The 112,569-nt window shown below is 63.2% G+C and carries 106 protein-coding genes and 1 tRNA gene (2 of these 107 only partly in view); 45 read left to right on the top strand and 62 right to left on the bottom strand.

What is annotated here, in order from left to right; translation table 11 throughout:
• A protein-coding gene (locus JO965_RS24980) for an MBL fold metallo-hydrolase (protein WP_203441618.1) crosses the window boundary here: on the top strand, positions 1 to 413 show its 3' portion. 253 nt of this gene lie to the left of the window's left edge; 413 of the gene's 666 nt are visible here — the last part of the coding sequence; its start codon lies off the left edge, out of view; its stop codon occupies positions 411 to 413.
• A 177-nt stretch (positions 414 to 590) separates the two neighbouring features.
• Here JO965_RS24980 and JO965_RS24975 read toward each other — a convergent pair whose 3' ends face one another.
• Entirely contained in the window at positions 591 to 2,057 is a 1,467-nt protein-coding gene (locus JO965_RS24975) for a catalase (RefSeq protein WP_203441617.1), read from the bottom strand.
• Positions 2,058 to 2,214: 157 nt separating this feature from the next.
• Between JO965_RS24975 and JO965_RS24970 the strand changes: the two genes are divergently transcribed.
• Entirely contained in the window at positions 2,215 to 3,075 is an 861-nt protein-coding gene (locus tag JO965_RS24970) for a LysR substrate-binding domain-containing protein (RefSeq protein ID WP_371826820.1), read from the top strand.
• A 33-nt stretch (positions 3,076 to 3,108) separates the two neighbouring features.
• Positions 3,109 to 3,741 (top strand): DsbA family protein, encoded by a 633-nt coding sequence (locus tag JO965_RS24965; protein WP_203441615.1) that lies wholly within the window; start codon positions 3,109 to 3,111, stop codon positions 3,739 to 3,741.
• A gap of 21 nt (positions 3,742 to 3,762) precedes the next feature.
• Here the strand turns inward: JO965_RS24965 and JO965_RS24960 are convergent, their stop codons facing one another.
• Positions 3,763 to 5,295, bottom strand: coding sequence for an adenylate/guanylate cyclase domain-containing protein (locus JO965_RS24960; protein WP_203441614.1), 1,533 nt, complete (start codon positions 5,293 to 5,295; stop codon positions 3,763 to 3,765).
• 174 nt (positions 5,296 to 5,469) lie between these two features.
• Positions 5,470 to 6,705: a YeeE/YedE family protein gene (locus tag JO965_RS24955; RefSeq protein WP_203441613.1), complete on the bottom strand. Its 1,236-nt coding sequence runs from the start codon at positions 6,703 to 6,705 to the stop codon at positions 5,470 to 5,472.
• 215 nt (positions 6,706 to 6,920) lie between these two features.
• Here JO965_RS24955 and JO965_RS24950 point away from each other — a divergent pair, with 215 nt between their 5' ends.
• Complete coding sequence (locus tag JO965_RS24950; RefSeq protein ID WP_203441612.1) at positions 6,921 to 7,952, top strand: cysteine synthase A; 1,032 nt, start codon at positions 6,921 to 6,923, stop codon at positions 7,950 to 7,952.
• Between the two features lie 60 nt (positions 7,953 to 8,012).
• Here JO965_RS24950 and JO965_RS24945 read toward each other — a convergent pair whose 3' ends face one another.
• The 4 genes from JO965_RS24945 to JO965_RS24930 all read right to left on the bottom strand — a co-directional run bounded on the left by JO965_RS24945 (position 8,013) and on the right by JO965_RS24930 (position 10,650).
• On the bottom strand, positions 8,013 to 8,492 hold the full coding sequence (locus JO965_RS24945; RefSeq protein WP_203441611.1) for a hypothetical protein: 480 nt from the start codon (positions 8,490 to 8,492) through the stop codon (positions 8,013 to 8,015).
• A gap of 128 nt (positions 8,493 to 8,620) precedes the next feature.
• A complete protein-coding gene (locus JO965_RS24940; RefSeq protein WP_203441610.1) occupies positions 8,621 to 9,388 on the bottom strand; it encodes a sulfite exporter TauE/SafE family protein in 768 nt (255 codons plus the stop codon).
• Between the two features lie 113 nt (positions 9,389 to 9,501).
• Positions 9,502 to 10,041: a GNAT family N-acetyltransferase gene (locus JO965_RS24935; RefSeq protein WP_203441609.1), complete on the bottom strand. Its 540-nt coding sequence runs from the start codon at positions 10,039 to 10,041 to the stop codon at positions 9,502 to 9,504.
• A 9-nt stretch (positions 10,042 to 10,050) separates the two neighbouring features.
• Positions 10,051 to 10,650, bottom strand: a complete 600-nt coding sequence (locus JO965_RS24930) for a helix-turn-helix domain-containing protein (RefSeq protein WP_203441608.1) — start codon at positions 10,648 to 10,650, stop codon at positions 10,051 to 10,053.
• A 138-nt stretch (positions 10,651 to 10,788) separates the two neighbouring features.
• On the opposite strand from JO965_RS24930, the gene JO965_RS24925 reads away from it, so the two are divergent.
• Positions 10,789 to 11,046 (top strand): hypothetical protein, encoded by a 258-nt coding sequence (locus JO965_RS24925; protein WP_203441607.1) that lies wholly within the window; start codon positions 10,789 to 10,791, stop codon positions 11,044 to 11,046.
• Between the two features lie 23 nt (positions 11,047 to 11,069).
• Here the strand turns inward: JO965_RS24925 and JO965_RS24920 are convergent, their stop codons facing one another.
• Positions 11,070 to 12,641: a hypothetical protein gene (locus JO965_RS24920; protein ID WP_203441606.1), complete on the bottom strand. Its 1,572-nt coding sequence runs from the start codon at positions 12,639 to 12,641 to the stop codon at positions 11,070 to 11,072.
• A gap of 179 nt (positions 12,642 to 12,820) precedes the next feature.
• Positions 12,821 to 13,984, bottom strand: a complete 1,164-nt coding sequence (locus tag JO965_RS24915; RefSeq protein ID WP_203441605.1) for a TAXI family TRAP transporter solute-binding subunit — start codon at positions 13,982 to 13,984, stop codon at positions 12,821 to 12,823.
• A 479-nt stretch (positions 13,985 to 14,463) separates the two neighbouring features.
• Here JO965_RS24915 and minC point away from each other — a divergent pair, with 479 nt between their 5' ends.
• Genes minC through minE form a run of 3 tightly spaced genes read left to right on the top strand, consistent with a single transcriptional unit; the run spans position 14,464 to position 16,279 of the window.
• Positions 14,464 to 15,186 carry a septum site-determining protein MinC gene (minC, locus tag JO965_RS24910; protein ID WP_203441604.1) on the top strand — a complete coding sequence of 241 codons (723 nt, stop codon included), beginning with the start codon at positions 14,464 to 14,466 and terminating at the stop codon, positions 15,184 to 15,186.
• 17 nt (positions 15,187 to 15,203) lie between these two features.
• Complete coding sequence (gene minD, locus JO965_RS24905; RefSeq protein WP_203441603.1) at positions 15,204 to 16,019, top strand: septum site-determining protein MinD; 816 nt, start codon at positions 15,204 to 15,206, stop codon at positions 16,017 to 16,019.
• The gene (gene minE, locus JO965_RS24900; RefSeq protein WP_203441602.1) at positions 16,016 to 16,279 is read left to right on the top strand and encodes a cell division topological specificity factor MinE; all 264 of its coding nucleotides are present in this window, start codon (positions 16,016 to 16,018) and stop codon (positions 16,277 to 16,279) included. Before minD ends, minE begins: the two co-directional genes overlap by 4 nt.
• Positions 16,280 to 16,485: 206 nt before the next feature.
• On the opposite strand, the gene JO965_RS24895 is transcribed toward minE, so the two are convergent.
• The 4 genes from JO965_RS24895 to JO965_RS24880 all read right to left on the bottom strand — a co-directional run bounded on the left by JO965_RS24895 (position 16,486) and on the right by JO965_RS24880 (position 20,337).
• Positions 16,486 to 17,604 (bottom strand): thermonuclease family protein, encoded by a 1,119-nt coding sequence (locus JO965_RS24895; protein WP_203441601.1) that lies wholly within the window; start codon positions 17,602 to 17,604, stop codon positions 16,486 to 16,488.
• On the bottom strand, positions 17,597 to 18,340 hold the full coding sequence (locus JO965_RS24890; RefSeq protein ID WP_203441600.1) for a hypothetical protein: 744 nt from the start codon (positions 18,338 to 18,340) through the stop codon (positions 17,597 to 17,599). Before JO965_RS24890 ends, JO965_RS24895 begins: the two co-directional genes overlap by 8 nt.
• A 163-nt stretch (positions 18,341 to 18,503) precedes the next feature.
• On the bottom strand, positions 18,504 to 18,893 hold the full coding sequence (locus tag JO965_RS24885; RefSeq protein ID WP_203441599.1) for a septal ring lytic transglycosylase RlpA family protein: 390 nt from the start codon (positions 18,891 to 18,893) through the stop codon (positions 18,504 to 18,506).
• Positions 18,894 to 19,104: 211 nt separating this feature from the next.
• The gene (locus JO965_RS24880; RefSeq protein WP_203441598.1) at positions 19,105 to 20,337 is read right to left on the bottom strand and encodes an MFS transporter; all 1,233 of its coding nucleotides are present in this window, start codon (positions 20,335 to 20,337) and stop codon (positions 19,105 to 19,107) included.
• A gap of 257 nt (positions 20,338 to 20,594) precedes the next feature.
• On the opposite strand from JO965_RS24880, the gene JO965_RS24875 reads away from it, so the two are divergent.
• Entirely contained in the window at positions 20,595 to 21,524 is a 930-nt protein-coding gene (locus JO965_RS24875; RefSeq protein ID WP_203441597.1) for a DMT family transporter, read from the top strand.
• Positions 21,525 to 21,530: 6 nt separating this feature from the next.
• Here the strand turns inward: JO965_RS24875 and JO965_RS24870 are convergent, their stop codons facing one another.
• Entirely contained in the window at positions 21,531 to 21,815 is a 285-nt protein-coding gene (locus JO965_RS24870; RefSeq protein WP_203441596.1) for a hypothetical protein, read from the bottom strand.
• Positions 21,816 to 22,049: 234 nt separating this feature from the next.
• Here JO965_RS24870 and JO965_RS24865 point away from each other — a divergent pair, with 234 nt between their 5' ends.
• From JO965_RS24865 to JO965_RS24845, 5 genes are all read left to right on the top strand, one after another.
• Positions 22,050 to 22,388: a hypothetical protein gene (locus tag JO965_RS24865; RefSeq protein ID WP_203441595.1), complete on the top strand. Its 339-nt coding sequence runs from the start codon at positions 22,050 to 22,052 to the stop codon at positions 22,386 to 22,388.
• 270 nt (positions 22,389 to 22,658) lie between these two features.
• Positions 22,659 to 22,868, top strand: a complete 210-nt coding sequence (locus tag JO965_RS24860; protein ID WP_099509679.1) for a cold-shock protein — start codon at positions 22,659 to 22,661, stop codon at positions 22,866 to 22,868.
• A 92-nt stretch (positions 22,869 to 22,960) separates the two neighbouring features.
• A complete protein-coding gene (locus JO965_RS24855; protein WP_203441594.1) occupies positions 22,961 to 23,179 on the top strand; it encodes a hypothetical protein in 219 nt (72 codons plus the stop codon).
• Between the two features lie 61 nt (positions 23,180 to 23,240).
• The gene (locus tag JO965_RS24850) at positions 23,241 to 24,155 is read left to right on the top strand and encodes a class I SAM-dependent methyltransferase (RefSeq protein ID WP_371826819.1); all 915 of its coding nucleotides are present in this window, start codon (positions 23,241 to 23,243) and stop codon (positions 24,153 to 24,155) included.
• Positions 24,152 to 24,901 carry a pseudouridine synthase gene (locus tag JO965_RS24845; protein ID WP_203441593.1) on the top strand — a complete coding sequence of 250 codons (750 nt, stop codon included), beginning with the start codon at positions 24,152 to 24,154 and terminating at the stop codon, positions 24,899 to 24,901. Before JO965_RS24850 ends, JO965_RS24845 begins: the two co-directional genes overlap by 4 nt.
• 19 nt (positions 24,902 to 24,920) lie before the next feature.
• Here the strand turns inward: JO965_RS24845 and JO965_RS24840 are convergent, their stop codons facing one another.
• Positions 24,921 to 25,340 (bottom strand): nuclear transport factor 2 family protein, encoded by a 420-nt coding sequence (locus JO965_RS24840; protein ID WP_203441592.1) that lies wholly within the window; start codon positions 25,338 to 25,340, stop codon positions 24,921 to 24,923.
• A 208-nt stretch (positions 25,341 to 25,548) separates the two neighbouring features.
• Between JO965_RS24840 and JO965_RS24835 the strand changes: the two genes are divergently transcribed.
• The 3 genes from JO965_RS24835 to JO965_RS24825 all read left to right on the top strand — a co-directional run bounded on the left by JO965_RS24835 (position 25,549) and on the right by JO965_RS24825 (position 27,177).
• A complete protein-coding gene (locus JO965_RS24835) occupies positions 25,549 to 25,899 on the top strand; it encodes a hypothetical protein (RefSeq protein ID WP_203441591.1) in 351 nt (116 codons plus the stop codon).
• Between the two features lie 196 nt (positions 25,900 to 26,095).
• On the top strand, positions 26,096 to 26,776 hold the full coding sequence (locus JO965_RS24830; protein WP_203441590.1) for a TerC family protein: 681 nt from the start codon (positions 26,096 to 26,098) through the stop codon (positions 26,774 to 26,776).
• A gap of 324 nt (positions 26,777 to 27,100) precedes the next feature.
• A tRNA-Arg gene (locus JO965_RS24825) sits at positions 27,101 to 27,177 on the top strand.
• A gap of 13 nt (positions 27,178 to 27,190) precedes the next feature.
• Here the strand turns inward: JO965_RS24825 and JO965_RS24820 are convergent.
• On the bottom strand, positions 27,191 to 27,379 hold the full coding sequence (locus JO965_RS24820; protein ID WP_203441589.1) for a hypothetical protein: 189 nt from the start codon (positions 27,377 to 27,379) through the stop codon (positions 27,191 to 27,193).
• 155 nt (positions 27,380 to 27,534) lie between these two features.
• Entirely contained in the window at positions 27,535 to 27,702 is a 168-nt protein-coding gene (locus JO965_RS24815; protein WP_036371238.1) for a YqaE/Pmp3 family membrane protein, read from the bottom strand.
• Between the two features lie 189 nt (positions 27,703 to 27,891).
• Between JO965_RS24815 and JO965_RS24810 the strand changes: the two genes are divergently transcribed.
• The gene (locus JO965_RS24810) at positions 27,892 to 28,344 is read left to right on the top strand and encodes a host attachment protein (RefSeq protein ID WP_246776681.1); all 453 of its coding nucleotides are present in this window, start codon (positions 27,892 to 27,894) and stop codon (positions 28,342 to 28,344) included.
• 15 nt (positions 28,345 to 28,359) lie between these two features.
• Here the strand turns inward: JO965_RS24810 and JO965_RS24805 are convergent, their stop codons facing one another.
• The 5 genes from JO965_RS24805 to iolC form a co-directional block, all read right to left on the bottom strand.
• Positions 28,360 to 28,557, bottom strand: coding sequence for a hypothetical protein (locus JO965_RS24805; protein WP_203441588.1), 198 nt, complete (start codon positions 28,555 to 28,557; stop codon positions 28,360 to 28,362).
• 69 nt (positions 28,558 to 28,626) lie between these two features.
• Positions 28,627 to 29,430 (bottom strand): 5-deoxy-glucuronate isomerase, encoded by an 804-nt coding sequence (iolB, locus tag JO965_RS24800; RefSeq protein ID WP_203441587.1) that lies wholly within the window; start codon positions 29,428 to 29,430, stop codon positions 28,627 to 28,629.
• 12 nt (positions 29,431 to 29,442) lie between these two features.
• Positions 29,443 to 30,327: a myo-inosose-2 dehydratase gene (gene iolE / locus JO965_RS24795; RefSeq protein ID WP_203441586.1), complete on the bottom strand. Its 885-nt coding sequence runs from the start codon at positions 30,325 to 30,327 to the stop codon at positions 29,443 to 29,445.
• A 21-nt stretch (positions 30,328 to 30,348) separates the two neighbouring features.
• Positions 30,349 to 32,196: a 3D-(3,5/4)-trihydroxycyclohexane-1,2-dione acylhydrolase (decyclizing) gene (gene iolD, locus JO965_RS24790; protein WP_203441585.1), complete on the bottom strand. Its 1,848-nt coding sequence runs from the start codon at positions 32,194 to 32,196 to the stop codon at positions 30,349 to 30,351.
• A 103-nt stretch (positions 32,197 to 32,299) separates the two neighbouring features.
• On the bottom strand, positions 32,300 to 34,213 hold the full coding sequence (gene iolC / locus JO965_RS24785; protein WP_203441584.1) for a 5-dehydro-2-deoxygluconokinase: 1,914 nt from the start codon (positions 34,211 to 34,213) through the stop codon (positions 32,300 to 32,302).
• Positions 34,214 to 34,359: 146 nt separating this feature from the next.
• On the opposite strand from iolC, the gene iolG reads away from it, so the two are divergent.
• Positions 34,360 to 35,349, top strand: a complete 990-nt coding sequence (gene iolG / locus JO965_RS24780) for an inositol 2-dehydrogenase (RefSeq protein WP_203441583.1) — start codon at positions 34,360 to 34,362, stop codon at positions 35,347 to 35,349.
• A 228-nt stretch (positions 35,350 to 35,577) separates the two neighbouring features.
• Here iolG and JO965_RS24775 read toward each other — a convergent pair whose 3' ends face one another.
• Positions 35,578 to 36,423: a MurR/RpiR family transcriptional regulator gene (locus tag JO965_RS24775; RefSeq protein WP_246776680.1), complete on the bottom strand. Its 846-nt coding sequence runs from the start codon at positions 36,421 to 36,423 to the stop codon at positions 35,578 to 35,580.
• A gap of 281 nt (positions 36,424 to 36,704) precedes the next feature.
• Between JO965_RS24775 and JO965_RS24770 the strand changes: the two genes are divergently transcribed.
• The 5 genes from JO965_RS24770 (at position 36,705) to JO965_RS24750 (ending at position 41,647) form a co-directional block, all read left to right on the top strand.
• Complete coding sequence (locus JO965_RS24770; protein ID WP_203441581.1) at positions 36,705 to 37,646, top strand: sugar ABC transporter substrate-binding protein; 942 nt, start codon at positions 36,705 to 36,707, stop codon at positions 37,644 to 37,646.
• 71 nt (positions 37,647 to 37,717) lie between these two features.
• Positions 37,718 to 38,860: an ABC transporter permease gene (locus JO965_RS24765; RefSeq protein WP_246776679.1), complete on the top strand. Its 1,143-nt coding sequence runs from the start codon at positions 37,718 to 37,720 to the stop codon at positions 38,858 to 38,860.
• Positions 38,860 to 39,645: an ATP-binding cassette domain-containing protein gene (locus JO965_RS24760; RefSeq protein WP_203441580.1), complete on the top strand. Its 786-nt coding sequence runs from the start codon at positions 38,860 to 38,862 to the stop codon at positions 39,643 to 39,645. The genes JO965_RS24765 and JO965_RS24760 overlap by 1 nt, the downstream gene beginning before the upstream one ends.
• 409 nt (positions 39,646 to 40,054) lie before the next feature.
• Positions 40,055 to 41,185, top strand: coding sequence for a Gfo/Idh/MocA family protein (locus tag JO965_RS24755; RefSeq protein ID WP_203441579.1), 1,131 nt, complete (start codon positions 40,055 to 40,057; stop codon positions 41,183 to 41,185).
• A 21-nt stretch (positions 41,186 to 41,206) separates the two neighbouring features.
• The gene (locus tag JO965_RS24750) at positions 41,207 to 41,647 is read left to right on the top strand and encodes an SRPBCC domain-containing protein (protein WP_203441578.1); all 441 of its coding nucleotides are present in this window, start codon (positions 41,207 to 41,209) and stop codon (positions 41,645 to 41,647) included.
• 148 nt (positions 41,648 to 41,795) lie between these two features.
• Here JO965_RS24750 and recQ read toward each other — a convergent pair whose 3' ends face one another.
• Both recQ and JO965_RS24740 read right to left on the bottom strand, forming a co-directional pair.
• Positions 41,796 to 43,598, bottom strand: coding sequence for a DNA helicase RecQ (gene recQ / locus JO965_RS24745; RefSeq protein WP_203441577.1), 1,803 nt, complete (start codon positions 43,596 to 43,598; stop codon positions 41,796 to 41,798).
• Complete coding sequence (locus JO965_RS24740) at positions 43,595 to 44,866, bottom strand: TIGR03862 family flavoprotein (protein WP_203441576.1); 1,272 nt, start codon at positions 44,864 to 44,866, stop codon at positions 43,595 to 43,597. The genes recQ and JO965_RS24740 overlap by 4 nt, the downstream gene beginning before the upstream one ends.
• A gap of 151 nt (positions 44,867 to 45,017) precedes the next feature.
• Here JO965_RS24740 and JO965_RS24735 point away from each other — a divergent pair, with 151 nt between their 5' ends.
• Together JO965_RS24735 and JO965_RS24730 are read left to right on the top strand one after the other, a co-directional pair.
• Positions 45,018 to 45,482: a CAP domain-containing protein gene (locus JO965_RS24735; protein ID WP_203441575.1), complete on the top strand. Its 465-nt coding sequence runs from the start codon at positions 45,018 to 45,020 to the stop codon at positions 45,480 to 45,482.
• 60 nt (positions 45,483 to 45,542) lie between these two features.
• On the top strand, positions 45,543 to 47,321 hold the full coding sequence (locus JO965_RS24730; RefSeq protein WP_203441574.1) for an SLC13 family permease: 1,779 nt from the start codon (positions 45,543 to 45,545) through the stop codon (positions 47,319 to 47,321).
• A gap of 60 nt (positions 47,322 to 47,381) precedes the next feature.
• Here the strand turns inward: JO965_RS24730 and JO965_RS24725 are convergent, their stop codons facing one another.
• Positions 47,382 to 47,633 (bottom strand): hypothetical protein, encoded by a 252-nt coding sequence (locus JO965_RS24725; RefSeq protein ID WP_203441573.1) that lies wholly within the window; start codon positions 47,631 to 47,633, stop codon positions 47,382 to 47,384.
• Positions 47,634 to 47,842: 209 nt separating this feature from the next.
• Here JO965_RS24725 and JO965_RS24720 point away from each other — a divergent pair, with 209 nt between their 5' ends.
• Both JO965_RS24720 and JO965_RS24715 read left to right on the top strand, forming a co-directional pair.
• Positions 47,843 to 48,598 carry a hypothetical protein gene (locus JO965_RS24720; protein ID WP_203441572.1) on the top strand — a complete coding sequence of 252 codons (756 nt, stop codon included), beginning with the start codon at positions 47,843 to 47,845 and terminating at the stop codon, positions 48,596 to 48,598.
• Between the two features lie 153 nt (positions 48,599 to 48,751).
• Positions 48,752 to 49,708, top strand: coding sequence for a DMT family transporter (locus JO965_RS24715; protein ID WP_203441571.1), 957 nt, complete (start codon positions 48,752 to 48,754; stop codon positions 49,706 to 49,708).
• On the opposite strand, the gene JO965_RS24710 is transcribed toward JO965_RS24715, so the two are convergent.
• Positions 49,671 to 50,630: a hypothetical protein gene (locus tag JO965_RS24710; protein WP_203441570.1), complete on the bottom strand. Its 960-nt coding sequence runs from the start codon at positions 50,628 to 50,630 to the stop codon at positions 49,671 to 49,673. The two genes, JO965_RS24715 and JO965_RS24710, sit on opposite strands and share 38 nt — an antisense overlap.
• A gap of 255 nt (positions 50,631 to 50,885) precedes the next feature.
• Here JO965_RS24710 and ribA point away from each other — a divergent pair, with 255 nt between their 5' ends.
• A complete protein-coding gene (gene ribA / locus JO965_RS24705; protein WP_203444343.1) occupies positions 50,886 to 51,998 on the top strand; it encodes a GTP cyclohydrolase II RibA in 1,113 nt (370 codons plus the stop codon).
• Positions 51,999 to 52,229: 231 nt separating this feature from the next.
• On the opposite strand, the gene JO965_RS24700 is transcribed toward ribA, so the two are convergent.
• The 6 genes from JO965_RS24700 to JO965_RS24675 form a co-directional block, all read right to left on the bottom strand.
• Positions 52,230 to 53,399 (bottom strand): M20 aminoacylase family protein, encoded by a 1,170-nt coding sequence (locus JO965_RS24700; RefSeq protein WP_203441569.1) that lies wholly within the window; start codon positions 53,397 to 53,399, stop codon positions 52,230 to 52,232.
• 92 nt (positions 53,400 to 53,491) lie between these two features.
• Positions 53,492 to 54,703 (bottom strand): peptide ABC transporter permease, encoded by a 1,212-nt coding sequence (locus JO965_RS24695; protein WP_203441568.1) that lies wholly within the window; start codon positions 54,701 to 54,703, stop codon positions 53,492 to 53,494.
• A gap of 151 nt (positions 54,704 to 54,854) precedes the next feature.
• Positions 54,855 to 55,745 (bottom strand): 3-hydroxyisobutyrate dehydrogenase, encoded by an 891-nt coding sequence (gene mmsB, locus JO965_RS24690; RefSeq protein WP_203441567.1) that lies wholly within the window; start codon positions 55,743 to 55,745, stop codon positions 54,855 to 54,857.
• Positions 55,746 to 55,791: 46 nt separating this feature from the next.
• Complete coding sequence (locus JO965_RS24685; RefSeq protein ID WP_203441566.1) at positions 55,792 to 56,163, bottom strand: DUF5367 family protein; 372 nt, start codon at positions 56,161 to 56,163, stop codon at positions 55,792 to 55,794.
• On the bottom strand, positions 56,160 to 57,311 hold the full coding sequence (locus JO965_RS24680) for an isobutyryl-CoA dehydrogenase (protein ID WP_203441565.1): 1,152 nt from the start codon (positions 57,309 to 57,311) through the stop codon (positions 56,160 to 56,162). The genes JO965_RS24685 and JO965_RS24680 overlap by 4 nt, the downstream gene beginning before the upstream one ends.
• 151 nt (positions 57,312 to 57,462) lie before the next feature.
• Positions 57,463 to 58,959: a CoA-acylating methylmalonate-semialdehyde dehydrogenase gene (locus JO965_RS24675; protein ID WP_203441564.1), complete on the bottom strand. Its 1,497-nt coding sequence runs from the start codon at positions 58,957 to 58,959 to the stop codon at positions 57,463 to 57,465.
• 122 nt (positions 58,960 to 59,081) lie between these two features.
• Here JO965_RS24675 and JO965_RS24670 point away from each other — a divergent pair, with 122 nt between their 5' ends.
• The 3 genes from JO965_RS24670 (at position 59,082) to JO965_RS24660 (ending at position 61,706) form a co-directional block, all read left to right on the top strand.
• Positions 59,082 to 59,972, top strand: coding sequence for a LysR family transcriptional regulator (locus JO965_RS24670; RefSeq protein WP_203441563.1), 891 nt, complete (start codon positions 59,082 to 59,084; stop codon positions 59,970 to 59,972).
• A 199-nt stretch (positions 59,973 to 60,171) separates the two neighbouring features.
• Positions 60,172 to 61,143 (top strand): transaldolase, encoded by a 972-nt coding sequence (gene tal, locus JO965_RS24665; RefSeq protein WP_203441562.1) that lies wholly within the window; start codon positions 60,172 to 60,174, stop codon positions 61,141 to 61,143.
• 5 nt (positions 61,144 to 61,148) lie between these two features.
• Positions 61,149 to 61,706 (top strand): cysteine hydrolase family protein, encoded by a 558-nt coding sequence (locus tag JO965_RS24660; RefSeq protein WP_203441561.1) that lies wholly within the window; start codon positions 61,149 to 61,151, stop codon positions 61,704 to 61,706.
• Positions 61,707 to 62,008: 302 nt separating this feature from the next.
• Here JO965_RS24660 and JO965_RS24655 read toward each other — a convergent pair whose 3' ends face one another.
• The 3 genes from JO965_RS24655 to JO965_RS24645 all read right to left on the bottom strand — a co-directional run bounded on the left by JO965_RS24655 (position 62,009) and on the right by JO965_RS24645 (position 66,768).
• On the bottom strand, positions 62,009 to 63,688 hold the full coding sequence (locus tag JO965_RS24655; protein ID WP_203441560.1) for a thiamine pyrophosphate-binding protein: 1,680 nt from the start codon (positions 63,686 to 63,688) through the stop codon (positions 62,009 to 62,011).
• A gap of 76 nt (positions 63,689 to 63,764) precedes the next feature.
• Complete coding sequence (locus tag JO965_RS24650; protein WP_203441559.1) at positions 63,765 to 65,315, bottom strand: aldehyde dehydrogenase family protein; 1,551 nt, start codon at positions 65,313 to 65,315, stop codon at positions 63,765 to 63,767.
• A gap of 319 nt (positions 65,316 to 65,634) precedes the next feature.
• Positions 65,635 to 66,768: a saccharopine dehydrogenase family protein gene (locus tag JO965_RS24645; RefSeq protein ID WP_203441558.1), complete on the bottom strand. Its 1,134-nt coding sequence runs from the start codon at positions 66,766 to 66,768 to the stop codon at positions 65,635 to 65,637.
• 114 nt (positions 66,769 to 66,882) lie between these two features.
• On the opposite strand from JO965_RS24645, the gene JO965_RS24640 reads away from it, so the two are divergent.
• The 7 genes from JO965_RS24640 (at position 66,883) to hutH (ending at position 75,673) form a co-directional block, all read left to right on the top strand.
• On the top strand, positions 66,883 to 67,311 hold the full coding sequence (locus JO965_RS24640) for an Lrp/AsnC family transcriptional regulator (RefSeq protein WP_203441557.1): 429 nt from the start codon (positions 66,883 to 66,885) through the stop codon (positions 67,309 to 67,311).
• A complete protein-coding gene (locus JO965_RS24635) occupies positions 67,308 to 68,516 on the top strand; it encodes an FAD-binding oxidoreductase (RefSeq protein WP_203441556.1) in 1,209 nt (402 codons plus the stop codon). The genes JO965_RS24640 and JO965_RS24635 overlap by 4 nt, the downstream gene beginning before the upstream one ends.
• Before the next feature lie 359 nt (positions 68,517 to 68,875).
• Positions 68,876 to 70,183, top strand: a complete 1,308-nt coding sequence (ugpB, locus tag JO965_RS24630) for a sn-glycerol-3-phosphate ABC transporter substrate-binding protein UgpB (RefSeq protein WP_203441555.1) — start codon at positions 68,876 to 68,878, stop codon at positions 70,181 to 70,183.
• Positions 70,184 to 70,314: 131 nt separating this feature from the next.
• A complete protein-coding gene (gene ugpA / locus JO965_RS24625) occupies positions 70,315 to 71,196 on the top strand; it encodes a sn-glycerol-3-phosphate ABC transporter permease UgpA (RefSeq protein ID WP_203441554.1) in 882 nt (293 codons plus the stop codon).
• Positions 71,196 to 72,041, top strand: a complete 846-nt coding sequence (gene ugpE / locus JO965_RS24620; RefSeq protein ID WP_203441553.1) for a sn-glycerol-3-phosphate ABC transporter permease UgpE — start codon at positions 71,196 to 71,198, stop codon at positions 72,039 to 72,041. The genes ugpA and ugpE overlap by 1 nt, the downstream gene beginning before the upstream one ends.
• A gap of 113 nt (positions 72,042 to 72,154) precedes the next feature.
• Positions 72,155 to 73,231 (top strand): sn-glycerol-3-phosphate import ATP-binding protein UgpC, encoded by a 1,077-nt coding sequence (locus tag JO965_RS24615; protein ID WP_203441552.1) that lies wholly within the window; start codon positions 72,155 to 72,157, stop codon positions 73,229 to 73,231.
• 810 nt (positions 73,232 to 74,041) lie between these two features.
• A complete protein-coding gene (gene hutH / locus JO965_RS24610) occupies positions 74,042 to 75,673 on the top strand; it encodes a histidine ammonia-lyase (protein ID WP_203441551.1) in 1,632 nt (543 codons plus the stop codon).
• A gap of 52 nt (positions 75,674 to 75,725) precedes the next feature.
• On the opposite strand, the gene JO965_RS24605 is transcribed toward hutH, so the two are convergent.
• Positions 75,726 to 76,031, bottom strand: a complete 306-nt coding sequence (locus JO965_RS24605) for a hypothetical protein (RefSeq protein WP_203441550.1) — start codon at positions 76,029 to 76,031, stop codon at positions 75,726 to 75,728.
• An 80-nt stretch (positions 76,032 to 76,111) separates the two neighbouring features.
• On the opposite strand from JO965_RS24605, the gene JO965_RS24600 reads away from it, so the two are divergent.
• Positions 76,112 to 76,627 carry a GNAT family N-acetyltransferase gene (locus JO965_RS24600; RefSeq protein ID WP_203441549.1) on the top strand — a complete coding sequence of 172 codons (516 nt, stop codon included), beginning with the start codon at positions 76,112 to 76,114 and terminating at the stop codon, positions 76,625 to 76,627.
• Here the strand turns inward: JO965_RS24600 and JO965_RS24595 are convergent.
• The 8 genes from JO965_RS24595 to JO965_RS24560 all read right to left on the bottom strand — a co-directional run bounded on the left by JO965_RS24595 (position 76,624) and on the right by JO965_RS24560 (position 84,502).
• The gene (locus JO965_RS24595; protein ID WP_203441548.1) at positions 76,624 to 77,073 is read right to left on the bottom strand and encodes an N-acetyltransferase; all 450 of its coding nucleotides are present in this window, start codon (positions 77,071 to 77,073) and stop codon (positions 76,624 to 76,626) included. The genes JO965_RS24600 and JO965_RS24595 overlap by 4 nt on opposite strands.
• Before the next feature lie 10 nt (positions 77,074 to 77,083).
• Positions 77,084 to 78,322, bottom strand: a complete 1,239-nt coding sequence (locus JO965_RS24590) for an allantoate amidohydrolase (protein ID WP_203441547.1) — start codon at positions 78,320 to 78,322, stop codon at positions 77,084 to 77,086.
• A 73-nt stretch (positions 78,323 to 78,395) separates the two neighbouring features.
• A complete protein-coding gene (locus tag JO965_RS24585; RefSeq protein WP_203441546.1) occupies positions 78,396 to 79,439 on the bottom strand; it encodes an NAD(P)/FAD-dependent oxidoreductase in 1,044 nt (347 codons plus the stop codon).
• 71 nt (positions 79,440 to 79,510) lie between these two features.
• Positions 79,511 to 79,825, bottom strand: a complete 315-nt coding sequence (locus JO965_RS24580; RefSeq protein WP_203441545.1) for a 2Fe-2S iron-sulfur cluster-binding protein — start codon at positions 79,823 to 79,825, stop codon at positions 79,511 to 79,513.
• 124 nt (positions 79,826 to 79,949) lie between these two features.
• Positions 79,950 to 80,666: an ABC transporter ATP-binding protein gene (locus tag JO965_RS24575; protein ID WP_371826818.1), complete on the bottom strand. Its 717-nt coding sequence runs from the start codon at positions 80,664 to 80,666 to the stop codon at positions 79,950 to 79,952.
• Positions 80,663 to 81,439 (bottom strand): ABC transporter ATP-binding protein, encoded by a 777-nt coding sequence (locus tag JO965_RS24570; protein WP_203441544.1) that lies wholly within the window; start codon positions 81,437 to 81,439, stop codon positions 80,663 to 80,665. Before JO965_RS24570 ends, JO965_RS24575 begins: the two co-directional genes overlap by 4 nt.
• Positions 81,436 to 83,283: an ABC transporter permease gene (locus JO965_RS24565; protein ID WP_203441543.1), complete on the bottom strand. Its 1,848-nt coding sequence runs from the start codon at positions 83,281 to 83,283 to the stop codon at positions 81,436 to 81,438. Before JO965_RS24565 ends, JO965_RS24570 begins: the two co-directional genes overlap by 4 nt.
• 13 nt (positions 83,284 to 83,296) lie before the next feature.
• On the bottom strand, positions 83,297 to 84,502 hold the full coding sequence (locus JO965_RS24560) for an ABC transporter substrate-binding protein (protein ID WP_203441542.1): 1,206 nt from the start codon (positions 84,500 to 84,502) through the stop codon (positions 83,297 to 83,299).
• Between the two features lie 156 nt (positions 84,503 to 84,658).
• On the opposite strand from JO965_RS24560, the gene JO965_RS24555 reads away from it, so the two are divergent.
• The 4 genes from JO965_RS24555 (at position 84,659) to JO965_RS24540 (ending at position 88,081) form a co-directional block, all read left to right on the top strand.
• Positions 84,659 to 85,852: an amidase gene (locus JO965_RS24555; RefSeq protein WP_203441541.1), complete on the top strand. Its 1,194-nt coding sequence runs from the start codon at positions 84,659 to 84,661 to the stop codon at positions 85,850 to 85,852.
• A 75-nt stretch (positions 85,853 to 85,927) separates the two neighbouring features.
• Positions 85,928 to 86,809: an SMP-30/gluconolactonase/LRE family protein gene (locus JO965_RS24550; protein WP_203441540.1), complete on the top strand. Its 882-nt coding sequence runs from the start codon at positions 85,928 to 85,930 to the stop codon at positions 86,807 to 86,809.
• A 5-nt stretch (positions 86,810 to 86,814) separates the two neighbouring features.
• Positions 86,815 to 87,822, top strand: a complete 1,008-nt coding sequence (locus JO965_RS24545; protein WP_203441539.1) for an aldose epimerase family protein — start codon at positions 86,815 to 86,817, stop codon at positions 87,820 to 87,822.
• A gap of 82 nt (positions 87,823 to 87,904) precedes the next feature.
• Positions 87,905 to 88,081: a hypothetical protein gene (locus JO965_RS24540; RefSeq protein ID WP_203441538.1), complete on the top strand. Its 177-nt coding sequence runs from the start codon at positions 87,905 to 87,907 to the stop codon at positions 88,079 to 88,081.
• Positions 88,082 to 88,109: 28 nt separating this feature from the next.
• Here the strand turns inward: JO965_RS24540 and JO965_RS24535 are convergent, their stop codons facing one another.
• Both JO965_RS24535 and JO965_RS24530 read right to left on the bottom strand, forming a co-directional pair.
• Positions 88,110 to 90,188, bottom strand: coding sequence for a M3 family metallopeptidase (locus tag JO965_RS24535; protein ID WP_203441537.1), 2,079 nt, complete (start codon positions 90,186 to 90,188; stop codon positions 88,110 to 88,112).
• A 44-nt stretch (positions 90,189 to 90,232) separates the two neighbouring features.
• Positions 90,233 to 91,024, bottom strand: coding sequence for a dienelactone hydrolase family protein (locus JO965_RS24530; protein ID WP_246776678.1), 792 nt, complete (start codon positions 91,022 to 91,024; stop codon positions 90,233 to 90,235).
• Between the two features lie 186 nt (positions 91,025 to 91,210).
• Here JO965_RS24530 and JO965_RS24525 point away from each other — a divergent pair, with 186 nt between their 5' ends.
• Positions 91,211 to 93,226: an AI-2E family transporter gene (locus tag JO965_RS24525; protein ID WP_203441536.1), complete on the top strand. Its 2,016-nt coding sequence runs from the start codon at positions 91,211 to 91,213 to the stop codon at positions 93,224 to 93,226.
• A gap of 24 nt (positions 93,227 to 93,250) precedes the next feature.
• Here the strand turns inward: JO965_RS24525 and JO965_RS24520 are convergent, their stop codons facing one another.
• From JO965_RS24520 to JO965_RS24450, 15 genes are all read right to left on the bottom strand, one after another.
• Positions 93,251 to 94,078: an ABC transporter ATP-binding protein gene (locus JO965_RS24520; protein ID WP_203441535.1), complete on the bottom strand. Its 828-nt coding sequence runs from the start codon at positions 94,076 to 94,078 to the stop codon at positions 93,251 to 93,253.
• Complete coding sequence (locus tag JO965_RS24515) at positions 94,075 to 94,932, bottom strand: ABC transporter ATP-binding protein (RefSeq protein WP_203441534.1); 858 nt, start codon at positions 94,930 to 94,932, stop codon at positions 94,075 to 94,077. The genes JO965_RS24520 and JO965_RS24515 overlap by 4 nt, the downstream gene beginning before the upstream one ends.
• 2 nt (positions 94,933 to 94,934) lie before the next feature.
• Complete coding sequence (locus JO965_RS24510) at positions 94,935 to 95,849, bottom strand: ABC transporter permease subunit (RefSeq protein ID WP_203441533.1); 915 nt, start codon at positions 95,847 to 95,849, stop codon at positions 94,935 to 94,937.
• A complete protein-coding gene (locus JO965_RS24505; protein ID WP_203441532.1) occupies positions 95,846 to 96,856 on the bottom strand; it encodes an ABC transporter permease subunit in 1,011 nt (336 codons plus the stop codon). The genes JO965_RS24510 and JO965_RS24505 overlap by 4 nt, the downstream gene beginning before the upstream one ends.
• 65 nt (positions 96,857 to 96,921) lie before the next feature.
• The gene (locus tag JO965_RS24500; RefSeq protein ID WP_203441531.1) at positions 96,922 to 98,523 is read right to left on the bottom strand and encodes an ABC transporter substrate-binding protein; all 1,602 of its coding nucleotides are present in this window, start codon (positions 98,521 to 98,523) and stop codon (positions 96,922 to 96,924) included.
• 247 nt (positions 98,524 to 98,770) lie between these two features.
• Positions 98,771 to 100,681, bottom strand: a complete 1,911-nt coding sequence (locus JO965_RS24495) for a response regulator (RefSeq protein ID WP_203441530.1) — start codon at positions 100,679 to 100,681, stop codon at positions 98,771 to 98,773.
• A complete protein-coding gene (locus JO965_RS24490; protein ID WP_203441529.1) occupies positions 100,678 to 102,402 on the bottom strand; it encodes a response regulator in 1,725 nt (574 codons plus the stop codon). The genes JO965_RS24495 and JO965_RS24490 overlap by 4 nt, the downstream gene beginning before the upstream one ends.
• Entirely contained in the window at positions 102,399 to 103,472 is a 1,074-nt protein-coding gene (gene cheB, locus JO965_RS24485) for a chemotaxis-specific protein-glutamate methyltransferase CheB (RefSeq protein WP_203441528.1), read from the bottom strand. Before cheB ends, JO965_RS24490 begins: the two co-directional genes overlap by 4 nt.
• A gap of 10 nt (positions 103,473 to 103,482) precedes the next feature.
• Entirely contained in the window at positions 103,483 to 105,696 is a 2,214-nt protein-coding gene (locus JO965_RS24480) for a response regulator (protein ID WP_203441527.1), read from the bottom strand.
• 26 nt (positions 105,697 to 105,722) lie between these two features.
• A complete protein-coding gene (locus JO965_RS24475) occupies positions 105,723 to 107,399 on the bottom strand; it encodes a methyl-accepting chemotaxis protein (protein ID WP_203441526.1) in 1,677 nt (558 codons plus the stop codon).
• 1 nt (position 107,400) lies between these two features.
• Positions 107,401 to 108,000 (bottom strand): chemotaxis protein CheW, encoded by a 600-nt coding sequence (locus JO965_RS24470; protein ID WP_203441525.1) that lies wholly within the window; start codon positions 107,998 to 108,000, stop codon positions 107,401 to 107,403.
• Between the two features lie 2 nt (positions 108,001 to 108,002).
• Positions 108,003 to 109,457, bottom strand: a complete 1,455-nt coding sequence (locus JO965_RS24465; RefSeq protein WP_246776677.1) for a protein-glutamate O-methyltransferase CheR — start codon at positions 109,455 to 109,457, stop codon at positions 108,003 to 108,005.
• On the bottom strand, positions 109,439 to 109,945 hold the full coding sequence (locus JO965_RS24460) for a chemotaxis protein CheW (RefSeq protein WP_203441524.1): 507 nt from the start codon (positions 109,943 to 109,945) through the stop codon (positions 109,439 to 109,441). Before JO965_RS24460 ends, JO965_RS24465 begins: the two co-directional genes overlap by 19 nt.
• A gap of 203 nt (positions 109,946 to 110,148) precedes the next feature.
• Complete coding sequence (locus tag JO965_RS24455; protein WP_203441523.1) at positions 110,149 to 112,281, bottom strand: tetratricopeptide repeat protein; 2,133 nt, start codon at positions 112,279 to 112,281, stop codon at positions 110,149 to 110,151.
• On the bottom strand, positions 112,272 to 112,569 hold the final stretch of the coding sequence (locus tag JO965_RS24450) for a glycosyl hydrolase family 8 (RefSeq protein ID WP_203441522.1). It continues 800 nt past the right edge of the window; 298 of the gene's 1,098 nt are visible here — the last part of the coding sequence; its start codon lies off the right edge, out of view; it ends in the stop codon at positions 112,272 to 112,274. The genes JO965_RS24455 and JO965_RS24450 overlap by 10 nt, the downstream gene beginning before the upstream one ends.

The following is a 112,569-nucleotide window of genomic DNA, read 5'->3' as shown; positions in this document are numbered from 1 at the left end:
AAGGTCCGCACGAGGCCGATCGCTTCCTGCTGGAGCGGCTTGCGGAGCAGGGTCAGGCTTACGGCTTTCCGGCCCGCGCCGTCACGCCGGATCGCTGGTTGAACGAAGGCGATACGGTCACTATCGGCGATCTCACCCTCGACGTGCTCCATTGCCCCGGCCACTCGCCGGGCAGCGTCGTGCTCGTATCAAAGGATCAACGTTTCGCTCTCGTCGGCGACGTGCTGTTCCAGGGCTCGGTCGGGCGCGTGGATCTTCCCGGCGGCGACGGCAAGGCGCTGATCCGCTCGATCAAGGACAAGCTGCTGCCGCTCGGCGACGACATTGCCTTCATCTGCGGCCACGGCCCCATGAGCACCATCGGCCAGGAGCGGCAAAGCAACCCATTCCTGCAGGGAGAAGGGTTGCTCTAACGCGCGTCATCCCCGGCGAGCGAAGCGAGGGAAGGGGACCCATGGCGCCGGGCCTCAGTGGATCCCCTTCCCCTCCGCTGCGCTCCGGCCGGGAATGACACTTCGAGAACAGCAGAAAAACAAAACGGCCCGGGATCGCTCCCGGGCCGCTTCATTTACCCCTACAGTTTTCTTGGCTTACTCCGCAGCCTGGATCATCACGGCGCCCTTGAGGCCCATGCGATCCGCCACGCCGAGGCCATAGGCCTTGTCGGCGAGGTAGAAATGCACGATCTGGCGCTTCACGATCTCCTGCGGCACGCCCTGCATCGCTTCCGCGATGTTGTCCATGAGCCGGTTCTGCTCGTCCGGCGTCATGAGGCGGAACAGGTCGCCCGGCTGCTTGTAGTCGTCGTTGCCGGCGCGGTGATCATAGCGATCAGCATCGCCCGAGATCTTGAGCGGCGGCTCGGCGGCACGCTGCGTCTGCACCGGACCGTTGAAGGAGTTTGGCTCATAGTAAGCATTGCCGCGGTTCGGGATGTCGAACAGCATCGAGCCGTCGGCATGATAGTGATGGACCGGGCAGCGCGGGCTGTTCACCGGTAGCGCCTCGTAATGCGTGCCGACGCGGTAACGGTGCGCATCCGCATAAGCGAAGATGCGGCCCTGCAGCATCTTGTCCGGCGAGAAGCTAATGCCGGGCACGATGTTCGACGGTGAGAACGAGGATTGCTCGACCTCGGCGAAGTAGTGCTGCGCATTGCGGTTCAGTTCGAGGATGCCGACCTCGATCAGCGGGTAGTCGCCGTGCGGCCACACCTTGGTGACATCGAACGGGTTATAGGAGGTCTTCTCCGCGTCCGTCTCGGGCATGATCTGAACGCAGAACTTCCAGCGCGGGAAATCGCCGCCTTCGATGGCTTCATAGAGGTCGCGCTGGGCGCTCTCGCGATCCTTGGCGACGACAGCCTCGCCCTCGCGGTTCGTCCAGGTCTTGATGCCCTGCATGGACTTGAAGTGGAACTTCACCCAGAAGCGCTCGCCGGCCTCGTTGATGAACGAATAGGTGTGCGAGCCGAAGCCGTGCATGAAGCGATAGCCCTGCGGCAGTCCGCGATCCGAGAACAGGATCGTCACCTGATGCAGCGTCTCGGGGCTGAGCGACCAGAAATCCCACATGGCGGTGGCGGAGCGCAGGTTCGTGGCCGGATGGCGCTTCTGCGTGCGGATGAAGTCGGGGAACTTCACCGGATCGCGGACGAAGAACACCGGCGTGTTGTTGCCGACGATGTCCCAGTTGCCTTCTTCCGTGTAGACCTTCAGCGCGAAGCCGCGCACATCGCGTTCGGCATCCGCCGCGCCGCGCTCGCCGGCGACAGTGGAGAAGCGCAGGAAGACTTCCGTCTGCTTGCCAATCTCGGAGAAGACCTTCGCCTTGGAATATTTCGTGATGTCGTTGGTGATCGTCAGCGTGCCATAGGCGGCCGAACCCTTGGCATGGACCACGCGCTCCGGAATGCGCTCCCGGTTTTGGTGCGCGAGCTTCTCGATCAGCTGGTAATCCTGGAGCAGCAGCGGGCCGCGGGCGCCCGCCGAGAGGCTGTTCTGGTTGTCGGCAATCGGCGCGCCTGCTGTCGTGGTCATCGTGGTTGTTTTTGTCATGGTCGTCCCCATTGAGGTTGGCGCAAGATGACGGGGACGCCCGATAAGGTCCAATTGTATTGATTACAAACTGCGATCAGTTATTCTTATCGGCGTCATGATCACTCTTCGACAGCTCCGATATTTCGAAACACTCGCGCGCACGAAGCATTTCGGTATGGCAGCCGATCAATGCGCCGTCACCCAGCCGGCGCTCTCGATGCAGATCAAGGAGCTGGAGCGCGAGCTCGGCGTCGATCTCGTCGAACGGAGAGGAAACTCTGTTGCCATTACGCCAGCTGGACAGGAGATCGCATCGCGGGCCGAGACGATCCTGAATCAGGTGCGCGAATTGTCCGATTACGCGCATCAGTATCAGGGTGTGCTCACGGGTCCGCTCCGCCTCGGGATCATTCCTTCGATTGCGCCCTACCTTCTGCCGGCAATCCTGACCGAGGTGGACAAGCAGTATCCGGCCCTCGATCTCCAGATCCGCGAGACACAGACCGCAGCACTGGTCGAGGAACTGGTGCGGGGTGATCTCGATGCGGCTCTTCTCGCACTGCCGATCCAGCAGCCTCAGGTCGAAACCATGGCGCTCTTCCAGGATCGCTTCCTTATCGCCGTGCAGAGCCAGGCGGCGCAGGGCTGGACGACCGGCGATCTGCGCAGCCGCATCGGGCAGGAGCGCCTGCTGCTGCTGGAAGAAGGACATTGCCTCAGGGATCAGGCCCTGCAGTTCTGCCACTTCGCCAACATGCAGGCGCGGAAGGCCCTGGGGGCTGCCTCGCTCACCACCATCATGCAGATGGTGGCGGCCGGCCACGGCATCACGCTCCTTCCCGAACTCTGCGCCGAAACCGAGGTCGACCGGCAGCGGGTCGCTCTGATCGAATTTCCGGAAGACGCGCCCATGCGCACCGTCGGGTTGGCCTGGCGCCGTACATCGACCCGGAAAGGCGACTTCCGGGCTCTGGGCAGCCTGATCCAGTCGCTCAAGCAGTCAGATCCGGACACGGAAAAACCTGCTGGCCATTGATGCATTGACAGGATTGCCCGAAGGAGAGCGCTCATGGCGAAAGACAACCCCATCCGGATCCTGGTCTGGAGCGATTATGTCTGCCCGTTCTGCTATCTCGAACGACCCGTTCTTGAGCGGATCCGGAACGAACTCGGCAATCGTGTCGAGATCGACTGGCGCGCCTTCGAACTCCGGCCCGAGCCTGAGCCGACGCTCGATCCCAATGCGGAATACCTGCACCGTGTCTGGAACCAGTCCGTCTATCCGATGGCACAGGAGCGCGGCATGGTCCTGAAGCTGCCGCCGATTCAGCCGCGCAGCCGCAAAGCCCATGAGGCGGCCGAATGTGCACGCGAGGCGGGCCAGCTCGACGCCATGAACGCCGCTCTGTTCAAGGCCTTCTTCGAAGACGGGCACGATCTCGCTGACATCGAGGTCCTGCTCGACATTGGACGATCCGTCGGGCTCGGTCAGGATGACTTGCGCGAGGCTCTCACGAGCAGTCGCTACGAACAGCGCGTGATCGAGGACCAGCAGCTCGCACGACAGATCGGCATTTCGGGTGTTCCGGCCCTGATCGTGACGGCTGGAGGACAGGCCTATCTCGTCTCCGGGGCTCAGCCCTACGAGACCGTGAAGGAGGTGGTCGCTCGTGCCATGACCGAAGAAAAGGCCGCTCCCTGATCGGGAGGATGGGAGCAGCCGTCAACTCGTCCGCAGGTTCAGCACGGCGAGTGCCTCTGACAGGCGCCTCTTGGCCTGCTCGATCCCGCCCTCGCTCATGGCATCCGGGTCGATGAACAGCTCGAGCCCGGTTGCGTGCTCCCGGATCACCGAAGACTTTGGAGACCAGTCCCCCGACAAGCCTTTGACGGCATAGGGGATGATCTCGCGGCCGATGCCCTTCATGCCGATCGGTGCAAGAGGCTCGACCTGCACCAGATCGCGCACCAGGGCATAGGTTTCGTAACTCAGGCAGATCCCTCCCGGCTCGGCGATGGTTTGCAGCCGTGCGGCGAGATTCGCCGCGGCCCCGATGATCGTGTACTCCATCCGGTCGTTGCTGCCGAAATTACCGACATTGCAATAGCCGGTGTTGATGCCCATGCGGGCCCGGAAAGGATGTTCAATGCCGCGCCGGAGCCATTGATCGCTCAACACCTCGAGCCGCTGTTGCATGTCGACAGCCATGCGCAGACAGGCACGGGCATCCTCCTTGACACCTTTCGTCTCCGGGTCGCCGAAGAAGACGAGGATCGCATCGCCGATGAACTTATCGACCGTGCCGCCATGGCGAAGCGCGATGGCCGACATCTCGGTGAAGTACTCATTCAAAAGAGCCGTCAGATCCTCGGGCTGCAGCCGTTCCGAGATGGCGGTGAAATCCTTGATGTCCGAGAAGAAGATCGTCAGCTTCTTGCGCTCGGTCTCAATAGTGACGTCCTTCTCGCCGCTGAAGATGCTCTTATAGACCTGAGGGGAGAGATATTTGGCGAGCTTTGCCGAAACGCTGGCCAGGAAGTCGTTGGCTTCCGACAATTCCCGGTTCATGCCGCGGATCAGGCTTGTCTGCCGCCGCTGCAGAACGATCAGGATCAGCCCCGCCAGCACAATGAAAGCGAAGTAGGACAAAAGGTACTTGAACGAGAACACATTGCTGGCAATGGGCTGGGTGACCGAGATTTCTTGTATGCCGCGAACGTCACCGACCTTCCAATCCTGTTTCGGGCTATCGGGATGCGCATTGTGGCAGGAAACGCAGACCGGTCCCATGATCACCGGTGCGGCCGTGCGTATCTGGCGCTCCAGCAGCGAGCCGGAGACCTCGATGATAGGCTGCTTGGGATCTGCACGCAGACGGGAGAGTGCGTCCTGCCCAAAGCTGTCGATGGCTCGCGCTTCACGGCCCTTGAAAGGGTGGTCGGAAACAAAGCGATACTTCACGGCATCGTTCTTGCTGCTGATGAGCTTGCCGAGTTCGATGGAGAGGGTCGCCGGGATGGGAATGGCGCCTGGAATGTCGCGATAATTGTGCGTAACCGTGATCGGTCCGGACGCTGAAAGGATGCGTTCGACCACGTCGCTGCCGTAGAAGGCGCGGACCTCGTCGATGACCCGGTTGATGTCACCGACCTGGGCCTGAAGCATGCGTTCCGACAGCGCGCGCAGATCGAACCAGGCAGCGACGGGCAGGCCGAGCAGGCTCACGATCAGGGACGCGATCAGCAGAGGACCCATGGCCCTCTCCTGCTTCCGAAGGAACCTCCCGCCGAATCCCATCATCGCCGTTTCCGTTCGAAACGAGTGAGCAGAGTTCCTGTAGAAAGTAGAAGACCTATAAGTCCTTTTCTTGGCGGGGCATGGTCTCGAAAGGAAGAGGGCCTTTCAGAACAACTGAAAGGCCCTTTTTTGTCAGCAGCCGGTGAGTTTCACGCGTTCCACTTCAAGACCGAAGAGGGGACGCAGTCGCGTGCCGACGACGTTGCCGGCAAAGGCTGCAACGAGCCAGACCCAGCCGTGCACGCTGCCGGATGCGATGCCGGAGAAATAGGCGCCGATGTTGCAGCCATAGGCCAGCCGTGCGCCGTAGCCGAGAAGCAGGCCGCCAACAATGGCCGCGATGGCGGAGCGCAGCGGGACTTTCCAGGTGGGCGCGAAGCGGCCGGCCAGAGCCGCGGCGAGAAGCGCGCCGAGGATGATGCCGAAATCCATCACCGTCGTGATGTCGTTGAAGATGCTGCCGTTGAGCTCGGCCTGACGGGCCGGGGAGGACCAGTAGGGCCAGCTCGCGACGTCGAAGCCGATGGTGGCGGCGATCTTCGAACCCCAGAGGGCGAAGGCCGAGGTCACGCCCCAGGGACGGCCGGCGAGATAGAGCGTCACGAAGTTCAGAAGGGCCAGCGCCACCGCACCCGCCACCAGCGGCCAGGGCCCGCGCAGGAAGCGCGAAAGGCCCTCGCGTGGGGATGGATCGGCCGCGATGAGGCGGCCGTGCCGGCGCTTCTCGAATACGACGGTCACGGCGGTGATGAGGGCGAAGACGGCGAGCTGCACGGCCAAAGCCGTCCAGGGACCCCAGGTCTTGATGATCGAGATCGCCGGCAGACTCGGAAGCGCGACCCACCAATGCAGATGCGCTGCCCCGATGGCGGAGCCGGCGATGAAGGCGGCGAGTGTGATCACCATGCGAGTGGAGCCGCCCCCGACCGTATAGAGCGTGCCCGAGGCGCAGCCACCACCCATCTGCATACCGATGCCGAAGATGAAGGCGCCGAAGATCACGCCAAAGCCGGCCGGCGAGACGTTGCCGGCGACCGGCTGGCCGAAGAGGGAGCCGAAGGCGAGGACGGGGAAGAACAGGATGGAGGCGATCGCCAGCATCACCATCTGCGCCCGCAGGCCCTCGCCACGACGATCCGCGATGAAGACGCGCCAGGCCGAGGTGAATCCGAAGGCGGCGTGATAGAGCACGAGCCCAAGCGCCGCGCCGAGCACGTAAAGCGCGGCCTGTCGTGGGTTGATGATGGCGCCCAGTAGAGCCGCGCCGCCGATGATGCCGGCGGCGGCCGCCAGGGAGGCCGGGGTATTGATGGACAAGCTCGCACGGTTTCCGACGGAAAGAGGCGAAGCCATTGCAGAGCTGGACATGGTCGCTCCTGAGCTTTCGTAACGGTGAGTGATGGCCAGGAGCATCAGCCCCTCGTGAGGAGGACACAATGTAGTTCGATATAAAGAACGTCAAGGATTGTATTTTTAATTTTAATCACATAATATAAACGTGAATATCGGTCGTGAACATTCCCGCCGAATGGCTTACACCCGGTTCTCCCTCACGAACGTATCCCAGCCCGCAGTTAGGTATCATGACCATTCAGCCCGATGTCCCTGCCGCTATTGGCAATACACCCCTGATCAAGCTTCGCCGTGCCTCCAAACTGACCGGATGCACCATCCTGGGCAAGGCCGAGTTCATGAATCCCGGCCAGTCGGTGAAGGACCGGGCCGCCCTGTTCATCATTCAGGATGCGGTGAGACGCGGCACTCTGCGCCCGGGCGGCGTGATCGTCGAGGGGACCGCCGGCAATACCGGCATCGGTCTGGCGCTCGTCGCCAATGCCCTCGGTTTCCGGACCGTGATCGTGATCCCGGAGACGCAGAGCCAGGAGAAGAAGGACATGTTGCGGCTCGCGGGCGCCGAGCTCATTGAAGTCCCGGCCGTGCCTTACGCCAATCCCAACAACTACGTGAAGGTCTCAGGACGCTTGGCGGAGCGCCTCGCGGCATCGGAGCCGAGCGGGGCGATCTGGGCCAACCAGTTCGACAACGTGGCGAACCGGCAGGCGCATATCGAGACGACGGGGCCGGAAATCTGGGAGCAGACGGGCGGCAAGGTCGACGGCTTCGTCAGTGCTGTCGGCACGGGCGGTACGCTGGCCGGTGTCGGCATGGCGCTGAAGCGGCGCAATCCGAAGATCGTCATCGGCCTTGCCGATCCTTTGGGCGCGGCTCTCTACAGCTACTACACGACCGGCGAGTTGAAGGCGTCCGGCTCGTCGATCACGGAAGGCATCGGTCAGGGCCGCATCACGGCCAATCTGGTCGATGCACCGATCGATGTCGCCTTCCAGATTCCGGACGAGGAGGCGGTGCCGGTCATCTTCGATCTGCTGGAATATGAAGGTCTGTGCCTCGGCGGATCATCCGGCATCAATGTGGCGGGCGCGATCCGTCTTGCCAGGCAGCTCGGGCCGGGCCACACGATCGTGACCGTCTTGTGCGATTACGGGACGCGCTATCAGTCCAAGCTCTTCAACCCGGACTTCCTGCGCTCGAAGAGCCTGCCCGTTCCCGCATGGCTCGAGAGAAAGAGCACCATCGATCCCGGACTTGTGTAACAAAGACCGGCATTTTTCGGCGCCGCGATCGATAGGCTCGAGCGCGGCGCTTTCAAAAGATCAGGCCGCCGACGAGGTGGCCGTTTCCGAACTCGTGGAGTTCGTCGAAGAACTCGGCGATGTCGAGGAGGAGCTCGTCTCGTCGGAACGCTGTTGCTGCGGGCGGCTGAGATTGGCCGGCGAGCGACTGGCGGTCGTTGCAGGTGTCACGGACGGCTTCTGAGCGACGCTGTGAAGATCTGACTGAATGCTTTCGATCAGATCGACCAGCCAGGATTCCCCGTTCTGAATGCGCTCTCGAAGTGCCGATTTCGCTATATCGAGTTTCGCGGAAATCTCCGTTGTGGTGCGCGATGGCAGATCGCTGAAATCCTGTTCGATGGCCGCAAGCTCACGCAGGAGCTCGTCGCGCAGCGGGCGCTGTTCGTCGGCCATGATCAGCGGCGAGTTCAGCATGCCGCGTAGGGCGGCCCATCGCAGGCCGAGAGCGCTTACCGATTGCGTTCCGTCGAGTCCGGACAGGTTTTGGGATTCGGCCACGAGCATTTCCTTTTCGCGAGCGTTGAGAATCGAGACGTCGCAGGAAGGAGCATGGTTGTGGCGTGAATCGGGCAGCAGCCCGCAAAAAGCCGCCCGATCTCATTCTATTTCGAGTATGGTTAGCGAATTCAGCGAATAAAGAAATACAGTGTCAGTGCCGCGCCAACCGCGATCACCAGCCAGCGGATCACGCTTGCCGGCAGGCGACGGCCGAAGACGACGCCGAGATAACCGCCGATCACCGAGGCCGCACCGACGATGAAGGTCTCGGGCCAGCTCACGAGACCGGCTGCGATGAACAGGATCACGGCCACGAGCTGGATCAGCGTGGAGCACAGATGCTTCGCGGAATTGATCAGATGGAAATCGTCACCCTCGGTGATTGCAAGCGCCGCCAACATGACGATTCCCATGCCCGCGCCGAAGAAGCCGCCATAGATGGCGACACCTGTCTGGAACGCTAGGCCCGTGGCCCAGGCCTTCATCGAGGGATGGTGTCCCTCATGCTTGCCGATGGCGCGGGCGAGCGCCACGATCTTCGGGCTTGCAGCGAAGAGCAGGGTCGCAAAAAGCAGGAGCCACGGCACGAGCTGTCGGAAGGCATCGTTGTTGGTGACGGTGAGAATGTAAGCGCCGACCACGCCGCCGATGAGGCTGACGATGCCCAGCGCCGCAAAGCGCCTGACATTGGTCGCGAGTTCTTTCCGGTACGCCCATGCGCTGGACAGATTGGCGGGCGTTACCGCCACGGCGCTCGTTGCATTGGCGACGACGGGCGGAAGACCTGCAGCGACGAGGGCGGAGAAGGTAAAGAAGGTGCCGCCGCCTGCGATCGCATTGACGAGGCCGGCCGCAAGGCCCGAGGCGGCGAGAAGCGCCGCGGTGGATAAGTCCATGATTTCTATCTAGCGGGAAACATAAGAGCGGATTGAAGAAGGCTGGCCATAGCATGGCGGGCTGCCTTGAGCCCATTAGGCCATTGTCTAGGTCTGCTGTCCTTTCGGCGGATTTAGCTCGCGGAAAGCTGCTTGTAGAACACGGTTGTATCGCAGAACCCGCCCTTCGGCCAAAGGGCATAGTTCGGAATCACGCCGGACTTGGTCCAGCCGACCCGCTCATAGAGGCGTTCCGCATCGCCGCCCGTCACCGTGTCGAGCACGAGGACGGTCTTGCCTGCCGTTTGGGCGGCGTCTTCGGCTGCTCGCATCAAGGCCGCACCGATGCCGCGCTTCCGGGCTTGTCCGTGAACGAGCATCTTGGCGATGTCTGCTCGGTGCGGCTGGTTCTCCGGCTGCTTGAGCACGATCTGCACGGTGCCCACGATCTGTCCGCTCGTGTCATCCTGAGCGACGAGGAGGATGCGTTCGCCTGCAGCGACGCCTTCGGCAACACCCCGCCAGAATGCATCGGCTCTCTCCTGGGCCAAGGGCGACATGAAGCTGACGGAGGCACCGCCCTCGACGCAATCGATCAGGACTGCAGAGAGAGCGCCAATGTGCTCTTTCGCTTCCTGCGGAGAGAGGGGGCGGATGGTGATCGACTCGGTCATGGGAGTTCCTCAGCGCTGAGTGCCGAACCCGGTACGTGCATCGGTGGCGAGAGCCACCACGTAGCGGGCGGGTCGGTCAGCGTGGTTGCGAAAAATGGTCGGCTGGTCGAGGCGCATGGACAGGCAGTCGCCGGTGGCCAGATGATGCGTCTCCTCGCCCAGGGTCAGATCGATCTCACCCTCGATGATCCAGATCTGCTGATGAACCGCAGCAGCGCGCTGGCCCGTGTCGTAGGCCACGCGCGCGCCGGGCGGGAGGATCACCTCGACGAGTTCGATCGGCGAGGGGAATCCGGGCGCCGAAAGGTTGCGGCGCATGTAGCCGCTGTCCGGATCGCGCCAGACGCGCTGGTCGGCACGGCGCGCGAGCGGCGAGGCGCCTGTGTCGTCCTTCTCGGCGAAGAGGGAAGCCAGGGTCACGCCGAGGCCTGCCGCAAGCTTGTCGAGCACCGCCGCCGTGGGGCTGCTTTCGCCGCGCTCGATCAGCGAGATCATGGAGCGGCTCACGCCGGTACGCTCCGCCAAGCCGTCCAGCGTCAATCCATTCTCCGCCCGCAGGTCGCGAAGTCGCAACGCCAAGTGCTCGTTGAATGTCGAGGGCATATCCATGAAACTAGACTATAAATCCAATATACTGGAGTCAAGGCGTCCAAGCGGGGAAAACGGAAGACCCATACCTGCGGTTTGCTGTGGATCACACCGGGGCAGTCCATTGCTCTTGGGAGAACAAAAGAAGATTTTCAGAGCATGTCGAACGTGATCCCCCTCGCTCCGCGCCTGAAGCAAGGATGCCCCCCTGCCGCCGAGGCGGAGGAAAGGGCTGCGCTTGCGGCTGACCTGATCGACATGATCGAGCGGGTGAGGGAACTGACCGAGCATGTGGCCGGCCTTCCCGGCCCGCCGCTGCAGATCCAGCAGACGGCCCAGCAGTTGCTCGATGCCGGCACGGCGCTCGAGCGCGCCGTGGATTCGCTCACCGAAGGCGGCGAGTGGGTGCCGTTCTAGCGCATCGGGGGATGCGCTAAAAACTACTTCAACGCTTCCATTCGCTCCCCAGCCTGGGCAATGCCCATGGCACGGGCCCGTGCGTAGAGTTCCCGCGCCCGGGATGGCTCGCCGCGGATGCCGAGGACACCCAGCCTGGACAGAACGTTCGGGTCGAAGGTCTCCGCCAGCAGGAAGGCAGCGCGCGCATTGCCGCTATCCAAGGCGCGCTCAAGAAGAAGACGAGCCCCGCTCACATCCCCTTTGCGGAGGAGTTCCTCCGCGCGCATCGTCAGGCGTTCATCGGCCTTGGGCGCTTCCACCGGTGCGCTCACCTTGGGTTCCGTTCCAGACGGAGCCTCGGTCTTCACCGGGGCCGCTGTTGCCGTGCCGAGCGGCAACGGCTGAATGCCTTCGGGCAAGGATGCGACCACCACCGAAGTCGGCTCCTTCGACGGCAACGCGGAGGTGCCATTGATCAGAGCCCGCGCAGTATCCACCAATGACGCTGTCACTCCGACTGCCGCTGGAGGCGATAGGACCTGAGGAGGCGCCTCCTGCTGGGGCGGAGCCAATGGAGGCTCCGATCCTGTCGCCGCGAGACGGAACATCACGGGCGTGGCGCTCGGGCGATGGGACTCCTGAAGCGCGTGCAATTCCTCCGTGGTATCCACAAGCTCTTCGGTCAGCATGTCGCTGCGGGTCTGGGCCTGCACCAAGGCCTTCTTGAGTTCAAGGATCTTGGCTGATTCGGACGCCATCGCCTCGTCCTTGAAGGCCTGAAGGCTGAGCAGTTCCTTCTCTGCACTGGCGAGTTGGTGCGCAGCATTGTCGCTCCGCTCCCGCTCTTGCCGCAGAAGCGCCTCCAGTTCGGATGCATTCGATGCCACGGAAACCTTGTCCTGCTCTCTGGTAGCCTGCAGGGCACGATGTTCTTCTTGAAGCTTCTCCAGTTCGCGTCTCGCCGCGGCGCCTTGGTTCTGCTCCCGTTGCAAGGCCTGCTGCATCTCGGATGCTGTAGCGGCCTTCGCTTCTGTCTCCGTCTTCAACTGCGCCGCCAGCTCATTGTGCTCCTGCATGAGGCCGGTCAGAGTTTGCGACACCATGGCGCTGAAGGACCGTTCCTGCTCCAGAGCCTGCTGCATGTCGGCCAGATTGGCCGCCGCGGCTGCAGGAGGCGCGGTGCAGACTTCTGCCGCTGCTTTGTTCACGATCGTCGATTCCGGCGTCGGGTGGGGGTCGTTCCGGATGCCGAGACCTTGCAAAGTGGTGATGAGGTCCGGATTGTTCAGGTGATCGACGAGAACGATTGCAAGGGTGCCGACCTCGATAGCCGAGTTGAGACTCTCCTCCGCCTTTTTCAAGTTTCCTGTCCGGATGGAAACCTCAAGGTCAGCCGCCAGTCTCCTTCGATCCGGCGAGGTCAGGAGAAGCGGGAGGAGCGTGAGAAGATTGTCCGCCCCCTCTGCTTTGCCCAGGGAGCTCTCGCGCGCGGGAGTGCTGCCAGTGGCGGGGCTTTGTGCGACGGCGGGTCCAAGGAGTGCGATGCCGATCAAGGTGGTCGTCAGCAACTCTGCCGTTAAAGACTTAAGCCCGGATTTCGTGTGCCCAATCATGTCGGACCTCCTTCGGTGGTCGCCAAAGGCTTTGCGATCAGCCTTTGGCTTCCGTCCTGTCTTGGATCCTCAGCGCATCGTGCGGAAAGTGGCCCGGTTTTTCGCGTTAACGATGCGCTCATCAGGAACGGGAGCATCGGATCGATCCCAAAAGTGCAATCCACTTTTGGGTCCGATGCTCAGTCTTGCCGGCTGGCTCGGCGGGCGGCTCTTTGCCGGTCGCTCTGCCAGGCAAGGAATTCCCGGAACAGGACCTCGCGCTGCTCGGCCGAAACGTCGATACCTCTGCTCTTCATGAAGCTCTCGAAGCTTTGGCTCTGAGGCGAAGGCTTGCTGGCCGCCGCAGCGCGATCGATCCAGTCCTGCGCCGGCCTCACGCGCTCCCAGCCGGGCACGTCGGCTGCGAGATTGACCTCTTTCCATTTCGGGTGCCGGCCCGGTTGCAGGAACTCGTCGAACCGGGAGAAGAACGCATCCACGAAACGCCTGACACGGTTGTAGCGATCGGAGTTCTCGGGCCAGTTGAACACCGCAAGCAGGCTGCCGACCGCCAGGGTCTCGACGGGTTTATCCTTGTCGACGAGCTGCGGATAATCCGCATTCGCGAGGCGGGCGGGAAAATAGCTTTCTGCGATCTCTCCCTCGAACGGAATCGGGAGAAGATGGAAACGTCCGTCGGTTTGGAACTCGGCGATGGCGCGAACCGGGCGTCCGGCCACGTAGACCGCCGCCTGGATCTCTCCCGATTTCAGCTTCGCGTAGGATGAGGCCTGGTCGAAGGTGGTCATCTCGGGCTTGATCCCGAGTTTGTCGAAGATCAGCCGAGAGGTCAGGTTGGTGCCGCTGCCGGCCTTGTCGATATTGACCTTCTTGCCGTCGAGCTGCCGGATGTCGGAGATCTCCCGGTTGGCGATGATATGGACCTCCTCGTTGTAGAGGCGCGTGATGTAACGCAAGCGCCGCACCGCATCGTTCTGGAGGTTCTCCGCCTTCAACTGCTCGCGCGCATCCATCTGCACGATGCCGATGTCGACCCCGCGCAGGAACATGATGTCGCGGAGGTTCTGCAGCGAGCCGCGGCCGATCATCGGCAGCACGCGCAGGTCTTCGCCATCGAGCACATTGGCGAGATCGGCGGCAATGCGGATATAGGTGCCGTCCGCGCCGCCCGAGATTACGCCGAGCGTGCCTGTGTTGGCGCGGGCCGGGTTGAAGGCCGGCGCCGTCTGGGCCGCTGCAGCGACCGTGCCGGAGACGAGGGCGGCTGCGACAAAGGCGGCTCGAACGGACGAACGGCGGAAAAACCTGCACGCGGACGATAAAGCACTCACGCGACCCGACATTGTCATCCTCCCCTGGATGAGCCTTGCGGCTGTTTGTCGATCTGATCGTTTTGTGCTCGTCCTCGGCGATTGAAAAATGCTTATCTTTCAAACTTGCGCATCGTTCGATGCGAACCGAAGTCCGCATCAGCGAAAAAACCGAAACCGCTCTTTCGCACGATGCTCTAAGCAACGATGAAACAAAACGAAAGCAGGGTCATCGTAGGCTCCTGTCAGGCTCGGTCAATTGAGCTTTGAGGACGGACTAATACTCAAGAAGTGCTATATTATAGTCCGAAAGAGATACAAATTATCTTTATATTCCTTGAAATGGCGGAATTTCTTATCCTGCTTTCAGGGTTTACCCGGATTAACGCCGCGGAATTACCGCAGGCCCATCCCGGCTCTCCTCGAAAATTGTTAGCGCCAGCCGGCTCCTTTAACCGTCCGTTAACCATAAACGGTCGAAATCATGGGGTATTAAAGGAACCTGAACTCCCGTGACCATTGCCGTTCGCAACCGTCCCTCTCTTCGCTTCCGTGGCAGGTCCTTCATGGCCCTGGTCCTCGCGCCCGAAGTGCCGCTGAGGGACTGGCTCGAAGATCTCGATGCCGTATCGGAACGTTCGCCCGGTTTCTTCACCGGGCGGCCCATCATTGCCGACGTATCATCCTTAAAGCCTTCCAAGTCCGAGCTGAAATTCCTCCTCGCAGCCTTCAAGATGCGCAACATCCGCATCATCGGCCTCGAGGGCGCGGCTCCCGAGAATGTCGATGCCGACATGCCGCCGCCGATCACCGGCGGCAAGCCTACGGGCGAGATCGACGTGCCGGATGCCGCCAATGCGGCAGTTGCCGCAGCAGCCTCGCCCTTCGGCGATGCGCCCGTGCCGGAGAAGTCGCTTCTCATCGAAGGCTCCGTGCGCTCAGGCCAGTCGATTCTGCATCCCGAAGGCGACGTGACGGTTCTGGGCTCCGTCGCCTCGGGCTCGGAAATCGTCGCCGGCGGCTCGATCCATGTCTACGGTACCCTGCGCGGCCGGGCCATCGCCGGCTGCACAGGTAATGGTAAAGCCCGCATCTTCTGCCGGAAGTTCGAAGCCGAATTGATTGCGATCGACGGGCTCTACAAGACCGCTGACGATCTGGGGGGCAAGTTCCTCGGTCAGCCCGTGCAAGTGAACCTGGATGGCGACTCCATCATCCTGAAAACATTGGATTGAGAGAAAGAGAGACGACAATGGCCAAAGTCTTGGTCGTAACTTCCGGCAAGGGCGGCGTTGGCAAGACAACGTCTTCGGCAGCTCTGGGCGCGGCGCTGGCGCATGGTGGCGAGAAGGTCGTCGTCATCGACTTCGACGTCGGCCTGCGCAACCTGGATCTGGTGATGGGAGCCGAGCGCCGCGTGGTGTTCGATCTCATCAACGTGGTGCAGGGCGATGCGAAGCTCAATCAGGCTCTCATCCGCGACAAGCGGCTGGAGAACCTCTCGCTGCTTCCCGCTTCGCAGACCCGCGACAAGGACGCGCTCACGGAAGAGGGCGTGGCCCGCGTGCTCGATGAATTGCGCCAGAAGTTCGACTGGATCATCTGCGACAGCCCGGCTGGCATCGAGCGCGGCGCCACGATGGCCATGCGCCATGCGGATGTCGCCGTCGTCGTGACGAACCCGGAAGTGTCCTCCGTCCGCGATTCAGACCGCATCATCGGCCTCCTCGATTCCAAGACGGAACGGGCCGAGAAGGGCGAGCGCATCGAGAAGCATCTCCTTCTCACCCGCTATGATCCCGTCCGCGCCGAGCGCGGCGAGATGCTCAAGGTTGACGATGTGCTGGAGATCCTCTCCATTCCGCTGATCGGCATCATTCCCGAGAGCGAAGAAGTGCTGCGCGCCTCGAATGTCGGCTCGCCGGTGACGTTGAACAATCCCGCCAGCGCACCGGGGCGGGCCTATTTCGATGCCGTGCGCCGGCTCAAGGGTGAAACCGTCGAACTCACCATCCCCACCGACAAGAAGGGGCTGTTCGGCAAATTGTTCGGACGGAGGGCTGCATGAGCCTTTTGAGTTTCTTCAACCGGCGCACATCCGCGCCCGTCGCGCGAGAGCGCCTGCAGATCCTGCTGGCGCACGAACGCGGCATCGTCGGGGGCAAGCCCGATCTCGTTGCGCAGCTCAGGGAAGAAATCCTGGCCGTCGTCCGCCGTCATGTCATGGTCGATCAGGACAACGTTCAGGTGAAGATGAACCGCGATTCCGACATTTCGACCCTCGAGATCGAAATCGAGATTCCGGCTCCTGCAGGGGCAAGCGCCTAGAGCATCGGACCCAAAAGTGGAATCCACTTTTGGGATCAATTTCGATGCTCAATCCCTTAAGCGGCGCATCGTTGATGCGGCCCTCTGGGTCCGCACGATGCGCTAAGATGCGAGCTTGCGGGGAATCAGCGGCTCCTGTCGATCCAGGGGCCGCTTTCTCTTGGCTGGCGCATTGTTAGCGCGGCCCTTCGGGTCCGCACGATGCGCTAGTTGCTCCAGACGCCGATCTTTGCCTCGCGGGCCTTGTCGGCCGCGGCCTTGAGCTCCGGCGTCGCGTCGCTCGTGGGACGCCCGCCGCCGTTGAACAGCACGACGCGCGACAGATCCTGTCCGCCGACCTGACACCGATACACGTCGTTTGAGCCCGCCGGCTCGCAGGCGACCTCGCGGCCGTTGAGATACTGGGTCAGGTCTTCGGGCTTGCCGGCACCGGGAGCCCACTCGACGCCGAACAGGCGCACCACTTCACCATTCAGGGATAGGGTTGCCGTATCGATCACGTCCGGCACGCCGCGCAGCGATCCGGATGAGCCCGTCGAACCCGTTGCCACCGGCTCCGGCTCGCGGATCGGGCCGGACGCGGCCGGTGCAGCAGCGCTGACTTGAGGCGCTGCCGTATTGTCGCTCTGGAACAGGAATGCACCGACGCCGAGGAGAGCGAGAACGGCCACCGCGCCGAGCGCGAAGGCCGGTCGCTTCCAGGAATGCGTGCGCATGTCGCCGAAGTCACTCCGCTCATGCTCCGCCGCGACCGCAATCGGGTAATCCTCCGCCGAGGTCTCGGGGGCTCGGTCGGGCGTGGAGGCTTTGAGCGTGTCGTGTGGCCAGTCCGCTACCGGCAGCCTTGCGTCATGTTCATGATGGCGGGCTTCAGGTTCTTCCAGCGGATGGGACGGTTCGGCTATGGGCTGCGACTCGCCGGAATCGAGATTCAACCAGTCACGCCTCGGCTTCGCACGCGGCCAGGATGGTTCGTCGACCTGTGCAAGCGCCGATGCATCGCGCTTCGCCGGCCTGAACAGCACCGGATACTTCACGCGCAATTCATCGAGTAGATCGTGGAGCGTGAATTCGCTCTGCTGCCCGCCCCTCTCCATCGTCCGCTTCTTGCCCTCGTGGTCGATAATCGTGAGCTTCAGCGCACCATCCACTTCGGACGGACGCACGGAGGATTCGATGATCAGTTCGAGAGCGCGGCGCGCATCGTCGGTGGGGTGAATTCTGTCGAGTTCCGCATGGATGATCTCGCGCATTCTGTCGCGCATCTGGGCCCAGTTGCGGCGCGGATCCGCCTTGGGATCGTGGGTGATGGAATCGTCAATCATGCGAGGCACCCTCCAGGGCAAGATTTCCCTTGCGCTCCTGACCGAGCAGTGTGCTGTGTTCGGCAACAATAACCGGTTTGTCGCCAATGAAGTGAACGATGAGCTGCAAGGCGCCGGTGCCCTGCGAGACGCGACGCCTTTTGGGATGAGATGCGGTGAAGTCGAACACCGCATGCACCGTACAGATCTCGCCTGGCGGGTTGCATGTGCTCCCGATCGCATCCTGGCGCGGACGATAATCGCGCTCGGGCCAGCGGCGCACGAAGCGGCGCTTCTCGTTGAAGAGGCGCTGCATGCTTACTTCGCGGCCATGGAAGAGGATGCGCGGCGCATAGAAGGCGGCCGTCGCTTCGAGAGCGACATCGTTCGAGGCCGACCAGGATTCGAGATAGTCGATGGCGAAGTCCTTCGCCACGGAGGCCCGGGCGCTGCGCTTGTCGGCGTCGCGATCCTTCAGCGGCTGCGCCACCGTGGGAGCGGGCTGCGGGACAGCGGGCGCCTGCGGCTGCGCCGATTGCGTCGGCGGGGTCGCAGATGCGGGCGCTGGTGTCGTGGCCTGTGGTGGAGGGCTGGCAGGTGCTTCATTCAGAGGCTTTGGCGCTTGGGCCGGTGCAGTCCCGGTCTCAGCCGGAGGATCGACCCAGGGCCGCCCCGTCTGCGCCGCAGCCATGGGAGCGGCTGCCATCAGCAGCGTCGCGAGAGCGGTTATCGATGTCAGCGACCGGCCAATCTGCATGCGTTTCCAAAAGGCCTCTGAAAAGGGTGACCGGGGGAAAGCGGGTAAAAGGCTTCTCGGTTCCATGGCCCGCCCCGGCAGGGATGGCCCTGCCGGGGCGGTTCGCAAAATTTGGAATCTGCAATGTCTAGGTAATGAAAAGGGGAAGTAGTTTTAAGCCGCTTTAGAGCTGGGCGACGTCGACGGCGCCGACCCCGGAGATGCCGATAGCCTGTGCTGAGGCCTTTGACAGGTCGATGACGCGACCATGGGCATAGGGACCACGGTCGTTGATGCGCACGACTACCGACTTGCCGGTCTTCTTGTTCACGACCCGGACCTTGGTGCCGAAGGGCAGGGTGCGGTGGGCAGCGGTCAATTCGTTGGTGTTGAAGGTTTCGCCGCTCGCGGTCCGCCGGCCGTGGAAGCCCGGGCCATACCAGGAGGCGCGACCGCTCTGAATGATTTTCCCCGAGGTCTCCGCCGGCTCTGCAAAGGCAGAAGGAGAAAAGAAAACAGCCGATCCGGAGATGAACAGGCTGGCGAGCGCGAGCGTCACCTTGCGTTGATCCACAATGCATTCCCTTGTCTGTTATTGATGGGATGCAAAATGAAGGCTAATGGGGCAACATTAAGACGATATAATCGCTGAATTTCTATCGTGTATAGCCTCAGTATCGAATTTTCCTATTCAATTGAATTATATTGATATTGTTGATGATTAAATATTAACCAAATTAAACTTAAATAAACTATCGCACGATTGCTTGAATGTGCGCACTCTTTCACTGCGCGGGCGTCTCGCCGGCCTCCCGCGGCGGGAGCGCCACCAGTCGAATGGCGAGGGCGAGCGCCACCATCAGCAGAAGGGCCACGAGGGCCGATACGCCCGGCCAGCCCCAATGGGTCCAGAACACGCCGCCCAGGGTGCCGATGGCGCTGGAGCCGAGATAGTAGCAGAACAGATACAGGGCGGAGGCCTGCGCCTTGGCTGTGAGAGCTCGGCTGCCGACCCAGCTGCTCGCGATGGAATGGGCGCCGAAGAAGCCGAAGGTGACAGCCACGATGCCGGCCAGGATAAGCGCGAGATGGTGAAAGAGCGTAAGCCCCACGCCGGCAATCATGATCACGATCATCGCCCACAGAACCCGCCTGCGGCCCAGCCGTCCCGCCAGCGCGCCGATCCAGGCGGAACTCAGAGTCCCGATCAGATAGGCGGCGAAAATCGCCCCGACGGCGCTCTGGCTCAAGGAATAGGGTGCTTCCGTCAGGCGGTAGCCGAGATAATTGTAGAGCGTCACGAAGCCGCCCATAAGGAGGAAGGCTTCTGCAAACAGCGCCCGCAGACCTGGGTCTCGCAGATGCTCACCGAATGAGCGCAGAAGCTCCGTCAGGCGGGCGGGTCGGGGCTGAAAATGGGCCGAGGCCGGCAGGCTTCGCCAGGCCGCAATGGCCGAGGCTAATCCGAGAGCTCCGATCAACCCGATGGCAAGCCGCCAGGAGCCGAGATCCGTCAGCACGCCGCCGATGATCCGTCCCGCCATGCCGCCGATCGCATTGCCGCCGATGAACAGCCCCATGGCGAGACCGATGGATTTCGGGTCCACTTCCTCGCTCACATAGGCCATGGCGACTGCGGGAAGACCGCTGAGGGTGACGCCGATCAGCATGCGGGTGAGGAGCAGGCTGGTCCAGTTCGGAGCCACCGCAGAGAGAAGGGTCAGGAGCGCCGAGGCGAAGAGCGAGGCCACCATGACCGGCTTGCGGCCCCAGATCTCCGACAGGGAGCCCGCAATCAGCATCGCCACGGCGAGGAGACCGGTCGATAGCGACAGGGACAGGCTGCTCACGGCGGCGCTGACATGGAATTCCTGCGAGAACTCCGGCAGCAGGGGCTGGACGCAATAGAGAATGGCAAAGGTCGAGAAGCCGGCCGCGAACAAAGACAGGTTCAGCCGGCGAAAGGCAGGCGTGCCGCTGACCAGACGGCTTGGCGTTTCCGACGATTGATCCGGCATGAGCCCTTTCCGCGTCTGCGACCCATGCAGACAATGATGCACCAGCTTCGAAACCTGTGATTTCGGCAAACCTATGCTCATAGTGCAAGCACGGGTGAGCGGAAGAGGTGATCCATTCGTCTAAAGCATAGAATATGTGCCGTCTTTGCACTTCTCTCCGCGAGGAAACAGTATTTTATGCAAAGCCATATCCTCCAAACTTGAGACCTAAAGGGGCTCGCAGCGTGACCGCGCGGGCCTCATTTTTTGAGTCCTTCATGAGTGCTGCCCCCGCGCCCCGGACAACAACGCCTTCTCTGGAATCACCGAACGCACCGGCCTCTCCGCTGCGGGGAATTCTGTTCCTGGTCATCTCCACGATCGTGTTTTCCGTAGCGGACGTCATTACCAAGCAGCTCGCTTCCACCTTGCCACCGCCGGAGGTGGCCTGGATGCGCTACGTCACCTTTGCGGCCTTCATCGTTCCCTTCGCGCTGATCAAGGGTGGTCCCGCCCTGTTCCGTTCCCAGCGGCCCGGCCTGCAGGTGGTCAGGGGATTGGGCATGGTCGGCTCATCCATCATGTTCATTCAGAGCCTGCCGCACCTGCCCGTGGCCGACGCGACCGCGATCTTCTTCGTCTCGCCGATCCTGATCATGGGGCTCTCGGTGCTCTTTCTCGGCGAGTCGGTCGGCTGGCGGCGCTGGACGGCTGCCGCTTTCGGGCTGATCGGGGTGATCATCGTCGTACGCCCCGGGTCGGGAGCGTTTCAGGCGGCCGCCTTGCTGCCGATTCTCAGCGCATCGAGCTGGGCTGTGGGCGCCGTGGTGACCCGCAAGATCAGCGGCGACCAGGCGCTCACGACGCTGACCTATTCCGCCCTCGTCGGCAGCCTCGTGCTGAGCGCGCTCATGCCCTTCAGCTGGGTGACGCCAAACGGGACCGAGATCGCGCTGGGCCTCGTCATGGGCATCCTATTTGCGATCGGTCATTGGTTCGTCGTCATGGCCTATCGCCACGGCAATGCGTCTCTGATCGCGCCGTTTTCCTATGTCCAGCTGATCTGGGCCGGAACCCTTGGCTATCTGGTGTTCGGATCCCTGCCGGATTCCTGGACGATCACGGGAGCCTGCCTCATCGCCATGAGCGGCTTTTATACGGCCTATCGCGAACGCGTCCGCACTATGCAGAAGCGGTTTTCAGCCTGACGCGCGTCAGGTTCCCGAATGGACGACGCGCAGGCGCGGGCGCGCCGTGCGGCTGTAGAAATTGAGCTCCACGAAGTCCCCGTCCATCTGGCCTTCGACGAGGCGGTAGCCGAACTGCTCTACCAGGGCGCGCATCTGACCAAGGTTTTCGTTCGAGATCTTACGGGAGAACTCCGTCAGATCCTGGCTCATCAGCGCTGCCACGATGCCGATCTCGACCCCCTGGTCGAAGTCGGCAGTCCGTGCCGGAAAACGAAGCCGCATACCCTCAGCGAGATGGATGTGGTGCATGGGATCCTGGTGAGTTACGCCTACAACAGGCCGCGTTTATCGGGCACAAGATCCTACCGGTTGCTTAAAGTCCGGGGTGCGGCATTCCCCATCCGGGAGCGTGGTTAACCTTTCGTGCAGGCGCTCGCGATGGATCCAGAACAGCAGCTTTGCATTAACCCTCGACAGGCCCTTGCCGTCCCGGCGAACCGGGCTCCGCAGGCCTGAATGTCACATCACGAAGTGAGGCGCAGCATGAGGCGGCTATTGGTGGGGATCGCGCTGGCAACCGGCCTGACGGGGTCGGCAGCCCAGAGCGCGGATGTCACGCGCGTCACCCGGGTTCAAACCGAATGGGCTCAACCCGGCCGCGCTATTTCCCGGCTCGCCGACCAGGGGCTCGGCTATTCCGTGCTGCACGATGCGCCAAGCGGTCCGCAGGGCTTCTACCGCGTGCACGTGACCTGCGCCATCGATGAGACCTTCATGCAGACCTATTGCCCAACGCCGGCCTATGCCTCCTACTGCCCGCGCGCCCGGATCGTCTGCGCGGACGGCGGCCAGAGCGTTCAGGCGCTGCGGCTGAGATACTGAGGCGGACCCTCTCGCAGGTATATGGCACATCCCCATGCTAGCCTTTGACAGAGCCGGTGGTTGCCTTTCTGCAATCTTGCCTTGTATTCGCCGCAAGGGGCCCCTAGATAAACTCCATCGACATTTGGCCGGACAATCGGGCCGTTACGCCTTGGCCTACCAGGCGCGCGTTCAGACACTCTTCCCAAACATCGACGAACCCGAGTGTGAGGTCGTGCGACAGCACGCCCTTTGCTCACGTGCACACCAAGCCTCACCAAGGATACTCTCATGATTACGGGTACCGTTAAGTTCTACAACGATCAAAAAGGCTTCGGCTTCATCCAGCCGGACGATGGCAGCAAGGACGTGTTCGTTCACGCCACCGCTCTCGAGCGCGCCGGCATCCGCGGTCTGCGTGAAGGCCAGAAGGTTTCCTTCGACACCGCCGAGGACCGCCGCTCCGGCAAGGTCGCCGTCAACAACATCCAGACGGCGTAATTTTCGTTGAAAGAGGCGGCCTGGCATCCATTGCCGCCGAGCAAAGCCGCTCCAGAGGAGCGGCTTTTTGCTTTCTGACAAAGGAGATTCCTGTGAGCCATAAATATTCCATGGGCCAGCTGGTCCATGCCGCCGCTGCGCATTTCGCCGATCGCACGAGCGGCACATACGAGGTCATTCGCCTGATGCCGGAAAACAGCAGCGGCGAGCTGGGCTATAGGATCAGAGATACGATAAGCGGCGCTCAGCGCGCGGTCGGAGAATCCGAAATCCGCGCTATCGATACAAAGCAGGCCGTCGAGGCGCCCTGAGACTTACCTTCCGAACCACCGCGTATTAAGAACGCCTGCGTTCAGCGTAGGCTCAATCACTTTGCAAGATACGAAACCAAACGGCGTCTATGGCACGCCACCGGCCGAACTGGCCGACATCTCGGCAGCGGCCATCCAGTTCTCGCCTCTGATCCCCGGTTCCGGACAGCTGGAGGAGCAGGAGGTGGGATCTCTCGGTGATATGGTCGTGCTGGCGCCGCCCGGAACCGTCGAGCGGCGTTACACCATCGCCTTGGCTTTGCGAGCGCTTGCACCCGGCGGATCCCTGACGGTCCTCGCACCCAAGGACAAGGGCGGCTCGCGGATTGCCAAGGAACTGAAAGGTTTCAGCTGCGATGTCAGCGAGACCTCCCGCCGCCATCACCGCATCTGCACCTGTCCACGGCCGCCCCTTCCGACAGGCCTCGATGATGCGCTGGCCGAGGGCGGTCCGCGTCTCGATGAAACCTTAGACCTCTGGACTTGGCCCGGCGTGTTCAGCTGGAATCGCCTCGATCCCGGCAGCGTCCTGCTGGAACAGAACCTTCCGCCTTTGAGCGGCCGCGGCGCGGATTTCGGCTGCGGCATCGGCATTCTCGCCCGCGCGATCCTGGCCTCGCCCAAGGTCGAGCATCTGACCCTGATCGATATTGACCGTCGCGCTGCCGCGATGGCAGAGCGCAACATCGACGATCCACGGACGAGTATTCGTTGGGCGGATATCCGCAACGGCACCAACCTGAAGGGCCTCGACTTCGTGGTGATGAACCCGCCGTTCCACGACGGCGGTGCCGAGGATCAGAGCCTGGGACAGGCCTTCATCCGCCGTGCCGCCGAGGCTCTCCGACCGGGCGGCGTTCTCTGGCTCGTCGCCAATCGCCACTTGCCCTACGAGGCCGTGCTGAAAACCCTGTTCAAGCGCGTGACCCCAAAAATCGAAGCGAACGGCTACAAGATCTACGAGGCGCAGAAATGAGCAAGGTCCCGACGCTCCGTCTCGACCGGCTTCTCGCCAATATGGGCTACGGCTCGCGCCGCGAGGTCCAGTCACTGGTCCATGCCGGCCTCGTCACCTTGGATGGAGCCGAGGTCGAGGATGCGGACGAGCGCATCGCCGTGACCCGCGACCTCTCGGAGCGGATGCGCATCCGGGGCAAGCCGCTCGATCCACCGCCCGGGCTGGCGCTGATGCTGCACAAGCCCCTGGGCGTCACCTGCTCGCACAAGGAATCAGGACCGTTGGTCTATGGCCTGCTCCCGGACCGCTGGCGCCGGCGCGACCCGGCGATCTCGACCATCGGACGGCTCGACAAAGAGACCTCGGGCCTGCTGCTCATGACCGATGACGGCAACCTGCTGCACCGGATCATCTCGCCGCGCGCGAACATCTCCAAGCGCTATCGTGTGACCCTCGACCGCCCCTTGCGCGGCGACGAGGCGGAGATTTTTGCAGCCGGGACGCTGATGCTCGACAACGAGGACAAGCCGCTCCTGCCGGTGCAGATGGAGAGGATCTCCAGCACGAGCGCCTATGTGACCCTGACCGAAGGCCGCTACCATCAGGTCCGGCGCATGTTCGCAGCGGTCGGGAACCACGTGACAGCGCTTCATCGCGACCGGGTCGGCGGCCTGGCGCTGCCCGAGGACCTGGAGCCGGGACAGTATCGCCTGCTCAACGCGGCCGATATTGCCCTCATCCTGCCGTCCGCGCAGGGCGCGTGAGCTTGAGAGATCGTAGCGGTTACGGCGTCGCGGCGGCGATGAGCCTGGCGGTATCGTAATATTCGTCGAAATCGATCACCTTGCCGTCCCGGAAGCGCCAGATATCGACCTTTCGGGTGTCCGCAACCTTGCCCGTTCCCTTGTGGCGCCAGATGGCCCGCCCGACCACGGCCACGCGGTCGTCCTGGGCGATGAACTCGTCCATGGCGTGAGAGATCATCTCCCAGTCGCGCATGAGATCCTCGAGATAGGCACGAACTCCGGACCTGTTATCCCGGCGTGCCGTAAAGGGGACTTCCGGCGAACCGTCTGCCAGCGAGCCGAGGGAGACATCATCGGCAATGATGTTCATCCAGCATTCGCAGTCGCTGCCTCTGCTGTCGACCCATTGGGTATAAGCTTCGCGGAGAATGGAAACGTGATCATTCTGGGCTGGCATTGAGCTCTCCCGTGGAAAGCAAGCTTGAGCGAGTCGCCCGGACGGAATGGTGCGGCACGATCTGCCGCCCGTACAATGTCTATTAAGATCTATGCGGCAGAGCTGCCGTAACGATGCTGACCTCGCATGCTCCTGCTCAGGTTGCTCTCAAGCCTCCGGTCGGGTTAGGGAGAGTGAGGTTTTTAGCCTTGGAGCATCCTTCGCTCAGATGAACAGAGCATCGGTCCGACCCCGCATCTTTCTTTCCGTCGTGCAGGTGTTGCTCGGGCTGATCTTTCTGGTTTGGCTCCCGGCCATCGATCATGCGAATTCCGAAACCTCTTTCCTCGGTCAGCTTGAAGAAACCCTGCTGCTGACGGAGGGAGAGGAGACGGACCGAGAGACCTGTCCGGATGAATGGAGTGACGGGGAGGGCAGTCCTGACGCCCTCATTCCGTCGGGCATCTCTTGCCGTTCGCTGTCGAGCGTCGCCGGGCAAGGTGCCCGCGACGGTCTTCGAAAGCTGGTCTACTCCAATCCCCTTGGATCTCTGCGCGCGACGGGGCCTCCAAGTCTCTGAACTCAGTCCAGCCTCGCCGGAAGAACGACTTGGGTCGCTTCCGGTCGATGGTATCGCGCGCGCCCGGTAAGCGGCGCCTCTTTTGTTTCTCGCGAACGGCTTTGAACCGCTGCGCTCGCCATTGCACACGGCCCGTGCCGGTCTGCAGGCAAGCCGCAATCACTGGCCGTCTCGAACGTCAATCGAGTTCCCCATCATGGAAGCTCTCCTCCCTCAAGCTCTCAAACTCCTCGGCATCATCTGGATCAACGTCATCCTATCCGGAGACAATGCCGTCGTCATTGCACTCGCCTGCCGCGGTCTGCCGGAAGACAAACGCCGCATCGGCATGATCCTCGGCGCCGGCGTCGCGGTTGGTCTGCGGATCATCTTCACAGTTCTCGTCGCAGCACTTCTTGCGACGCCGTTCCTGAAAATCGTCGGCGGCCTTCTCCTGCTCTGGATCGCCGTGAAGCTTCTGAGCGGCGACGATGAAGAAGGCGGCGTGAAGGAAACCGACCGCCTCTGGCATGCGGTCTGGACCGTCGTGGTCGCCGATGCGGTCATGAGCCTCGACAATGTCCTGGCGATTGCCGCGGTGGCGCAGGATTCCACCGCCCTGCTCGCCATCGGCCTCGCCATTTCCATCCCTCTCATCGTGGCCGGCGCTGCTCTCATCATGGCGCTCCTGGACCGGATGCCCCTTCTTGTCTGGGCCGGCGCAGCCCTTCTGGGATGGGTCGCCGGCGAGATGCTGATCTCCGATCCCTGGTTGATCGGCCAGCTCGGCCAGGAACTCGGCCACAAGGCGGAAATTCCCATGGCCATCGTCGGAGCCGCCCTGGTGCTTGCCATCGGCTACGTGTCGCGGCAGCGGGCCGCGACCGACGAGGCCTAGAGCATCGGACTGAAAGGCGGATCCACGATACCCCACCTCTCTCCACTCGGGAGAGGGGGAATCGGGCAAGTCCGACAAATCGTCCGATGCTCAATCCCTTAAGTGGCGCATCGTCGAGCGCGGCCCTCTGGGTCCGCACGATGAGCTAGGGCCGCCAGGGCAATCCCTCCCGAATACATGGGCCACGCCCCGCCTCCGGGAGGAAGATCGAAAGGAATCAATTGCGGCCGTCCCTCCGCCAGGACGGCCGCAGCTGCCTCGCCGTCGGAGGTTGCCCTCAAGACCGTAATCGGGTAGGGAAGGTTTAAGGCCCACCGCCTCAAAGCACCCGTAGCTCAGCTGGATAGAGCGTTGCCCTCCGAAGGCAAAGGTCACACGTTCGAATCGTGTCGGGTGCGCCATTTCCTTCCATGATCAGTTTCTGACCTTGTCGGCGCCGGATGAGCGCGATTCCGTCTTGCCTGACGGATCGGTCTCGTTCGGGGCGCAAAGCAAGTTCGAAAGGTGGCGGCTGCGCGGCTTGTCCGGCGGGGAGAGGATGATGCGATTCCCAGAAATGGGGTCGAAAATGATCATCGTTTTCTTTTTCTTTGAAAGCGGCATGGGGTCCTGCGAGATACACAGGAAGAAACGACTCTCCCGGCATCCCGTTCATGCCGCCATTCCTGCGATGTGCGTTTGAGCACCAGAAGGTGCGCAGGGCTGGTTTTCTCGGATGCAGCCTTCGTCCGCACGACCTGCCTGGATCCGGCTGCGCCTTATCGCGTCCGACGCGCGATGATCCAGACCGCGTGGACGATGCCTGGAATGTAGCCGAGGATCGTCAGGAGAATGTTGAGCCAGAACTGCCCGCCCAGGCCGACCGTGAAAAATACACCGACGGGCGGAAGCAGGATGGCGAGCAGGATGCGTAAGAGATTTGCCATGGGACCGCGATGACAAGTGAGGGCAGGGGATCAACGGAACCGTGGCCGTTCCGTTCCGATGATTGCTGAGAGGACGCCAGAGATGATCTCGGTCCGCCGAGCGGCGCACCGAAGATTGTGATATGATATGGATCAAAGCACCGCCGACTGAGGTGCCGAAGAATGTCTCCCGTAACAAGGAGCATGGCCGTGAACAAAATTTTCAGGCTTCCCCACGATGGATTGGTTCTCGTCAGCGACGGCCGGAAAGCCCTGTTCTTGAAGAACAAAGGCGATGGCCTCTATCCGAACCTCCAGGTCGAACGCGTTCTGGAGGCTCCGGACAATCTGCCGACACGCCTTCAGGGCACGGACAAGCAGGGCCAGGCTGCGATGCTCGGCCAACGGAGCGCAATCGAGCAGACCGATTGGCACGATCTCGCCGAACGGAAATTTGCCGGGGAAGTGGCTGAGGCGGTCAATGCCGCCTGCCTCAATGGCGGTGTGAAGCACATCATCGTGGCAGCGCCGCCACGGACGCTGGCCGAGTTGCGGACTCGGTTTTCCGATGCCGCAAAGCAGCGGATCATGGCCGAGGTGAACAAGGATCTGACCAAGCATCCGGTCTACGAAATCGAGCAGCACCTGGTGGCAAGCGCCTAAAGTCTCTGGGCGTCCTCAGCGGTCCCATTTGATGTTCAGCGCGCTCGTCACCAGCCGGTCGATGAGAACCGGCGCGTCGGCCGCCATGCGCTCGATTCCCGTTACCGCCTGGCGCGTCATGCGCCCATTCAGAAACGCATAATCCATCACGATCGCGCTGATGAGCGCGATCGCGGTCTTGAAGGCGCGTGAGGCAAGATCCGACCAGACCATGGGACCTCTCAGGGAAACGTTGTTCGCCTCATGCCCGAAAGGCTTGGCAGGATCAAGAGACAGACGGCCTCAGGCCTTTTTGAGCATCCATTCGTGGTCCGGATCGTTGTGGAACTTCCAGATCCGCTTCGGACCGGCCATCACGTTGAGATAGTAGAGCTCGTAGCCGTGTGGAGCGCCGACAGGGTGATAGCCCTTCGGCACCAGCACCACGTCGCCGTTCGCCGCCGCCAGCGTCTCGTCGAGCGAACGGTCATCCGTATAGACCCGCTGCAGGGCGAAGCCCGAAGGAGGGTTGAGACGGTGGTAATAGGTCTCTTCCAGAAGCGACTCGGTGGGCAGCATGTCCCGGTCGTGCTTGTGGGGAGGATAGCTCGACCAATGGCCGGAGGGCGTGATGACCTCGACCACGAGCAGGCTCTCCGCGGCTTCGGTCTCGGGCAGGATGTTGCGCACATGGCGCGTGTTGGTGCCCTGGCCGCGGGTTTCCTGTCCGACCTGATCCGGGCTGATCACGCGGGCCGGGAGCTTGCCCTCGGCCGGCGCAGTGCACACGGCGATCTCGCAATCCGTCTCGGCGTTGAGCGACCATCCGGATTTAGCCGGTACATAGAGCGACCACGGATCCGGCTCGAACGGCGAGGCGCGCCCGCCGATCACGCCGAAATCGCTGCCCCCTGCGCCCACATGCGCTTTGCCTGAGAGCATGACGATGCAGGCTTCCCGGTCGCCTGTCGCCTGGCGGAGATTCTGCCCGGCTTTCAGCTGGTAGACCTCGAACCCCACATAAGTCCATCCGGCGGATTCCGGCGTGATGGCGTGGATCCGGCCTTGGTTATCGGGCTTCGACGGTTTGACCAGGAGCTTCGACATCGCAACTCTCCCTTAACGCAGGCCGGCTTCCTTGAGGGAGCGGGTGAGATTGGCATAGCCCATCTTGGCGTAGGTCAGCGGATGAGCCTTCTTCGGGTCCTGCTCCGCCTCGATCACCACCCAGCCGTTATAGCCCGGCAGTTCCTTGAACACCGAGACGAAATCCACCATGCCGTCACCCGGCACGGTGTAGACGCCTTCGATGACGGAATCGAGGAAGCTCCAGCCTTCAGCCTTCGACTTTTCCATCACGTCCTTGCGTACATCCTTGGCGTGCACATGGCTGATGCGGTTGCGATAGCGGCGGGCGAGCGCAGCCGGGTTGGCGCCGCCCCAGGTGGCGTGACCGGTATCGAGCAGAAGATGAACCGCTTCGCCGGTCGATCGCATGAAGGCGTCGATATCGGCCTCGGATTCCACGATGGTGCCCATGTGGTGGTGATAGACTACGCGCACGCCTTCCTGCAGGGTGCGTTCGGCCACTTGCGTGATGCGGCGGCCGAACTCGGCCCAGTCGCCGTCTTTCATGACAGGACGCTGCAACAGCGGCTTGGAGCGATCACCGTGAATGGCGTTCGACGTCTCGGCGAAGACGAGCACGTTCGATCCCATGGCCTTCAGGAGATCGAGATGCGGCCGCAAAGCCTTCATCTCCGCATCCGCATCGCGCTTCAACAACTCGGCGGAATACCAGCCGGACACGCAGGCGAGTCCAAAGGGTGCCAGCGCTTTCTTCAACGCTTCCGGTTCGCGCGGAAACTTGTTGCCGAGCTCCATGCCCTCGAAGCCTGCTTCCTTTGCCTCGGCCAGGCAGACCTCCAGCGGCGTCTCACCACCGAGTTCGGGCATGTCGTCATTGGACCAGCCGATGGGATTGGCCCCGATGCGGATCGTCATGTTCTTATCCTTCTATCTTGATCAATCGCCCACCCGCTGTGCGGTGAGAGCATTCTCGTAATTCTTTCGGGCGGAGTTCACCTGATCGCGCACCGAGACTTCGGGCACCGCCACATCCCACCAATGACCGCCTGCGTCGGTGGAGGCGAGCGGGTCGGTGTCGATGACGATGACGGTGCTGCGATCTGCACTGCGCGCCTGCTTCAGTGCGTCTTCCAGCTCGCCGATGCCTTTCACCTTGATTGCCTGCGCACCGAGACTCGCTGCATGGGCAGCAAAGTCGATATCGGGAAGCGTCACATGGTTCGTGTGCTGCAGCAGGTTGTTGAAGCTCTCGCCGCCGGTGGCGCGCTGCAGGCGGTTGATGCAGCCATAGCCGCGATTGTCGAGAAGCACGACGGTCAGCTTTTTGCCGAGCATCACGGAGCTGGCGAGTTCGGAGTTCATCATGAGGTATGAACCGTCGCCCACCATCACGATCACTTCGCGGGACGGATCGGCCATCTTCACGCCGAGCCCGCCGGCGATCTCGTAGCCCATGCAGGAATAGCCGTATTCCATGTGGTAGCCGAGCGGTTGCAGAGCCTTCCAATGCTTATGCAATTCGCCCGGCAGGCCGCCGGCCGCGCAGACAACCACGTCTGTCGGCTGCGAGGTGCGCTGCACGGCGCCGATCACCTGCGCGTCAGACGGCAGTTCCGCGTTGGTCGGGTCGGTATAGCGAGCGGCGGTGTCGAACCAGCGCGCCTTCTCGTCCCGAGCCTTCGCTGTCCAGGCCTCCGGCGCTTTCCAGGTGCCGAGCGCGCGGCTCAGTTCCTCAAGACCCACACGCGCATCGGCGACGAGCGGTGCCGCATTGTGCTTCGTCGCGTCAAAGGTCTGCACATTGAGGCCGACGATGCGCCGGTTCGGGTTCTTGAACAGGGCCCAGGAACCGGTCGTGAAATCCTGCAGGCGCGTGCCGACGGCGATCACCACATCGGCCTCTTCGGCAAGCGCGTTGGCGGCGCCCGTGCCGGTCACGCCGACGGCGCCGAGGCAGGCCGCGTGATCATGCGCAATGCTCGACTTGCCTCCTTGAGTCTCGCCGACAAACAGGCCGTGTTTCTCTGCGAAATCGGCCAGAGCCTTTTCGGCATTCGAATAGAGCACACCGCCGCCGGCAACGATGAAGGGTTTTTTCGCTTTGCGAATGAGATCGGCTGCTTCCGCGAGCTCTGTCTCGTCCGGACGGATGCGGCGCGGCGTCCAGATCTTTTCCGCAAAGAAACTCTCCGGATAATCGTAGGCCTCGGCCTGCGTGTCCTGGCAGAGCGCCAGCGTCACCGGTCCGCACTCGGCAGGATCGGTGAGCACGGTCATCGCCCGCTGGAGCGCGGGGATGATCTGTTCAGGGCGCGTGATGCGGTCGAAATAGCGGGAGACTGGGCGGAAGCAATCGTTGGCCGAAACCGTGCCGTCGGAAAAACTCTCAACCTGTTGCAGCACTGGATCGGGCTTGCGGTTGGCGAAGACGTCACCGGGAAGCAGCAGCACTGGTAGCCGGTTCACATGTGCCACGGCGGCAGCCGTCACCATGTTGGTGGCGCCGGGGCCGATGGACGTGGTGCAGGCCATCATGCGGCGGCGGCGGGACGCTTTAGCGAAGGCAATCGCCGCATGAGCCATGCCCTGCTCGTTATGGCCGCGATAGGTGGGAAGCTGGTCGCGCACGCCGTGCAGCGCCTCGCCCATGCCCGCCACGTTGCCGTGGCCGAAGATCGCCCAGACACCGCCGAAGAGCGGCAGGATTTGCCCGTCTATCTCGGTTTTCTGCGCCGTCAGGAATCGGGCGACGGCTTGCGCCATGGTCAGGCGGATCGTGCTCATACGGTTTCCTCTCGAATGGCGCCGGCAACAGAGGCAGCAGCGTTCTCAGGTTTTCTCGTCCATGAAAAGAGGGCGGAGCCAAACCGAAGCTCCACCCTTGGTATTAAGCAGCTTTCGCGCGGCTGGACATCTTTTGCCATGAATCGACAAGGCGCCGGAAGCGCGAGGCCATGTCATCGACGGCCGCCTCGTCCGATATCTCACCCTTGAGCCAGCGCCGCGCGGCATCGTTGAAGATCGTGCGGCCGACCGCGAAGCCCTTCACCTGCGGCTCCTTGGCAGCGGCCGCGAAAGCGGCCTCCAACTCGTTCTCGGGCGCTTCGAGGCCGAGCAGCACGATGCCACGGCAATAGGGATCATTTTTCGTGATCACCGCCCCGATGGCATGCCAGGCCGCTTCATCCCGCTGCGGCTCGAGCTTCCACCAATCGGGCTTGATGCCGAGATCATAGAGGCGCTGCAGGATGCCCGCGACGGTATCCGTCTTGAGCGCTCCATGCTTTCCCGCGATGATCTCGACCAGCAATTCGCGGCCGATGCGGCGCGCGGCATCGTGCAGGCGAAGCAGGTCGTGTTCCTGGCGCTCCTTCAGTTCCGGCGGATCGTCCGGATGATAGAAGCACAGGCATTTGATCGTGTGTCCCACGGGCCATTCCACGAGCTTGGCTCCGAGTGAGCCGCCGCCTTCGAAATCAAGCGGGCGCGAGCCCGGCAGCTCGACCGGCCTGCCGATCCAGAACGGATGGTCGGCCGCGCGGAACAGGGCCTCGCGTCCGTAGGTACCGTCGATCAGCATGCCGAAGCCAGGGCGGCCACTCGCCACCTTTGCGGCGGCCTCGACGGCCAGAACCTTGAAATCGGGAATGCGCTCGATCGGCGCACCGATCTCCTTCGCCAATGCTTCCAACTGCATGCGATGATCGATGGCGAGCGCCATGAGCGTGTCGCTTTGCGGTCGGCGCGTCGTTGCCCAGTGGATGTGGTTGATGTCCTCGTCGAAGCGCAGGGCCTTATGGCGGCTGCCCGCTTCGAGGAAATGCTGCAGCTCGGGGAAGGTCGGGATCTCGGGCGAGCAGAGCAGGCGCGAGACCGCAAACGCCCCGCTCGCATTGGCATAGGCGCAGCAGGTCTCGAGCTTCTCACCCTTAAGCCATCCGCGCAGGAAGCCGGAGAGAAAGGCATCGCCTGCGCCGAGTACGTTATAGACGTCGACCGGGAAGCCGGGACCCTTCACGCCGTCGTCGAGCGAGGCGGGGATCTCACTGGGAAACACCACGCAGCCCATGGGGCCGCGCTTGCACACGATGGTCGCCTTCGAGATCGCCCGGATGGCCCGGATGGCAGCGAGCGTATCTTCCGATCCACCCGCGATGTGCAACTCCTCCTCCGTGCCGACGATGAGATCGCAATCGGCGAGAATGGGTTTGAGGTGCTCCGTCACCGCATCGGAGCGCACATAGCGCGACTCGCCCGCGCCGTGGCCGAGCAAGCCCCAGAGGTTGGGACGATAATCGACATCGAATACGACCTTGCGGCCGTGCTCTTTAGCGATGCGGATCGCCTTCTTCTGGGCGGCGGCCGTGTTCTCGCGCGAGAAATGCGTGCCCGTGACGACGATGGCGGCGGCCGACGCGATGAAGCTCTCGTCGATATCGTCCTCGGTCAGCGCCATGTCGGCGCAATTGTCGCGATAGAAGATCAGCGGAAAGGAATCCTCGTCCCGCACACCGAGGATCACCAGCGCGGTAAGCCGTTCCCCGTCGGTGACGATGCCTTTCGTCGAAACGCCCTCGCGCACCATCTGCTCGCGGATGAAACGGCCCATGGCCTCATCGCCGACGCGGGTGACCAGACCCGATTTCAAACCGAGCCGCGCGGTGCCGATGGCGATATTGGCCGGGCATCCGCCCACCGCCTTGGAAAAGGAGGCCATGTCTTCCAATCTCCCGCCCACCTGCTGGCCGTAGAGATCGACCGAGGAGCGACCGATAGTGATGACATCCAGGGCTGGCTTCATGCTATTCCTCCCGCTGCCGGTCTTCGTCGGACCGTGTGAGAGCCGCGTCGGCCCTTGCAGTTATAGAACGTTTATTCTATTAGCAGCTTACGTTGGAATATCAATTCTAAATTTCACCGTAGCCGGCAAAGAATCAGAGAGGAAACATGATCAGGATCGCCGTTCTGGGCGCGGGCCGAATCGGCCGCATTCACGGGCGCAACGCCGCCAACCATCCGGATGCCCGCCTCGTGGCGGTGGCCGATCCGCATGCCCCCTCCGCACAGGAGCTGGCAGGGGCGACAGGCGCCGAGGTCGCGGCGCTGGATGAGATCGTCGAGCGCTCCGACGTGGATGCCATCCTCGTCTGCACGCCGACGACGACGCATGCCGATCTGATCGAGCGTGGCGCGCGCGCCGGCAAGGCGGTGTTCTGCGAGAAGCCTGTCGATTTGTCGAGCGCGCGCATCGAGACCTGCCTTGCGACCGTCGAGAAGGCCGGCACGCCGCTGATGATCGGCTTCAATCGCCGCTTCGACCCGAATTTCGCGAGCCTTCGTCGTCGCCTTGCCGACGGTGAGGTCGGCGAGGTCGAACTCGTCACCATCCTGTCGCGCGATCCCGGTCCGCCGCCGGTGAGCTACATCGCCACCTCCGGTGGTCTCTTCCGGGATATGATGATCCACGATCTCGACATGGCCCGCTTCCTGCTGCTCGGTGACGAGCCGGTAGAAGTGCATGCGGTGGGCTCGTCCCTCGTCGATCCGGCCATCGGCCAGGCCGGCGATGTGGACACCGCCGCCGTGATGCTGAAGACCGCCAAGGGCAAGATCGTGCAGATCTCCAATTCCCGCCGCGCCACTTACGGCTACGACCAGCGCGTCGAGGTGCACGGCTCCAAGGGCATGATCCGCGCCGGCAATATCCACCGCACGACGGTGGAGGTGGCGAATGCCTCCGGCATTACTGCCGATCCGGTGCAGGATTTCTTCCTGGAGCGCTATGCGGAGGCCTATCGCGACGAACTCACCACGTTCCTGAACGCCATCCGCGACGGCAAGCCGTGCAATCCGACCGGCCGCGACGGACTGATGGCCCAGCGTCTCGCCGATGCGGCAACGGAGTCGGCGCAGAGCGGGAAGCCGGTGCGGATATAAGCAGACGTCATCCCGGACGGCGTAAGCCGATCCGGGAGCGTTGAATCATTGAAACGCTGTCATTCCGGGGCCGCGTAGCGGAGCCCGGAATCCATAACCGCTGACGCTGTTTCACTCTGCAACCACAGTGTTTATGGATCCCCGCCTGCGCGGGGATGACAGCGTTGAGGTTCGTGCGCCAGATTCTACCAACGATCCCGGATCGCCTTTGCCGTCCGGGATGACGGGCTAACCTTCCGCCCGCTTCTCCGCCGTTCCCACAGCCAGCGCCATCGCCAACGCAAACGACGCGGAGAGCGACCGGAAGGCGCCGAAATCGGCTTCTGCGACCTCAAGCCAGACATCGGCATTCGTCACCAGCGGACTGAAGGCGGAATCCGTGATCGCCACCACCGGCACATCGCGCTGCGCGGCCGCTGCGGCGAGGTCGGCCGTGACAGGCGCGTAGGGCGTGAAGCTGATGGCGAGCACCGCGTCGCGCTTCGTCGCAATGGCGAGCTGTTCGGGGCCAAGCTGGCCCACATGGTCGATGAGGATCGCCCGCACTCCGAGCTTGCCGAACGCATAGGCGCAATAGGCGATGACCGGGAACACCCGGCGGGCGCCGAGGAGATAGACCGTATCGGCCTTGGCCAGGGTCTCGATGGCGCGAGACAGTTCCTCTGGGCGCACCGAGGCCTGCATCCGATCGAGAGAGACGGCCGCGGCATGGGTGAAGCCCTCGAGCAGGGAGGCCGCATGCACGTGATGCCCTTCCGCGTCGCGCAATCCCTTGAGGCGCTCGCGGTAATCGGGAAAGCGCTCGCGCAGGCGGTCGCGAAAAATCTGCTGTAGATGGGAGAAGCCGTCGTAGCCGAGGCTCTTGGCGAAGCGCACCAGCGTGGAGGGCTGCACGCCGGCATGTTCGGCGATGCCCGCCACCGTTCCGAAGGCCATGTCTTCGGGATGCTCCAGCGCAAAGGCCGCGAGCTGCTTCAGGCGCTTCGGCATCGATTCGCGGCGGCTAAGCAGCAGTGTCCGCAACCCGTCGAAATCGTCAGGAACCTCTGTCGTGACCGCTTCTGCACCACCCATGCTGTTCCGTTGCTCCATGTGCTCGACCCTGGGCTCCAGATCGGGCCTTGACCCAATCCTACAAAAATGGAATAAAAATTCCAATATAGAAACAAAAAAGGTTCTGACGTTCCGTTTTGACGGACGATCGGATCGGCAGAGGGAACGCTGTACGGACGGTGATTCGCCCTTCGGCTCATTTGTTTTCTCTCTGCCCGGTGAGGCAAGCGGCAAGGCCGCGGCGGTCGCCGCAGCGCACAGGCGTTGCGGTGCTCGCATGAGAACCATCTGGGAGGAAGAGCATGAAAGCACTCGTTACCGGTCTGGCCGCCGCAGCGGCTCTGACCTTTGCCACTGCTGCCCCAGTCGCGGCGCAGCAGAATACCCGCATCATCGTCGTCAGCCACGGCCAGGCCAACGATCCGTTCTGGTCGGTGGTCAAAAACGGCGTGACGGCGGGTGGCCAGGATATGAAGATCCAGGTCGATTATCGGGCACCTGAGACCTTCGACATGGTCGCCATGGCCCAGCTCATCGATGCGGCGGTGAACCAGAAGCCGGCGGGCCTGATCGTCTCGATCCCGGATTCTTCGGCGCTCGGCCCGGCGATCCAGAAGGCGGTCGCCGCCGGCATTCCGGTGATCTCGATGAATTCCGGCTCCGACGTATCGAAGAAGCTCGGCGCGTTGCTCCATGTGGGCCAGGACGAGGTCGAGGCCGGGCGCATCGCCGGCGCGAAGCTGAAAGAGCTGGGCGGCAAGGTCGGCTTGTGCGTCAACCAGGAGGTCGGCAACGTGTCGCTCGATCTGCGCTGCAAGGGCTTCGCGGAAGGCTTCGGCGGCAAGGTGACGGTGCTTCCCGTCACGAACGATCCGGCGGATGTACGTGCCAAGGTGAAGGCGGCGGTTGCTGCCGATGCCTCCATCGACACGATCCTGGCGCTCGGCGCCGGCACGGCGGGTGAGCCGTCGGTGGCGGCCGTGAAGGAGGCCGGTAAGACTGGTGCCATCCGCGTCGCCACCTTCGACATGTCGGCCGGCTTCCTCAAGTCGGTGGCGAGCGGCGAGGCGCTCTTCGCCATCGACCAGCAGCAATATCTGCAGGGTTATCTGCCGGTGGTGTTCCTGGCGAACTATGCCAAATACGGCCTGATGCCCGGCGGCAATGTGCCCTCCGGCCCGAACCTGATCACGAAGGACAAGGCCAGCCAGGTGATCGATCTGTCTGCCAAGGGCATTCGCTAACACATCGATCGGAGCCTGCGGTCGCAGCGACCGCAGGCTCCTCCATTTTTGGATTCATTTGGGAGGCGCTCATGGTCGACACCACCCAGCCGACCGCCAATCTCGCACCGGCCGCGGCCGTCAAGAAAATTCAGGACGAGCGCCTGCGGGAGGTCTCCCTCCTCACAAAGATCATGCGGCGGCCCGAGCTCGGCGCATTGGCCGGTCTCATCCTCGTCACGATCTTCTTTCTGTCGACCGCCGATGCCTCGATGTTCACGCTCGCGGGCATCATGAACATTCTCTCTCCTGCCTCGCAGCTCGGCATTCTCGCTATCGCCGCTGCCCTCCTGATGATCGGCGGTGAGTTCGATCTCTCCATCGGTTCCATGGTGGCCTTCACTGGCTTGGTCTTCGGCGCTTTCATCACGCTGAGCGGCTGGCCGCTCCTTGTCGCGATCGCTGCGACCTTCGTCGTGGCGGCGGTGCTCGGTGGGCTCAACGGCCAGATGGTGATCCGCACACGGCTTCCATCCTTCATCGTCACGCTTGCCTTCCTGTTCATCCTGCGCGGCCTCTCGCTCGTCGGCTTGAAATGGGCGACCGGCGGCTCGACGCAGATGCGCGGCATCGGCGATCAGGCGGGCGAGGGCCTCATCCGCGAACTCTTCTCAGGCGTCGCCTTCGAGGGCGTGTTCTCCTGGCTCGCGGCGAATGACATCATCGCCAAGTTCCCGAATGGCACGCCGACCGTGACGGGAATGCCAGTCTCCATCGTCTGGTTCATTCTCTTCGCCCTTGCAGCCACATGGCTTCTTCTGCGCACACGCGCCGGCAACTGGATCTTTGCCGCCGGCGGCGATGCCAATGCGGCGCGCAATTCCGGCGTGCCGGTGGACCGGGTGAAAACGGCGCTCTTCATGCTCACCGCCGCTGCTGCCGCCCTTGTCGCCATCCTCACCGTGCTCGATGCCGGATCGACCGATGCGCGGCGCGGTTTCCAGAAGGAGTTCGAGGCCATCATCGCCGCGGTGATCGGCGGCTGCCTGCTCACCGGTGGCTACGGCTCGGCCATCGGGGCGTTCTTCGGCGCCATCATCTTCGGCATGGTGTCCATCGGCCTCACCTATACGCGGTTCGATTCCGACTGGTTCCAGGTCTTCCTCGGCGCCATGCTGCTGCTGGCCGTGCTGTTCAACAACTTCATCCGCCGCAAAGTGACGGGAGAGCGCTGATGGACAAGCAAGCTCCGCTCATCGATATTCGTAATCTCGTCAAGCATTTCGGCTCGGTGATCGCACTCTCCGGCGTGTCGCTCACCGTCCATCGCGGCGAGGTCATGTGTCTGCTCGGCGACAACGGCGCCGGCAAGTCGACGCTGATCAAGACGCTCGCCGGCGTCCACAAGCCGACCTCGGGCGAGTTCTTCGTCGAAGGCCAGCCGGTGACCTTCACCAGCCCGCGCGATGCACTCGATGCGGGCATTGCGACGGTCTATCAGGACCTTGCGATGATTCCGCTCATGTCGGTCACGCGCAACTTCTTCATGGGTCGCGAGCCGGTGAAGGGCATCTGGCCGTTCCGTAATGTGGATTTCGACCATTGCGACGAGGTCACCCGCGAGGAGATGCACAAGATCGGCATCGACGTGCGCGATCCGCACCAGGCCGTCGGTACCCTGTCCGGCGGCGAGCGGCAATGCGTGGCGATTGCCCGCGCCGTCTATTTCGGCGCCAAGGTGCTGATCCTCGACGAGCCGACATCGGCGCTCGGCGTGGCGCAGACCTCCATGGTGCTGAAATACATCCACCAGGTGCGGAGTAAGGGCCTTGGCGTGATCTTCATCACGCACAATGTGCGCCATGCCTATGCGGTGGGTGACCGTTTCACCGTGCTCAATCGCGGCAAGACGCTCGGCACCTACAAGAAATCCGAGATCCAGATCGACGAGCTGCAGAATCTCATGGCCGGCGGCAAGGAATTGCAGGCGGTGTCGGAAGAACTGGGTGGGATGGTGTAGGAGCGGCAATACCTATGCGATCCGCGCTTCGAATAGCCGAGGCTGTCGCCCTGGTATGGTGGCTTTTTGCACTAGGCGTCACCTATCTTGTTACAATTCATCTTCCATATGCCCCACGCAACTCATCCATTTCAGGTTGCTACGTTACGAGCGATTGGTTCGAGTATATAGATTGCGGATCACCACTTGCATCTGCAATTCTCGGTAATGTGCTGACCTGGGCCATGTTCTGGATGAAGGATACTGAGGTGCTAATTTTTCTCGCCTCTGTACCCATCCTGATGCCTTTAGGATTGCTCTGGATAGCGTCTGCTATTCTCGTGGTAAGCGGCGTATTCCGCTTGATCCTGAGAGCAAATGCGAACTCCAGAACCAGAAGATCTGGGTAGGCTTAATCTGGAGAATTGGAATGACGTCACTCGGCATCGGTCTCATCGGCACGGGCTATATGGGCAAGTGCCATGCGCTTGCCTGGAATGCCGTGGCGGCGGTCTTCGGCGATGTGGATCGGCCGCGTCTCGCGGTGCTGGCTGAAACGTCTCAGGAACTTGCCGAGAGAAAAGCGCGCGAGCTCGGCTTTGCGCGTGCCACCGGCGATTGGCGCACGCTCGTTACCGATCCTGACGTCGATGTGGTGTCGATCACCACGCCCAACGCCTTCCATCCCGAGATGGCGATTGCGGCTCTGGAGGCGGGCAAGCATGTCTGGTGCGAGAAGCCGATGGCGACGAAGCTGGTTGATGCGGAGCGGATGCTGGCTGCTGCGCGCGCCTCGGGCAAGGTTGCGGCGCTTGGCTATAACTACATCCAGAATCCGATCATGCGCCTGATCCGCCGCCTCCTCGACGAGGGAGAAATCGGCGAGGTCAATCATGTGCGTCTCGAGATGGACGAGGATTTCATGGCCGATCCGGGGGAGCTCTTCTACTGGAAGAGCGCGGCGAGTTCCGGCCACGGTGCGCTCGACGATTTCGGCGTCCATGCGCTGAGCCTGATCTGGGTTCTGTTCGGCGGCGTGCGCCGTGTCTGCGGGCATATGGCCAAGCCTTACGCGGACCGCCCGGTGAAGGATGGCGGTCGTCGTGCGGTCGAGACCTACGACATCGCCACGACCCTGATCGAGCTTAACAATGGCGCTTCCGGCATAATCGCGCTCAACCGCTCAGCCTGGGGCCGCAAGGGGCGCATCTTCGTTCAGCTCTTCGGCTCGAAAGGCACCATCGTCTATGACCAGGAGCGGATGAACGAGGTGCAGCTTTATACGGCCGATGGAGCGAAGGATCGCCAAGGCTTTCGCACCATCCTGACCTCCCCGCATCATCGGCCTTATGATAAATTCATTCCCGCGCCGGGACATGGGCTCGGCTTCAACGATCTGAAGATCGTCGAATGCCGGGAACTGATCCGCCGCATCGATGGGGAGGCCGCCCATCTGATTACGTTCGAGGATGGCATCCGCATCGAGCGGGTCGTGGATGCGATCGCGAGGAGCGCGCATTCGGGCGTCTGGGTAGATGTCCCAGTGAGTGAGGACAGATAAGCCGCTTAAGGAGGTTCGACCATGAAAGTCGGGACAACAGCGGATCGGATCGTCATCGAGTACGATATCAGGCAAGCGCCGCAGCAGATCTGGGCCGCATTGACCGCGCCGGAAGCGATTACGGCCTGGTGGGGTAACCACGTGAGCCTGGATGCGAAAGCCGGCGGTGCTTTCCGTGAAGAATGGACCGATGAAACCGGACGAAGGGTGGTCACCACCGGAACCGTGAGCCGATTCGAGCCGCCGGAATTCCTCGAACTCACCTGGGCCGACGAGGACTGGCCCCAGCCCACCCAGGTGTCCATGGTTCTCGATCCCGTCGCGGAGACGAAAACGCTCCTGCGGCTCGAGCATCGCGGCTGGTCGGTATTGCCCGCAGACAAGAGGCAGCGGCTGATCGAGCAGCATGCAGCGGGCTGGCATCACCACTTACGGGATCTCGAGGCTTATCTGGGCAGGTAGGTTGCCTGCTAAAGGCTTGCCGGAGTGACAACCTCCACGTCATCACCGGCCTTGTGCCGGTGATCCCGATTTCATGAGACGCCGCGCTCTTCCTTATTGGGATAGCCGGGACAAGCCCGGCCACGACGGAGGTGCACTCGTAAGCGTCTTAAGCCGCGTGCGCCTTCAACACCTCAAGGAAGGCATCCGCATAGCGGTCGAGCTTGGCCTGTCCGACGCCATGAATTTCACCGAAGGCGCGCACGGTTATCGGCCGCTTGGCCACCATGTCGATCAGGCTGCGGTCGGAGAAGATCACGTAGGCCGGTACGCCCTCTTCCTTGGCAAGCCGCGTGCGCAGGGCCTTCAGATCGAGGAGCAGCGGATCGTCGGTGGGCACCACGGATTCCGCTTCCATCCGCGAGCGCCTGCGGCGGCGCTCGGCGGGCTTCATGAGCACGTCGGAGCGCAGCTCGATCCGCTCCTGGCCTTTAAGCACCGCGACGCCCTTGTCGGTCAGCGTCCAGCGGCCGTATTCGGCGAGTTCGAGTCCGATCAGGCCCGCCGCATAGATCTGTCGCAGCAGCGAGCGCCATTCGGTTTTCGAACGGTCGTTGCCGACGCCAAAGGTTTTCAGCTTGTCATGGCCGAAGCGGCGGATCGAATCCGTCTCCTCGCCCACGAGGATGCTGATGAGATGCTCGGTGCCGAAGCGCTCGCCCGTGCGCACGATGGCGGAGAGAATCTTTTGCGCCTCGATGGTGCCGTCAAAGGACATCACGCCATCGATGCACAGATCGCAATTCCCGCACGGTTCGGTGCTCTCACCGAAATAGGCGAGCAGGGTCTGGCGGCGGCAGCGCGGCGCTTCGCATAAGGCGACGAGGGCGTTGAGGCGCTGACGTTCCACACGCTTCTGCTCGTCTGCCGCGTCGCTCTCCTCGATCTGCAGCCGGCGCAGGCGCATGTCGTCGAGGCCGTAGAGGGTGAGCGTGTCGGCCGGTGCGCCGTCACGGCCCGCGCGGCCGATTTCCTGATAATAGGCCTCGATGGATTTCGGCAAAGCCGCATGAGCGACGAAGCGCACGTCGGGCTTGTCGATGCCCATGCCGAAGGCGACGGTCGCCACCATCACCACGCCATCCTCCTGCAGGAAGATGTCCTGGTTCTTGGCGCGGTCGGCTTGCGGCATGCCGGCGTGATAGGGGAGCGCGCGATAGCCGGCCTGGCTCAGGGAATCGGCGAGTTTCTCGGTGGCATCGCGGGACGAGCAATAGACGATGCCGCTCTCATGCCGGTGCTTGTCGAGGAAGGCAAAGAGCTGACGCCTCGAATGTTCCTTCGCCTGCATGGCAAGACGCAGGTTCGGCCGATCGAAGCCGTGGATGAAGAGGCGCGGCTCCTCCTCGAACAGGCGATGCATGATGTCGCCGCGCGTCGCCACGTCGGCAGTCGCCGTGAGCGCGATGGTCTGCACGTTGCCGAGGCGCTGGCGCACTTCGCCGAGCATGGCGTATTCCGGCCGGAAGTCGTGGCCCCATTGCGAGACGCAGTGTGCTTCGTCGATGGCAAGCAGGTTCACGCCGGCGCGTCCCAGCCATTCCGTGGTGCCGGTATTGGCGAGCCGTTCCGGCGAGGCGTAGAGAATGCGCATGCTGCGGTCGCGCACCGCATCGACCACGCGGCGGTTCTCGGCCGGGTCGTTGGCGGAGTTGAGGCTGCCCGCCTCGATGCCGAAATGCCGAAGTGCGGCCACCTGATCGCGCATGAGGGCGATGAGCGGCGAGACGACCAGGGTCAGGCCCTCGCGGGCGAGCGTCGGCAACTGGTAGCAGAGGGATTTGCCCGCACCGGTCGGCATGATGGCGAGAACGTCCTCGCCGGCCAGCACGGCGCGCACGATCTCCTCCTGTCCTTCGCGAAAGGAGGGGAAGCCGAACACATCGTGGAGAATCTTGGCGGGATCGATCACAAAAGCCGTGTGGCCGATGACGGATTCAAGGTCAATGCGTCATCGGGAATCCCTAAGCGGGCCAGGACGCCTTTCGCAGCGGCAATGCCGGTGGCGAAACTGGCCTGGAGCAGGTAGCCGCCGGTCGGCGCCTCCCAGTCCAGCATCTCGCCGGCCACGAAGGTGCCCGGCATCCGGCGCAGCATCAGGTGCTCGTCCACCTCGTCGAACGGCACGCCGCCGGCGCTGGAAATGGCGCGGTCGAGAGGCTTCGTGCCCGTCAGTGTCAGGGGCGCGGCCTTGATCAGGCGGGCGAGCGAAACGGGGTCCGACGGCAGGGCAGGGGACACCTCCCGCAGCAGCGCGATCCCGACCGGGCTGAGGCTGGCGCCTTTCCGCAGGAAGGTGGAGGCCGACTGGCCTTTGCGTGGGGCGCTCAGGCGCTTGGCGAGAGCCTCCTCGGACAGGTCGGGTCGCAGGTCGAGGTGCAGGGTGGCGCTGCCCAGCTGTTCGATGGCATCGCGGAGCCTGGCCGAGAGGGCATAGACCGCGCCGCCCTCGATCCCGTTCGCTGTGAGGATGGCCTCGCCCTTCACGGTTCTGTCCTCGAAGGTCAGGGCGATTCGCTTCAGGGGCTCACCCTCGAAGCGGCTGCGCATGATGTCGGACCAGGGAAGGGTGAAGCCCATATTGGCCGGCCGGAGGGGCGAGACCTGGATACCGCGTTGGGACAGAAGCGCCACCCAGGTTCCATCGGAACCGAGCCGGGGCCAGCTTGCGCCGCCGAGCGCCAGGATGGTTGCCGCGGGCTTGACCTGGACTTTCTGGCCGGCCGCATCGGTGAAGACCAGATGGCCGTCCTCGTCCCAGCCCTGCCAGCGATGGCGCAGACTGAGGCGGATTCCGAGGCCCTCCAGGCGCGACAGCCAGGCGCGCAGAAGGGGCGAGGCCTTGAAGGCTTTTGGAAACACGCGTCCGCTGGAGCCCACGAAGGTCTCCTGTCCCAATCCCTCGCTCCAGGCGCGCAGATCGTCCGGACGGAAGGCCTCGATCAGGGGGCGCAGCTGCGGCTCGGCCTCGGCATAGCGAGTGACGAAGCGCTCGAATTCCTCCGAATGCGTTAGGTTCAGCCCGCCCCTTCCCGCCATGAGGAGCTTCCGTCCGACGGACGGCATCTGGTCGTAGACGGTGACCTTGAGGCCTGCACGTCCCAGAACCTCCGCGGCGATCAGGCCGGCGGGGCCGCCGCCGACGATGGCGACATCAGAAGAGGAGGGACTTGAGGACATGCGGTCAGCTGACGCGGGAGAAGGTGAATTCTGGACCCCCACGCTTCAACATGGCATGCAGCGTCATCGGGTTCATGGCTTTTGCACATGAACGCCACGGGCTATTTTTGCAAGGGGAGCGGCGCTTAACGCCGCCCGAAGGGGATTTTTCATGCGGGTTCTTTTCATTGTGGGCTTGGTGGCCCTGGGGCTGGCCGGCTGCGCCGGCGACTGGGCGCTGACCCCCAAGGATGCCGTCCTGGCGAGTTCCACGAACGATGCCGCCGAGGCTGCCAGGCTGATCTCGGCTTACCGCGTCTCGAAGGGCCTGAGCCCGGTGACGGTGGATTCCTCTCTCAACAAGGCGGCGGAGCATCAGGCCCGGGCAGTGGCGGCGGCGGGCCGGCTCAGCCATGGCAGCTTCGCCAGCCGCATGGATGAATACGGCATCATCGGCTATTCCGCGGAAAATCTTTCGGCCGGATCGGATTCGGTCGACGGCGCCATCGGGCGCTGGAAGGCCTCGCCCGGCCACAACAGCAATCTCCTGATGCCCCAGGCCCGCAAGATCGGGCTCGCCCGCGCGGACGCGAACAACCGCTACGGCCGCTACTGGGCGCTCGTTCTCGGTCAGTAAGCGTGGCACTCATAGAGGCCTGGAGCGTTAGGAATCGAGTTCCTCTCGCTCGCGGCCCGCATGACCCATCAGCAAATGCTCGCCTTTGCCATCGTCACCGGGATGATGGCACTCTTCGTATGGGGTCGCTTCCGCTACGATCTCGTCGCGGTTCTGTCGCTCCTTGCCGCGGTGCTGGTCGGCATCGTTCCAGCCGACAAGGCTTTTGAGGGCTTCAGCGACGACATCGTCATCATCGTGGCGAGCGCGCTCCTGGTCAGTGCGGCCATGGCGAAATCGGGGGTGCTCGAGGCCGGGCTGAACCGGGTCGGGCCCTACTTGCGCACCACGCAGATTCAGGTCGTCGTGCTCGTCGCCGTGGTGACGGTTCTCTCTGCCTTCGTGAAGAATATCGGCGCGCTGGCGATGATGATTCCCGTCGCGTTCCAGATCGCCCGGCGCACGAACACGCCGCCTTCGAGCTTCCTCATGCCGATGGCCTTCGGCTCTCTGCTCGGCGGCATCGTGACCCTGATCGGCACCTCACCCAACATCATCGTGTCGCGGGTCCGAGAGGAGCTTCTGGGCGAACCCTTCGGGATGTTCGATTTCACGCCGGTCGGGCTCGGCATCGCGTTGGCGGGCGTCGTCTTCCTCGCCTTCGGATATCGCCTGCTCCCACAAGGCCGGAAGGGCGCTGCATCGCTGGATGAAGCGCTCAACATCAAGGACTACGTGACCGAGGCGCGCGTGACATCCAATTCCGACGTGGTCGGGAAAACCGTGGCGGATCTGCACAGGCTCGCCAATGGCGAGGTGAAGGTCGCGGCCATCATCCGCAATGAAACTCGCAGCTCACGTCCGCTCCCGGATGCGGCCATCCGCGAGAACGACCTGCTCATGCTCGAAGGCGAGCCGGATGCGCTCGAGAGCACTGTCGCCCGGGCCGGACTGAAGCTCAGTCGGGAGCATCGTCAACCTGAGATGGACGAGGTAACAGATGAAATCGGCGTCATCGAAGCCATCGTCGGGCCGAACTCGGCGCTTGCAGGCGTTTCGGCGGAGGACATCGGACTCTACGAGCGCTACGGCGTCAACCTCATCGCCGTCAGCCGCAGCGGCGAGCGTTTCAAGGAGAGGCTGCGCAAGATCGTCCTGCGTTCGGGCGATGTCATCGTGCTCCAGGGCAATCTCAAGAAGCTGCCGGATACCTTGCGCGAACTCGGCTGCCTTCCCCTGGCGGCACGCGAGATTCGCCTCGGCAGCGCGCGCCGGAGCCTCGTTCCCGCGGCGATTCTCGTTGTCACCATGGTGCTGGTCGCCCTCAACATCCTGCCCGTGGCCATTGCCTTCTTCGGAGCGGGCGTCCTCCTCATCCTCTTCGGCTCGCTTACCCTGCGCGAGGTCTATGAGACCATCGAGTGGCCGATCATCGTCATGCTGGGCGCGCTGATCCCGGTCAGCGAATCGATCCGCACGACCGGCGGCACGGATCTGATCGCCGGATGGCTCTCATCCGCCGCCAACATGCTGCCGCCGACCGGAGCCCTCGTGCTCATCATGGTGGCCGCGATGGCGGTGACGCCGTTCCTCAACAATGCCGCAACGGTGCTGGTGATGGCGCCGATCGCGGCGAGCTTCGCCACCCAGCTCGGCTTCAGGCCCGATGCTTTCCTCATGGCGGTCGCGATCGGCGCTGCCTGCGACTTTCTCACCCCTATCGGCCATCAATGCAACACGCTGGTGATGGGGCCGGGCGGTTACCGATTCGGCGACTATTGGCGGCTTGGGCTGCCGCTCTCGATCCTGGTGGTGGTGATCGGCGTGCCGCTCATCATGCTGGTCTGGCCGCTGCAGTAGATCGTCGGACCCAAAAGGGGGCAGCGCTTTTGGGATCGATCCGATGCGTCTTCATTCCCGTCAGCGGAAGATCGCCGTGAGGAGCAGGGTGGTGCCGGCAATCGAGGTCGAGAGAGCCACGATCATGGCCCAGATGTGCAGCCGGTCCCGCTCTTCCTGGTTGAGCAAGGGGCGATAGCGCGAATCAGAGCGGCCGAAGATGAAGCTGGTGTTCCGCGCCGGCCGGGGATCGTGCGGCAGCACGCAGAAGCTCGACCGCACCGTCTGTTGACGGACGCTGTAGGACGTTTCGCGGGAGAGCGGCGGGGTCATGGCGGGACGCTACACGGGGCAGGATTGCGAGCGAGAGGTTCGCCTCAAAGGCGTGAAGGAGTGGTAAAGGCGCCAAGCTTTTCCCCATCGTCGTAAACCAAACCTTTCCGAAGGACCGCTGTCAAAAGCCGCTCAGGTCCGCTTCAGACCCCGCTTTTCATGGGGCGTCGATTGCGTTACGTAGTATCGTATTCGTCATGGAGAGGCCCGTGGGCAAGGGATCGGGTTTGGGAGCAATCGTTGCGCTGGGGCTGATATTGTCCGCGTGCAATCAAACGGGCGCAGGTTCGGCCGCCGGTGAGATTGCCGCGGCTCTGGACCCGACTGGGATCTCCAGCGCCGCCATGGAAATCGCTGAGGCCGGTCAGGCGGCTTCCGGTGGAGTGGACTTCAGCGCCCTTGCCCCTCGCCTTGCGGACATCGCGGCCGGTAACACGTCCGGCCCGAACTACATGGCTTCTCTCGACCGCCAGATCGCGCTCACGATGGCCAAGCAATCGGCCAAGATGGCTCAATCCGCCCGCAACACAGCCGTGGATGCTGCCGTGGGCGCGGCCTTGAGCGGCGGGACGAGCCTTGTGGGTTCGGGCTACGGCCTCGCCATGCAGGGCGCCGGCAATGCCATGCTGGCGGCTCAGCTGGCTGGCGCCAGGGCGCAGGCAAGTGCCGATGTGGCAAGGGCGGAGGCTCAGCAGAAGGCCGAACAGCTCGTCCCGGATGCGGATCGCCCGTCGGAAGCGCGGGCTGTGTTGTCGATCCTCGGCGGATCTTCCGGGACCAGCGCCTCGTGGCAGAACCCCGCCACTGGCGCGTCCGGAAGGGTGACCCTCAAAGTCATGAACAAGAGGATGTTCGGTGGCCTCGATTGCCGCTCGATTCAGCGGGAATGGAGAAGCGGTTCAACATTGCGCCGAGGCGATATGCTGGCCTGCCGCAACAAAGGTGAATGGTACGCCTTTTCATAGCGCATCGCCCTGGCCGATGCGCGGTTTGAAAAGGGAAGCATCGGGCGGGTCCAATCGTGCTTTCCACTTTTCACATCCGATGCTTAAGCAGAAAACGGGTCGTCACATCATCATCCGTATGTCATGTCGTAAGCCGATTCTGAAAGCGCAGACATGACACAAGCCTCCGTCCAAAAAACCATGACCGCGTCCGATTGGGCGCTGCTTACTGTCCTCTCCATTGTCTGGGGTGGCTCCTTCCTGTTCGTGGGCGTGGCCGTTCGCGAATTGCCGCCGCTGACCATTGTGGCGCTGCGGGTGATGACGGCCGCATTGGCGCTGCTCCTCGTCCTGCGGATCATGCGCGTGGAACTGCCACGTACCCGTCAGGTCTGGGCTGCCTTTCTCGGCATGTCGATTCTCAACAACGTCATCCCCTTCACGCTCATCGTTTGGGGACAGAGTCATATCGCGAGCGGCCTTGCCTCCATTCTCAATGCGACCACGCCGCTCTTCACCGTGATCGTGGCGCATTACCTGACGGCGGACGAGCGCCTGACGGGGCAGAAATTCGCAGGTGTCATTGTGGGCTTCGTCGGTGTCGCGGTGATGATCGGAGCTGCGGCTTTCGCTTCGCTGGATGCGAGCATCCTGGCGCAGATCGCGGTTCTGGGCGCTGCCCTGTCCTATGCCTTTTCAGGCGTGTTCGGGCGGCGCTTCAAGACCATGGGCATTCCGCCGCTCGCCACCGCCGCCGGGCAGGTCACGGTGTCGAGCGCGATTCTTTTGCCCACGGCGCTGATCGTCGACCAGCCCTGGACGCTCACGATGCCGAGCACCGGAGCGATCCTGTCACTCGCAGCCCTCGGCCTCGTCTCGACAGCCTTCGCCTATCTGATCTTCTTCCGCCTGCTTGCGCGGGCTGGCGCCACCAATGTCGGCCTCGTGACCTTCCTCATCCCGGTCAGCGCCATCCTTCTCGGCGTGCTGATCCTCGGCGAGACACTGGCTGCGCGTCATATCGTCGGGATGGTCCTGATCGGCACGGGGCTCGTCCTGATCGACGGGCGTCTCGTCTCCACGCTGGCGCGATTTACCGCGAAGGAGCCGGTGACGCGCGGAAACGGTTGAACATCATGTCGGGCGCGCTGGTATTGTGGCGCGAGGGGAGAAGGCGTCCCATCCACGCATCGGTCGCCTTCGCGCCCTGAAAGTTCATGATCATCTCCTCGTGCCAGGAGCGGGCCTTTTCCTCACGCACGGCGATGCGCGCCACATCCGCGTTGAATTCGGTCACGTACATGGAACGCAGCCCTGCGAAGGGCAGGCCAGACACGCCCTGATCGAAGGCGACGTCCAGGGTCATGCGCTCCTCGTTGAGGGCCTTGACGGCGACACTCGTCTTGCCGCCCTTCGCCAGGGTCAGCGTGAAGGTCATGGTCTTCGGATCGAAGGCGACATCCTTCAGATTGACCACCGGCCGCTGGTCGAATTCCACCGGGCCGACGAGGAAGGAAGAACCATAAGAAGTCCAATCCAGATGCTCGGGCGGAAGCGGCTTGATGCGCCAATAGCCATCGCCCGGATAGATCACGAGCACTTCGATCGCCTTGTCGCCGCGCTTCTTGAGCAGCTGGAGGAGATGGATCCTGTGCGTGACCTTATCGCCGATGGTCACCGTGACGTCGCTCGGGCGCCAGAACTCGGTGAAGGACAAGCCCATGATGCGGACATTCGCGTCTTCATAGAGCGTCGACATGGTCGGATGCGGCTTCGCCGAGGTCTCCTCGGAGATGTCCTCGCAGGCGGTCCAGTCCGGCTCCCAGCGGTCCTGGCGCAGCGAGCCCATATAGGCCGGATGCACGGCCTCGATCTGGAAGTGCTTCACCTCGGGCGAAGCGAAATTGATCGCCACGTTGTCCTTTTCCGCGCAGAGCACCGGCTCGCTGGTATTCGTCACATCCACGGCCAGCCCGTCGAGGGTGGCGGCACCTGCCGTGGAGGCAAGACCAAGGAATCCAAGGGCAATGAGCCGGGACAAGAATTGGGGCATCGTCAATGATCTTTACGGAAGCTAAAGCGGCGGGAAGCGCCAGAGATAGCGCGCCCTGACTATGCCGTCGAGCCAAGACACCTTTGCAGGCGAGCCTGTTGATTCGACATGGCTGCCATCGCATCTATGCGATTAGGGATCGGGGGAGGCCTGTGATAGGGTGAAGGCGTCCTGAAGCGTGGCTTCAGGGGCAAATGACCCTCAAACAACCCCCTTCTCGCCGGATTTGAGGCCGTTTTTCTTGAGTTTTCGATGATGCGCCTGACCTTGAGCCTGTCCGACAATCCCGCCACGACTTCGGTCGAGCGGGCGATCATGGAGTTCCGCAGCGCCCGTCCCGTGGTGATCGACGGGGCGGAGGGCAGCGCGCTCGTGGTCGGTGTCGAGGATCTGGGCGAGGCCATGAGCACCGAAATCGAGGCCATCGCGGGAGGTCACGCCTATCTCGTCCTGCCGGCGGCAAGGCTCCGCCGGCTCGGCCTCGAGCGCGAGGTCCCCGGCCGGGTGGCTCTGCCCGTGGTGGACCGCAGCCGCGTGGAGGCTCTGGCCCTCAAGGTCGATAGCCGCATCGATGCGCCGGTCCGGCCCACCGATACGCTGGACGGGGAGGCTCTGGAACTGGCCCGCCTGTCGCTCGTTCTGCCGGCCGTGATTGTCGTGCCGCTGACGAAGGGCGTCGAGATCGATTCGTCGCTCGTGCGGGTTTCCGGAGAGGCCATTCGCGGCTATCGGCGCGCCAAGGCGGCCGACCTGAAGATCGTCAGCCGGGCGCCGGTGCCGCTGGAAGGCGCGCCCACCAGCGAGTTCGTGGTGTTCCGCGGTGGCGAGGGCCTGCGCGATCAGGTGGCGATCGTGGTCGGCAAGCCGGATTTCTCCAAGCCCGTGACCGTGCGGCTGCATTCGGCGTGCCTGACCGGCGATCTCTTCGGCAGCCTGAAATGCGATTGCGGCGACCAGCTGCGCGAGACCGTGCGCTTCATGGCGCAAGCCGAGGGCGGCATCCTGCTCTATCTCGACCAGGAAGGACGCGGGAACGGCATCGCCAACAAGATCCGGGCCTACAAGCTCCAGTCGCAGGGCTACGACACCTATGACGCCGACGAGGTTCTGGGCTTCGAGGCCGATCAGCGCCGCTTCGATTTCGCGGCCGTGATGCTGCAGGAACTGGGCGTGAGCAAGGTCCGCCTCATGACCAACAACCCGGAAAAGATTGCGGCTTTGGCCAAAGCCGGCCTCGAGGTGATCTCCGATCATCGCGTGCTGGGCCGTCCCACGGCGGAGAATGTCAGCTACCTCGCCGCCAAGCGCGATCGCGCCGGGCACTATATCGATCTCGAGGGCATGCTCGCCTGCTCGAACAAGGATTGAGCCCTCCGTTCATCGGCAGTTCCGATCAATCCCTGGAATGCAGGAAGGCTGGCCCCGTTAGCGCATCGTGCGGACCCAGAGGGCCGCGTCAGCGACCCGAAGGGCCACGCCAGTGAAAAGTGGACCCGGTTTTCTGTACCCAACGATGCGCTCATCAAAGAAGGAGCATCGGATTGATCCCAAAAGTGCCCTCCACTTTTGGGCCCGATGCTCTAGAGGCCAGCCTTTGTTTTAGCGCGTCGGCATGCCGGTCTCGACGATCTTCGCCCAGAGCGAGACGCCGTAGGGGCTCGCCTCGTCGTTGAAGTCGTAGGCCGGGTGGTGGACGCCGGCCGTGTCGCCGTTGCCGAGGAAGATGTAGGCGCCGGGGCGCTGCTCCAGCATGTAGGAGAAATCCTCCGCGCCCATGAGCGGAAGCACCGTCGTGTCGACGGCGTTCTCGCCGGCAACCGCACGGGCGACGTTTGCCATGAACTCGGTCTTGTCGGGATCGTTCATGGTCACCGGATAGCCGCGGTCGTAATCGACCTCCGCCTTGGCCCCGAAGGCGGCGCAGACATTCTCGACGATGGCGCGAATGCGCGTCTCGGCGAGGTCGCGCACGTCCGGAGAAAGAGTACGCACGGTGCCGAGCAGCATGGCCGTCTGCGGAATGACATTGAAGGCCTCGCCCGCTTTCACGGTGCAGACCGAGACGACCACCGAATCGAGTGGATCGGCGCTGCGCGAAGCGATGGTCTGCAGGGCCGTGATCACATGGGCCGAGATGACCACCGGATCGATGCAGTCATGCGGACGCGCCGCATGGCCGCCCTTGCCTTCGATGGTGATGGTAAAGCGATCGGCGGCCGCCATCATGGCGCCGGGCCGGATGGCGAACTGGCCTACGGGGACGCCCGGCATGTTGTGCATGCCGTAGACCTCCTGCACGCCGAAGCGCTCCATCAGGCCGTCCTTCACCATTTCGTTGCCGCCGCCGCCGCCTTCCTCGGCCGGCTGGAAGATCACGACCGCCGTGCCGTCGAAATTGCGCGTCTCGGCCAGATATTTCGCAGCCCCGAGCAGCATCGCCGTGTGGCCGTCATGGCCGCAGGCATGCATCTTGCCGGGCACCTTGGACTTGTGGGGAACGTTCGTCGCTTCCTCGATGGGCAGCGCGTCCATGTCGGCGCGCAGGCCGATCACCTTGTTGGAATTGTTGGAGCGGCCCTTGATCACGCCGACAACGCCGGTCCGACCGAGGCCGGTCACGACCTCGTCGCAGCCGAAGCTCTTGAGCTTCTCGGCCACGATGCCGGCCGTGCGATGCACGTCGAACAGGAGCTCGGGGTTTTCATGGAAGTCGCGGCGCCAGGCGGTGATTTCGTCGGCAAGATCGGCGACGCGGTTGATGATCGGCATGAACGTTCCTCGGGTTTAAGAATCCGGAAGGTGCCAGCCAAGCAGAGGCAGGGCCTCCCCGTCAATCCTTCTCCAGGAGGATACGTGAGTGGTCAGATCGTGCGGCGCAGAATCGCCTTCGGTCGCTTCGTGCGGAACTGTCCGCGCTCGATGGCGACGAAGATCAGCACCAGAACCACGAGGGCCGTGAACCACCAGACCTGCGCGGTGCCGATGCCGAGGCAGCCCAGGGCATAGGTGCAGGCGAACGCGGCCATGATGCCCGGAGCCACGGTGGCGCGATGGCTCTTTGCCCCGACCACCACCTGATAGAGGAGAACGCTTCCCGCCACGGCACCCACCAGCCCGAGTTCGTACCAGACCTCGAACAGCAGGGTAGAGGGTGCGTTTGGTGGAACCAGGCCGTAGAAGCGGCCGCGGAGGGCGGTTTCCAGGCCGTGTCCGGTCAGAAGCCGCAGCGGCTCGTTGAGAATGATCTGACGCCAGATGTCGAGGCTGACCGTTGCCGGTGCCTTGGCTCCGAGCAAGGTGGTCGCCAGCGGCTTCAGGATGAAGGGCAGGATCGGCGCGAACAGCAGGAGGCCCGCCATCACGAAGCCGGTCACGCGGGAGCCGAAGATCGGATTCCACGCCGTGATGACGAAGACGACGGCGCCTGCGGCCAAACCGTAGAGAGGCAGACCGTCGCGCGTGAGCAGGGAGCAGACGGCAACGGCGAGCGCCAGGCCGATAGCTTCGAGGTTGCGTCCGCGCGAATGGAGCCAGGCGATGGCCGGCCAGAGCAGCAGGACGAGCATGAGCATGCCGCGCTCCAGGCTCAGGCCCTCCGGGTCGAAGCGGCTGCCACCGGTGAGCGCCAGGGGAATGGCGATCAGGGCCGCGAGACCGACGCCTATAGGGAGGAGATAAAGATTGGCCGAGCGCATCCGCTCAGGCACGGCGAGATAGCCGCCCAAGCCCATAAGGATCATGCCGGTGATGTTGAGAAGCCGCTCGGAGGCCTGGGGCAGAAACGGCGTCCAGACCAGGGACAGCCCGGCCCAGAACAGCAGAACCAGTCCCGCGATCCCGCCGGGAGAGGTGGCAAGCGCCGTGAGCTTGTCCCATGCATGCCGTGCGCTCCCGTCGAGCACCGAGGCGAGAACGAGGAGAATGACCGCGAGGGGCGCCATCACCACGAGCGCGCGCCGCGTGAACAAGGCTGCCAGAGGCACGGCGAAGAACAGGATCGCGAAGCCGAGGCGCCGCAGCATGGCGGCGGCATCGGCTGAAGGATTGACCGTTTGAGAGACGGAGCGGGTCATGGAGGCGGGCAATCGGCGGTTGAGCGTTCAGACGGAGAAAGCGTAATGGACGCAGGCGCGAAAAGCTGTAGGTGCGATGCAACACACCCCATCCTTTGCGCCTGCGCGAAGAGCGGAACTCGCTGGAGCGCCATCCTCCCGCCCGTCTCGATCAGCCCTTCTGTCCTCGGATGAAGTTGATGATGCCGGAGAAATCGTCGCCGTCGTGCCCGGCATTGGCGAACAGGGCATAGAGCTGAGCTGCCTCGGCGCCCAGAGGCGTCGAGGCGCCCGAGGCGAGCGCGGCTTCCTGCGCAAGCTTCAAGTCTTTCAGCATCAGGGCGGCCGCGAAGCCCGGCTTGTAGCCGTTATTGGCCGGCGAGGCCGGCACGGGGCCGGGCACCGGGCAATAGGTGGTGAGCGACCAGCACTGGCCCGACGAGGTGGAGGCGACGTCGAACAGCGCCTGATGCGAGAGCCCGAGTTTCTCGCCGAGCACGAAGGCCTCTGCCACGCCGATCATCGAGATGCCGAGGATCATGTTGTTACAGATCTTCGCCGCCTGGCCCGCGCCGGCCTCGCCGCAATGCACGACCTTCTTGCCCATCTTGGACAGGATCGGCTCCGCCCTGTCGAAGGCCGGTTTGGCGCCGCCCGCCATGAAGGTGAGCGTCGCACCCTTCGCCCCACCGACGCCGCCGGAGACTGGCGCGTCGAGGCTCGCGAGGTTGCGGCCCTGCTCGCGCGCCATGGCATGCGCCTTGCGGGCGCTCTCCACATCGATGGTGGAACAATCGATGAGAAGCGTGCCTTCCTTCACGGAGGGCAGGATGTCGGTCCAGACCGAGAGCACATGCTTTCCGGCCGGCAGCATGGTGATGACGATCTCGGCGTCCCGCACAGCATCCGCCGTGGATCCGGCGATGCTTGCACCATCGCTGCGAGCCTGATCGCAGGAGGCGGGCGACAGGTCGAAGCCAGTGACGCTGTGGCTGGCCTTCACGAGGTTGGCGGCCATCGGGCCACCCATGTTGCCGAGGCCGATAAAGGCGATGTTGGTCATGAGAATCCTCCCGTGTTGTCGTTTGATGGTTCGATGAAAGCGTCCGTCACGCGTTACGCGCCTTCCAGAGCGATCCCGCCAGGGAAAAGCCGTAGAACCAGAGCATCAGCGAGCCGAAAACCTTGTCGAGGGCCGGATCGAGGCGCGGGAAGAAGACCGCGAAATGCGAGCCGATGGCGGCCATGATCAGCATGCCGGGAATGGCGACGAGCCCCATGACGTGAACCGCCGCTTTCCTCGGCACGCGCAGGATGTGGTCGATCCACAGGCCCAGCAGCAGGCCGAGGAGGGCTCCGGCGGCGAAATTGACCTGAAACGGCCGACGTCCATCCAGAAAGAACCAGGGCCCTGCCAACCAGAACAGCACGAAGATGACCGCCGTCAGGCCAAAACCGAGGCCGAGCGATCGTAAGATCATCGGTTGCCGCGTCCCACCAGATCGCGCGCCACGATCAGGCGCATGATCTCGTTGGTGCCTTCGAGAATCTGGTGCACCCGCAGGTCGCGCACGATCTTCTCGACACCGTAATCGGCGAGATAGCCGTAGCCGCCGTGGAGTTGCAGCGCGTCGTTCGCCACCTGGAAGCCCACATCGGTCGCCATGCGCTTCGCCATGGCGCAGAGCTTCGTGGCATCGAGCGCCTTTTCATCGAGCGCGGCGGCCGCACGCCACAGGAAGGTGCGCGCCGCTTCGAGTTCGGTCGCCATGTCGGCGAGCTTGAACTGCAGCGCCTGGAAATCCGCGATGCGCTTGCCGAAGGCCTTGCGGTCATTCGCATAAGCCAGCGCCTTGTCGAGGGCGGCCTGCGCGCCGCCGAGCGAACAGGCGCCGATATTGATGCGCCCGCCGTCGAGGCCCGACATGGCGATCTTGAAGCCCATGCCCTCATCCGAGAGCCGGTTGGCGACGGGCACGCGCACGTCCTCGAAGATCACGGCGGCGGTGGGCTGTGCATTCCAGCCCATCTTCTTCTCCTGCGCGCCGAAGGACACGCCCTTCATGTCCTTCTCGATCACGAGAGTCGAGATGCCGGATGGACCGTCCTCGCCGGTGCGGACCATGGTCACGTAGATGTCGGAGGTGCCGGCGCCCGAGATGAACTGCTTCACGCCGTTGACGATGTAATGATCGCCGTCGCGCACGGCTTTCGTCTTGAGCGCCGCCGCATCCGAGCCCGAGCCCGGCTCGGTCAGGCAGTAGCTCGCGATCAGTTCCATGGTGACGAGACGCGGGATGTAGCGTTGCCGCTGCTCCTCCGAGCCGTAGCGGTCGATCATCCAGGTCGCCATGTTGTGGATCGAGAGATAGGCCGAGACGGCCGGGCAACCGGTGGCGAGCGCCTCGAAGATCAGCGCCGCGTCGAGCCGCGTCATGCCCGATCCGCCGACATCGTCGCGGGTGTAGATCGCCGCCATGCCGAGGCCTGCCGCCTCGCGCATCACATCCACGGGAAAATGCTTCTTCTCGTCCCATTCAAGAGCGTAAGGGGCGAGATTGTCCGCCGCGAAGGCCAGCGCCATGTCGCGGACGGCGATTTGATCGTCTGTGAGGGAGAATTGGGTCATGGGCCTAAATCGTCACGGCAGGGGCGATTGTGCACCCCGACTTTGGATCTAGAGCATCTTTCGGCGAAGTGGTCTCAAGTCGCCCTCAAAAAGATGCGGCTCCGAAAAACAAAATGGCCGGGAGCAAGCCCCCGGCCATCATTACCTTCGCTTACTTCATCGTCGGAATGGAGAATTCCGCGCCTTCCTTGATGCCGGACGGCCAGCGGGAGGTGACGGTCTTCGTCTTCGTGTAGAAGCGGACCGCGTCCGGGCCGTGCTGGTTGAGATCGCCGAAGCCCGAGGCCTTCCAGCCGCCGAAGGTGTAATAGGCGAGCGGCACCGGGATCGGCACGTTCACGCCGACCATGCCGACATTCACGCGGGAGGCGAAATCGCGGGCGGCGTCGCCGTCGCGGGTGTAGATCGCAACGCCGTTGCCATATTCGTGCTCGGAGGGCAGGCGCAACGCTTCGTCATAGTTCTTGGCGCGCACGACCGAGAGGACGGGCCCAAAAATTTCTTCCTTGTAGATGCGCATGTCGGACGTGACCTCATCAAAGAGGCAGCCGCCCATGTAGAAGCCGTTCTCGTAGCCCTGCATCTTGAAGTCACGGCCATCGACCACGAGCTTGGCGCCTTCCTGCACGCCGAGATCGACATAGGAACGCACCTTCTCCATATGCGCCCTGGTGATCATGGGGCCGAAATCGGCGGAAGGATCGGTGGAGGGGCCCACTTTAAGGCTCTCGACGCGCGGGATCAGCTTGTCCATGAGCGCATCGGCCGTCGCCTTGCCGACAGGGACCGCCACCGAGACCGCCATGCAGCGCTCGCCCGCCGAGCCGTAGCCGGCGCCGATGAGCGCATCGGCCGCCTGATCGAGATCAGCATCGGGCATGATGATCATGTGGTTCTTGGCGCCGCCGAAGCACTGCGCGCGCTTCCCATGCGCCGTGGCGCGGGAATAGACATATTGCGCGATCGGCGAGGAGCCGACGAAGCCCACCGCCTTGATGTCCGGATCGTCGAGGATCGCGTCCACCACTTCCTTGTCGCCGTTGACCACGTTGAGGATGCCGGCGGGAAGGCCCGCCTCCATCATGATCTCGGCGAGGCGCATCGGCACGCCCGGATCGCGCTCGGAGGGTTTCAGGATGAAGGCATTGCCACAGGCGATGGCCGGCGACAGCTTCCACAGCGGGATCATGGCCGGGAAGTTGAACGGCGTGATGCCGGCGACCACACCGAGAGGCTGGCGGATCGAATACATGTCGATGCCGGGGCCGGCGCCTTCCGTGAACTCGCCCTTCAGGAGGTGCGGAATGCCGGTGCAGAACTCGGCGACCTCGACGCCGCGCTGGATATCGCCCTTGGCGTCAGGGATGGTCTTGCCGTGCTCGCGGGCGAGCATGTCGGCGAGGGTATCGGTTTCCTTGGCGATGAGTTCGAGGAACTTCATCATCACGCGGGCGCGGCGCTGCGGGTTGGTGGCCGCCCAAGCCGGCTGCGCGGCCTTGGCGTTCTCGACTGCCTGACGCAGCTCGTCCTTGGAGGCCAGCGCCACCCGGCCGAGAACCTCGCCGGTCATGGGCTGGAAGAATTCGGTGGTGCGGCCCGACTTGCCGGGAACCTGCTTGCCGCCGATGAAATGTCCGACCTCGCGCATGGCGTCTGTCTCCTCCTCAAGAGTGTTTTTCGTGGTCCTCTTCTATCATTGTTGAAATCGCACGACTATGGGTGAAACCAAAGCACCGTTGTGCGAAAATACCAATACGACGGGGAGATGGCATGAGCGCATTCGACTGGGACGATCTCCGCTTTTTCCTGGCCGTCGCCCGCGCCGGCCGCCTCACCGCCGCCGCGCGCCAGCTGGAGGCGGACCACACCACCGTCTCCCGCCGCATCTCGGCCCTGGAGGCGGCGCTCAAGGCCAAGCTGTTCGAGCGCAGCCCGCAAGGCTACACCCTGACGGAACAGGGCGAGCGGCTCCTGAAGCACGCGGAGAGCATGGAAACCCAGGCGCTCGCGGTAGCCAGCGAACTCGGCGGCGCCGATCTCGCGCTCTCGGGTACCGTGCGCATCGGCGCGCCGGACGGCATCGGTACCTACTTTCTCGCGCCTGAACTCGGGGCTCTGGCCGAGCGGCATCCCGGATTGACCCTGCAGCTCGTGGCGTTACCGCGCACCTTCTCGCTCTCCAAGCGCGAGGCCGACATCGCCGTGACCCTGGAGCAGCCGACCGAAGGGCGGCTCGTCTCGCGCAAGCTCACGGATTACCGTCTCCGGCTCTATGCTTCGCAGGATTATCTCAAGCGGCACGGCCCGGTGAGCGAGCTGTCGGACCTCTCCGGCAAGACTCTCGTGACCTATGTGGCGGACCTGCTCTACAGCCCGGTGCTCGATTATTTCTCGGGCCTTGAGAAATACACGGCCCGCCGGTTCGAATGCGCCAGCGTGATGGCTCAGGCGGAAGCCGTGCGGGCGGGTGTCGGCATCGGCATCCTGCACGATTACGCCGTGCGCCAGTTCCCGGAGCTTCAGGTCGTGCTTCCCGACGTATCGTATCTTCGCACCTACTGGCTCGTGACCCACGCCGATGTGCGCTCCTTACGCCGGGTGGAGGAGGTCTATTCCTTCATCCTGAGCCGGGTGCGGGCCAATCGGGGCCTTTTTGTTTAGTGTTTCGGATCATCCCCGGCGAGCCGGAGGCGAGGGAAGGGGATCCATAGCGCTGACTGAGCATATGCGTGAATTCCCTTCCCCTCCGCTGCGCTCCGCGGCCGGGAATGACAACAAAGCCGCATTCGACGCTTTGCCCTTCACGCCGCCTTGTTATGGGACTAAGTCAAATCAAAAGGACAACCCACGGAGATCCCCGATGCCCTCCAAGCTCGACCAATTGCGTGCCATGACGGTCGTCGTCGCCGATACCGGCGACCTCGACGCGGTGCGCCGCCTGAAACCCCAGGACTGCACCACCAACCCGACCCTGCTCTTGAAGGCCGTCGAGATCCCTGCCTACGGGGACCTCCTCGAGGAGGCTCTGGCCTGGGGCCGCAAGCAGGGTGGCTCCCGCGAGGGTGTGGTGGCGGCGATCTCCGACCGGCTCGCGGTCGCCTTCGGCACCGAGCTTGCCGGCATCGTGCCGGGCCGCGTGTCGACGGAGGTCGACGCCGATCTCTCCTTCGACACGGAAGCGACGGTGAAGACCGCGCGGACGATTATCGGGGACTATGAGGAGCGCGGCGTCGGGCGCGAGAAGGTCCTGATCAAGATCGCCTCGACCTGGGAGGGCATCCGCGCGGCGGAGATTCTCCAGAAGGAAGGCATCGACTGCAATCTCACGCTCCTGTTCAGCCAGGTGCAGGCCCAGGCTTGTGCGGAGGCGGGCGCGTTCCTGATCTCGCCGTTCGTCGGCCGCATCCTCGACTGGCACGTGAAGGCAGGCGGCGGGCCCTATACGGGCGAGACTGATCCCGGCGTGATCTCGGTGCGCAACATCTACGCGTCCTACAAGGCACAAGGCATCAAGACTGTCGTGATGGGCGCCTCCTTCCGCAACATCGGCGAGATCGAAGCGCTCGCCGGCTGCGACCGCCTCACCATCTCGCCGGCACTCATCGACGAGCTGGCGAAGGCCGAAGGCGAGCTGCCGCGCAAGCTCTCGCCCGACAATGTGGAGAAGATCCAGCCTCTGCCGCGCCTCGACGAGAAGACCTTCCGCTTCGCACTGAACGAGGACGCGATGGCGACGGAAAAACTCGCCGAGGGCATCCGCTCCTTCGTGAAGGATCTGCGCTCGCTCCGTACGCTCGTGGCGCGGCGGCTTGAGGAAGCGAAGGCGGCCTGATCGATATGTCGAAGGCTCTCGTTATTATCGACGTGCAGGCGGGGATTCTTCCCGCCAACGGTGCGAAGCGCCCTGCCGTGAGGCAGCGCTTCGACGAGGTGCGCGGCAGAATTTTCGATCTTGTGGGCGAAGCCCGGCGTCAGGGTGCTCCGATCGTCTTCGTGCAGCACGCCGGTGAGCCCGGGCATCGTCTGGAGACAGGCACGCCGGGATGGGAAATCTGCGACGATCTCGGTCGGACAGCCGATGACATCGTCGTGAGCAAGACGGCCTGCGATTCGTTCTATGAGACGGATCTGCAATCCGTTTTGTCCGAGCGCGGGATCAGCCATCTCGTGGTCGCCGGGCTGATGACGCAGTATTGCGTCGACACGACCTGCCGGCGTGCGGTGAGCCTTGGCTACGACGTGACGCTTGTCGCGGATGCTCACACGACGGCGGATACGGAGACGTTCACGGTCGAGCAGATCGTGGAGCACCACAACGGCCTGCTTGATGGCTTCGACGCAGGTACGGCTCTGATCAAGCTCAAACCCGCGAATGAGGCATTCGCTGCGGCGTAAATCAGCCGCATTGTCATCCCGGACGGCGTCAGCCGATCCGGGATCGCGTGCAGAATAAGTCGCTCGAACCTCCACTGTCATTCCCGCGAAGGCGGGAATCCATATCCGCTAACCTTGCAGAATGTGGCGAGCGGATACGACAGCGCTCTTCCTGGACACAGCGTGTTTATGGATTTCCACGCCTCTGGCGCGGCCCTTTGGGTCGGACTCCGCTGCGCGGCCCCGGAATGACAGTGCCTTATTCTGACAACGATCCCGGATCTCGCTTTGCTCGTCCGGGATGACACGCTGTCAGCGCAGTATCACTTCTTCCCCGCCAGCGCCTTCTCGCGGATCGCCGTGAGCGACATGGTCGGCGTGATCACTTCCGGATCGATGATGCAATGCAGGATCGCCGGCTTGCTGGAGGTGAGCGCCCGCTGCAGCGCGGGCGCGAATTCTTCCGTGTTCGTCACCCGCTCGCCATAGCCGCCGAAGGCCTTGGCGTAGGCGGCGAAATCCGGGTTCTTCAGCATCGTCGCCGAAACGCGCCCGGGATATTCGCGCTCCTGATGCATGCGGATCGTGCCGTACATGCCGTTGTCGAGCAGGATCACGAGGATCGGCAGGTCGTATTGCACGGCGGTGGCGAATTCCTGCCCGTTCATGAGGAAATCGCCGTCGCCGGCAAACACCACCACGGGGCTGTCGGGCTGAATGCGCTTCGCGCCCACTGCTGCCGGTACACCATAGCCCATGGAGCCAGAGGTCGGCGCCAACTGCGTGCCGTATTCGCGGAAGGGCCAGAAGCGGTGGATCCAGGTCGCGAAATTGCCGGCGCCGTTGCAGAAGATCGTGTCGGACGGCATCACCTTGCGTAAGTGAGCCATCACCTCGCCCATCTGCAGGCCGCCGCTGGTGCGAATGGCGCTCGGATCGCTCCAGGCCAGATAATCCGCATGTGCCGTCTTCGTGCTCTCGCTCCAGGGCAGCGAGGCCGGCGGATGTACGCCTTCCAAAGCGGCCGTGAAAGCGATGGGCGAAGCGTTGATGGCGAGATGCGGGGAATAGACCCGTCCGAGCTCGCTCGGGTCGGGATGGATATGCACGAGCGTCTGCTTGGCAGCGGGAATGTCGAGCAGCGTATAGGCTTGGCTCGGAACCTCGGAGAGACGCCCGCCGACGAGCAGGACGAGATCCGCTTCCTTGATGCGCGCCAAAAGCTTCGGGTTCACGCCGAGCCCGAGATCGCCGATGTAGGATGCATGGTCGGCGGGAAACAGCATCTGGCGGCGGAAGGTGCAGGCGACCGGCAGCTCGAAGCGCTCGGCGAAGCGCACGAAGCGCTGCACAGCAACCTCCGACCAGCGGCTGCCGCCGAGAAGTGCTATGGGCTTCTTCGCGCCGTGCAGAAGTTTTTGCAGCTCCGCCATCTGCGTGAGGCCCGGATGGGTCTCGATGACCTGATAGCGCGGCGCATCGGCTACTTCCGCCATCTCCGTCAGCACGTCTTCCGGCAGTGCAATCACGACGGGGCCGGGACGGCCCGATGTCGCGACGTGGAAGGCGCGCGAGACGATCTCGGGGAAGCGCGCGGGATCGTCCACCTCCGTCGCCCATTTGGCGAGCGGGCCGAAGGCGGCGCGGTAATCGAGTTCCTGAAACGCCTCGCGCTCGCGCATGCCGCGCTCGATCTGGCCGACGAAGAGAATCATCGGCGTCGAATCCTGCTTCGCGATGTGAATGCCGGGCGAGGCATTGGTCGCGCCGGGACCGCGGGTGACGAAGCAGATGCCGGGGCGGCCGGTGAGCTTGCCATAGGCCTCCGCCATCATCGCGGCGCCGCCTTCCTGGCGGCAGACCGTGATGTTGATGTTGGCGTCATGCAGCGCATCCAACGCTGCCAGATAACTCTCGCCCGGAACGCAGAAGATGTGATCGACCCCGTGCAGAGTCAGCTGATCGACAAGAATCTGTCCGCCGGTGCGGGAGGGCGCTGTCATGGAAGGCTCGCGATGTTTAAGAGGGCCGATAGCAAAACGGAGGGCATTTCTGCCCTCCGTTGTGTTTTTACGACGATCAGGCGTCGACGTCGAACTTCACGCCCTGGGCGAGCGGAAGCGTATTGCCGTAATTGATCGTGTTGGTGGCGCGGCGCATATAGGCCTTCCAGGCATCCGAGCCGGACTCGCGTCCGCCACCGGTTTCCTTCTCGCCACCGAAGGCTCCGCCGATCTCGGCGCCCGAGGGGCCGATATTGACGTTGGCGATGCCGCAGTCCGAACCCGCCGCCGACACGAAGGCTTCCGCCTCGCGCAGGTTGAGCGTGAAGATCGAGGAGGAGAGACCGGCGCCGACGGCATTGTGCAGCGCGATTACCTCGTCGAAATCCGAATAGCGCATCACGTAGAGGATCGGCGCGAAGGTCTCGCGGGTCACCGGGCCGGTCTGGCTCGGCATCTCGACGAGCGCCGGGCGCACGTAAATTCCCTCGTTCGCAACATCCGTGTAGCGTCCGCCGCCATGCACCTTGCCGCCGGCCGCGCGGGCCTCATCGAGAGCGCGCTCCATGCCGTCGAAGGCTGCCTTGTCGATCAGCGGGCCGACGAGCGTGCCCTCGCTACGCGGATCGCCGATCTTCACGCTGCCATAGACTTGTCTCAGGCGCGGCACGAGCTGATCGTAGACACTCTCATGCACGAAGAGACGGCGCAAAGTCGTGCAGCGCTGACCGGCCGTGCCCATGGCCGCGAAGGCGATGCCGCGAAGCGCGAGATCGAGATCGGCCGAGGGCGCCACGATGGCGGCGTTGTTGCCACCGAGCTCCAGGATCGCGCGAGCAAAGCGCTCGGCCAGCTTCGGCCCGACCTGACGGCCCATCGCGGTGGAGCCGGTGGCGGAGAGAACCGGCACGCGGTGATCCTCGACGAGAATCTCGCCGACCTCGCGGCCGCCAAGCAGCACCTCGCAGAGGCCTTCCGGCACGCCGCCGAAGCGCTTGGCGGCACGCTCGACGATGGCATGCGTGGCAAGCGCGGTCAGCAGGGTCTTCTCGGAGGGCTTCCACACCACGGAATCACCGCACACGAGGGCGAGCGCCGCATTCCAGGACCACACGGCCACCGGAAAGTTGAAGGCCGAGATCACGCCGCAGACGCCGAGCGGATGCCAGGTTTCCATCATGCGGTGATCGGCGCGCTCGGTGGCGATGGTCAGGCCGTAAAGCTGACGGGACAGACCGACGGCGAAATCGCAGATATCGATCATCTCCTGCACCTCGCCGAGGCCTTCCGAGACGATCTTGCCGGCTTCCAGCGTGACGAGACGGCCGAGATCGTCCTTGGTAGCGCGCAGCTCTTCGCCGAGCAAACGGACGAACTCGCCGCGCTTCGGCGCCGGGATCTTGCGCCAGGCCTTGAAGGCGGCATCGGCCCGGCCGATGGCAGCCTTGGCCTCGTCCGGCGTGGTCTCGCGCACATGGGCGATCACTTCGCCGGTGATCGGCGAGCGGGCCGGGCGGCCACCCGAGGCGAAGGCGCTCTCCGGCACGCCGAGGCGCGCGAGAATGGCACGGGCCTCATCCGCAACGGAAGCGGGCGCGGAGGATACGGGTTTCAGGCTCGCGGTCATGGTAGTTCTCCCTGGATGCGGGCTCGAGGCTCATAGAACCCCGCCACCCTCGTTTGCCGTTGAAACGAAACGACGGCGGCTTTCATGCCACCGTCTTAATGCATGACCGGGAAGCCTGGGAACTGCTTTTCCCGAATAGGGTCATGCCAATTCGTCAAGAACCTGGAATGCCCCCGCTTGATCGGAAGCGGGGGCATTAGTCCCCGAGCATCGGGCCCAAAAGTGGGCGCCACTTTTGGGATTTACCCGATGCTCATTTTTTGGTGGGCGCATTGTTCGGTGCGGAAAACCGGGGCCACTTTTCCGCACAATGCGCCTGTCATGCCACCGCGTCGAGGCGGATGTTCTTCACGGCCGGTTCGTGGCCCTCGTCCAGGCGCTCGCCGGCATAGACGCGGCCGAAGCGGTTGGCGAGGAAGGTGTCGAGGCCGATCTCCTCCTGGCGCACGAAACCCTGTTTCGGCAGCTTGCCCGCAACCAGCAGGTCGAGCATGGCGCAGATGCCGGCGGCGGTGGTGACCTGAATCGCGGTGCGCTGAACGCCGGCGACATTCTGGCCGTAGACGCTGCGGGCATAGGTTTCCTGTACGTAGCGGCCGCCGCGCTCGCCGGTCACGGTGACAAAGACGATGACCATGTCCTGCATGGTAGCCGGAACGGCGTTCTCCAGGATGTCCTTGAGAACCTCGCGGCGGTTGCGCAGCTGCAGATCGTTGAGAAGCACACGCATCAGGGCGCAATGGCCGGGATAGCGGATGGTCTTGTAGTTCAGATTGCGCACCTTGCCTTCCAGCGTTTCGCACAGGGTGCCAAGGCCGCCGGAGGTGTTGAAGGCCTCGTAGCGCGTGCCGTCGAGGGAGAATTCCTCCAGCTCTTCCATGGCCGGAACCTCGCGCAGGGTACCGTCGACCACGGCCTCGCAGCGCTCGATATATTCGTTGATGACGCCGTCCGTGCTCCAGGTGAGGTTGTAGGACAGGGCGTTCGACGGATATTGCGGCAGGGCGCCGACGCGCAGACGCACCGTATCGAGCTTGTCGAAGCGGCTCGCGATGTCATGGGCGACAATGGAGATGAATCCCGGCGCGAGGCCGCATTGCGGGATGAAGGCGGCGGTGGCGCCCTCGGACAGTTCCTTCACCATGCGGGTGGTGGCCACATCCTCGGTCAGGTCGAAATAGTTGACGTCCGTCAGGCGCGCGGCCTTCGCCACATGGCCGGTCAGATGATAGGGCGCGGCGCTGAGCACGGCATAATGGCCCTTGAGAGCATTCTGCAGGGCGACCGCGTCACTGAAGTCGAGCTGGATCGTCCTGACGCCATCCTTGGCGACCGCTTCGAGCGCCTCGGCGGAGGAATCCGCGACGGTGACGGCGTAATCGCCGGTCTCGTGAAGCATGTCGACAATGGTGGAACCGATCTTGCCGGCGCCGATGACGAGGATCGAATGCATAAAAATCTCCCTGTGATCCTCTAAGAAAAGGGCAAAGCCCTGCAAGACGCCATAGACAGCTTGACGAAAAGCCGAGTAGTTTTCGGCAGATTGCCGAAATAACTGGTCATAGTGATGTTGGATGCCACGGATCGTGCCCTGATTGGGCTCCTGCGGGAGAATGCCCGCATCGGCCATGCGGAGGCCGCGCGGCGCTTAAAACTCTCCCGCACCACAGTCCAGGCGCGGGTCGAGAGCCTGGAACGCCGGGGCGTGATTGCCGGCTATACCTTGCGTCTCGCCGAGGAGGTCACGAGTCGCATGGTGCGGGCGCATGTGACCATCGTCGTCGCACCCAAGGCGTCGGGCGGCGTTGTCTCCGCGCTGCAGCGCATGCCAGAAATGCGCGCGCTTCATTCGGTCGCGGGTGTCTTCGATCTTCTGGCGGTGGTAGAGGCTGAGGATGTTCCCTCCCTCGATGCCGCCATCGACAAGATCGGTGCGCTCGAAGGCGTGGAGCGCACGCAATCCTCCATCATCCTCTCAACGAAATTCGAACGATGACCTCTGCAGCTTCCTCCTCAGCCGATGTCGTGATCGTGGGCGGCGCCGTCATGGGTTCCTCCACAGCCTATCACCTGCTCGCCGATTCCGGCTTCAAGGGACGCGTCGTCGTCATCGAGAAGGATCCGACCTATCAGCTCTCCGCCTCGGCCCTATCGGCGGCTTCGATCCGGCAGCAATATTCGAGCGCGGTGAACATCCGCATCTCGCTTTATGGCATCGAGTTCCTGCGCAGCATCGGCGATCGTCTCGCCGTCGATGGCGAGCGGCCGGAGATCGGGCTGAGGGAGGGCGGCTATCTCTATTGTGCCTCGGAGGCCGGTGCGCCGATCCTGGCAGAGAACCACGCGCTCCAGGCCGCCGAGGGCGCCGACATTCTTTATATGGAGCCCGCGGCGCTGAAGGAGCGCTTCCCCTGGCTCAATGTGGAGGATCTCGCCGCCGGCACCTGGGGCCGCTCGGGCGAGGGCTGGTTCGACGGCTGGGGCCTGCTCCAGGCCTTCCGCAAGAAGGCGCGTTCGCTCGGCGCGCAATACGTGAAAGGCGAAGTGGCCGAGATCGAGCGTGACGGCGGCACCATCGTCGCGGTGCGTCTGAAGGATGGCACGCGGATCGCCTGCGGCACGCTCATCAACTGCGCCGGCTCCGGCGGGCGGGCGATTGCCGCCATGGCCGGGCTCGACATTCCCGTCCAGGCCAAGCGCCGCTACGTCTTCACGTTTTCGTGCAAGGGACCAGTCGAGAACTGCCCGCTGCTCATCGATACCTCGGGCGCCTATGTGCGGCCTGAAGGGGAGGGGCATTTCATCTGCGGCGCCTCGCCGGAAGCCGATCTCGATCCCGACTGGTTCGACGAGGATCCGGCAAGCCAGGAGATCGATCATTCCTTCTTCGAGGAATTCATCTGGCCCGCGCTCGCCCATCGCGTCCCGGCTTTCGAGGCGATCAAGCCCGGCCGTGCTTGGTCCGGGCCCTATGACATGTGCCTGCTCGACCATAACGCCATCGTCGGACAGGCGGGCGGGTTCAAGAACTTCTATCTCTGCAACGGCTTCTCCGGCCACGGGCTGCAGCAGGCGCCAGCCATCGGCCGCGGCCTGGCCGAGTTGATCGTCCATGGCGGCTACCGCACGCTCGATCTGTCCGAACTCGGCTATGAGCGCGTCCTCGCCAATCGTCCCCTGCTTGAGCGCAACGTGATCTAACGCAGGCGGTCCCGGTTCGGGGACGCCGCATCGGCCTCACGCACCAAACATCGCCCGCGCCTCGCGCGGGCGATTCGCTGTTTCAAGGCACGCCCAAGGCCGGGCGAAAGCCGGATTTCCCGTGTATCGTCGCCGCTTCTGTGGACATCCCGGCGTTTCTTCCGCTCGGACACCCTCTCAACGAAGGGGCGCCCAGGTTAATTCTCCCCGGGTGCCATTAAGCCTTTTGGATGAAAGGGCTTCCATTTTGGAGCCGGCTATGATTGTCATGTTTTCGTCATAGAAACGTCATCCGGCCTTAATGCAGGGGTGATGAACGACAAGAACGTCCCCAACGGGATGACATGGGAGAGATCACTATGATGAAGAAGTCCATCCTCGGCGCTCTGGCCCTCGGCCTGGCGACGAGCACCTCCGCCTTCGCCCAGACCGAGATCCAGTGGTGGCACGCCATGACCGGCGCCAACAACGAGGTCGTCAACAAGCTGGCGGAAGAGTTCAATAATTCCCAGAAGGACTACAAGGTCGTCGTCAGCTACAAGGGCCAGTATGCCGATACGCTGAACGCCGGCATCGCCGCGTTCCGCGCGGGCAACGCCCCCCACATCCTGCAGGTGTTCGAAGTCGGCACGGCGACCATGATGGGCGCCCGCGGCGCGATCAAGCCTGTCTACCAAATGATGGCCGAGGCCGGCGAGAAGTTCGATCCCAAGGCTTACCTGCCCGCGATCACCGGCTACTACTCCACGGCGAAGGGCGAGATGCTCTCCTTCCCGTTCAACTCCTCCTCGATGGTCATGTGGATCAACAAGGACGAGCTGAAGAAGGCCGGCGTCAACGAGATTCCGAAGACCTGGCCTCAGGTGTTCGAAGCAGGCAAGAAGCTCAAGGCTGCCGGCCATGACACCTGCGGCTTCTCGAACGCCTGGGCTCCGTGGGCCAATATCGAGCAGTTCTCCGCTTGGCATAACCTTCCGATGGCCACTAAGGCCAACGGTCTCGACGGCTTCGACACGGAGATGAAGTTCAACTCTCCGGCGCATGTGAAGCACCTGCAGAACCTCGTCGACCTGCAGAAGGACAAGACTTACGACTATTCCGGCCGCGACAGCCGCTCCGAGGGCCGCTTCACCTCCGGCGAATGCGCGATCTTCCTGACCTCGTCGGGCTTCTACGGCAACGTGAAGGCCAATGCGAAGTTCGACTTCACTTCGGTTCCGATGCCGTACTACCCGGATATCCAGGGCGCTCCGCAGAACTCCATCATCGGCGGCGCTTCGCTGTGGGTCATGGGCGGCAAGAAGGCTGAAGAGTACAAGGGCGTGGCCAAATTCTTCGCCTTCCTGTCGGACACCGACCGTCAGGCCAAGCTGCACCAGGAATCGGGCTATCTCCCGATCACCAAGGCAGCCTACGAGAAGACCAAGGCTTCGGGCTTCTATGAGAAGAACCCCGTCCTGCAGACTCCGCTGCTGGAGCTGACCAACAAGGAGCCGACCGAGAATTCCCGCGGTCTGCGCTTCGGCAACATGGTCCAGATCCGTGATGTGGTGTCGGAAGAGATCGAGGCTGCTCTCGCCGGTCAGAAGCCGGCCAAGGACGCGCTCGATTCCGCTGTGACCCGCTCGAACCAGATCCTGCGCCAGTTCGAGCGCACCGTCCGCTAAACTGAAACGATCTGTGCGACCTGTCATCCCGGGCGGCTTTTAAGAAGCGGTCCGGGATGATCTTATAAGACAACCTTCGCAGACCGGTTGCTGCCGTATCTGCCACCATCATTCGGACAGCCGTAAACGCGATGGAAAAACGAGCTCACTTTTCAGGTTGGACGCTGCCGCTCCTGCTGATCATTCCGCAGATGGCGATCACCGTCGTCTTCTTCTACTGGCCGGCCTCCCAGGCCATCTGGCAATCCTTCCTGCGCGAAGACGCCTTCGGGCTCTCCTCGGAATTCGTCGGATTCGAAAACTACATCGCGCTGTTCGAGCAGCCCGAATATTACCGGGCCATGGTCACGACGGTAATCTTCTCGTCCCTCGTTGCCTTCTTCTCGCTCGCCTGCGCGCTCCTGCTGGCGACCCAGGCCGACAAGAGCCTGCGCGGTGGACAGGCCTATAAGACTCTGCTGATCTGGCCCTATGCGGTGGCTCCCGCCATCGCGGGCGTGCTGTGGATCTTCATGTTCCATCCGACGCTCGGCACATTGTCGAAGCCGATCAAGGCGGTCGGCATCGACTGGAACCCGATGCTGAACGGCAATCACGCCATGACGCTGCTCGTACTTTCCGCCACCTGGAAGCAGATCAGCTACAACTTCCTGTTCTTCCTCGCCGGACTCCAGGCCATCCCGAAGAGCGTGATCGAGGCTGCCGCCATCGACGGCGCGGGCCCCTTACGGCGCTTCTGGACCGTGATCTTCCCGCTCCTGTCGCCGACGACGTTCTTCCTTCTCGTGGTCAACATCGTCTACGTGTTCTTCGATACCTTCGGCATCATCGATGCGGTGACGGGCGGCGGCCCTGCCGGAACGACGACGACACTCGTCTACAAGGTTTATGCGGACGGCCGCCTCGGCGGCGATCTCGGCGGCTCTGCGGCGCAATCGGTGATCCTGATGATCATCGTGATCGCGCTCACCGCCATCCAGTTCCGTTATGTCGAACGCAAGGTGCAGTACTAATGGTTGAGAATCGTCCTTTCCGCGATTTCATGGCCTACCTGACGCTGGCCGTGGGCATCGTCATCGTGGTCTTCCCGGTCTATCTGGCGATCATGGCATCGACCTTCGACGCCGCCACGATCATCAACGGCAACATGCCGCTCACACCGGGCGATCAGGCGGGCGAGAACTATTCGCGCGCGCTGTTCTACGGCGGCGTGCATGCGCGCGAACCCGTCGGTGCCATGATGTTCAACTCCATGATCATGGCATTGGGCATCGCCATCGGGAAAATCCTGATCTCGATCCTGTCCGCCTATGCGGTGGTGTACTTCAAGTTCCCGTTCCGCAAGACGGCATTCTGGGTCATCTTCATCACGCTGATGCTGCCGGTCGAAGTGCGTATCTACCCGACCTACAAGATCGTCGCCGATATCGGGATGCTCGACACCTATACGGGCCTCATCCTGCCGCTCATCGCGTCGGCCACCGGCACGTTGCTCTTCCGTCAGTTCTTCATGACGATCCCGGACGAGCTGCTGGAGGCTTCCAAGATCGACGGTGCGGGCGCCTTCCGGTTCTTCAAGGATACGCTCCTGCCGCTCTCGATGACGACCATCGCGGCGCTTTTCGTGATCCAGTTCATCTACGGCTGGAACCAGTATCTCTGGCCGCTGCTGATCACGACCAAGAGCTCGATGCAGACCATCGTCATCGGCATCAAGAAGATGATCACGACGACGGACGCGCTCACCGAGTGGCAGATCGCGATGACCACGGCCGTGCTCGCCATGCTGCCGCCGGTGCTCGTGGTGATCTTCATGCAGAGGCTCTTCGTGAAGGGCCTCGTCGAAACGGAGAAGTGACGCGGATAATCGCGCAAGACCCTTCCGCTCTGGCGGAAGGGTCTTTCTCTCATCATTGAAATTTTCGCCCGGTGCCGATTGCAGCGCGGGCAGCGGTTAAAAGGAACGAAACGATGGCAGGGGTAACACTCGATACCGTCAGAAAGATCTATACGGGCAATGTGGAGGCCGTGAAGGGCGTTTCCCTCGGCATCGAGGATGGCTCCTTCTGCGTGCTGGTCGGCCCGTCCGGCTGCGGCAAGTCCACGCTGCTGCGCATGATCGCGGGGCTCGAGACGATTTCCGCCGGCGAGGTGAAGATCGGCGATCGCGTCGTGAATCAGGTCGAGCCGGCCGATCGCGACATCGCGATGGTGTTCCAGAACTACGCGCTCTATCCGCATATGAGCGTCTACGACAACATGGCCTACGGCCTGAAGAACCGCGGCACGCCGAAGGACGAGATCGAGAAGCGCGTGAAGGAAGCAGCCCGCATCCTCGCCATCGAATCCTTCCTCGCCCGCAAGCCGCGCCAGCTCTCCGGCGGCCAGCGCCAGCGCGTCGCCATGGGTCGCGCCATCGTGCGCAAGCCTCAGGTCTTTCTCTTCGACGAGCCGCTCTCGAACCTCGATGCCAAGCTGCGCGTCCAGATGCGCGTCGAGATCAAGCGCCTGCAACGGGCGCTGGGCGTGACGTCGATCTACGTGACCCACGATCAGGTCGAGGCGATGACGCTTTCCGACAAGCTCGTGGTGATGTCGGGCGGCCAGATCGAGCAGGTCGGCAGCCCGTCCGAAGTCTACCGCCGTCCTGAGACGCGGTTCGTGGCCACCTTCATCGGCTCGCCGCCCATGAACATCCTGCCCGGCAAGGTGGAAGGCCCCGGCCGCGTGTCGGTCGGCGGTCAGGTGATCAATGTCACCGACATGCGTGACGGCCTCACTCCTGGATCTGCCGTCGAGGTGGGCCTGCGGCCTGAGGACGTGCAGGCAGGCGGCGGCGGCGCCAGCGCGCTCACCATGGACGTGGACTTTGTCGAAGAGCTCGGCGCCACCCAGCTCTTCCACGGCAAGGTCGCCGGCTCTGAATTCGTCGTGCAGGCCTCCACCGGCCAGATCCCGGCGGATACCCGCAAGCTGACCCTCTCGGTCGATCCTGCCAACGTCCACCTCTTCGACCCCCAGACCACGAAGCGCCTCGGCAAGGCCTGATCAGTCGGCTGCAGCCGTTTCGGCAGGAAGCATTCAGGGCCCCGGGCATTCCCGGGGCCTTTTTCGTTATGCTCTGTCCATCATGACATCCTCTGCCGTCATCCCCGTCCCCGGACTTGATCCGGGGATCAGTCCCGGGGATCCCCGTCTTTGGAGCCACAACGCGGCAAAGACGTGGATGGCCGGCACGAGGCCGGCCATGACGCGCGGAGGCGCATGCCCGGGATGAAGCTTTTGTTCTTCTTTTGTTCTTGACATCATTCCCAATCTTGGCTATATCATTGCCTTAGATCTGCTCCTGAGAGGGGCGCGCTCGCGAGGCGTCGCAGTGTGGGAGCAGGCACGGTCCCGTGCACGCACTGAACGCAGGTGCGGGTGACGGGAGGCCCAGGATGTGGGTCGGTCGTCGGGATCGGTCGCAGGCCGCCGCTGAGCAAGCGGTCACCGCCTGCGGCGGTTGACTGAGCTGGCCTCTCCTGTCCGCCTCAAGAAGCCGTGCGCGAAGAGGCAGTTCGGCTCTTCCATCCCACACCAGCGCATATCGAGCCGGGCTGCCTGTCGCGCCACCCTCGATCACCATTCAGGCTCGCAGCGCAAGCTGCGGGCCACACGGTGCTGGCTCTTTGACACCCGCGCCGTCATGGCCGGACGTGATCCGGCCATCCACGTCTTCAGACCCACAGCGGGGCCAAGACATGGATCCCCGGGGCAAGCCCCGGGGATGACGGGGAGAGATACGTCATCTTGCCGCGATGGTTGCACCGCGTCCGAAGCCCCGGTATCCCTTTTTCTTCAACGTGAGGAACAGCGATGACGGTCAAGCTCGACGGTGCCACTCTCGGCATTCAGGACGTGGTGCGCGTGGCGCGCCCCGACGCTCGGGGAGCATTTGTCCAAGCCGCCCTGGCGCCCGAAGCGCGCGAGCGCATTGCCGCGACGCGTGATTATATCGACCGCACCTGGATGCATGACGACGCCCCGCTGATGTATGCCTTCAACACTGGCGTTGGGCTGTTCAAGGACCAGCGCGTGCTGATTGCCGACATGGCGGCCTATCAGCGCAAGACGGTCTATGCCCACGCCACGGGCGTCGGCGAGCCCTTCGCCGAGGACGTGACGCGCGCCATGATGCTGCTGCGCGCCAACGCCTTCGCGTCGAACTATTCCGGTCCGCGCGTCGAACTGGTCGAGCGCCTCATCGCCTTCCTCAATGCCGGACTGCATCCGGTCATCCCGCAAAAGGGCTCCGTCGGCGCCTCGGGCGATCTTGCGCCGCTCGCGCATATGGCGGGTGCGGTCTGCGGTTTCGAGGAAGCCGAGATGATCTATCGCGGCCGCCGGATGCCGGCGCGCGAGGCGATAAAGGCGGCCGGCTTCGATCCTGATTTCGATCTTGGTGCGAAGGACGCCTCGGCCCTCATCAACGGCTCGACCACGTCGCTCGCGCTCGGCGCGCTCGCCACGAACGATGCACGGCGTCTGCTCAAGCAGGCCGACATCGCCATGAGCCTGTCGTTGGAGGCCATGCGCGGCGAGCTCGCGGCCTTCGATCCGCGCGTGCACAAGGCGCGTCCGCATCCGGGCCAAGCCCGCGTGGCGCGCAACCTGCTTCGGATCCTGGACGGCACGAAGCGCTGCTCGCAAGCCGCGCGCGACATCGTCTTTCCCGACGAGCCGCGCCAGCCTGGAACGCCTGCCAGCCCTCGCGTGCAGGACGTCTATTCCCTGCGCTGCACGCCGCAGGTTCACGGGCCGGCTGTCGAAGCGGTGGAATATGTGGAGCGCATCATCGGCACGGAGATGAACTCCGCCACCGACAACCCGCTGATCTTCGACGATGGGCAGGGCGGCTACGTGTCGATCTCCGGCGGTCATTTCCATGGGCAATATGTGGCGCAGGCCATGGACCTGCTCGCCATCGCCATGGCCGATCTCGGGGCGATTTCCGAGCGGCGCCTCGCGCGCCTCATCGATCCCACCATGTCCTACGGATTGCCGCGCAACCTCCTTGCGGGCAAGCGCGGGCTCAACACGGGCTTTGCCACGGTGCAGTGCTCGATGTCGGCGTTGGTGATGGAAAACCGCGGGTTGGCGACGCCGGGCTCGGTTGATTCCATTCCGGGCAAGTCCAACGCCGAGGATCATGTTTCCAACTCGACCTGGTGCGGACGCAAGGCCCGCACCATCGTCGAGAACGTGGAACAGATCGTAGCCGGCGAATTGCTGATGGCCGCGCAGGCGCTGACCCTCGTCGAGCCGCTCGCAAAGGATTATCCGCTGGGCAAGGGATCGCGCGCGGCGATGGAAGCGATCCGCGCGGTCATTCCGCCGGCGCTCGAAGGCGACCGCTGGTACGCCACCGAGATGCGCCAGGCGCTCGACCTTGTGCGCTCCGGCACCGTGGTCGAAGCGGTCGAGGGCGCCATCGGCGAACTGGAGTGAAACAAAAAGGGCCCGGTGTTTCCGGGCCCTGAGTTCTTAATATGGAGTTCGATCAGCGGCAGCGCCGGACCTCGCGGTACACGATGCGCCCGTTGGGACGCACCACACGTTCGCGGACCCAGCGGCAGCGATTCGGACCAACCCATCCCGGCCGCGCGCCGCAATTGCGAACCGTGCGGTAGTAAACACGTCCGAACCGATCCACGGTGCGGATCCGGCGGGTGACGCATTGCACGTTGTCGACGAGTGTGGGCGCTTGCAGCTGCTCGGCGCCGAAGCGGGCTTGAGCTTCCTGCGGTGCCGCAAGGAAACCGGCGCCGAGAGCAAGGACGAAGGCGGGGAGGATGATGGCTCGCATGGAGCATTCCTTATGTTTTGAGAAGGGGCTGACGACAACGATGTGTCTATGCCATGGTTCCTGAAGCCGGAATGAATCCCATGTTGTCACGCGTTGTCATTCGCCCCGTTCAGGCTTCGGATGCTGCCGAGTTGGTTGCCGCCAACCTCGCGAGCATCGACCTGCATGAGCCCTGGGTGTCGCCCTGCCGCGATCAAGCGAGCTTCCTCGGTTATCTCACCCGCTGCGACGGGGACCGCTCCATCGGCTTCATTGCCCGTGAGCGGGAGAGCGGCAGGATCGTCGGAATCGTGAACCTGAGCGAGATCGTGCGAGGCTTTTTCCAGAGCGCCTATATGGGCTATTACGGCATGGCCGGCATGAACGGGCGCGGGTTGATGAGCGAGGCCGTGAGCCTCGTGGTCTCACATGCCTTCGGCGAACTCGGTCTGCATCGGCTCGAAGCCAATATTCAGCCGGGCAACCGGCCTTCCCGTGCTCTCGTCAAGCGTCTCGGCTTTCGTCAGGAAGGCTACTCTCCGCGTTATCTCAAGATCAACGGCGAATGGCGCGATCACGAACGGTGGGCCGTGCTGGCGGATGAGTGGCGCGGCTAATCCGTCTCAGGCAACGGCCCGAGCTTCTTCTGCAGGAAGAAGCGGCTGCCGCCGACAGGATAATCCTTGAGCTCGCCGAAGATCTCATATCCTAAGCGCTGGTAAAGTTTGAGCGCTTTGGGATTGAGCGTATCGATCCAGGCCGAGTGGCAGCCTCTGTTGCGCGCTTCCTCCTCGGCCATCGCGATGAGCTGCGTGGCAAGGCCCATCCCGCGAAAGGCCTCGGGCACGAAGAGGAGCTCGATGGCAAGCCAGCCGCCATTCATGCGGCCGCAGAGCCCTCCGACAGGCTCGCTGCTGTCGGGATCGCGAATGGCGATGGTGACATCCTGACCTGGCGGATGGTTGGCGAAGAGGGTTCTGTTGAAACTCCGGACGCCGTTGAGAACCACCTCGTGGAGCGTTTGCCCGTCGTCGACGAACGCGATTGTCGGCGCATGTATCATCAGGCGAACCTCAAGCGGCGATCCGCTTGACCGCCTCGATCAGCACACGCGCTGCCACATCAGCATCCTCGGTCGTGATCGACTCCGCCGGGTTGTGGCTGATGCCGCCCTTGCAGCGCACGAAGAGCATAGCGGAGGGACAGAGATTGGCCATCGCGACCGCATCGTGGCCTGCACCGGAAGAAAGATGCAGCAGCTGGATGCCGAGGCTCTTCACGGCATTCTCAAGCTGCCCGATCAGCTCTTTGTCCATCGGCGTGGCGGGCGATTCCATGAACGGCTCGATGGTGAATTCGACGCCGCGCTTCTGAGCGGCAACGTGGCACTCGGTCACGATGTCCTCGACCATGGCGAGACGCACAGCATCGTCCGGCGAGCGGGCATCGAGAGTGAAATCGACGCGCGCTGGAATGACGTTGATCGCGCCGGGCTGCACCTGAGCGACGCCCACCGTCGCCACCGTGTCGGTGCGCGTCGAGCCTGCACGCTCCACGATGCCGATCATCTCGGCGACGGCCGCGAGCGCATCGCGACGCATGGTCATCGGCACGGTGCCCGCATGGCCCGCTTCGCCGATGACGCTGGCACGGGCCCGAGTTATGCCGTTGATGGCCGAGACGATGCCGACGGGCAGATCCTTCGCTTCCAGGAGCGGACCTTGCTCGATATGCACCTCGAGATAGCCGCGATAGCGCGCCGGATCGCGGGCGAGGGCCGCTGCGCCCTCCGGGTCGCCGCCGAAGCGGACCAGCGCATCACGGAAGGTGATCCCGTCCTGATCCTTGCCGTCGAGCCAGGCCGGGTTGAAGCGGCCGGCCAGGGCCTGCGACGTGGAGAGGTTCGTGGGGAAGCGGACATTCTCCTCGTCCCCGAAGGCCACGATCTCGATGGGACAGGACGGCACGATGCCCTGCTGCTTCAGCGCTTCGACCACGGCGATGCCGAGCACCACGCCGAGATTGCCGTCATAACGTCCGGCATCGACGACGGAATCGATATGGGATCCGATGAGGAGAGCGGGAGCCTCGGGATTGGCGCCCTCAACGCGGCCGATCACAGAGCCGAGCGCATCGATATGCGCGTTCAGGCCCGCATCCTGCATCAGCCGGAGCGTGGCGTCCGCGGCCCTGCGGTGCGCGTCGGAAAGATAGAGGCGAGTGATGCGGCCGGGTTCGTCCGTGTGCTTGGCGAGTTCCTCGATCATCGCCATCACGCGGCGGCCGAGGGTGAGATCTGTCGCGTTTGTCATGGCCGCGAGAGTTTCAGGAACCGGCCTGCTTCGCAAGAGGAAGACGGGCCAGTTCCCAAACCCTTTTCAGCCCTTAGGCCGCCACGCCGAGCTTCTTTTGCAGGCTCGTCGACGACGTCGTGTATTGGAACAGGAGCTTCTTCTCAGGGTACACGTAGCGGTGCACCTTCTGAGCCGCCAGCGCGCCCTCGTGGAAACCGGAGAGGATGAGCTTCAGCTTGCCCGGATAGGTATTGATGTCGCCGATGGCGAAGATGCCGGGGACGTTCGTCTCGAACTTCTCCGTATCGACCGGGATCAGGTTCTCGTGCAGGTTCAGGCCCCAATCGGCGATCGGGCCGAGCTTCATGGTAAGGCCGAAGAACGGCAGCATCACGTCGCAATCGACGGTGAACTCCGAGCCATCGTCCTTGCGGATCACGGCACCCTCGAGAACGGGAGACTCACCCTTGAGGGAGCTCACCTGGCCGAGGTGCAGATCCATCTCGCCGGAGGCCACGAGAGAACGCATCTTCTCCACCGTGTGGGGTGCGGCGCGGAAAGCGTCGCGGCGGTGGAGCAGGGTCAGGCGCTTGGCGATGGGCTGCAGGTTCACCGTCCAGTCGAGGGCGGAATCGCCGCCGCCGACGATGAGGACATTCTTGTTGCGGAACATCTCCATCTTGCGCACGGCATAGTACACACCCGTGCCCTCATAGGCCTCGATGTTGTCGATCGGCGGCTTCTTGGGCAGGAACGATCCGCCGCCGGCCGCGATGATCACCGCCTTGCAGGTGAAGGTGGTGCCGTTCTCGGAGGTCTTGACCCGGAACAGCGGCGCCTCGGGCGTACCGATGGATTCCAGGCTCTCCACCATCTCGTTGAGGTGGAAGGTCGGGTGAAACGGCTCGATCTGCGCCATCAGGTTGTCGACGAGGCCTTGGCCCGTCACCATTGGGAAGCCCGGAATGTCGTAGATCGGCTTCTCAGGATAGAGCTCGGCGCATTGGCCGCCCACTTTCGGCAGGATGTCGATGAGATGGCATTTGATGTCGAGGAGGCCCAGTTCGAATACGGCGAACAGGCCCACGGGCCCGGCACCGATGATGACGACGTCCGTTTCGATATGGTCGGTCATGAACAGGCTCCTTCGAGAGACCCTTTCGAAAGCACGGTCTCTTCAGCTTTAGCAATGTGACAGGCTGACGGTCAGGCCCCGGTGGGAGCCAGGGTGACCTCCAGGCCGTCGAGTTCGGGGGTCCAGAGGATCTGGCAGGACAGGCGGGAATTCGGCTTCGTCACCACGGTGTCGAGCTGGTCTTCCTCCTCGTCGGTGGGAGGATAGAGCCTGTCAAGCCACTCCTCGGCGACGAAGACGTGGCAGGTCGCACATTCGCAGGCGCCGCCGCACAGGCCCTCGATCGGCAGGCCCCAGTCGCGGATGATCTCCATCACCCTCCAGCCCTCGATGGCCTCGAGAGTATGGCGCTGGCCGGCCCGGTCGGTCACATGGATGACGCCCATGAAGCGGGAATTCCTCTTTCGTGCGTTCTGGGATATGGCGCGGACGGGGCGCCGGATGGCTGCATATCGTCCTTTCAGCCCGTTCCGTCAACGCTTTAGCCTGGGGTTAAAGGTCTCGGTGCCCTCAAATCCCGAGGGTTTCCGCCCGCAAAGCCTCGTCGGCCATCAGCTCGACCATGGGGCCTTGGAAGCGGATCTCGCCGCGCTCGACGACATAGGCCCGGTCGCTAATCCCGGCGGCGAAGGCCCAGTTCTGCTCGGACAGGAGTACGGCCACGCCTTCGGCCTTCATGGCGCGGATCGCCTCGGCCATCATCTGGACGATCACCGGGGCGATGCCCTCCGAGGGCTCGTCGAGCAGGATCGCGTCCGGGTTGCCCATGAGGGTGCGGGCGATGGAGAGCATCTGCTGCTCGCCGCCGGACATCTGGTTGCCGCGTCGGCCCCGCATCTCGGCGAGGTTGGGAAAGAGCCCGAAGAGTCGTTCCAGGGTCCAGGGCGAGCGGCCGGCGACAGCCGGGCGGCGGCCCGTTTCCAGATTTTCCTCGACGGTGAGATCGGTGAAGATGCGCCGGTCCTCGGGCACATAACCCAGCCCCAAGCGGGCAATCTTGTAGGTCGGAAGCCGGCCGAGGGTATATCCCCTGAAGGTGGCGTGGGTGGCGGTGGCCGAAATCAGACCCATGATGGCCTTCAGGGTGGTAGTCTTTCCGGCCCCGTTGCGGCCCACGAGCGCCACCACCTCACCCGCATAGAGATGGATCGACAGGCCGAACAGCACCTGCGCCCGGCCGTAGAAGGCGTTGAGGTTTCGGACGTCGAGCAGCACATCGCGTCTCATGCGGGGCTCACTCCTTTCGGCCGCTCCAGGGCATGCTCGTCGCCCAGATAGGCCCGCCGCACCTGAGGATCCTGGCGGATCTCGTCCGGGGTTCCGGCAGCGATGATCTGGCCGCGCAGGAGCACGAGCACCCGGGCCGCATGGCCGAAGACCACATCCATGTCGTGCTCGGTAAAGAGAACGCCGATCCCCTGTGAGGCCGCGATGGACCCGGTCAGATCCATCAGTGCGGCCCGCTCGCGCGGGGCCATGCCGGCGGTAGGCTCGTCCATGAGGAGGAGCTTGGGCTCCCCGGCCAGCGCAATGGCAAGCTCCACCCGCTTCACATCGCCATAGGCCAGTGCAGAGCAGGGAATATCGGCCGCCTCCGCCATGCCGACCCGCGCGAGCAACTCGACCGCTTTCTCGCGGTGACGTTCGCGCGCCGGAGACCAGAGCCGATTGCTTTGGCGATGGCGACTGATCAGCGCCATCTGGACATTCTCGGCGGCACTCATCGATAGAAAAGTCTGCGCCACCTGGAAGGTGCGTCCGACACCGCGGCGGAAGCGCTTCTGCGGCGAGGCATGGGTGATGTCCTGATCGTCGAGCAGGACCCGGCCGCGATCGGGACGCAGCTGGCCACCGACCATGTTGAACACAGTGGACTTGCCGGCACCATTCGGGCCGATGATCGCGAGCATCTCGCCACGCTCGACGGTGAACTCCACGTCGCGGGCCGCCACTACGCCACCGAAGGATTTGTGCAGGCCGTTCACGGCAAGAAGCGTCATGCGCGCTCCTCCCGCCAGTATTGCACAGTGCCGACAAGGCCACGCGGAAAGATCAGCACCATGGCGATGATGCTCAAGCCCAGCACCAGGCGCCAAAGCGAGGTGAGCGGCATGATGAGATCGCGCAAGAAGTGCAGGACTCCGGCGCCGACGAGCGGACCCATCACGGTTTGGATGCCGCCGAGGAGCAGCATGGTGAGCGCATCGACGGAGGTCGAGATGCCGAGCAGGCTCGGGTCGACGGAGCCGCGGGAGAACGCATAGAGGCCGCCTGCAAGTCCGGCGGCAGCGCCGGACATCATGAAGGCAAGCCAGCGATGCTGGCGGATCTTCAGGCCGACGGCTTCCGCGCGGGCTTCCGAGTCGCGGGCGGCGCGCAAGGCATAGCCGAAGGGCGCATCGATGAACCGTTTCAGCAGCAGAACGGCGATCAAAGTCAGCGCAGCGGTCAGCAAGTAATAGGGCACCGGTCCGCTGGCCCAGGGTGAGGGCCACACGCCGACGATGCCGTTGTCACCGCCGGTCACGTCGACCCACTGGAAGGCGACCGCATAGATGATCTGCGCGGCGGCGAGCGTCATCATGGCGAGATAGATGCCGGACAGACGCACCACGAAGGCGCCGATCAGCGCTGCGCCGAGAGTTGCAAGCGCAAGCCCGAGAGGAAGTGCCGCTTCCATCGATGTGCCGAACCATTTGACGGCGAGTGCTGCTCCATAGGCGCCGAGGCCGAAGAAGGCGGCATGGCCGAAACTCACGAGCCCGCCGACGCCGATGAGAAGCTGCAGGCTGAAGGCGAAGAGTGCGAAGATCAGGATCTCGGTCGCGACCTTGAGCAAGTAAGCATCCGCGACCAGCGGGAAACAGGCGAGCACCGCGATGACGGCAAGCAGGATATAGGTCCTGCCGGGAATAGGCTTGTGGCTCCCAATGCCCACCGCATGCGTGCCGCCGACGATTTCGGCGCGTCCGAAGAGACCGTAAGGCCGGATCGCCAGCACCACGGCCATGAGCAGGAACACCACGACGAGGGTGCTTTTGGGAAAGATCAGGATGCCGAAGGCCTGCAATTGCCCGATGATGAGCGCCGCGAGAAATGCGCCCGGCACGCTGCCCATGCCACCGACGACGGTCACGACGAAGGCTTCCGCTATGATAGAGAGATCCATGCCGGTATGCGCCGAGACACGCGGGATCTGCAGTGCGCCGCCGAGTCCTGCAAGGAATGCGCCGAGAAACAGCGTACCTGTGAACAGCATCGCCTGATTGACGCCGAGCGACGCCACCATGTCGCGATCCTGCGTCGCCGCGCGCACCAAGACGCCGAAACGTGTCCTACGCAGGAGGAGCCATACGAGCCCCAGCACGATAGGGCCGGCCGCGATCAGTACGAGTTCGTAGGACGGAAAGCGCCGTCCAAGAATTTCGACCGGTGCACGCAATCCCGGTGCGCGTGGCCCGAGAATGTCTTCCGGTCCGAAGACCTGCACCACGAGATCCTGTACCACCAGTACGACACCGAAGGTGGCGAGCAGTTGGAAGAGTTCCGGCGCGCCGTAAATGCGCCGCAGGAGCACAACCTCGATGATGACACCGATGATGCCGACGATGAGCGCCGAGGCCAGAATACCGGCCCAGAAGGTTGCGGGTCCGAACGAGAACTCGAGAAGGCGCGGCACCAGGGTTGCGGCCGTGTAGGCGCCGATCATGTAGAGCGAACCGTGCGCGAAATTCACGATCCGCGTGACGCCGAAAACGATGGTCAGTCCGCAGGCGGTGATGAAAAGCGATGAAGCGCTGGAGAGACCGCTGAGAGCCTGAACGGCGAGGAAGGAGGGATCCATCGCCAGCAATCCGCTAATCCTTCCGCACCGCCTTTACTTCGGCTTCGGTCGGCATGAACGAGGTTCCATCCTTGTAGCTCCAATCCGCCATGCCGCCTGCTGCTCCCTTGCGCACGAGCTTGCCAACCCAGGCGCCCATGGAAGACTGGTTGTCGATACCGCGCATGGTGACCGGACCGATGACCGTGTCGAACTTCGCATCCTCGAGCGCCTTGATGATGGCTTCGGTCTCGGTAGAGCCTGCACGTTCCATGGCGTCGCGGATCATGTAGACGACCATGTAGCCGAGAAGCGAGCCGAGGCGCGGTGTCTCGTTGTACTTGGCACGATAGGCGTCGACGAAGGCCTTGTGCTGCGGCTCGGTAATCTCGTCCCAAGGGTAGCCGGTCACGATCCAACCCTCGGGCACCTCGTCCTTCAGGGGCAGCAGCCATTCGGGCTCGCCGGTGAGGAGCGAGAGAACTGTCGTATCCTCGAAGAGGCCGCGGGTATTGCCTTCGCGCACGAACTGCGTGAGGTCGGGGCCAAAGAGCACGTTGAAGATGCCGTCGGGCTTCGCCTGTTCGAGCGCCGAGACGGTGGCGCCGGCCTCGATCTTGCCGAGAGCCGGATATTGCTCGGCGACGATCTGCGCGCCGGGCACGCGCTCCTGGATGAGGCGCTTGAACGCCTGTGCGGCCGACTGACCGTATTCGTAATTGGGCGCAACGATGGCCCAGCGCTTCGCACCCGAGGCCTTGGCCTGATCGACCAGCATGCCCACCTGCATGGTGTTATTGGGCCGGATGCGGAACGTGTAGCGGTTGCCCTGCGCCATGGTGATGGCATCGGTCAGGGGCTCGGCAGCGATGTAGACGATCTTCTTCTGATTGGCGAAATCCGCCATGGCGACGCCCACATTCGACAGGAACGAGCCGAAGAGCAGAATTGCGCCTTCGCGGGTCACCAATTCGTCCGCCACGCGGGTGGCATCACCCGTGGTCGCGCCGTCCTCGCGGGAGACGATCTCGAGCTTGCGGCCGAGAACTCCGCCCTTGGCATTGATCTCGTCGAGCGCGAGCTGCCAACCATTGCGATAGGGCACGGTGAAGGCAGCCTGTCTGGCATAGGAATTCAGCTCGCCGAGCTTGATCGGGGATTGCTGAGCCTGGACGGCCGGAGAACCGAGCGCGAGCGCCACTCCGAGGGCCAGCCAGCGGATGGTCGATGCCTTCGCCATTGCGTGTTCCTTGCAAACGAGAACCTGCGTGGATTTAGGGCCATTTCAGGTCGGAAGAAAGCCTAAACTGCCAAGCTTCGCGAATTCCTGTCTTGCTTGCGCCTGGGAGGCAATGACACATTCGCCGCCTTCGTTCCTTAGAACCGGATAAGCCTCATGCTCCTCGACCGCGATACCGCCCATGCTTTCATGCCTTATCCGGCCGTTCCAGTCCCTCATGCTCCGAGCGGACCGCTATCCGGCCTGACTTTCGCGGCCAAGGACCTGTTCGACGTGGCAGGTTACCCAACCAGTGCAGGATCGCCTCATATGCTCGCCACGTCCGGCATCAAGACCCGGACGGCTCCGACAGTGCAGAGGCTTCTCGATGCAGGCGCCCGCCTCATCGGCAAGACGATCACGGACGAGCTGGCCTTTTCCATGAGCGGCAAGAACGCCCATTTCGGCACTCCGGTGAACGGCGGCGCGCCGGATCGCATTCCAGGCGGCTCGTCTTCCGGCTCGGCGGCCGCCGTTTCGAACGGCTTATGCGATTTCGCGCTCGGCACCGATACGGGCGGTTCCGTACGGGCGCCGGCCAACCATTGCGGTCTCTTCGGTATCCGACCCACTCATGGGCGTATCAGTCTGGAACTCTGCCACGATCTTGCACCATCCCTCGATACCTGTGGATACTTCACCCGCGATGACGCCACCTTCGTTCGGGTCGGCGAGGTGTTGCTCGGGAAGGATCATCAGCCCCTGCCGTCGAGCCCTCGGGTTCTGCTGGCGCGGGATGCCTTCGCTCTTCTTCACAAGGACGTCCGGGAGGCCCTGGCACCGGCGCTGCTTCGTGCGGAAGCCGCTCTCGGCGAGCCCGAGGAGGTCGACGTGGCTGTAGAGGGCTTCACGGCACTCTATTGGGCCATGCGCTATATCCAGAGTCGGGAAGCCTGGATCGTCGATGGGCCGATGATCGAGCGTTACAGCCCACCCCTCGGCCCAGGTGTGGCTGACCGGTTCGAGTTCTCGAAGGCGGTGACCGACGCCCAGGTGGCGGAGGCCAAGGTGATCCGGGCCGCGTTCCGCGAGCGGTTCGGCGCCCTCCTCGGGAACGACGCGGTGCTGATCCTGCCGACCATGCCCGATATCGCGCCGCTGCTCTCCGAGAGCGACGAAGCATTGAACGATTACCGCAACAACGCCCTGAATCTACTCTGCCTGTCGGTCCTGTCCGGCTTGCCGCAGGTCTCGATTCCGCTCGCCTCCCGTGCCGGCGCGCCGCTGGGGCTATCTCTCATGGGACCGGCGGGATCTGACATGAGCCTCGTTACCCTGGCGAGCCGAATCGCGGCCAGCGCATCGACCTGACGGGACCCATCGCGCCCGGCGGGAGTTACCGCCAGAGCGAGGAAGCACGCAAACTGCCTCACAAGGGGAAGACACATGACACACCCAGCCGTTCATCCGGAAACGCCCCACGTGGCGGTGGCGAGTGCGTGCGTGCTGGGCGAGGGTCTCGTATGGGATCATCGCTCGAACACGCTCTTCTGGGTCGACATCAAGAATCCCGGCATCTGGCGCTACCATCCGGAGACGAAGGAGCATTTTCGCGTCGACGCGCCCGAACGGGTGGGCTTCGTCGCGCTCACGCCCGACCAGGATGTGGTCGTCGCGGGCTTCAAGTCGGGCCTTGCCCGCTTCAATCTCAGGACCGGTGAGATGCAGCCTATTGTGTCGCCCGACAAGGACAAGCCGAACAACCGCATCAACGACGGCCATGTGGGGCCGGACGGTGCGATCTATTTCGGCACCATGGACGATGAGGAGAAGGAAGGCTCCGGCGCCTTCTGGCGCTGGGACGGCAAGGAATTGACCCAGTTCCATGCCGGCATCATCGTCACCAACGGGCCGGCCTTCAGCCCGGACGGGAAAAAGCTCTACGCGACCGATACGGTCGACTGCACGGTCTATGTTCTCGACGCGCAAGGAAGCCAGATCGGCAAGCCGCGCCCGTTCGTGCGCTTCGGAGAGGGATGGGCTCATCCAGACGGCATGGCAGTGGATGCGGAGGGCTACGTCTGGGTCTGCCATTGGGGCGCCTCGCGCATCACGCGCTTTGCGCCGGACGGTTCGGCGGAGCGTATCGTCCCCGTTCCGACGGCCCAGGTGACGAAATGCGCCTTCGGCGGGCCCGATCTCACCACGCTCTACATCACCACGGCCGCCATTGGTCGCGACCCGCATATCGACGTGATGGCGGGCCATCTCTTCAAGGTTGAGACCGGCGGCATCCGCGGCCTGCAGGCGCATATTTTCGAGGGGTAGGAATCATGACCATCGAGCGTTTCGGCTCCCTCGACGGACAGGATGTGCTGCAGGTCTCGCTCAAGGGGCCTGACGGCATGGCGATGCAGGTCCTCACCTGGGGTGCCGTGGTGCGGGACCTGACCGTGCCGGTGGCCGGCGGCTCGCAGCGGGTGGTGCTGGGACTCAATTCCATCGAGGATTATGTCGCCCATTCCCCCTATTTCGGCGCCATCGTCGGGCGCTATGGCAACCGCATCGGGAAGGCACAATTCACCCTGAACGGCGAGACCTACCGGCTCGACGCCAATGAGGGCGAGAACCAACTTCATGGCGGCAGCAAAGGCTTCGGCTCGCGCCTCTGGAGCATCATCGATCACACGCCCGACAGCCTGACGCTGAGCCTTGTGTCCAAGGACGGCGACATGGGTTATCCGGGCCGCCTCGTTGCGACCTGTACCTACACGCTCCTGCCATCGTCGCGCCTTCGGATCGCGCTCGAAGCGACGAGCGACAGGCCGACGCCGGTCAATCTCACCACCCACGGCTATTTCAACCTCGACGGCAGCCCCGACATTTCTTCCCATGAGTTGACCATCGCAGGCGACTTCATCACGCCGACCCGGACGGATCTCATTCCCACGGGTGAAATCACGGCAGTCGCGGGCACCGATTACGACTTTACGACGTCACGGCCGATCCATGGGTCGCAGCACACCCTCTACGACATCAACTATGTGCTGCGCGGGCCCTATGGCGAGCTTCGCCACGCCGCGACCTTGGCGTCACGCCAGAACGGTCTTTCCATGGAACTCTGGACCACCGAGCCTGGCGTTCAGTTCTATGACGGTCATCTGATCGACATACCGGTTCAGGGCCTAGGAGGCGCCAAGTATAAGCGCCATGGCGGACTCTGCCTGGAACCGCAACGCTTCCCAGACAGCCCCAATAAAGCCCATTTTCCGGAGTCTATCGTGGCGCCCGGACAGGTTTCCCGACAGGTCAGCGAACTCCGGTTCGCGCGCCGAGGATAAGGAACTTCGCCCGAGGGTTAAGTGTTCTTTTTCGTAGGCGTTGCGTTTCCGAACAAAGACAAACCAGAAGGGAAAGGCGCTCATGCCGGTGCTCGATGCGAAAGCCCTGGAGATCGATCCGAAGGGAGCGGCTTTCCTGAAGAGTGTCCTGCGTCCCGTTCCCGAGCCTCAGACGCCTCCCAAGGAAACATCCCGGATTGTCAAGATCCGCTTCTATGCGCTGAAGCGGTCGAGGGAGCTCACGCCCGGCACGGCGTGACGGGCCGTTTCAGACCCGCCAGCTTGTCTCACGCATCTTCGACCACGGCCATCAGTCCACGCTTGGCGAGAAGCGCGTCCGCAGTTGGCAGGCGTCCGCGGAAAGCCGTATAGGCTTCGGCCGGATCGCGCAGGTTGCCGGCGGAGTAGATAAAGTGCTTCAGCTTGTCCGCCATGTCCTTGTTGAATGCGTCACCCGTCTCCTCGAACGCCGTGAAGGCGTCGGCATCCAGCACCTCCGACCAGAGATAGCTGTAATAGCCCGACGAATAACCGTCGCCTGAGAACACATGCGTGAAATGCGGCGTGCGGTGGCGCATGATGATCTCGCGCGGCATGCCGATTGCCTGCAGCGTTTCCTTCTCGAAAGCCGACACGTCTAGACTGCTCAAATCCTTGCGGCGGTGGAGCGCCAGATCGACGAAGGCAGAGGATAGATATTCGACGGTCGCGAAGCCCTGGTTGAAATTGCGCGCCGCCATCAGGCGTTCGAGCAATGCTTCCGGAATCGGCTCTCCGGTCCGGTAATGGGTCGCGTAGCGGCGCAGGATATCCGGCTGCGAGAGCCAGTGCTCGTAGAGCTGCGAGGGCAACTCCACGAAATCCGTCGACACAGCCGTGCCCGCGAGCAGCGGATAGGTCACGTTCGAAAGCAGGCCGTGCAGCCCATGACCGAATTCGTGGAACAGCGTGCGCGCATCGTCGAAGCTCAGGAGCGACGGCTCGCCCGCCGCGCCCTTCGAGAAATTCATCACGTTGACGATGATCGGGCGGATGTCGCCGGTGAGCTTTTCCTGCGACCGGAAGGCACTCATCCACGCACCGCTGCGTTTGGACGGGCGTGCGAAATAATCGCCGATGAAGGTGCCGACAGGGTTGCCCTGCGCATCCTTCACCTGCCAGGCGCGAATGTCAGGGTGATAGCGTGGAAAGTCCGTCAGCTCCTCGAAGCTCAGACCGAAGAGTCTTTGCGCGGTCTCGAAGGAAGCCTCGATGATCCGGTCGAGCTGGAAGTAGGGCTTGATCATCGCTTCGTCGAGATTGTGGCGCGCCATGCGGACCTGATCTGCATAATAGCGCCAGTCCCACGGCTCGATGACGATGTTGTCGCCGATGGACTGGGCCTGGGCCTGCAGGTCGTAGCGCTCATCCTTGGCCCGAGTGATGGCCGGGGCCCAGACGTCGTTCAGGAGCTTCTGCACGTTGTCGGGGTTCTTGGCCATGGTGTCGGCAAGTTTGAAATCGGCGAAGGTCTCGTAGCCGAGAAGTTTCGCGCGCTCCGCACGCAAAGCCGCTGTCTCGGCGATGATCGCCTTGTTGTCGGTCGCATTGCCGTTATCGCCGCGCGCCGCCCAGGCCTTGAAAGCCTGCTCTCGCAGGTCGCGCCGCTTTGAGAATTGCAGGAAAGGCTCGATGCTGGAGCGGGAGAGGGTGATGACATGCTTGCCCTTCAGTCCGCGCTCCTCGGCAGCCTGCGCCGCCGCCTCGCGTAAGAAAGACGGCAGGCCTTCGAGATCCGCCTCGCCGTTGAGAACGAGCTGAAAGGACTTCTCGTCCGCCAGCACATTTTGTGAGAACTGCGTGCCGAGGCTGGCCAACCGCTCGGTGATGGCGGCGAGTCGCTTCTTCTCGTCCGGTCCGAGCTTCGCGCCGGCGCGCTCGAAAATGGTGTTGTAACGGTCGAGAACGCGGGCCTGCTCGGGAGAAAGCCCGAGGCTGTCACGCCTGTCGTAGAGCGCTGCCACGCGCTTGTAGAGCGTCTCATTCATGAAGATGCTGTTGCGGTGCTTGGCAAGGATCGGCGCCATCTCGCGCTCAACGGCCTGGATCGCATCGTTGGTGTGCGATCCGGCGAGATTGAAGAACACGCCGCCGACTTTCTTCAGCGTCTGGCCGCTTGTTTCCAGCGCCTCGATCGTATTGGCGAAGGTAGGTGCCTCCGCATCGTCCGCGATGGCGGCGATCTGCGCCTGCTGCTCGGCGAGCGCCTTGTCGAAGGCGGGCTTGTAATGCTCAGGCGCGATGCTCTCGAAGGGGGGAAGGCCGAAAGGCGCGGTCCACTGCGTGAGAAGGGGATTGCCTGCGAGAGCCGTGTCTGAAGCCGTCATGATCGCTCCTGCCTTTGATCGGGGGACTGCAAGTCTTAGTCGTGTCAACCATCCACGGGAAGAGGTCTTGAGCCGGTTGCAGCATCCACGCCCACAAGATGACGCTGGAGGAATGCCAGAGATCTAGCCAATGCGTCATCCTCGGCCGCCCCCCTGAAGCCGTGGCCTTGGCCGGGATAGACCTTGATCTCGTGCGGCACGTTCTGCTGGCGCAGCAGCGCTTCGACCGCATAGGCACTCGCCACCGGCACGACAGGATCGGCCGAGCCGTGGAGGACAAGAGTCGGCGGCAGCTTGGACGTGGCGGCGATGGCGCCCTGCGGCAGCGGTCCGAAATAATTCACCAGGGCCTTTACGCGAGGATCCGTGCTCGCCACGGCAAGCCCCAGCGCGGCGCCGAGCGAGATGCCGATGATGCCGATGCGGCGCGGGTCGACACCCGGATGATCCGACGCGAAGGCGAGCGCATCCTGTACGGTATCCATCCAGGGCATGAAGTTCTGGAACAGGGTGCTGAAGGAAGCCCGCTTCTCGCTGGTGCGGTCGAGATAGTGGACGAGGTGAACCTGATAGCCGGCGGCCGCCACGTTGCGGGCGCCCTGGCGATATTGCGTATTGGTGCTCAAACCATCGGCGCCATGCAGCATGAGAACCGCGGGACGAGCCGAGGATCCGGCCGTCTGAAAAGTCTCGACGGCAATGGCCTTGCCCTCGCTCTTGAAGCTGTTTCTTTGGGCAGTGACGGACATTGCGTTCGGCTGATCCTGCTGGCCATGAGCGGTCGATGAAGCAGCAAGGGCTGCACCGATCAGGAGATTGCGTCTGGTGAGTGACATGGAGTCAGACTTTGAGGGCCAGATCTTTGTGAAATAGAACCGGATTCCCACGCTTGCAGATGGCAAAAGGTCCCAGCATCTCCCCGGTGAATAAACCTTATTGCCACGCTCAAGGATCGTTTGACCGCCAGGGACGTTGTTTGCAGGTCGGCGAGAGCGTCTCGCGGCCCAGAAGAGATCCGTTGAATGCGTCCTGGACCCCCTTCCATGCCTCCCTCGGAGACGGAAATCGAGCCGCCCGGCGTCCCGGGTCTCTCGGGGCTCATGACTCTGGCCGTCGGGGTTGTGGTGCTGGCCGCCCTCTATGTGGGGCAGGACGTCTTCCTACCGGTGGTGCTAGCGATTCTCCTGGCCTTCGTGCTGGCTCCCTTCGTTGAAGTGCTGCGCCGGTGGCGTCTTGGCCGGGTGCCGTCCGTCATCATTGCCGTCCTGGTCGCTCTCGGGATCATCGTGTCTCTTGGTGCCATCATCGGCTTCCAGCTGGCGGGTCTGGCGAGCGACCTGCCGCGCTATCAGACTACCATCGAGACAAAGGTCGGCTCCCTGCGTGAGGGAACGCTCGGAAAGCTGCCCAGCCTCCTGAAAGATTTCGGCCGCCGCTTCGACCGGGCCGTTGCGGAGCCTCCGCCGGAACAGGCTCCCGCGTCGCCCACCCCCGCCGCCCCGCCGGCGCCACAAGAGACCGGTCCGCTGCCGGTCGAGGTCCATGAGCCGGAGCCGACTCCCGCGCAGATGGTTCGGGACGTTTTGCTGCCCGTGCTTGAGCCCCTGGCCACCATGGGCATCGTCTTCGTAGTGCTCGTCTTCATCCTCATGCAGCGGGAAGATCTGCGCGACCGGATGATCCGTCTGTTCGGAGCGAGCGATCTCCATCGTACGACGGTCGCCATGGACGATGCAGCCCGCCGGCTCAGCCGGTACTTTCTGATGCAGCTTGCATTGAATGCCTCTTTCGGGATCGTGGCCGGCATCGGCCTCTGGCTGATCGGCGTGCCGAGCCCGGTTCTCTGGGGCGTGTTCGCCGCGCTGATGCGCTTTGTGCCCTATATCGGGTCGTTCCTCGCCGCCGTGCCGCCGATCCTGCTGGCGGCCGCTGTCGACCCCGGCTGGTCCATGGCGCTCATGACTCTGGCCTTGTTCCTCATCGGCGAGCCTCTCATGGGCCATGTGGTCGAACCCGTCGTGTATGGGCAGAGCACTGGCCTCTCGCCCTTCTCGGTCGTCATTTCGGCTATCTTCTGGACTTGGCTCTGGGGACCTGTCGGCCTTCTCATCGCCACGCCCCTGACACTTTGCCTCGTGGTGTTGGGCCGGCATGTGGAGCGGCTCGAATTTTTGGATGTGCTGCTCGGCGACAGGCCCGCGCTGACGCCGGCCGAGAACCTCTATCAGCGCATGCTGGCAGGCGATCCGGACGAAGCCTTGGAATCGGCGGAACTCCTGCTGAAGGAGCGCTCGCTCACATCCTATTATGACGAGGTTGCCCTAAAGGGTCTGCAGCTTGCCGCCAACGATGCGACACGCGGCGTTCTCACCCAGCGCCAGCTCGATCAGGTCAAGGACGTGATCAGGGCCTTGGTGCAGGATCTCGGCGGTCATGAGGATGTGGAGCCTCACCCGACCGAGACCGAGGACGAGCCCGTTGCCTCTCCCGTCAGCGAAAAGCCCGCCAACAAGGAGCCTGCCGTTACCAAGCCGATGCCGCAGGACCGCAATATTCCGGAGGCGTGGCGAGCCGAAGGAGCGATCCTGTGCATCGCTGGTCGCGGCCCGCTGGACGAAGCCGCATCGGAGATGCTGGCGCAACTCCTGAGCAAACACGGATTCGGCACCCGTGTCGTTCCTCATTCCGCCGTGTCGCGCCGTGAGATCTTCAATCTCGACATGACCGGCATGCAGATGGTGTGCATCAGCTATCTGGAGATCAGCGGCACACCAGCGCATCTGCGCTATCTGCTGCGGCGCCTGAAGCAGAAGGCGAAGGCTCCGGCGCTGGTCGGTCTCTGGCCCGCGGAGGATGCCGTTCTGAAGAATGAGACGATGCGCGCCACGCTCGGCGCCAATTACTATGTCTCGTCCCTGCGCGATGCGGTGGTCCAGTGCCTGAAGGTGGCCTGTGGCGGGGAGAAGCTGCCGGAGGCGGCCAATACGCCGGCTGTCGAAGAGACAACGGCAGCCAAGCGGCTGCCGTTACCTGCGTGATGATCTTTTAAGCCGCGACTTCCGTCAGGCTGCCTTCTTCCGTTCCAATCGCGCCTTGATGCTCGCAGGATCCGCGCGCGGCGTCGCTGCGAAAAGCGTCTTGGTGTAATCGTGCTTCGGATCGGAGAACACCTCATCACGGGTGCCATATTCGACCGCCTCGCCGAAATACATCACCATCACCTCGTCGGCGATGTAGCGAACCACCGACAGATCGTGACTGATGAAGACGTAGGTGAGGTTGAACTCGTCCTGCAGATCGGCCAGCAGGTTCAGCACCTGCGCCTGCACTGAGAGGTCGAGCGCCGAAACCGGCTCGTCGAGAACGAGCAGGCTCGGATTGAGCATCAGGGCACGGGCAATCGCGATGCGCTGCCGCTGACCGCCGGAGAACATGTGCGGATAGCGGTTGAAATGCTCTTCGCTGAGACCGACCTTCTTCAACATCGCCATGGCGCGATCACGCCGCTCGGCGACCGGAACGTTGCCGTGAATCACCAGCGGTGCACCCAGCACGTCGCCGATCTTCTGGCGCGGATTGAGCGAGCCATAGGGGTTCTGGAACACGATCTGCACTTCGCGCCGGAGATCCTTCGTGAGGTCTCCCTTCGCGATATCGACCTTTTTCCCCTGAATGAGGAGATCGCCGGACGTCGCCGGGTCGATCAGCGTGAGGATGCGCGCGAGCGTAGACTTGCCGCAGCCGCTCTCGCCGACGATGGCGAGGGTCTTGCCCTTCTCCACCGTGAAGCTCACGCCCTTCACGGCATGGACCGTCCTGCCCTTGGTGAAGAGGCTCCCGGGCATATGGTAATCCCGGACGATATTCCGGGCTTCGAGAACAACACTCATGATACGGCCGCTCCGGCGATCTCGCTTCCGTCCTTGAAATAATCCGCGATGGTAGGCAGGCGGTCGCCCGTCGCGTTGTCAGGCAACGCGGCCAGGAGAGCCTTCGTGTAGTTGCTGCGCGGATTCTCGAACAATGTCAGCACGTCCGCCTCTTCCATCTTGCGGCCCTTGTACTGAACCACGACACGATCGGCAGTCTCTGCGACCACGCCCATATTGTGGGTGATCATGATCATGCCCATCCCGTGCTCGGCCTGAAGCTTCACGAGAAGATCGAGAATCTGTTTCTGGATCGTCACGTCGAGCGCTGTGGTCGGCTCATCGGCGATCAGAAGCTTCGGATTGCAGGCGATGGCCATGGCGATCATCACGCGCTGGCACTGGCCGCCGGACATCTGATGCGGAAACGAGTTCAGACGCTCGGCGGGGCTGGGGATACCGACTGCGATCAGAAGCTCGATGGCGCGGGCGCGCCGCTCCTTCCGCCCAAGGCCGAGATGGAAGCGCAGCACTTCCTCGATCTGGAAGCCGACCGTGTAGCACGGATTGAGGCTTGCCACCGGCTCCTGGAAGATCATCGCAATGTCCTTGCCGACGATCTTGCGACGCTCGGAATCGGACAACTTAAGAAGATCACGGCCATTGAAGGTCATCTTGTCGGCCGTCACCTTTGCCGTCCACGGCAGAAGGCCCATCACGGCGAGCATCGACACGGACTTGCCCGAGCCGGATTCCCCGACGATAGCCAGAACCTCGCGCTCGTCGACCTTGAGCGACACGCCATCGACTGCCCGGAACATGCCGGCAGAGGTCTGAAACTCGACGACGAGATTCTCGATTTCAAGAAGCGCCATAATCAGGACCTCTTCAGCTTCGGATCGAAGGCATCGCGAAGGCCGTCACCCAGAAGATTGAACGCGAGCACCGTGATGAGGATGGCGAGACCGGGGAAGGTGACGACCCACCAGGCGCGAAGCACGAACTCGCGGGCATCGGCCAGCATAGTGCCCCATTCAGGCGACGGAGGCTGTGCGCCGAGGCCAAGGAAGCCGAGCGCAGCCGCATCCAGGATCGCGGTCGAGATGCCGAGCGACGCCTGCACGATCAAGGGAGCGGTGCAGTTCGGCAGCACTTCCTTGAACATCAGGCGCATCGTGCTGGCCCCGCTCACGCGGGCCGCCGTCACGTAGTCCTTCGAGGTTTCCGTGATCACCGCGGCGCGAGCAAGGCGCACGTAATGCGGCAGGATCACCAGGGCCACCGCCAGCATGGCGTTCATCAGACCCGGGCCGAGCACCGCTACGATCACGATGGCGAGCAGGAGGCTCGGCAGGGTGAGGATGATGTCCATCAGGCGCATGATGAAGATCTCGGTCAGGCCGCGGAAGAAGCCTGCGACGAGGCCGAGCACGGTGCCGAGGATGATGGAGATCGTCACCACGACGATGCCGATGAGGAGCGACAGTCGGGCGCCGTAGATCAGACGGGACAGGATATCGCGCCCGATGGGATCGGTGCCGAGCGGATAGGACAGCAAGCCGCCCTCCTGCCAGAACGGCGGCTTGAGCGCGATGGCGGTGTTCGTGACATTGGGATCATGAGGCGCGATCACATCCGCCAGCAACGCCACGATCACGACGGCAACGATCACGACGAGCCCGGCGACGGCGCCGTGGTTGGCGCTGAAATAGCTCCAGAACTCGCGTAAGGGGTGGGGCGGGGTGGCCGTCGGCGCTGCGACGGCCGGAGCTTCCATGGTTTCAGTGGTCATCGCGTATGCCTGATGCGAGGATTGATGAGGCCGTAGGCAAGGTCGACGAGAAGATTCACGCTCATCACGACAACGCCGAGCAGCAGGGCACCGCCTTGCAGCACCGGATAATCGCGGCGGAAGATGGCATCGATGAGCCATTTGCCGACGCCCGGCCAGGAAAAGATGGTTTCCGTAAGGATCGCGCCGGTGAACAGCACGCCCACCTGCAGGCCGATCACCGTCACGACGGGGATGAGCGCATTGCGCAGGGCATGCAGGGCGACGATCCGGAATCGGGTCAGGCCCTTGGCCTTGGCCGTGCGGATGTAGTCCTCGCCGAGCACTTCCAGCATGGCCGAACGGGTCATGCGGGCGATGACGGCCAGCGGCACCGTGCCGAGCACGATGGTGGGCAGGATCAGGTGTCTGACGGCAGACCAGAACGCCCCCGGCTCGTCGGAGAGAAGCGTGTCGATCAGGAGGAAGCCGGTGATCGGCTCGATATAATAGAGCACATCGATGCGGCCTGACACGGGCGTGAGATCGAACTGCACCGAAAAGAGCAGGATGAGAATGAGGCCCCACCAGAAGATCGGCATGGAATAGCCGGTGAGCGAGATGCCCATCACGCCGTGGTCGAAGATCGAATTTCGCCGGATGGCCGCGATGATGCCTGCCGGAAGACCGAGCACGAGAGCGAAGATGATCGCGCAGAGCGCCAGCTCGATAGTGGCCGGGAACAGGGCCGAGAATTCGTTGAGAACCGGCTCCTGGGTGATCATCGACTTGCCGAGATCGCCCTGCAGCACACGCGACAGGTAAATCCCGTATTGGACGAAGATCGGCTGGTCGAAGCCGTATTCCTTGCGCAGCTGCTCGTGGCGGGCGGGATCAATGCCGCGCTCGCCGGCAAGCGTTTCGATGGGATCGCCCGGTACGAGGCGGATCAGGAAGAAGGCCAGCAACGTGATCCCGATGAAGGTCGGGATGATCAGGCTGACGCGGGTCAAAATGAATCTGAGCATCGTCTGAACATAAAAAGGCGGAGCGGCTTTTTTGAGCCGCTCCGCCGTAGGTTGAAGGGATTAGCTTACTTGCCCTTGATGTCCACGCCGTAGAACGTGTGGCGACCGAACGGCGAGAGCTTGAAATCCACGACTTCCTTGCGGACCGGCTTCAGCTGCACGGCGTGAGCCACCGTGAACCACGGAGCCTGCTCCTTGAAGATCTTCTGAGCTTCTTCGTAGAGCTTGGTGCGCTCGGCCTGATTGGTCGTGACCTTGGCCTTCGTCACGAGATCGTCGAAGGGCTTGTAGCAGAACTTCGCGATGTTCGAGCCCGATGCGGACTGAGCCGAGGCGCAGCCGAGCAGGGTATGCAGGAAGTTGTCCGGGTCGCCGTTGTCGCCCGTCCAGCCGAGCTGAGCCATCTGGTGCTCACCGGCCTGGGCCCGCTTGCGGTACTCGCCCCACTCGAAGCTCTTGATCTCGGCCTTCACGCCAATCTTGGCGAGGTCGGCCTGCATCAGCTCGGCGATGCGGCGTGCATTCGGGTTGTAGGGACGCTGAACCGGCATCGCCCACAGGTCAGTCTCGAGGCCGTTCGGGTAGCCGGCTTCCGCGAGCAGCTTCTTGGCCGCTTCCGGATTGTACTCGTCGTCCTTGATCGAGCTGTTGTACGACCACATGGACGGCGGGATCGGATTGATGGCAGGGACGCCCGAGCCGAGGAACACGGCATCGACGATCGCCTTCTTGTTCATGGCCATGTTGAAGGCCTTACGGACGCGCACGTCGTCGAAGGGCTTCTTCGTAGTCTGGTAGGCGAGGTAGCCGACGTTCAGGCCGGCCTGCTCCATGACCGTGATGTTCGGATCCTTCTTCATGGCGTCGAGGTCAGCTGGGTTCGGATACGGCATGACGTGGCATTCGCCCTTCTGGACCTTGGCCCAACGCACGGAGGCGTCCGGGGTGATCGAGAAGACGAGGTCGTCGAGCTTCGCCTTGCCGTCCCAGTAATCGGGGAAGGCCTTGTAGCGGATGATCGCATCCTTCTGGTACTGGACCAGATAGAACGGGCCCGTGCCGACCGGCTCTTGGTCGATCTTCTCCGGGGTGCCGGCCTTCAGCATGGCGTCGGCATATTCCTTCGACTGGACGCCTGCCCACTGCATGGCGAGGTTGGCCAGGAACGGAGCTTCCGGCTTATTCAGGGTGACGCGGACGGTGTAGTCATCGACCTTCTCGACCGACTTCAGCAGGGCGGGCATGCCCATGTCGTTGAAGTAGGAGTGGTTCGGGCTCGTCACCTTGAAGTAGGGGTTCGCTTCCTTCCACTGACGCTCGAACATGAACACGACGTCGTCGGCATTCAGGTTGCGGGTGGGCTTGAAGTTCTTGTTGGAGTGCCACTTGGCGTTCTTGCGCAGGTGGAAGGTGTAGACCGTGCCGTCAGCCGAGATGTCCCACTTCTCGGCGAGGCCGGGGACGACCTTCGTGCCGCCGCGCTCGAAATCGACGATGTTGTCATAGATCTGCTCGGTCGCGTCGAAGGACGTGCCGGTGGTGTTGACGCCGGGATAGAAGTTCTCCGGGCTGCCCTCGGAGCAATAGACGAGGGTTTTAGCGGCCAACGGAGCGGCGGCCAGGAAGGCCGGAACGCAGATGGCTGCGAAAAGGGCTGATTTTTTCATTACCTTGGTCCTCTGAGACGGCTCTACTCGTGGCCGTTCTGTGACGGAGTTAAGGTGCGAAGCCCCGATAATGTCAATCTGTCCATGCAACAATGGATAATTTTTAAGGGAAATTTACCATTTTCTGCCCATGCGGCAGTCGGAATCGGCGGTTCGAGGGGTCAATTCTCCGCGATTCTGGACGGTTTTCGGCCAAAGTCGCTCAAAAATGCCCTTGTTCACAATTGGCCAAGCGGGGCGACACTTTTCAGAGGGGCGAGCGTCGATCCTGCTCAGCCGCTTCCGTGACCTTCGCGGCCAGATCGTCGCGGCTGAAGGGCTTGTGGAGCATCAGATAACCGTCCGGCAGTCGCTTTGGATCGGCATATCCGGTGACGAGCAGGATACCGAGATCGGTTCGTATCTCTCGTGCCTTGTCGGCCAAGTCGGTTCCCGTCATGCCGGGCATCGCAAAATCGGCAATGAGGAGATCGAGCTGATCATCGGTCCTCAGGATATCGAGGGCTGACGATCCATCTGCAGCCTCCACGACCCGATGCCCCATCTCGGTAAGATAGGCGGCGGTCACGGTTCTCACTTCCGCATCGTCATCGACGAGCAGAATGCGCACCTTCGGCGCATCAGGTGCGGTCGCCTCCTTCTCATGAGGACTGTCCTCCTGTTCGACGGCTGCGCGGGACAGGTAAAGCTCGACGGTCGTGCCCACTCCGACCGTACTTTGGATCGTGACGGTACCGCCGGATTGCTGCGCCAGCCCGTAGACCATGGGCAAGCCAAGCCCTGTTCCCTTGCCCACCTCCTTGGTGGTGAAGAAGGGTTCGAGCACCCTGGCCAGAACCTCCGGCGGAATGCCGCTACCCGAATCCGTGACAGAGATCACCACGTACTCGCCACCGCTCAAATCGGTAATCCGTCCCTCGTCCACCGCCTCATTGCGGGTCGAGAGAGCGAGGGTCCCGTTCTCAACCATGGCGTCGCGGGCGTTGATGCACAGGTTGAGGATCGCAAGTTCGAGCTGATCCGGGTCGACCATGGCTGTCCACAGGCCGTCGGTGAGATGGCGCTCGATCCGGATGACCCCGCCAAGCGTGCGCGTCAGCAGGTCATTCATGCTGGTGATGACCTGATTGACGTCCACGGCCTGAAGCCGCAGGTCGCGCTGGCGGCTGAAGCTCAGGAGTCGCTGGGTCAGGGAGGCGCCGCGCTCCGCCGCATAGGTGGCATTTTGCAACAGCCGCGTCAGGCGAGGGTCGTCGGGCGCCCGGCGCGAGGCAAGATCGAGGCTGCCAAGGACCGCCATCAGCAGGTTGTTGAAGTCGTGCGCGATGCCGCCGGCAAGGGTCCCGAGGGCCTGCATCTTGTCCGCCTGCCGCAGGCGCATCTCCATCAGCTTGCGCTCGGTGATGTCGCGCTCGATGGTGGCAAGGTGCTTGACGGCTCCAGCCTCGTCGAGGATCGGGATATGGTTGATCAGGAACCACTGGGTCGTGCCGTCGGTCGAGGTCCGCTCCTCGACGATCTCGTCGGGAGCACGCGCTGCAATCGCCCGACGCTCTGCCTCCTCGATCATCGTGGCTCGGTCCGACGAGACGAAATCCCGCTCCTTATGGCCGAGGCAGTCTTCGGAATTGCAACCGAGGCTTTGCGCCTTGCTGGCGTTCAGGCGGACGAAACGGCCGTCGAGATCCTTGAAGGAGATCAGGTCGTCCGTACTCTCCATCAGCCCGCTCAGAAGCGCACGCTCGGTATCGAGCTTGCGGGTCAGCATGCGTCGCTGGTAGGCGGCGGCCACCATATTGGAGAGGGCGGCCGGATCCCAGGGTTTTGGGACATAGGCAATGATGCGGCCCTTGTTGACCGCACCGATCACTGCCTTGAGATCTGCATAGCCGGTGAGAAGAATCGCATCGGCGTCGGTTTCGTGGCGGGCCCTGGCCAGAAACTCGTCGCCCTGCATCTCGGGCATGCGCTGATCCGAGATGATGATAGCGATGTCGGGTTCCTGCCGGATGATGTCGAGCGCCTGGACCGGCGACGAAGCCGTCAGCACCCGGTAGTCGTTCTCGAACAGGTCCTCGAGCGCGATCAGGATGTCCGGCTCGTCATCGACGACCAGGATCGTGCCATTGGTTGAATTCATCTCGCTCGACAAGGTCATGAAACAATATGCCTCGGGATCGTGATGGTGAAACCGGCGCCCCCCCGGGAGCCTGAATCCACCGCAATCGATCCTTTGTGGGCCTGGACGACGCTATAAGCGATGGCCAGGCCAAGTCCAGTTCCAGACCCGACGGGCTTGGTGGTGAAGAACGGTTCGAAGACACGCTCCCGCAATTCCCCTGGAATTCCCGGACCTGTATCGCTGATCTTGATGGTATAGGTTGTCTCGTTACTCTCAGTTTCAATGTCTATGCCGCCGGTTCCCTTGATCGCGTCGGCGGCGTTGCCGATGATGTTCATGACCACCTGGTTCAGAAGGGCGGGTGAGCAATAAAGGTCGGAAACCGCATTGTAGCGTCGCCGCACGTCGATCCGGGTGCCGAGCTTATGGCCTAAGAGAGCCAGTACGGTCTCAATGGATTCCGGCACGTTGACCGTCTGAAAGTCGCCTTCGTCGAGGCGGGAAAAGCGTCTCAGGTTGAGAACGAGCTCCTGAATCCGGGCAAGCCCCAGCTTCATGGCGCCGATGCGATCTCGGGATTTCTGCACCTGCCGCTCAAGCCCTGCCTCGGATGGGAGCTTCGAGGCGATTTCGGTGAGCAGCTTTTCCACCGTGCCCTGATGCGCCTGGATGAAGGCAAGGGGATTGTTGATCTCATGGGCAATGCCCGCCACCAGCTCGCCGAGAGACGCCATCTTGGCCGCCTGGACGAGCTGGGCCTGGGTGCCCTTCAGGAGATCGTTGGCTTCCTCCAGCTCACTGTTCGCCTTGGCCAGGGCCTCTGCGGAGGCGGCCTCCGCCTGGGCCTTGGCGAGGGCCAGTTCCCGCTCGCGCAGTTCCGCCTCGATGCGCCAGTTCTCGTCCTGCATCAGCTTACGCCGAATGAGCGCGCGGATGCGCACGCGCATCACATCGGCTTCAACCGTAGAGGGGACGATGTCGTCCACGCCTGCGGCAAAGGCACGTCCGAGCAGGTCGCCCCCCTCCTCGTTGCCGAGGCCGACGATGGCAAAGCTTGGAGCATCCGTGCCCGGCAGGGGCGCGAGCCCGCGATAAAGGTTCAGCTGACGGCACAGCTCGATGCCGTCGAAGCCAAGGCTGAGCAGGTTGACCAGGATGCAGTCCCAATTGGCATCCGGCGCGCGAACCTGCCGGAGAGCCTCGACTGATCCTGAGACCGGCGTCACCGCATAGCCTTCATGGGCCAGCAGATTCTGCAAATAGGTGCGGTGTGTCAGGCTGTCGTCCACGATGAGGAGGCAGGCCCGGCGGAAGGCGCCGAAGCTGGGGGATTGCCGGTCCTCCCTGGAATCGCCGAGCGGGGACGAGCGCCGGCGCAGCAGCGCCTTGATCCGCAGAACGATCAGCTCCTGCTCGGCGGATTTGGAGATGTAGGCGTCCGCGCCGCTCTCAAGGCCCTGACGCTCGACGGCGCGCTCCCGCGCTTCCGTCAGCATGATCACCGGGATCGCCCGCGTCCGCACGTTGAGGCGCATCTGGCGGGTCAACTCGTCCCCGTTCATGCCGGGCAGATGGTAATCGGCGATGACGAGGTCGGGCAGCCTTTCGTTCAGGCTGTCGAGAGCGGCTTCCGCCGTGGAGCGCCAGGAGACGCTGAAGCCGTTCGTCTCGAGCATATGGCGCAGCTGCAGCGCCTGGGTTTCGGAATCCTCGACCAGGAGAATCTCAGCGGTCTGCGCAACAGTGCCCGCGCTCATTCGCCCTCTCCCCGCACCAGCCTCAGGATCTGGGGCGCGATCAGGTCAAGGGGCAGGCTGACATTGATGCCGCCCATGCGAGCCGCCGCGGCCGGCATGCCATAGACGACGGCGCTGCTTTCGTCCTCTGCCAGTCCATAGCCCCCGACTTGGCGCAGCTCGACGAGGCCCTGCGCTCCATCCTCGCCCATGCCGGTGAGAATGACACCAAGTCCCCTGCGTCCTGCCGACCGCGCGATCGACTGGAACAGCATGGTGGCCGACGGACGCTGGTTGCCCAAGGGAGCTTCGCTGCTCACCTTCAGGGTGCCCGCCGGGGACAGGAGCAGGTGCCGGTCGCCGGGAGCGACATAGACTCGACCGGGCGCCGGAATCTCCTGATCCTGCGCGATGCGGACGTCCAGAGGCATCAGACCGTTCAGCCAGGAAGCAAAGCCTTCCATGAAGGGGGCACCCATGTGCTGGACGAGGAGGATCGGCAGCGGAAAATCCTCCGGAAGGGCGCCCAGGACTTTGGCGAGGGCCGGCGGCCCGCCGGTGGAGGCGGCAATACCCAAGATGCTCGGACGCGCTGCGCTCCATTCCGGATCGCGTTTGGGCGCCTTCGCGCTCTTCTCGCGCCACGGCGCAAACGCACGCTGCCGGACCACCGGCACCTGGCTCATGATATAGAGCTGGGTGCAGATGGTGCTGGCAATCCCCGCATAATTGGCGCTGGAGAGGCCGACGGGCTTTTCCACGACCATGAGTGCGCCGGCGCGGAGCGCGTTCATGGAGATCTTGAGCGAGGAATCCTCGATGCTGTCCGCGATGACAACGATAGGCGTCGGGTGCTCCGACATGATCCGGCGCGTCGCCTCCAGCCCGTCCATTCCGGGAAGGCGGATGTCCATGGACACGACATCCGGCTGTACGCGACCGATTTCCTGGAGAGCCTCCTCTGCCGAGCTGACCGCGGCTGCGACCACGAGGCGCGGATCACTGGCGATGATATGGACCAGCAGCTGACGGACGACGAGGGAATCCTCGACGACCATCACACGAACCCGTGACTGAGACGCCATACTCATCGCCTGAAACTCACAATACCTGCCCGATCGTCGCCAAGAGCTCGCGCTGATCGAACTTCTGCTTGGTAATATAGGCGCTCGCGCCCAGATCGAGACCCTTGCGTACATCCTCCGGATCGGCCCGCGAGGTCATGAGGATCACGGGCAGGGTGGATAGCCGCGGGTCGTTCCTGATCGCCTGCAGCAGGCCGAAACCATCCATGCGCGGCATTTCCACGTCGGCAATCACGAGATCGACCATGGTCTCGCCCGAACGTAGGATGTGAAGGGCATCGATGCCGTCGACGCTGAGGAGAACCTGGTAGCCCTGCGCCTCCAGAATGCTCTTTTCGAGGGTGCGGGTGGTGATGGAATCGTCGACCACGAGGATGGTTCGCGCCCGGCGTTCCTCCTCGGGAGCCCATCGGGCAAGCCCTAAGCCTCCGGCCGCGAGCCTGCTTTCATTCCTGACCCAATGCTCGACCAACTTGTCCGGACTCAGCACGAGAGCCGGCATCTCGTTCTCCAGCAGGACGGTGCCCGAGACCATTTCGTTCAGCCCGATCGCCTGGACATCGCTGACCAGCATCGTGCGGACATCATGGAAGGCGTTGACGGCGAGCGCACAGGTGCGGGAACCGTGACGGACGAGCACGGCCTTCACGTGTCCTGCCTCGGCGGGGAGGGGGGCATTCGGGGATCCTGTCAGGGCGGCAAGGGCGATGACCGGAACGATAACGTCCTGCCCCCCGATCTCGATCCGTGCCGTGGGACGGCCTTCCACACTTTCAAGCGCATCCGAGCGCAGCCGCAGGAGGCGCTCTACCGCATGGGAGGGCAGGCCGAACATGCGCTCTTCCGCTTCCAAAAGCAGCAGCGGCTGGCGCGCCGCCGTGAAGGGCACGTTCAGCAGAACCTCCGTTCCATGGGGATAGCGCGGCCGCAACAGAACCGATCCCTGCAGCTTGCGGACGGCATCCGCCACGACGGATAAACCCATCCCCCGGCCCGCAAGACGGTCGACCTCACTCGCCGTCGAGAAGCCGGGTGCGAAGACGAGGGAGAGCAACTGATCGATCATCGGCGGCGGATGACCTGCATCCCGCGGTTGCAGCAATCCGCGATCGACGGCGACCTGCTCGATGCGCGCCAGGTCGGGGCCGTGCCCGTCGTCGCGAACGCTGATGACCAGACGCCCGCCACGGGAGGCCAATTCCAGGGTCACCTCGGCCCGCTCGGGCTTGCCCTTGGCGATGCGCTCCTCAGGCAGCTCGACACCGTGGCTCACTGCATTGCGCAGCAGATGCATTACGGGATCCTTGAGCGCCTGGAGCACCTGCCGGTCGACCTGAATGTCGAGGCCGATGCTGCGCACATGCACATCATGCCCCGCCTTGCGGGCGATCTCGCGCACCATGTGGCCGAAACCGCCGAAAACCGTTTCCGCCGAGACGAGGGAGACGCGGTCGATGTTCTCGCGCACCTGACGCGCCGCCTGCTCGATGGTCCAGCTCGATTGCCGCCTGTCGCGGGACAGGGCAGACAGTCTGCGAAACAGCGCTTTCAGGCCCTGGTCGAAATCGCGCAGGCGCGGGGCGAAGGATGGGCCATGGCGGGAGTTGGTGCTGCCGTTGCCCTGCTGGGTCGCGGAGGCCAAGGCGTTGATTTGCGCATGAACCTGATCCCAGCTTCGCCTCAAGCCGCGAACCTCCAGTTCGATCTGCCGCAGAGTGTCATCGATCCCCTCATCCGCCTGCAGCTCCGCCAGAAGCTGGTGCATGGAATCGGACAGTTCTTCCATCTGCTCAGCGGCAACGCGGAGATAGGATCCCGTGCCGGTGTCGGGGGGAGCGTCCGCTTTCGGAGGTATTGGCTCGGGTTCAGTCGACGCGGGTTTCGGAGCCTTGGCCGGAGCCGTCTGTGGTTCCGATGATCTTAGGACATCCGCAACAAGATCTTCGATGAGATCGAGATTTTGACGCACCGTGGCGATGGTGGGATCGTCCAGGGATTGCTGCCCTTCGAGCACCTGGGAGAAGAGCGCTTCGAGCTGATGCGCAACTTCCTCAACGGCCGGCAGATCGACTGCGCGCGCGGCACCTTTGAGACTATGCGCGCGGCGAAAGACATCCGTCAGGTCGATCTCGCCCCCGCCCGCATGATCGAGCGCGGACCGGATCGCCTGAAGATGCTCCCGGTGCTCCGCCTCGAAGGCTGCCAAAAGCTGCTTGCGGATATCGGTCACGATACGCGAGTCCCGTCTTCGGCCGCTTACAAGCGATAGCGCTCGACAAGGCCGAGCAATTGCTGCGCCAGGGTCGACAGATTGGCCGCTGCCGTATCGAGCTGGCGGGTGCCGGCAGCTGTCTGCTGGCTTGCCTGACGAATGTTCTGGAGGGCTCCCATCACCTGTTCGATACCGAGCTGCTGCTGGTTCGTGGAGGCAATGATCTGCTGGAAGGTCTGAACGCTTTCCTGGATCTGGTCGGAAATCCCGGTGATGGTTTGCTGCGTGACGTCCGTGCGCTCCTTGCCGGCGGCGACGCGCTTCACGGCTTCCTCTGTGAGCATCACGGACGAATTGATGCCGCGCTGAATGTCACCGAGGATCGAGCGCACCTGGGTCGTTGCATCCTTTGCCTGATCGGCCAGCGTTTTCATCTCGGAGGCCACCACCGCAAAACTGCGGCCGTTCTCGCCTGCTGCGGCTGCTTCGATGGCCGCATTGAGAGCGAGAAGATGCGTGCGCTCGGAAATGTCGTTGACCGATGCGATGATCTCGCCGACGGCCTGTGTCTTCTCGCTCAAGGCGACGATGTTTTCCGCCACCGCTTCCGCCTGCTCGCGAATGGCGTCCATGGCACGTGCCGTTTCCTCGACGGCCTGCAGTCCCGACATGCTGGTCTGCGCTGCCGCCTGTGCCGAGGCGATAACTTCCTGTGCACGTTTTCCGATCTGTGTGCCCGAATGCGTGATCTCGTCGACGGTTGCGGCCGTTTCCTGAACGGCGGCCAATTGCTCCTCGACGGAGGCGGCCTGCTCCTGAGTGGAGGCGCGGATTTCCGCGGCTGCTGCGTTCAGATTCTCGGTGGCCTCGCGGCTCTGGCGAGCGAGCTGCCGCAGGCCGTCGACCATGGTGTTGAGCGTGGAGCCGAGATGGCCGATCTCGTCCTTGCCCGTTATGGCCATCTGGCCTCCCAACTCGCCGCGTCCGACCCGCTCGACGAAGCTCATGAAGTTGCCGAGCGGTCCCGTGATGGAGGAGCGCAGAGCATAAGTGATCAGGATGCTCAGAAGTGCGGCGCCCGCGACGGCGAGGATGATCGACATCCGGCTCTGCTCATAGATCTCATCGATCCGCCGCTGTCCGATGGTGATCGCTTCGCTCAGGATGCTGCGCGCCTGGGCCAGGTTCCGGCTCCAGGATTCGCGACTGGTGTTCAGTGCGTTCTGGGTCACAATAACGGTTGCAAGGTCATTGTTCTGCAGGGCGGCAAACTGGCGTTCGGTCGAGGCACGCAGCTGCCGCAGGTCTGCGCCGGCGCGGTTGAGAGACTCAGTGAGGCGACGCCAAGCATCCGCTCTCTGCGATGTGACCGAGCGTGCGGCAAAGTCGTTCACGGTTGCAAGGGCCTGTGTCAGGGATGCCTCGGTCCCAGCAGCCTGCTGCTCCCAGGAGCGGGCCAAGTCATCGCTGGCCGCCTGCTGCTGCCCGAGAGAGCGCATGAAGAAACGGGAGAGAATCTCCTCTCGTAGGCCTCGAATGGTGTTCTGCTGATCGCCGACATCTTCGAGCTGCCGCATCAGAGCGAAATCGCGCGTCACGATCGTCTCAGTCGATTGGCGAACATCGTCGAGCTGATTGATGGCATAGACACCCAACCCGACCATCAGCGCGACGATGACGGCGAAGCCGAGAAGAATACGGTTGGCGATCGAGATCGTCACGTCAGACTCCAGGAAGAGATGAAGAGGACAGGAGAGGGCGCAGAAGGCGCTCGGTATCGAGAAGAGAGAGCGCTTCGTCTTGGCCGGCAGGGCCGGATTGAATCGTGCCGTAGCCAGTAACGGCATCGTTGCGGAAGCCTGCGGCTTCTTCGTCGGTCAGGGGCAGTATGTCCGCGACGGCGTGGGCGCGCTCGACCCTCAGCGCCACCTGCGGCTGCTCGCGCCGCAGCAGGACGAAGTGCTGGTCTTCGTTGTCTGAGGAAGAAGATTCAAGGCCGAGTGCAAGGGCAAGATCGATCACGCTGACCAGCTTGCCGCTCCGCCCGAACAGGCCGATCAGGGCAGGAGGTCCATCGGGAACCGGCACGCATTTCTGAGGCGGCAGAACCTCTGCCACCGTCTCGACAGGAATTCCGAAACGCTCTCGCCCCACTCCGCAAACCAGGGCACGAGGCAAGGCTTCCGGCCGAGTTGTTGCGGCATTCTCTCGAGTTGCAAGGCGTTCCGTGCGCTCGTCGAGGATCTGCTGCACGCGTTCCTCGGACGAGCGAACGCGGGCCCATTCCATCAGTCTCAGCTTACGGCGCACCGATTTCGCCACGCTCATCTCCTGCGCTTGGACGACGTGGCCGCTTCGAGATGGATGCGGACGAGATTGCGCAGATCCACAGCGGTGAGCCCGTCCGCCTCCTCGAGGAGGCGGTCGTCAGGCATCGCCGCCGCAATGCGGGCCGCATTGGTCAGCGCGCGCCGGCCAGGACCGGATCGCCTTTCCGCGAGCAGCAGCAGACCAAGGTGGTAGTGAGCCATGGCAAAGCTTTTATCGAGATAGATGCTTTTAAGGAAGCTTTTCTCAGCGCCATCACCCTGTCCGAGGGCCTGCAGGATGAGGCCATGGTAAAAGTGAAGGGCCGCGCTCAGCGGTTGATCGACGAGGGCTTTCCGGCAGAGAACATCGGCGGCGGCGAAGTCGCCTATATTGGCTTGCGCCCTGACCGCGTCCAGCAAGACGTCCAGAGCCTGCGGGACAGCGGGCGAGGCAGGAGCCTTGGATGGCGGCGCCTTCGCAGGACGTGGGAGCGCATGCCGCTTGGCCGGTTCCATGCGCTTCGGGATAGGCGGTAACGGGGCAAGATCCTTCAGAGGCAGCGCAGGCCGTGCGAAAGGCGGTGCCTCCCCCGGGCCTGACCGATAGGCCACCGTTCCCGGTAGATTCAGGGTCTGCATCATGGCGGAGAAGACAGGATTGGGCTCGGCATGGCCTAGCAGCATCCACCCATCCTCCGCGAGGCGACCATGCAGCGCCTCGACGATCCGGATCACCGTGTCCGGATGAAAATAGATCAGGACGTTGCGGCAGAGGATCAGGTCGAAATCGGTGAATTCGAGCGGCGACGTGCCATCGAGAAGGCTCAGAAGGTTATGCCTCTCGAAACGGACCAGCGAGCGGAATTCCGGGCGCACCTGCCACTGATCCTTTCCCGCGCTCAGGAAATAGCGTTCCCGTTCTGCCGGCGGCATGGACCGGAGCGCCCATTTTCCGAATCTTGCCTGCTTGGCGACGTTGAGAAAGCTGTCGTTGATGTCGGTGCCGATAATGTTCACGCGCCACGTCCCGAGATCCTCGCCAAGGATCTCGTTGACGAGGATGGCAACCGAATAAGGCTCGGCTCCCGTCGAGCATCCTGCGCTCCAGATCCGCAGCCGCCGCGTGGATGTCTTTCTCTCGATGATCTCGGGCAGGATCGTATCGCGCAGCGCCGCGAACTGCTCCGCATAGCGGAAGAAGAACGTCTCGCCGATGGTGATCTCGGTTTCCAGCTTGCCCCATTCGGCAGGACCCGAAATCGCGTCGTCCAGAAAGTTCAGATACTGCGTCGAATCGGAAAGGGCCGTAGCGCGCAGGCGCTTGCGCACGCGCTCCCAGAGCAGGTCGTCCTTGTCCTGGTAGTAGAAATGTCCCGTGCGCTCGATGATGCGGCTTTTCAGTTCTGGAAAGCCGGCATCGATCAGCGGAACGGCGGCGGCGCATGCGGCCATCAGGCCGGGACCGCCCATTCGCGGAGCCGATCCTGGGCCTGGCGTCCAAGCTCCGCCAGAGTCTGCTGCTCCTCAGCAAGGAGGATGCGCTCGGCTGAGAGCAGGTGGACGAGACGTCCATCCCATGTAACCTCCGCCTCGACGCAGCCATTCAAAGTGCCTGCTGCGCTGACGGACGAAAGCTGGGACGTGTCCACGCTCGCAACGTCCAGTACCCGGTCGACAAGGAGCGCAGATAGTCCCGATGCACTGAACCGATCGATGAGGATCAGATGCCGATAGAGATCCGCCTCGGCATCATCCTCGACACGCTGAAGGCCGAACAGCACATCGAGCCGAAGAACTGGAACAGCGTGGCCGCTGAGGTTGAAAAACCCTGCCACCGGACGAGGCAGGGCGGGAGGGTGCCACAGGCGCGGCAGCGGCAGAAACTCGCGTGCGGCGCTTCTGTGCAGGGCACAGGCGGTGCCGCACACGTCGAACACTATGATCTGCAAACTTGCCATGGGGTTGGGTCGAGGGAGAAAACCGGTGGAGGGCTCAAGCCCATTCGATCATTAAATAGGTGCGAAGCCCGGTCTGACAACCGCGGAGTGTCGGCGGTTAGAGCATCGATCCCAAAAGCGGACCCACTTTTGGGATCGATTCCGATGCTTCCTTTCTTGATGAGAGCATGATTGGGCGCGGCCCTCTGGGTCCGCACGATGCGCTAATACCGCATCTGGCCGGTGACTTCGCGAATGGCGTTCAATCCGGCTGCGGCTTCCTCGGAATATCCTGTCCGTTGAACGGCGCGGAAAACCTTCTCCGCATCGTCATAGCGACCGAGCTTGAGATAGGACCAGCCGCGGATGAGCAGCAGATCGTTCTGTTCCGGCACCAGCCGGGCCCGCTCGCTCAAGGCGAGGAGTGTTTCCACATAGCGCCCGTCGCGATAGGCCGCCAGCGCCCGTTGGGTCAGGATCGAGGCCCCAAGTTCCACCCGGCGCTCGCGGGTCTGCGGCGCCTCGGCGGCAGCAATGGCTGCCTCGGAGGTCAGATTCTTGCGCAGATAGGCGAGGGACTTGCCGTAGGCCGCTTCCTCGCGGGTGCGGCTGCTGCCGGTGGCGATGGCCTGATCGAAGGCCGCCACGGCTTCCATGGGACGGTTGATCTCCATGAGGCACCAGCCGCGGGTGAGAGCGCCATCGCCGGACAGGCCGGCCGGATTGCGCGTCATGGCGCAACGACGCCCGAGGGTGGACCGGGCCTGGGTCTGCCTGCGTCGGACGTTGTCCTCGGTCCGGACGAAGGTCTGCTCGGTTTCGACGCGTTCCACAATGGCCTGACGGGGAGCCGAGCGGGGTTGGACAGGCAATGGAGCGCTCTCGATGGGTTGCGCCAAGGGAGCCTGCGCAACAGCCGGCGGTGCGGCAGCAGGCTGCCGTCTGGAGGCCGGATTGACCCCGTCTGCCAGGCCGGCGATGCGCTGCGAGCGGCTGCGCCATTGGGCAACGACGGCGTTGAAGCCGGTCCGGTCGTTCAGGCGCTGCGTCGACAGGGCGAGACCGTAAGCGGAAGGCTCGTCATCGGCCTTCCAGCTCAGCGCCGTGCGGAACCAGTCGCGCGCCGTGCGGATCTGTTCCGTGTTGTAGGAGTACCAGCCGAGCGCCTGGGCCGCATCGGAGAAGCGTTGTGCGGTGACGACCGGGACGATCCGCGAAACCACCTGCGGCTCGAGGCGCGGCGGCGGGTCCTGGCTCAGGAGCGCGGTTGCCACGTCGAGATAGATCTTCATGTTCTCGGGCGCGCGCTCGCGCCATTCATAGGCGAAGGCCTCCGCATCCGAGAGCCGTTCGAGCGCACGCAGCGACATGGCATAGCCTTCCGCAGCCTTCATGCCGGCGTTGCGGTCGAGGGCCGTCTTGAACAATTCGAGCGCCCGCGCGGGATTGCCGTGATGGAAATTGTACCATCCGAGGATCAACACGGGGCCGGTGTCGCTCGTGTTCTGGATCATTCGTTCGACGACGGCGAGATCCTCGGCGGTTGCGGTCAGCTTGCTGTCGAGTGAGGCGCGCTCGACCCGGCGGCGGGCCAGCTCGTCGCGGATGGCGCTGAAATCGTCCGGCGTCTCGCCGGTCTTGCGCTCGAACTGGAGCAGGGCTGTCACCTGCTGCTCGGGAAGCAGGGTCAGGGCTTTCTGCAAGGTCGCGAGGCGCTCGCCCGGGTTGGCGCAGTTCTGCAGGAGATAGGTATAGACATCCCGTGTCCGGTTCGGCTGGTCCGTCCGGGCAAAGGCCTCGGCCACCCGCCACATCACATCCACATTCATGCAGGTCAGAAGGCCCGGCGTTTCCGTCGCCACCTGCAGAACCGTTCGCCACTGGCCTGTATCCGACGCATTGGTCAGGCGACGGCGCGCCTCGACCATATCGAGAGCCGTGACCAGTTCCTCCGGCGGCTTCCAGTTCGGGTCGGACGTCTGGCGCTCGGCAATGGCGGCGCGGACCTCGGCGATTCGATCCTCGCGATAGAGATTCCATAGGCGCTCGATAAGCGGGTCGGGCGCCGCAGCGCCGGCACCGCCGGAGAGCTGCGACAGATCGCTGGGCGGTGTCCAGTTGGGATAGAGCGCGCGCAACCGCGCAATTTCCGCGTTCACGCGGCGTGTATCGCCCTGGGACGCGAAATAGCGCAGGGCGGATTCATCGACCTGAGGCTGGGATCCGTTTGCAGGCGGTGACGGTGCAGGAGGCGATGCGGCAGGCGGCTGATTGCTGGCAGGGCCTGTTTGCTGCGCGATCGCCGCGAAGCCCAGGATTGCAACCGCAATCGTTATGGCACTGCCGACTAGACGCATTGCGGATATTTTTCACCGAGCAGGGATTTCGCCAAAAGATACAGGGTCGACGGATAGTAGAGGCTCGGCTCGAAGGTCTTCAGCGATTCGGGAACAGGCGTCCCGTCAAGCGCGCAGGCCAGAGCCGCGGGCAGAATGGCGTAGCCCTGGTCGGTCAATCGCTCCCGGATTTGTCCGGTCACTACGTTGACCACGGCAATCCCTTCGTTCTCCGCAGACCAGCGTTGCTTGAGAGCCCTCAGCCACTCCATGTCAGTCATCCCTGCTCGCAACAGGTAAAGCGGTATC

The sequence above is a fragment of the Microvirga sp. VF16 genome, from assembly GCF_016864375.1.
Classification (GTDB): domain Bacteria; phylum Pseudomonadota; class Alphaproteobacteria; order Rhizobiales; family Beijerinckiaceae; genus Microvirga.
Note: the sequence above shows the minus strand (reverse complement) of the source record. Positions and strands in the feature narration are given on the sequence as shown.

Coding starts and splice junctions, on each gene's coding strand:
- JO965_RS24500 (WP_203441531.1), bottom strand. CDS start 98,523: ATGAAAAAATCAGCCCTTTTCGCAGCCATCTGCGTTCCGGCCTTCCTG.
- ugpE (WP_203441553.1), top strand. CDS start 71,196: ATGGTTGAGAATCGTCCTTTCCGCGATTTCATGGCCTACCTGACGCTG.
- JO965_RS24495 (WP_203441530.1), bottom strand. CDS start 100,681: ATGACCTTGTCGAGCGAGATGAATTCAACCAATGGCACGATCCTGGTC.
- JO965_RS24755 (WP_203441579.1), top strand. CDS start 40,055: ATGACGTCACTCGGCATCGGTCTCATCGGCACGGGCTATATGGGCAAG.
- JO965_RS24575 (WP_371826818.1), bottom strand. CDS start 80,666: ATGAGACGCGATGTGCTGCTCGACGTCCGAAACCTCAACGCCTTCTAC.
- tal (WP_203441562.1), top strand. CDS start 60,172: ATGCCCTCCAAGCTCGACCAATTGCGTGCCATGACGGTCGTCGTCGCC.
- JO965_RS24700 (WP_203441569.1), bottom strand. CDS start 53,399: ATGCCGATCATCAACCGCGTCGCCGATCTTGCCGACGAAATCACCGCC.
- JO965_RS24650 (WP_203441559.1), bottom strand. CDS start 65,315: ATGACCGCGAGCCTGAAACCCGTATCCTCCGCGCCCGCTTCCGTTGCG.
- JO965_RS24730 (WP_203441574.1), top strand. CDS start 45,543: ATGACCCATCAGCAAATGCTCGCCTTTGCCATCGTCACCGGGATGATG.
- JO965_RS24640 (WP_203441557.1), top strand. CDS start 66,883: ATGTTGGATGCCACGGATCGTGCCCTGATTGGGCTCCTGCGGGAGAAT.
- JO965_RS24655 (WP_203441560.1), bottom strand. CDS start 63,688: ATGACAGCGCCCTCCCGCACCGGCGGACAGATTCTTGTCGATCAGCTG.
- JO965_RS24715 (WP_203441571.1), top strand. CDS start 48,752: ATGACACAAGCCTCCGTCCAAAAAACCATGACCGCGTCCGATTGGGCG.
- JO965_RS24605 (WP_203441550.1), bottom strand. CDS start 76,031: ATGCGAGCCATCATCCTCCCCGCCTTCGTCCTTGCTCTCGGCGCCGGT.
- JO965_RS24510 (WP_203441533.1), bottom strand. CDS start 95,849: ATGACCACTGAAACCATGGAAGCTCCGGCCGTCGCAGCGCCGACGGCC.
- JO965_RS24530 (WP_246776678.1), bottom strand. CDS start 91,024: ATGTCACTCACCAGACGCAATCTCCTGATCGGTGCAGCCCTTGCTGCT.
- ribA (WP_203444343.1), top strand. CDS start 50,886: ATGCGCCTGACCTTGAGCCTGTCCGACAATCCCGCCACGACTTCGGTC.
- JO965_RS24490 (WP_203441529.1), bottom strand. CDS start 102,402: ATGAGCGCGGGCACTGTTGCGCAGACCGCTGAGATTCTCCTGGTCGAG.
- JO965_RS24545 (WP_203441539.1), top strand. CDS start 86,815: ATGACCATCGAGCGTTTCGGCTCCCTCGACGGACAGGATGTGCTGCAG.
- JO965_RS24560 (WP_203441542.1), bottom strand. CDS start 84,502: ATGGCGAAGGCATCGACCATCCGCTGGCTGGCCCTCGGAGTGGCGCTC.
- JO965_RS24965 (WP_203441615.1), top strand. CDS start 3,109: ATGGCGAAAGACAACCCCATCCGGATCCTGGTCTGGAGCGATTATGTC.
- JO965_RS24880 (WP_203441598.1), bottom strand. CDS start 20,337: ATGCCGGATCAATCGTCGGAAACGCCAAGCCGTCTGGTCAGCGGCACG.
- JO965_RS24805 (WP_203441588.1), bottom strand. CDS start 28,557: ATGGTCTGGTCGGATCTTGCCTCACGCGCCTTCAAGACCGCGATCGCG.
- JO965_RS24550 (WP_203441540.1), top strand. CDS start 85,928: ATGACACACCCAGCCGTTCATCCGGAAACGCCCCACGTGGCGGTGGCG.
- JO965_RS24925 (WP_203441607.1), top strand. CDS start 10,789: ATGTCGAACGTGATCCCCCTCGCTCCGCGCCTGAAGCAAGGATGCCCC.
- JO965_RS24740 (WP_203441576.1), bottom strand. CDS start 44,866: ATGTCCTCAAGTCCCTCCTCTTCTGATGTCGCCATCGTCGGCGGCGGC.
- JO965_RS24840 (WP_203441592.1), bottom strand. CDS start 25,340: ATGCCAGCCCAGAATGATCACGTTTCCATTCTCCGCGAAGCTTATACC.
- iolC (WP_203441584.1), bottom strand. CDS start 34,213: ATGAAGCCAGCCCTGGATGTCATCACTATCGGTCGCTCCTCGGTCGAT.
- JO965_RS24870 (WP_203441596.1), bottom strand. CDS start 21,815: ATGCACCACATCCATCTCGCTGAGGGTATGCGGCTTCGTTTTCCGGCA.
- JO965_RS24845 (WP_203441593.1), top strand. CDS start 24,152: ATGAGCAAGGTCCCGACGCTCCGTCTCGACCGGCTTCTCGCCAATATG.
- JO965_RS24760 (WP_203441580.1), top strand. CDS start 38,860: ATGGACAAGCAAGCTCCGCTCATCGATATTCGTAATCTCGTCAAGCAT.
- ugpB (WP_203441555.1), top strand. CDS start 68,876: ATGATGAAGAAGTCCATCCTCGGCGCTCTGGCCCTCGGCCTGGCGACG.
- JO965_RS24540 (WP_203441538.1), top strand. CDS start 87,905: ATGCCGGTGCTCGATGCGAAAGCCCTGGAGATCGATCCGAAGGGAGCG.
- JO965_RS24645 (WP_203441558.1), bottom strand. CDS start 66,768: ATGCATTCGATCCTCGTCATCGGCGCCGGCAAGATCGGTTCCACCATT.
- JO965_RS24660 (WP_203441561.1), top strand. CDS start 61,149: ATGTCGAAGGCTCTCGTTATTATCGACGTGCAGGCGGGGATTCTTCCC.
- JO965_RS24590 (WP_203441547.1), bottom strand. CDS start 78,322: ATGACAAACGCGACAGATCTCACCCTCGGCCGCCGCGTGATGGCGATG.
- iolE (WP_203441586.1), bottom strand. CDS start 30,327: ATGACGATCCGCATCGGGGCCAATCCCATCGGCTGGTCCAATGACGAC.
- JO965_RS24920 (WP_203441606.1), bottom strand. CDS start 12,641: ATGATTGGGCACACGAAATCCGGGCTTAAGTCTTTAACGGCAGAGTTG.
- JO965_RS24950 (WP_203441612.1), top strand. CDS start 6,921: ATGACCATTCAGCCCGATGTCCCTGCCGCTATTGGCAATACACCCCTG.
- iolG (WP_203441583.1), top strand. CDS start 34,360: ATGATCAGGATCGCCGTTCTGGGCGCGGGCCGAATCGGCCGCATTCAC.
- JO965_RS24725 (WP_203441573.1), bottom strand. CDS start 47,633: ATGACCCCGCCGCTCTCCCGCGAAACGTCCTACAGCGTCCGTCAACAG.
- JO965_RS24670 (WP_203441563.1), top strand. CDS start 59,082: ATGAGCGCATTCGACTGGGACGATCTCCGCTTTTTCCTGGCCGTCGCC.
- JO965_RS24520 (WP_203441535.1), bottom strand. CDS start 94,078: ATGAGTGTTGTTCTCGAAGCCCGGAATATCGTCCGGGATTACCATATG.
- JO965_RS24635 (WP_203441556.1), top strand. CDS start 67,308: ATGACCTCTGCAGCTTCCTCCTCAGCCGATGTCGTGATCGTGGGCGGC.
- JO965_RS24735 (WP_203441575.1), top strand. CDS start 45,018: ATGCGGGTTCTTTTCATTGTGGGCTTGGTGGCCCTGGGGCTGGCCGGC.
- JO965_RS24830 (WP_203441590.1), top strand. CDS start 26,096: ATGGAAGCTCTCCTCCCTCAAGCTCTCAAACTCCTCGGCATCATCTGG.
- JO965_RS24460 (WP_203441524.1), bottom strand. CDS start 109,945: ATGGCAAGTTTGCAGATCATAGTGTTCGACGTGTGCGGCACCGCCTGT.
- JO965_RS24820 (WP_203441589.1), bottom strand. CDS start 27,379: ATGCCGCTTTCAAAGAAAAAGAAAACGATGATCATTTTCGACCCCATT.
- hutH (WP_203441551.1), top strand. CDS start 74,042: ATGACGGTCAAGCTCGACGGTGCCACTCTCGGCATTCAGGACGTGGTG.
- JO965_RS24515 (WP_203441534.1), bottom strand. CDS start 94,932: ATGGCGCTTCTTGAAATCGAGAATCTCGTCGTCGAGTTTCAGACCTCT.
- minD (WP_203441603.1), top strand. CDS start 15,204: ATGGCCAAAGTCTTGGTCGTAACTTCCGGCAAGGGCGGCGTTGGCAAG.
- JO965_RS24775 (WP_246776680.1), bottom strand. CDS start 36,423: ATGGGTGGTGCAGAAGCGGTCACGACAGAGGTTCCTGACGATTTCGAC.
- JO965_RS24555 (WP_203441541.1), top strand. CDS start 84,659: ATGCTCCTCGACCGCGATACCGCCCATGCTTTCATGCCTTATCCGGCC.
- JO965_RS24765 (WP_246776679.1), top strand. CDS start 37,718: ATGGTCGACACCACCCAGCCGACCGCCAATCTCGCACCGGCCGCGGCC.
- JO965_RS24860 (WP_099509679.1), top strand. CDS start 22,659: ATGATTACGGGTACCGTTAAGTTCTACAACGATCAAAAAGGCTTCGGC.
- JO965_RS24935 (WP_203441609.1), bottom strand. CDS start 10,041: ATGACCGAGTCGATCACCATCCGCCCCCTCTCTCCGCAGGAAGCGAAA.
- JO965_RS24770 (WP_203441581.1), top strand. CDS start 36,705: ATGAAAGCACTCGTTACCGGTCTGGCCGCCGCAGCGGCTCTGACCTTT.
- JO965_RS24930 (WP_203441608.1), bottom strand. CDS start 10,650: ATGGATATGCCCTCGACATTCAACGAGCACTTGGCGTTGCGACTTCGC.
- JO965_RS24465 (WP_246776677.1), bottom strand. CDS start 109,457: ATGGGCGGTCCCGGCCTGATGGCCGCATGCGCCGCCGCCGTTCCGCTG.
- JO965_RS24940 (WP_203441610.1), bottom strand. CDS start 9,388: ATGGACTTATCCACCGCGGCGCTTCTCGCCGCCTCGGGCCTTGCGGCC.
- JO965_RS24960 (WP_203441614.1), bottom strand. CDS start 5,295: ATGGGTCCTCTGCTGATCGCGTCCCTGATCGTGAGCCTGCTCGGCCTG.
- JO965_RS24680 (WP_203441565.1), bottom strand. CDS start 57,311: ATGACCCAATTCTCCCTCACAGACGATCAAATCGCCGTCCGCGACATG.
- JO965_RS24975 (WP_203441617.1), bottom strand. CDS start 2,057: ATGACAAAAACAACCACGATGACCACGACAGCAGGCGCGCCGATTGCC.
- JO965_RS24505 (WP_203441532.1), bottom strand. CDS start 96,856: ATGCTCAGATTCATTTTGACCCGCGTCAGCCTGATCATCCCGACCTTC.
- minE (WP_203441602.1), top strand. CDS start 16,016: ATGAGCCTTTTGAGTTTCTTCAACCGGCGCACATCCGCGCCCGTCGCG.
- JO965_RS24570 (WP_203441544.1), bottom strand. CDS start 81,439: ATGACGCTTCTTGCCGTGAACGGCCTGCACAAATCCTTCGGTGGCGTA.
- JO965_RS24525 (WP_203441536.1), top strand. CDS start 91,211: ATGCGTCCTGGACCCCCTTCCATGCCTCCCTCGGAGACGGAAATCGAG.
- JO965_RS24455 (WP_203441523.1), bottom strand. CDS start 112,281: ATGCGTCTAGTCGGCAGTGCCATAACGATTGCGGTTGCAATCCTGGGC.
- JO965_RS24865 (WP_203441595.1), top strand. CDS start 22,050: ATGAGGCGGCTATTGGTGGGGATCGCGCTGGCAACCGGCCTGACGGGG.
- JO965_RS24955 (WP_203441613.1), bottom strand. CDS start 6,705: ATGTCCAGCTCTGCAATGGCTTCGCCTCTTTCCGTCGGAAACCGTGCG.
- JO965_RS24750 (WP_203441578.1), top strand. CDS start 41,207: ATGAAAGTCGGGACAACAGCGGATCGGATCGTCATCGAGTACGATATC.
- JO965_RS24710 (WP_203441570.1), bottom strand. CDS start 50,630: ATGCCCCAATTCTTGTCCCGGCTCATTGCCCTTGGATTCCTTGGTCTT.
- JO965_RS24585 (WP_203441546.1), bottom strand. CDS start 79,439: ATGACCGACCATATCGAAACGGACGTCGTCATCATCGGTGCCGGGCCC.
- JO965_RS24875 (WP_203441597.1), top strand. CDS start 20,595: ATGAGTGCTGCCCCCGCGCCCCGGACAACAACGCCTTCTCTGGAATCA.
- JO965_RS24835 (WP_203441591.1), top strand. CDS start 25,549: ATGAACAGAGCATCGGTCCGACCCCGCATCTTTCTTTCCGTCGTGCAG.
- JO965_RS24595 (WP_203441548.1), bottom strand. CDS start 77,073: ATGATACATGCGCCGACAATCGCGTTCGTCGACGACGGGCAAACGCTC.
- JO965_RS24685 (WP_203441566.1), bottom strand. CDS start 56,163: ATGATCTTACGATCGCTCGGCCTCGGTTTTGGCCTGACGGCGGTCATC.
- JO965_RS24600 (WP_203441549.1), top strand. CDS start 76,112: ATGTTGTCACGCGTTGTCATTCGCCCCGTTCAGGCTTCGGATGCTGCC.
- iolB (WP_203441587.1), bottom strand. CDS start 29,430: ATGTCGAAGCTCCTGGTCAAACCGTCGAAGCCCGATAACCAAGGCCGG.
- JO965_RS24970 (WP_371826820.1), top strand. CDS start 2,215: ATGGCAGCCGATCAATGCGCCGTCACCCAGCCGGCGCTCTCGATGCAG.
- JO965_RS24565 (WP_203441543.1), bottom strand. CDS start 83,283: ATGGATCCCTCCTTCCTCGCCGTTCAGGCTCTCAGCGGTCTCTCCAGC.
- cheB (WP_203441528.1), bottom strand. CDS start 103,472: ATGAGTATGGCGTCTCAGTCACGGGTTCGTGTGATGGTCGTCGAGGAT.
- JO965_RS24580 (WP_203441545.1), bottom strand. CDS start 79,825: ATGGGCGTCATCCATGTGACCGACCGGGCCGGCCAGCGCCATACTCTC.
- JO965_RS24915 (WP_203441605.1), bottom strand. CDS start 13,984: ATGTCGGGTCGCGTGAGTGCTTTATCGTCCGCGTGCAGGTTTTTCCGC.
- JO965_RS24890 (WP_203441600.1), bottom strand. CDS start 18,340: ATGCAGATTGGCCGGTCGCTGACATCGATAACCGCTCTCGCGACGCTG.
- JO965_RS24815 (WP_036371238.1), bottom strand. CDS start 27,702: ATGGCAAATCTCTTACGCATCCTGCTCGCCATCCTGCTTCCGCCCGTC.
- JO965_RS24695 (WP_203441568.1), bottom strand. CDS start 54,703: ATGACCCGCTCCGTCTCTCAAACGGTCAATCCTTCAGCCGATGCCGCC.
- JO965_RS24535 (WP_203441537.1), bottom strand. CDS start 90,188: ATGACGGCTTCAGACACGGCTCTCGCAGGCAATCCCCTTCTCACGCAG.
- JO965_RS24895 (WP_203441601.1), bottom strand. CDS start 17,604: ATGATTGACGATTCCATCACCCACGATCCCAAGGCGGATCCGCGCCGC.
- iolD (WP_203441585.1), bottom strand. CDS start 32,196: ATGAGCACGATCCGCCTGACCATGGCGCAAGCCGTCGCCCGATTCCTG.
- ugpA (WP_203441554.1), top strand. CDS start 70,315: ATGGAAAAACGAGCTCACTTTTCAGGTTGGACGCTGCCGCTCCTGCTG.
- mmsB (WP_203441567.1), bottom strand. CDS start 55,745: ATGACCAACATCGCCTTTATCGGCCTCGGCAACATGGGTGGCCCGATG.
- JO965_RS24675 (WP_203441564.1), bottom strand. CDS start 58,959: ATGCGCGAGGTCGGACATTTCATCGGCGGCAAGCAGGTTCCCGGCAAG.
- JO965_RS24615 (WP_203441552.1), top strand. CDS start 72,155: ATGGCAGGGGTAACACTCGATACCGTCAGAAAGATCTATACGGGCAAT.